Origin of the sequence: Algibacter sp. AS12, assembly GCF_046736315.1 — a bacterium.
Lineage (GTDB): Bacteria > Bacteroidota > Bacteroidia > Flavobacteriales > Flavobacteriaceae > Algibacter_B > Algibacter_B amylolyticus.
This window is the reverse complement of the sequence record NZ_CP151841.1, coordinates 417,844-533,186: the sequence shown is the minus strand read 5'-3', so window position 1 is coordinate 533,186 and position 115,343 is coordinate 417,844. Positions and strand designations below refer to the sequence as shown.

The following is a 115,343-nucleotide window of genomic DNA, read 5'->3' as shown; positions in this document are numbered from 1 at the left end:
AACTACGGGAATCGATGATCCAAGCACACCACTAAATCCTGAAGGGAAAACGAGTGATCCAAATGACACTTGCGATCCAATTACAACGGGTTGTTTAGCTTTAGTTGAAGTAACAAAAACGGCTAACGTTTTAAATAGTTCATTAGGAGGAGAGATTATATATACTATTGTAGTTCAAAATACAGGGGATATATTATTAACTGATATAACGTTAGTAGATACCTTCCTTAATTTTAGAGGGGAAACAATTTCTTTAACTGAAGAGCCAAGATTTGATAGTGCAGATCAAGGAAGTGATGAAGGTACGTTACGTTCCGGTGAGTCTGCTACCTATACAGCTAGTTTTATTATCGATCAAGATGCGATAGATTCTGGAGGAGTTAAAAACAGTGTATTTGTTTCTGCTTCAACAAAATCGTCGGGTATTGTAACTGATGATAGTGATGATGGTAATGATTCAGATGGAAACTCAGAAGATGATTCAACAGATACAGAATTAGATTGTTTAACTGTATTTAATGAGTTTTCACCTAATGGTGATGGAGAAGGAGATACTTTAGTTATTAAGTGTATTGATAATTATCCAGATAATAAATTAGAAGTATATAACCGTTGGGGTAATATAGTGTATGAGAAGAAAGGCTATAGTAGTAGCGATGCATGGGATGGAACATCTGGAGGAAGAGCTACAGTTAATTCTTCTGAACAATTACCAGTAGGAACATATTACTATGTATTAGATAAGGGAGACGGAAGTAAACCTTTAGCAGGATGGTTATATATAAACAGATAATTTAAGTAAACGACTAAAAAAAGATTAAAAATGATACAAAAATCATCATTAATAAAATGTTTAATTTTAGTAGTGTTTACTGCACTATTAAGTTTAGATATACAAGCACAGCAAGACCCTCAGTTTACGCATTATATGTATAACACCATGAGCGTAAACCCTGCTTATGCAGGACAAAGAAGAGTGTTAAGTGCTACAGCTTTATACAGAACGCAATGGGTAGGTCTAGATGGAGCTCCAAAAACCGTAACTTTTGGAATTCATTCTCCATTAAGAAACGAAAAATTAGGAATAGGTTTAAACATAGTTAGCGACCAAATTGGACCTGCAGAGGAAACTAGTATAGATGCTAATTTATCGTATTCGTTTCCTGTAAATGATAAGGATTTAAAGTTTTCATTCGGTGTAAAAGGTGGTATTCATATCCTTGATACCGATTGGAGCAAAGGTCGTTATCAAGATACAGATCCTTTATTTCAGGAAAATGTTAACCTTATATCTCCAACAATAGGAGCAGGATTATATTTGCATTCAGAAAAAGGGTATTTAGGGTTATCGGTTCCAAATATTATAAGTACAGAACATTACGATGATTTCGAAGAGTCTGTAGCAACAGAACGTTTACACTATTTTTTAATTGGTGGATATGTATTTGATGTTAGTGATAATACTAAGTTAAAACCAGCCTTTTTAGTTAAGGGTGTTTCAGGAGCACCAATTATTGCAGATCTATCAGTAAATGCCTTATTTAACGAAAAATTTACTTTAGGATTAGCTTATAGATGGGATGATGCCGTTAGTGGTTTAATAGGTTTTCAAGTTAGCCCAGAAATATTTTTAGGATATTCTTACGATGCAACAACTACCGGATTAAATAATTATAATAGTGGGTCGCACGAAATTATGCTAAGATTTGAATTACAAGAAATAGCTAAAATTTTATCACCAAGATTCTTCTAAAAAAAACTACAGACATGAAAAAACAGATATACATACTTTCTATATTAGGTGCTTTGGTTTTTAATTGTGCTTTTGCACAAAAAGTAAAATCTTCAAGAAAGGCTATAAAAAAATATGAGAATCTAGCTTATGTAGATTCTCGAAATCAACTTTTAAAATTAGCTAATCAGGATGATGTTTCGCCAGATGTTATTGAAAAACTAGCTAATTCATTTTATTTTAATAATGAAATGAAAGATGCTGTAGTTTGGTATGATAAGTTAATGGCGTTTAATTTACCAACGGAACCTGAAAATTATTATAGATACGCCCAAGCACTTAGGGCTGTTGAAAGGTATGACGATTCAGATAGAGTATTAAAGAGTTTTGCAGCCATTCGATCTGAAGATTCAAGAGTTTTAGAGTTTTTGAAAAAGCCCGAATATGTAAAAGCGATCAATGAAATTTCAGATGATTACGAATTAGTTAATTTAGACATAAATACGGCATATTCAGATTTTGGAACGTCAACTTATAATGGTCACTTAGTTTTTGCTTCTTCAAGAGATCAAGATGAGAATATTTATAAATGGAATAATCAGCCGTTTTTAGATTTATTCGAATTAAATGATAACGGTAGTGTTTCAGAAGTAAATGGCGATGTAAATACAAAGTACCACGAATCTTCTACTTCATTCACAAAAGATGGTAAAACAGCTTACTTTACGCGAAATAACTTCCACAGAGGAAAGTTTAAAAAGAATGATAACGACATTCATGGACTAAAAATTTATAAGGCAACTTTGGTTGATAGTGTATGGACAAACATTGTGTCTATGCCATTTAATGATGATCAATATAACGTGGCGCATCCTGCGCTTAGTCCAGACGAGAAGCAATTATATTTTGCGTCAGATATGTTTGGAACTCAAGGTGCTTCAGATATTTTTGTTGTCGATATTAATGAAGATGGTAGTTACGGAGTGCCTAGAAACTTAGGTCCTAAAATTAATACGGAAGGAAGAGAGAATTTTCCTTTTGTTAGCGAAAACGGAACGCTTTATTTTTCTTCTGATGGACATCTTGGTTTAGGAGGTTTAGATGTTTTTAAAATTGCTGCCAATAACATTAATGATGATTCTTCGATGATTCAGAATATGGGAGAACCAATTAATAGTCCTAAAGACGATTTCGGATTTATTATAAATGATGAAACTAACAAAGGTTATATTTCATCAAATAGAGAAGGAGGTAAGGGAGATGATGATATTTACAGTTTTGAAAGACCATCTTGTGCTAGAGATGTTACTGGAACCGTAGTTAATAAAAGAACGCAAATGATAATTCCTGATGCGGATGTTTTTGTTTACGATTCTAATAGAAACTTGCTTCAAACGTTTAAAAGTGATGCGTCGGGTAACTTTAGTTTTAACTTAGACTGTAAGGAAAGAACCTATTTAATTGAGGCTAAAAAAGATAAGTTTAAAGAAGATTTTATTGATTTTACTGTCAAACTAGGACAAACGGCAGAGTTAGAGTTAGAATTAAAATTAGACCCAGCAGCAGCAACAATAGGTACAGATTTAGCTTTGTTATTAGGTTTAAATCCTATTTATTTCGATTACGACAAATCATACATTCGTCCAGATGCAGAAATAGAATTAGCTAAAGTTATAAATTACATGAAGGAGTACCCTAATGTGAAAATTGATGTACGTTCGCATACCGATTCTAGAGGTAAAGATGCTTACAACTGGGCGTTATCAAATAGAAGAAACAAATCGACAAGAGCTTATATTATTGAAAAAGGTGGCATATCTTCAAGTAGACTAACAGGTCAAGGATATGGTGAAACACGTTTAGTGAATCACTGTAACAACAGTGTTAAATGTTCTAAACAAGAACATCAAGATAATAGACGTAGTGAGTTTATTGTAGTTTCAAATTAAACACAGTTAAAAGCTAATATAAAAAGCATCTAAATTTATTTAGATGCTTTTTTCTTTTAACAAGATTTACCAAGTAATTATTTTGTTCGTATTTTTGTTGACTATGGAGGAAGAAAAAGTAATACTTGTAAATGAACAAGACCAACAAATAGGGCTAATGCCAAAAATGGAAGCACATGAAAAGGCTGTATTGCATCGTGCATTTTCAGTTTTTGTTTTTAATGATAAAAACGAGCTCATGTTACAACAAAGAGCATTAAATAAGTATCATTCTCCTGGACTATGGACCAATACTTGTTGTAGCCATCAAAGGGATGGAGAAAGCAATATCGAAGCAGGTAAAAGGCGCTTACAAGAAGAAATGGGGTTTGTGGTTAATTTAAAAGAATCTATTTCATTTATATATAAGGCTCCCTTTGATAATGGATTAACAGAACACGAATACGATCATGTATTACTAGGTCATTACAATGGCGAACCTGTATTAAACCCATATGAAGTAGCGAGTTGGAAATGGATGCCGTTAGAGGCTGTGAAAGCGGATATAGCGGTACATCCAGAAGCATATACAGAATGGTTTAAAGTTATTTTCGATAAATTCTACGAACATATAAATATAACCTCTTAATGAAAGTTACAGTTAGCAGAAAAGCACATTTTAATGCAGCGCATAGGCTGTACAGAAAAGATTGGAGTTTTGAAAAAAATGACGATATATTCGGTAAGTGCAATAACCCCAACTTTCATGGTCATAATTATGAACTTATTGTGAGTGTAACTGGCCAAATAGATGAAGAAACGGGGTATGTTATAGATATGAAAGTTTTAAAAGATATCATTAAAAATAACGTAGAAGATGCTCTCGATCATAAAAATTTAAATCTAGAAGTACCAGAATTTAAAGATTTAAACCCGACAGCCGAAAATATAGCGGTGGTAATTTATAATAAAATAAAGCCTGAATTAAGTAATAATTTAGATTTAGAAATAACACTTTACGAAACGCCAAGAAATTTTGTTTCGTATTCTGGAAATTAAAATGATTTATTAACCAAGCATCAAAAAGAGAATTCTTATTTTTGCTGAAATATTAAAAAGAGATTATAATGGCAAATGTTAGAAATTTAAAAAAAGATATAAATTACGTTTTAGGAGATATTATTGAAGCGGTTTACGTTTGGGAATACTCAAATACAGATAAAGACACAAAATCAAGCGAGGCTATCATAGATGAGGCTATAGCAACTTTTGATGCCTTAATAGTTAAGGTTAATGAAAAAGATGTAGAGAATCCTAAAGCGCATTTTAAAGCGATAAATGCAGAACTTGAAAGCAAGGGACGAGAATTAATTGAAAAAATTAATAAACTTGGATAAAATTTTTAACTGAGTGCTTGCAAATTTAAAATTTGCGTTTATATTTGCACCCGTTAAAACGCCGATGTAGCTCAGCTGGCTAGAGCAGCTGATTTGTAATCAGCAGGTCGTGGGTTCGAGTCCCTCCATCGGCTCAGAAAAAAAGCTTTCCATTGTGGAAAGCTTTTTTTATTCAATCACTGTTTTGGTTTTTAAACTTAGTTGCTTTTTTCGGCAGCTTTAATGTCTAAAATGAATTTATCCAGTTCTTTACCATATTTAGAGGACTTAATTTTTGGTGTTAAGGATTGGTTAATGGTATCTAATAAATCAACTCTAGCATTGTATATTTCTGTTAACGCTAAATAGGGAGCAACCTCACTATCTTTATTATTTAAGGCAAAATTTACGGTATATAAATATTTGCGTTTAACGCTGCTTTTAGCTTCATTTCTTAATTTACTGAATCTAGCAGTGTCATTTGCTTGTTGAGCCTCAAATTGCTCCTTTATCACTTCTAAATTTCTATTATTCATTTTAGAAATAAGTGTTTTATATTCCTCCATGACTTTTTGTTGTTCAGAACCCTTAATATCAACATCAAAAGCAAAGTTTTTTAAGGTTGTATTAATTTCTGTTATGCCTTTGTCTGCAAAAAAAGTTATTCTATCCGTTTCTCTACTATTTTTATCCAAGTATAAAAAGAAAACTTCAGGCTCTTCTAGATCACTATGCAATTCGATTTTAGGGTTACCATTAACCACAATAGAGTCTACAGTAACTAATAAAGTATCTTGTATCTTTTTTAAGTATACAGTTCCTTTTTTTAGTCCTTGTATATTAGCAATTACTGTTAAATCACTCTGATCTTTTCCACAAGCTATAAATAATAGCATTAATACTATAATTGATATTTTTCTCATTGATATTTTAAATAAGTTGATAAGGACAAATATCAAACAATTAAATGGCTTTTACTAGTTACCTTTTATTAAAATGTTTTGTTAAATAAATCATAAAAGAACTCTAATTTAAAATTTGGCACGAGGATTGTGATATACTAATCGTAATTACAATCGTTAAAAATGTTTATTGAGTGGTTACTTTAAACAGAAGATTAGTAATTCATATTTTGGTTGGTTAGTTAGAAAAAAAGCATTCTATTTTAGAATGCTTTTTTTATGATTTAAACTCATTATTTAGAGAATTAAAATGTTTTTAAAAGTGTATTTCATCGGTAAAATTGATTACTTCAACTTTAAATGTTAAAATTTAGTGTATTTCAGCGATTTATAGCGTTTTTAATCGATTTGATAAGTTTATTAATTATATATTTGGAGTGTACTAAATAACACACTTTTTAGTTCAATGGATTAATTAATTAATATTTGCATTATGTTGATAAATTAGGAAACCCCAAATCTAGATTCATAATATAAAAAAGCAAATTGAAAGAAAACCGAGTTTGAGGGAACTCGGTTTTTTTATGCAATAATTCGAAATGTTAAATTAATTCTTTTTCCAATGATTTTTTTAGTTTTTGGTATTTGGTGTAGCCAATTGTCTTGAGTTGCGCCTTGCATTAATAGTAGGCTACCATGTTGTAAATTTAGTTTTGCTTTAAGCGATTTATCTACTTTGTGTTTTAAGTTAAAAACACGTTCGGCACCAAAAGAAACCGAAGCTATTATAGGGTTTTTACCTAATTCCTTTTCATTATCGGCATGCCAACCATTACTATCATTGCCATTTCTGTATAAATTGGCTAAACAACTTGTAAATTTTACTTTTAAATGTGATTCAATTTTACTCTTAATGAGTAATACATCATCATTAAAAGGATCGGGTTGCATAGTTATATTACTGTATTTGTAAGTGTTTGTGTTATTGGCGTAAAAACAGGTTAAACGAGGTTGTAAATGTGTTTTTCCGTAAATGGTTATTGAATCTTGTTGCCATTTAACTTCATTTAAAAGGTTTTTAAAAAAATTAGTGGCTTCACTTTCATTGAAAAAATCCGGGTAATAGGCTATTTCGGCGTCTCTCAAATTTAAATTTATATCACTTTTAAAAAGCATATTCTTTTATTTTCTAAATTAGCATAATTCAAAATTAAAATGAAGTATACCTTAGTTTTTTTATTCTGTCTTATTTTTCAAAATGTGTTTTCGCAGCTACCTGATGGTTTTGTGTATGTTAAAGATGTTATTCCGGATTTAGATGTCGAGTTACGCTATTTTACCTCCAATAATTTTGTGGGTAAACCAATTAATAGTTACCAGTCAAACAACCTTATACTAACGGAACAAACTGCACAGGCCTTAAAAAAGGTACAGGAAGCATTGCAAGAACAAAATTTATGTTTAAAGGTTTATGATGGTTACAGACCTCAAGAGGCCGTTAATCATTTTATAAGTTGGGCTAGAGACTTAAATGATACCATTATGAAACCTCAGTTTTATCCAGAGGTTAAAAAACGTAATTTATTTAAATCTGGATATATATCTTCTAGATCGGGCCATAGTAGGGGAAGTACGGTTGATTTAACAATAATTGATGGAAATACGGGAACACCTTTAGATATGGGAAGTCCTTATGATTTTTTTGGAGAAGAATCTTGGGTGACCTATCAAGATCTTACAAACACTCAAAAAGCTAACCGACAATTATTACAAACCGTTATGTTGAAATATAATTTTAGGAATTACTCTAAAGAATGGTGGCACTTTACTTTACGATGGGAGCCATTTCCTAAAACGTATTTTGATTTTCCGGTGGAATAGTTGTAAAGCTAATTTTGTTAATACCAGCGTTTCTTTTTCTTTTTAGATGCCTCACTTTTACGTCCTTTTCTGTGCTTACTACCCGTTTTATTGGAGGTATGTACAATTGGTTTTGCTTTAGGGTCTAGTGGATAAGGATGGTCTTCAATAACATCCAATTGCAGGCTAATAAGTTGTTGTATGGCTTTTATGTAGTCTTTCTCATCTGCCGAACAAAACGAATGTGCTATACCTGTGTTGCCTGCCCTAGCGGTTCTACCTATACGGTGTACATAGGTTTCTGGTACATTTGGCAAATCAAAATTTATAACAGCATCTAATTCGTTTATATCAATACCGCGTGCAGCCACATCGGTTGCAATTAATATATTAACCTCGCCTTTTTTAAATCGTGTTAAGGCATCTTGTCTTGCAGTTTGACTTTTATCACCATGAATACTATCGGCTTTATAATTGTTATTTATAAGCGTTTTTTCAAGTTTATCCACACCATATTTTGTACGTCTAAAAATGATGATATTTCCTTTAATTGTGTTTCGTAATAAATGTAAACACAATTCGATTTTTTTAGGTTTAGGCACAAAGTATAATAACTGAGCTACATTTTTCGATGTTGAAGAATTTTGAGCAACCTCTACGCGCTCCGGATTGTTTAAAATAGAATTCGCTAATTGTTCTACTTTATGCGGAATAGTTGCCGAAAACAATAGGATTTGTTTTTCTCGAGTACATAAACGTTCTATTTTTCTAACATCGTCAATAAAGCCCATGTCTAGCATTAAATCGGCTTCATCTAAAACTAAAGTTTCAACGTAATCTAAATTAATACTGTCTTGTTTATGTAAATCGAGCAGACGACCTGGAGTAGCAATTAAAACATCTACACCTTTTTTTAAAACTTCTTTTTGTGGTTCTATTGATGCGCCACCATAAACTACAGTGGTTCTTAAGTTGGTATAAGAACTGTAGGTTTTAAAGTTATCTTCAATTTGAATGGCTAATTCTCGCGCAGGACTAACAATTAAAGCTTTTATGGTTTTACCTTTTTTAGGAGAATCTTGTTGGTCTAATAAAGATTGTAAAATAGGCAGTGCAAAAGCAGCCGTTTTTCCTGTTCCGGTTTGGGCAGAAACAATAACATCCTTATGCTCCAAAACAAGAGGAATGGTTTTTTCTTGCACTAAAGTTGGGTTATCGTAACCAGCTTCTGCAACGGCACGTAAAATAGGTTTGCTAATTTTTAAATCTTTAAAAGACATCTGTAATAGTTTGTTGCAAAGATATAACAAACCAAACCAAAGCTACTTTAAAAACTGTTTCAGTTTGTCTCTTTTTTGTTTTGGTAGGGCATCATTGGTTAGTATACATTCAATATGCGCCTTGTTTTTTTCTTTACTGTATAATAAATTAAAGAACTGATGTGTAGTTAAACTGTTTTTAGCCTTATCAATTAACTCAAAAGTATCACCTGCTTTAACAGAACCTGCTTCTAAAACACGAATATATGTACCCGGAAAACCATGATTAATAAATTGTTTCAGGATGTTTTGATTACCAAATTTAACACCCAATTTAAAACAAGGTTCTCTAGGTTGTGTAATTTGAATAAGCGCTCCACCTAATTTATAAATATCTCCAATATGGATTTCCTTTTCATTTAAACCAGAAACGGTTAGGTTTTCACCAAGCATACCATAACTCCAATCTAAATTAGGATATAAGTTTTTCCAATACTCATAATGATCTTCAGAAAATAAATAGCAGGCCTTAAACTCGCCACCATGGTGTTTTCTGTCTGTGACCTCGTCGCCTTCAACGTCTGTAGTACCAAGAAAAATAGGTTGGTTTGTTGGTGTTTTATAAATGCCTGTAACCACTTCTTTGTCATTCCAAACTATAGTTGTTGGTTTTGCTATGTTGGTGGCGATTATTTTCATTTAGGCTTTATTGAAAAGGGTTTTAATTTCAGGTTTCGACATTTCTATTAGAGTAAAAATACCTAAAACGATACCTAGAATACCAGTTAAACAATTTACTACGGCTATTACAAATATAAAATTATAGTTTTTTAGGTTTTTAATATATTTTGAAGCCAATAAAGTTAATACACCAATGGTGATACAAAATAATAGACCAATACCTCCAATTATAGCGAAAATCCAGCCAAAATTAAAAGGAAGTTCTGTGTTAGTATCGCTATTTTCAGCCATGGCGCCAATTAGAAACCCCAAACAACCGTAAATAATAAATACAATTGAAAAACATAATGTTAGAATGCCCTTTACAAGGTATAAAACCCGAAAGGTATTTAAGTTGTTTTTTGCAGCTTCCATTTAAGCGGTTTTCTTATTGATTAGTTAAGTGATTGGTACTATTTTTTATACGACAGTTTACTTCCTTAAATTCACAATCCGTTCCAACAGCGTAGGATGCGAATAATGCATAAATACATAAGCCGGATGTGGTGTTAAATTACTCAAACTATTTTTAGATAGTTTTTTAAGCGAGGTTATTAATGGTTCGCCTTTATAGGTGTTTTTTGCATAATCATCGGCTTGGTATTCAAATTTTCTAGAAAACAGATTCATTATTAATCCTGTAATTTCAGAAATAGGCGCATATAGTAATCCAAAAGCAATTAAACCAATATGAAAACTAGGAGTTGTAACACCTAAAGCTTGCGATAATATAGGGTTCGAAATAAATAATGATAAAACGAAAAGCGTAAATCCTGTTAATAATATGGATGCAAATAGGTTAAAAATAATATGTTTCTTTTTATAGTGTCCAACTTCGTGAGCCAATACAGCGACAATTTCTTCATCATCCAAATCATTTATTAATGTGTCGTAAAGTGTTACGCGTTTTTCACTTCCAAAACCAGAAAAATAGGCATTAGCTTTTGTACTTCGTTTAGAGCCATCAATTACAAATATTTTATCTAGCTTAAAACCAACTGTTTTAGCATACCCTGAAATTTTATCACGTAATGTCCCTTCTTCCAATGGGGTTTGTTTATTAAAAAGGGGCACAATAAGTTTGGAGTAAAACATATTCATAAACAACGTAAATACAGCTACTAATGCCCAAGCGTACAACCAAAAACGCTGTCCAGTAGCCTCATAAAACCAAATTATTAATGCTAAAATACCGCCACCTACAATAGCCATCATGAGCCAACCTTTTATTTTATCTAGAAAGAAGGTTTTTATTGTTGTTTTATTAAATCCAAATTTTTCTTCAATTACAAAAGTGCTGTAATACGAAAAGGGTGTGGTTAAAATATCGCTGCCAATCATAATAACACCAAAGAAAATAAGCGCAACTATAATGGAGTTTTTACTGTAGGTTCTTGCAATATTGTCGACAACCTCGAAACCATCAAACCATAAAAAGCCTAGCGTTAAAATTAAGGAGAAGGTAGATGTTAATAAGCCAAATTTATAGTTGGTTGTTTTATAATTTTGCGATTTTTTATATTCTACGTCATCATAAACATCTTGTAACTCTTTAGGAAGTGAATCGTTATAATGTTTTGCATTTAAGGCGTTTAGAATTTTATCGATAATAAAACTTAGAATAATAATTATTAAAATGATGTAAAATAGGCTTTGGGCATCCATAAATATTATTCTAAGTTTTAAAATTTTTAATTATTTAATTAGGATCTTTTTTGTGATTACTCCTTTATTAGTAGTTATTTTTAAAATATAGACTCCAGTAGAAAACGTATTTAAGTTATATGAACTTAAATCCTTAGTATTAGGAGTTAGTTTTTGCTGTTGACCTAAAATAGAATAGACCGAAACATTTGTAATTACAAGGTCTGCTGGTTTATTTATGTTAAGCTGTTTGTTTTTGGAAGTATAAACGCTTATTGTATTTTCTAGGTTAATTGCTTGTGTTGATAAAGGCAGACCTTCATAAACTTGAACATCGTCAATTAACACTTTATACTCAGAGCCAATTCCTGACGGTATGACGCGTATAGTGGCTTCAAAATCAGTTTTCGTTTCAGTTGGTGTATATTGTGTTGTAACGGTGTTCCAATTGTTATCTTGAATATTTGTACCATGAAGAAAAGGATTTGTTGACGAATAGAAACTAAATTCTATATTATCATTGGCATCAAATTCGGTTCCTAAATATTTATAGCTATAAGATACGGTGTAAGTTTTACCAGCTTCAAGAGGAATATCGGCTAATGTAAATAGCATTAAATCACTAAACCCAGCAGTAAACTCTACACTGCTTGTGCCTTCTACGAAATCTGTGGTGTTTTGGTTAAAAGTACCAAAGTCACTAGAAGAAGACCATCTGTTTGGCGTACTATTAGGGTTTGGGTAATCTTCAAAATCTCCATTGGTAACTAAATTAGGGTTTTGGGCGTAGCTAAAAAACGTAAAAGTTAAAAAAATAACGAGTAATTTTTCTTTCATATGTAATAGTTTTAAGGGATTAATTAACTGTAAAAATAATTAAAAATCTTGTTTTAAAAGAATGAGAGAAATTTATTATTACTTATGAGAAATTGTAGCTTTTTGGTTGAGGTTCTTTTTGATATATAAGAATTATGAAAACTTTCTTTGTCTTTTAGCTTCAAAAATTAAAATTCCTGCAGCAACCGAAACATTCATAGAATCTATCTCACCTTGCATTGGTATTATAATGTTTTTAGTAGCATGATTGCGCCACTCGTCACTTAAACCCGTAGCCTCGGTACCCACAACTATTGCGGTGGGTTTCGTGTAATCTTGGGTGTGGTAGGCTACCGATTCTTGTAAAATAGCACTATAAATATTAATGTTATTCGTTTTTAAAAAGGCAATAATTTCGGTGGTTGTTCCACTGGCTATTTGGTTAGTAAATACGCAGCCAACGCTAGAACGTATAATGTTTGGGTTGTATAAATCTGTTTTTGGGTTGGCAATAATTACAGCATCTACATGCGCTGCATCTGCCGTTCTTAAAATAGCGCCAATATTACCAGGTTTTTCGGGTGCTTCTGCAACTAATATTAAAGGATTGTCGCTTTTAAAACTTAAGTTAGATAGCTTGTTTTCTTTAGTTTTTGCAACAGCGAGCAAACCCTCGGTAGTCGATCTGTAAGCTAATTTTTCATAAACTTCCTTCGATACAGCAATGGTGTTTACTGTTTCGGGAATAAGACGCTCAAGTGATTCATTAGGAAATAAATCAGGATAAAACAAAATAGTTTCTACTTCATAACCACCTTTTAATGCTAATGTAACTTCACGAATACCTTCTATTAAAAACGTGCCTGTTTTTTTACGTTCGCGCGACTTGTCTTTTAATTGAACAAGTAGTCGAATTAGTGAGTTTTGTGCGCTTGTTATTTCTTTCATAATAGTAGAACAAAAGTAATCGTTTTTATTGTAATGATATTCCCTTAACTTCGTCAAAGCTTAAAATCTAAAAAACAATATGAAAAAAATCATCCTCTTAGCACTTACAGTTTCAATATTCGCTTGTAGAAACAAAACCGCAACACCTGTTGTAGATTATACCGAAGAAACTCTTGATGTTACCACAAGTATATACCCAGAAAATATTACCAAAGTTTTTGAAGCTCATGGAGGTTTAGATAAATGGAATGCCATGAAAACTTTAGCGTTTACAATGGAAAAGCCAGATGGTATGGAAGTAACCACTACGAATTTAAAAAACAGAAAGGCTTTAATTGATGCCCCAGATTATGTTATTGGTTACAATGGCGAGGATGTGTGGTTGCTAAATAAAAGCGATAAACTATATAAGGGCAAACCTAAATTTTACTATAACCTAATGTTTTATTTTTATGCGATGCCGTTTATTTTGGCCGATGATGGTATAAATTATGAAGATGCAGAACCATTAGTGTTTGATGATGTGGTTTACCCAGGAATTAAAATTTCTTACGAAAACGGCGTTGGCGAATCTTCAGACGATGAATACGTGCTGTATTACAACCCAGAAACTTATAAAATGGAATGGTTAGGCTATACGGTAACCTATTTTTCAAAAGAAAAAGGAAGCGAACTTCATTTTAGACGTTACAACAAGTGGCAAGAGGTAAATGGATTATTATTGCCAGAAAGCATAGTAGGTTATAATTACGAAAACAATAAGCCAACAACAGCAAAAGGAGAAACTAAGTTTATAAATGTTAAAGTAGACGCAGAGCCTCTTGACGATGCCGACTTTGAAGCACCAGCTGGCGCGCAAATAGTAGATTAAGGCACCAATAAACCTTTTGGTCCAATGGCTAAATTATTACCATCACCAGGAAATTTATGTGCAATTTTCAGTAACTCTTTACTTAAATAAAGTTTTTCTGAGGTAGAAAAAGCAAAATTCCTGTTTATATGTCGCCCATCATCTTTAGTAAAATTGGTGTTTAGCGCATTATTTATGTCAAATAAAGAAAAAGAGTCTTTATTCAAACTTGTGTTTTGGGTAAAGGCTTCTTTAATATTAGGGTATTTCAACAAAATTAATGGCGTAAGCTCAGTCTCATCATTATTAATTTGCTGTGCAAATGTTTGTTTACACAAAAAAAGAGCAAAAACTATTAATACTGTTTTCATAACTTAAAATCTTTAAGGATAACTAAAAATACACTTTTTTAAAATGAAAACTACAAAACAAGGTAACTATTTTTAAGTCAGGATGCTAACCCTGCATTGATACTGCCAAATTAATTAAAAACAGCCTATTCCGGCGTGTTTTCAAGGTAGTTAACTATAAGTGCCACCACATAATTATAACTTTGCATACCTTTATGTTGTCTGTTAGCCTTCAAGAAATTGCCGTAAAAACTTTTAAAATAAGGCTCTATAGGGTTTTTATGGGCTTCCCAAAAATCTCTAACTTCCTTATAATTTTTTAAAATCCCTGTATTTACACTACAAATAATGTCTTCATAAAGTGCCTCGTCACGTCTGTAAATTTCGTTTAGGCAAAAGCGTAGCGCAAAGGTGTAGCCCGAATATTTAAAATAAACATTATCATGGTTCGTGGTAGCCATAAAAGCAATAAAGTTAGCCTCGTTTTCGGCAGCAAAACCTAATTGATGTGCAACTTCATGCGCCGAAGTAGTCGAAAATTTAAACACCGGAATCAAGCCGTCCACCTGCGCCTCGTTGGTTAACGGATTTAAATAGCCACTAAAACCCATATACGTTAACGGGTAGCTATAAATCGATTTTTTTAAACTTGTAGGGCTGTAATTTAAATCTGGAAACTGCTTTTTTAAATTAGCATAACCGGCAGGCACCATCTCAAAAATAGCAGATTTACTTAGTTTTATTTCAGCTTTTAAAGTGTCGTTTTTAGTAATTTCAAAATGCAAAGCATTCGCCTTTTCAATAAGCGATTTTGTAACCTTTGCCAATTGTTCTGTGGTGTAATCATGCTCTAAATTCAAACTTTTATGCAAGGGCAATCGGTAGTAATTTAAACCCCAAAATAAATGGAACGCCATATATACAAAGGCTACGGCAGCAAAAACATCAATCACCCAGTTTTTGGTGTCTTGTCGTAAACGCTTTCGGTTTTTGTAAAACCATCGCAGCATATAAATGCTAGCAAAAGTATATAGCAAATCGCCAAACGAAAACGGCAACCAACCCAAAGTAAACCTAAATATTTTAGAAATTACAGGATACAAACCAGTGCTATAATACCGCTCTATAACATCAGGATAATTAGCCGCGAGTTTTACCAACAAAACTTGCGGAATCAACGACAATGCAATTAGTGTTTTTTTCTGTTTCAGCATTTTCCAAAAATAATAAAAATTTGTACCCTAGCGCAGTGGTTTGTCTATTAAGGGTTCTTCCTGCTTTACGTTATATCTTTCTGCGAAGCAGTCCCTAATATGTTTGGGGATTTCTTCAAGTATATTCAATATTTGCTATGGTATGGTGTTTTAAAATAATGTCGCAGAAAGGATGCCACTTCAATCAGGAGTAGCTGCCAAAGTCTGTCCATTTTTACTACCTTTATAACTGATAAAAAAATGGAATTATATTGGGAAAAATAAACAAAATTATAATTATTACTTCCATCTTCTTATACACAAACATTGTGTTTTCACAAGATGCTTCAGAAATAAACGAAATCTTCAAAAAAATTGAACTTTTAATAGAACATGACCGTAGAATTATAGATAAAAAAGTTCATATTACAATATATAACCGCCCTAAACCTAAATCATCCGAAATATTTGTTAGAACTTTGGATGCCGATGATGATTTTAAACATTGGGTAAGTATTACCCCAGATTATACAATTAAAATTTCTAAAAGTGAATGTAAAAACATAGAGGAGCAAATATTATCTATGGATTTTAATACTTTTGTAAAACTTAATAATAGGATAGGAATGCATGGCTATAAATGCCAACTTACTTATGGAGATATGATGAGCTCAATTTCATTAAATGCCTGGAAACCTACTAGTAAAACAGAAGAAAGGCAGTTACAAGCATATTTAAAAGTATGTAATATGATTTTGGAAAAAGCTGAAATGGGAGTGTTAGAATAATAAAGAATTAAAACATAAAGAAAAATGAGCCAAGAAATAAGAGAACTACAACCACAAGCCATTTGGAATAAATTTGCCGATTTAAACGCGGTACCACGACCTTCAAAAAAGGAAGAACGCGTTATTGCTTTCATGAAAGATTTTGGTAAAAGCCTAGGTCTGGAAACTATTGAAGATGAGGTAGGCAACGTTATTATAAAAAAGCCAGCCACCTCAGGAATGGAAGATCGAGTTACCGTGGTCATGCAATCGCATTTAGATATGGTGCACCAAAAAAATGGCGACACTGTTTTCGATTTTGATACCCAAGGTATCGAGATGTTTGTTGAGGGCGATTGGGTAAAAGCCAAAGGCACAACACTTGGCGCCGACAATGGTTTAGGAGTTGCTACAATAATGGCAATTTTAGAAAGTACAGATATTCCGCATCCAGCAATTGAAGCCTTGTTTACTATCGATGAAGAAACAGGAATGACGGGTGCCATGGGACTAAAAGCCGGTCTACTAACTGGTGGTATTTTATTAAACCTAGATACCGAAGAAGATGATGAAATAGGAGTAGGATGCGCCGGAGGAACCGATGTTACAGCTACAAGAACATACGAAGTAGAGGAAACACCAGAATTTAAAATAGGTTATAAAGTTTCGGTAAAAGGTTTACAGGGTGGACACTCGGGAATGCAAATTCACGAAGGTTTAGGAAACGCTAATAAAATAATGAATCGTGTGCTTTTTGATGGGTTTGAAAACTTCGGATTACGAATTTCAGAAATTGATGGCGGTAGTTTACGTAACGCTATTCCTAGAGAGAGTAATGCCATAGTTGCTATTGATGCCATACACGAAGATGCTTTTTTATTAGAAATAGCCTTACTATCTACAACCATAAAAAAGGAATTAAAAACCTTGGAACCCGATTTAGAAATTACTATTTCTAAATCAGATACGCCGGCTAAAATCATGGATTTAGGCGTGCAAGAAGGGTTAACAAGAGCCTTGTATGCTGCCCATAATGGCGTGTATAGAATGAGTGCCGATATTCCAGATTTGGTAGAAACCTCAAACAACGTAGCACGAGTAATTGTAAAAGATGGACATATTAAAATTGGCTGTTTAACACGGTCTTCAGTAGAGAGTTCTAAAGTCGATTTAGCTAATACTTTGCGTTCTACTTTCGAGCTTACTGGTTGCGAAGTGGAATGTTCTGGAGATTATCCAGGATGGGCACCGAATATGGATTCGCCAATTTTAAAAGTTATGGAAAAACTTTACGAAGATTTAAATGGCGAGAAACCTCATGTTGCTGCATGTCATGCAGGCTTAGAGTGCGGTATTCTAGGGCAAAATTATCCAGAAATGGATATGATTAGTTTTGGTCCAAACATTAAAGGCGCTCACTCACCAGACGAACGTGTTCAAATATCATCCGTTCAAAAATATTGGAAGTTTGTTTTAGAAATTTTAAAACAAATTCCTGTAAAATAAGGATTCTGTTTTTTGGTTGATATCTTTTATTAAATTTCACAAAATCAATAACTTAAATTAAGTGTTTTAGTTTTGTTAAAGACTACCTTTGCGCAAAATTAGTAGATTACTGTTTTTTTTTAATTTAATAAAAGATAAAATTATGAATGCAATATTCACAGATGTTAGTTTTCAAAACATGACGGATGTAGCAAATAGATATGGTATAAGTGTTAATGCGGTTACAGATTTAACTTATAACCTTATGGCTAGTAATGGCTCCATGGCACAATTTAATATTCCTGAATTAGGCGGAGGTGGTCAATGGATGCAAGGTGGTATGACTATGGTAGGCGATATGTTTAATTATCAACTAAAAGCTACTGTAGATGGACTTTGTATTGAGTTATCAAATTTAATTCACCAAGGCGCTATCCAATACAAACCATTACCAAAACCGAAAAGCCATAATCAAAATGGGTTTCAAAATGGTGTAAGTGGCAATTGGTGGGGAGATTTGGGCTTTCCTAATTCTACCGGAAGTCAAAACAATACAAGCTATGCTATTTTTAATAATATAAGACGCTTAGCTATACAGCAAAATGGAAAAGTAACAGTTTTTGATACTTTAGATAACCAAATAGGAGGTGTAGGCCAACAACAAGGTGGAAATTATTCTGTATCCTTTACAAGTCAGTATGGTAATGTAGACTTAAATACCTTACCCATTGTTTCAGGAGGGCTGGAAGTATCTAAACCTGTGCAAGAACAACAGGACGTTGATAACGCCATAAATAATCAACAACAATCTGCATTTGTAGAGCCAGCTATAACACCTGCTCAAACGGAAGTAAATAATACAGCTTTTGAAGAAGATATTTTTGTTAAGATAGAAAAGCTAGCAGCCTTAAAGGATAAATCTATTTTATCGGTTGAAGAATTTGAAAATAAAAAAGCAGAATTGTTAAGTCGTTTATAAAACGAATCAAACAATAGTAAAAAAGCTCAATAAACTAAGTTATAATCTAGTTTATTGAGCTTTTTTTATTCTAAAATCTAAATAAAAAGAGTTATTAGTAATTTTTAAGATATATTTTTTAATGCTTCAATAATCTCATCTGGTTCAGAGCGTGTTCTGTAATCAACATTAACATAATCCCAGGTAACAACACCTTCAGAATTTAATACAAATGTAGCTGGAATAGGTAATATACCGCCGTTACCATTATTTATTTTGTCTAAATCAAGGTTTCTGTCTGTTCGCATATGTTCCATTAAAAACTCCGGTACCTTCCAAGCAACTCCGTATTGTTGTGCTACTTTGGCATCTTGATCGGACAATACAATAAATTCCATTTCACTAATTTCACTTTTTGTCAGCGATCCATCGGGTACTTGCGGACTGATAGCAACCAATGTAGCACCTAATGAGTGGATTTCACTTAGTTTTGCTTGTAAAGCTCTAAGTTGTAAATTACAATAAGGACACCAGTCGCCACGATAAAATGTAATAACAACAGGGCCCTGTTTTAATAAATGATTTAATAATATAGGTTTTCCTTCCTGATTAGGTAGTTCAAAATTTGGAGCCTTTTGCCCAATTTTAATAGCATCGCTTCCTTGTTGAAAAGCTTTTGCTTTACTAATAATATCATCAACGCCTTTCATGAACTCAGGTTTTGCTTTTCTTCCTGCTTCAATTTTAGCATCGGTTTGTGCTTTTAATTTTGTCATTGTCTTTCTAATTGTTATCCTTATCAGGTACAGGGTCGAAACCAGAGCCACCCCAAGGGTGACAGCTAAAAATACGCTTTATAGCTAACCAACCTCCTTTAAATAAGCCATGCTTTTGCAAGGCTTCTTTAGTGTAATGCGAACATGTTGGATTGTATCTACAAGTAGCAGGTGTTAATGGCGATATAAAAGTTTGGTATACTTTTATAATAAACAAAAACGGTGCTATAAGTAGTTTTTTCAAAATATGTTTTTGTAATTCCCTATAAGGAGAGAATCTTTTTTGAACGTTATGGAATTTTTGTTAATTCCTTCGGGAACAACAATACTATTTAGTTTACACTAAACGTCGTACCATCTTTTCCGTCTTTAAGCTGAATACCAACTTCTGCTAATTCATCACGAATTTTATCAGACATTGCAAAATCTTTATTAGCTCTAGCATCTTGTCTTAATCGTATTAAAACGTCAACAGCGCCTGAAAGTTTATCGGTTCCAGAATCGCTTTTTGTAGCATTTTCAAGACCTAGTACATCAAAAACAAAACTATTAATCGTTTCTTTTAACAAGTTTAAATCTTCAGCAGATATTGTTGCTTGACCTTCTTTTATTTGGTTTATGTATTTAGCCGCTTCAAATAAATGCGCGATTAAAATTGGTGAGTTAAAATCATCGTTCATAGCATCATAACATTTCTGTTTCCATGCCGGAATATCTATTGAAGATGTTGCAGATGCTTTTAAAGCACCTAAAAGGTTTACGGCATCCATTAATCTATAAAAGCCTTTTTCGCTGGCTAATAATCCATCGTCAGTTAGATCTAAAACACTGCGGTAAGAAGACTGTGCAACAAAAAATCGAATAACACTTGGGCTATATGCTTTACTAAAAAACGCGTTGTTTCCAGATAATAATTCATCTGGATTAACTGTGTTTCCTGTAGATTTAGACATGCGTTGTCCGTTTAATTCTAGCATATTGGCATGCATCCAATAGTTAACAGGGCTAACACCAATGGCTGCTTCGTTTTGTGCAATTTCACACTCGTGATGCGGGAATTTTAAATCCATTCCACCACCATGAATATCAAATTGATCGCCTAGATATTTAGTGCTCATAGCAGTACACTCTAAGTGCCAACCAGGAAAACCATCGCTCCAAGGCGAAGGCCAACGCATTATGTGTTGAGGTTCGGCTTTTTTCCAAAGGGCAAAATCCTGCGGATTCTTTTTATCGCTTTGTCCGTCTAGTGTTCTTGTATTGTGAATTAAATCGTCTAGCTTCCGCTTGCTTAATTTTCCGTAATCGTTAGTTTCATTAAACTTATGCACATCAAAATATACAGAACCATTAACTTCATAAGCAAATCCGTTATCAATAATTTTACTTATTAACTCAATTTGCTCAATAATATGTCCGGTTGCAGTAGGCTCTATACTTGGCGGTAGAAAATTAAAAGTTCTTAAAACATTATGAAAATCTACAGTATAACGCTGTACTACTTCCATAGGTTCAATTTGTTCTAAACGCGCTTTTTTAGTGATTTTGTCTTCACCTGCATCAGCATCATTTTCTAAATGGCCAGCATCAGTAATATTTCTAACGTATCTTACTTTATAATCTAGGTGTTTCAGGTATCTAAAAACCATATCAAAAGACATAAAGGTTCTTACATTTCCTAGGTGTACGTTGCTATAAACGGTAGGACCGCAAACATACATGCCAATATGACCTTCGTTAATGGGTTTAAATATTTCTTTTTTACCAGAAAGTGAGTTGTAAATTTTAATTTGATTGGATAGATATAACTGCATTTTGGTTTGTTGATGAGTTATTAAATAAGTTTTGCTTTAAAACTTCGTGTCTAATTTAATATAATCTAGAAATTCGCGACGGGTCTCCATATCTTGAAATTTTCCTCCAAATTCTGAAGTAACAGTACTACTTTCAATATCTCGGATTCCTCTAGAGTTTACGCAAAGGTGTTTTGCATCAATTACACAAGCCACATCTTTAGTGCCTAAAACGTTTTGAAGTTCTCGAACTACTTGAATAGTTAAACGCTCTTGCACTTGTGGGCGTTTTGCAAAATAATCTACAATTCGATTCATTTTAGATAAGCCAACTACAGTGCCATTGGATATGTACGCAATATGAGCACGACCAACAATAGGTAGTAAGTGATGTTCGCAAGTTGAATACACTGTAATGTTTTTTTCAACAAGCATTTCGCCATATTTATATTTATTATCGAAAGTAGAAGCGCTTGGTTTTTTATCTGGATTTAATCCTCCAAAAATTTCATTAACAAACATTTTTGCTACGCGGTTAGGCGTGCCTTTTAAACTATCGTCTGTTAAATCTAAACCTAGGGTTTCTAGGATATGACGCACGTCATCCTTAATGATGTCTATCTTTTCTTCGTTGTTTAATTTAAAAGCATCGCTGCGCATTGGTGTGTTTTCCGAAGTACCAATGTGATCGTTTCCTAATGCGTCAAAATCTTCTATATTACTATCAAAAGCCATGATTTATAAGTCAAAATTTAATTTGCAAAGATAAGCATTTCACTTTTTGTTATCCTTTATGTTTGCAAATATTTAAGATACTGTTTTTGTCTGTTATTTTTCTTGTAAAATTCTCATAAAAAAAGCCTGAACCTTAGTTCAAGCTTTTTTAAATATCATTAATGGTTATTAGATATTGAAACCTAATGTTAATGTAATATTAGAGTTTCCTCTATTAACATTTGCGGTATCAATTAAACCTAAATTGTAAAGTGGTGTTTCGTCTTCACGATCCCATTTATCAAAGGTTAAATCCAGTTTTGTGTTTCCGAAGTTGTATCCTAAACCTAATGAAAATCCGGTTAAATCACCAACTGTAATACCATCTTCATAAGGACTTTCTTCAAAACGGTAACCACCTCTAAAGCTTAGTTGTTTTACTTTATATTCTGCGCCAAAACGATAGGTTGAAGCGTTGGTTAAAACATCACTTATCCCTGCATTTAAGTCCATGTAATCGGCATCGGGAGTGAATTTTGTTTTACCATAATTTTTATTTGAATAATCGAAACTAATTAAACCTTGAGTTCCAAAAACATAAGCTAAACTTCCTGTGATTTTTGCAGGTGTTTGTAATTTGTATCGCGGGTAAACGTTTACAACTCCAGGATTAATAACTTGTGTTGCATTAGAACCGTTATCATCTCTTACCGTTGCTAAATATTGCGTTGTTTCCTCTTCAATAGTATACCAAGTAGGAGAGTCGTAAGTTACACCGGCTCTAAGTTCTGGTGTTAATTTAATAATACTTCCTAATTGAAAAGAAAACCCATTACCTGTAGTCGATAAATTATTTTCAAATTCTACAGAGTTTACTATTGATCCTAGGTTTGAATTGTTTTCAAATAATAAAGTTGATCGTTGGTAATCAATAAAATGAGAATTTAAGTTAATACCTAAATATAAATTATCTTCATATTGCGTTGCAAGGTTAAAAGATATTTTTCCGTTATAACCCGTAGATACATAAGAGTAATTATGATTGAAATTTCCTGCTGAAATGTTTGAGGAATACAGGGTGTTAGCATCGTCGTCAGGATTATCTGGTTCTAGAATAAAAGATTCATACCCTAAAAAGGCTTGTTGATTGCCAAAGCCATAAAAAGATCCGATGTCTTGATAAGCTATCGATAAAGATTCATCTGGAAAAGCTGATATTTCATCTAGCCTTAAACCATCAGCATAATCATAAAAATAACTTGCTATGGAGTTGCTAAATTGTCCGTCGTCATTAGTATTTAAACCTCTAGCATTCCAATTATCATCAAAGTTGTTTGTTCTTTCATACGCAATTCCGAAAGTGAACTTTTTCCAAGCAGAATTTGTGTTACGGTTCTCAAATACAAAGGCTGCACCTCCTTGATTAATATCAAAATTAGATGTGTTTGTATTTACCGTATTACCAAAATAGTTTGTTGAGTTTTCTAAATCGACATTCGACCCAGAAAAGGATGCATGGCTCCTAGCAAAAACAGCAGAACCTGCAGGGTTTGCACTAACTGCACTCATGTCGCCACCTAAGGCTCCAAAAGCGCCACTTAATGCTCTGTAACGAGCGGTTCCTTGAATTTCATTTTGCGAAAACCTTACAGCGTCGCTAATATCTTGTGCGTAAATTGTTGACATAGAAAGTAAAGCTATGCCTAGTAAATTTAACTTTTTCATGTGTGATTTTTTATCTTTGAATAAATAAGATTAACGTCTTCTTCCAGTGCTAGAAGATCTTGATGAGCTACTTCCGGAGCTTCTGCTACTACTAGATGATCTAGATGCAGAACTACTACTTGATCTAGACGAGCTGCTACTAGGTGTATACGTACTTGTTCTTGATGGTGAAGAACTAGACCTTCTTGCAGTACTGGACGATGAACTACGAGTTGTAGTTGGCTGTCTGTAAACTGTACTTGAGCTTCTTCGTGATACTGCTGAAGATGATCTTGCTGTAGAGTTTGTAGATGGTGTAGTTGTAGCCGTAGAGCGTCTTGTTGTTCCTGTAGAAACTCGTGTTCCATTAGGATTGTAAGTTCTTCTAACTGTTGATGCTGTTGAGCTTCTTGTTACACCACTACTAGCGCTATTTCTTACCGATGTGTTATATCGTGAAGATGTTGCTCTATTTTGTGTACTTACCGAGCTACGTCTGCTTAAGCCACTGTTATTGGTGCTAGAATAGCTGTTTCTTCTGCTATTACTGTAAGCTGTTGTACGACGGTTGTTATAGTTATTGTTGCTGTAGAACCCTCTGTTATAGCCTCTATTGTAGCCTCGGTTATAAAAACCACGATTATAGCCCCAACCATAGTTGTAAGCAAAACCGCCATAAAAACCACCACCATAATAAGGTGGGCAATAGAATGGATTGTATATACCACCATAGCCCCAGTTGTTCCATCCGCCACCGTAAAAGCCGCTATAGCCCCAACGGTTCCAGCCATTATATCCGTAACCAAAACCACCGTTCCAACCCCAATCGTTCCAACCGTTGTTTATATAGTTTATAGTTACGTCGCTAGGATTTTGACCCCAACCAGCATAACCTACATAATCATTGGCTAAAGGATCTGATTCGTCATAATTTTCACTTTCATAAGAATCAATGTCTGTAAAAATTTCATCTTCATATCCTATATTTTCAGATTCAATAGATTTTGTTCTAAAATAGTTTTGGTAGTAATTACCAGTGTTTTCATTTGTCGTTGCAACAACTTGTTCTGTTTGTTGAGTTTGTGGAGCACCGCCATAAATTCCGTCACTGTCCACACCAACGTATTGATAAGAACCGCAAGAAACAAGCCCAAACGCTAACCCAATTAGGGTTAAAAATGGCACTTTTCCTTTTATGTAGTTGTTAAATTGCATATCTCTTTAATTTTATTGTTGAACATCACAAAAATAGTTAGTTTTGCTGAACTATTTCTCTTTTTAACATAGTCACAATATTTGTGCCAAAACAAAGATATGAGCAAAAAACTTACTAGTAGATCGGAAGATTATTCAAAATGGTATAACGAATTGGTTGTCAAAGCAGACCTAGCGGAGAATTCTGCGGTTAGAGGATGTATGGTAATCAAGCCGTATGGTTATGCAATTTGGGAAAAAATGCAGGCAGAATTAGATAAAATGTTTAAAGAAACAGGACACCAAAATGCCTATTTTCCTCTTTTTGTGCCTAAAAGTTTGTTTGAAGCCGAAGAAAAAAACGCAGAAGGTTTCGCTAAAGAGTGTGCCATTGTAACACATTATAGATTACAAAACGATCCTGATAAACCAGGGAAATTAAGAGTAGATCCAGAAGCGAAGTTGGAAGAAGAGCTAATTGTAAGACCAACTAGTGAGGCTATTATTTGGAATACATTTAGAGGTTGGGTACAATCTTATAGAGATTTACCATTATTAATAAACCAATGGGCCAATGTGGTTCGTTGGGAAATGCGTACACGTTTGTTTTTAAGAACTGCCGAGTTTTTATGGCAAGAAGGGCATACGGCTCATGAAACAAAACAGGAAGCTTTAGCTGAAGCTGAATTAATGAATAACGTATACGCCACGTTTGTAGAGAATTTTATGGCTATTCCTGTTATTCAAGGGTTAAAAACAGAAAGTGAACGTTTTGCAGGAGCAGACGAAACCTATTGTATTGAAGCCTTAATGCAGGATGGTAAAGCTTTACAAGCAGGAACCTCACACTTTTTGGGTCAAAATTTCGCGAAAGCATTCGATGTTAAATACGCTAATAAAGAAGGTAAACAAGATTACGTTTGGGCAACTTCTTGGGGTGTGTCTACACGATTAATGGGAGCGTTAATTATGACGCATAGTGATGATCATGGTTTAGTGTTGCCTCCTAGTTTGGCACCAAACCAAGTGGTTATTATTCCTATTTATAAGAGTGATGAAGATTTAGAAGCGATAACAGAAGTCGCAAATAGTATAATTAGTGATTTACGCGGAAAAAACATTTCTGTTAAATTCGATAATAGAACAACACATAGACCAGGTGCTAAATTTGCACAACACGAGTTACAAGGTGTGCCATTAAGACTTGCTATAGGTGCAAGAGATTTAGCAAATGGAACGGTTGAAATTGCGCGTAGAGATACGCTAACAAAAGAAGTTGTAACGCTAGATAGTTTAAATGATAAAATTGAAGGACTTTTAAAAGACATTCAAAACGATTTATATAAGAAAGCGTTAGATTTTAGAAACGATCATATTACCGAAGTAGAAACTTTTGAAGAATTTAAAACAGTATTAGAAACAAAAACAGGGTTTATTTCTGCGCATTGGGATGGTACTATTGAAACAGAAGACAAAATAAAAGAGCTTACCAAAGCAACAATTCGTTGTATTCCTTTAGAAGGGAAGGAAGAGGCAGGAATTTGTGTGTTTTCTGGTAATCCTTCGAAACGTAGAGTATTGTTCGCAAAAGCGTATTAATTGATGTTGAAAAAGGGAGCTAAATAAAATTTTTTGAAAATATTTTATTTAGTTCTTGCAACATTTAAAAATAGTTGTATTTTTGCATCCGCAATGGAAACGTTGCAAGTTATTTGAAAATATTTTTTGCAAGTTTAAAATATAGTTTTATATTTGCGCACTCAAAATAAAATGGCCCGTTCGTCTATCGGCTAGGACGCATGGTTTTCATCCATGTAAGAGGGGTTCGATTCCCCTACGGGCTACAACTAAAAAATTAAGAAAAAAAACAAAATGGCAAATCACAAGTCAGCATTAAAAAGAATTAGAAGTAACGAATCTAAACGTTTAACTAACAAGTATCAGCATAAAACAACTCGTAATGCTATTAAGAAATTACGTGAGTTAACTGATAAGAAAGAAGCAGAAACTATGTTTCCTTCAGTTGTTTCTATGTTAGATAGATTAGCTAAGAAAAACGTTATTCATGCTAACAAAGCGGCTAACCTTAAGTCTGGTTTAGCAAAACATGTTGCTGCACTTTAATTACATTTAAAGTTAAAAATACTTAAAGCTTCTCAGAAATGAGAGGCTTTTTTTGTGCATTGAATTTTATAATGCAATCTTTGTGAAAACGCAAGTATAAACTTTACAAACAAGACATGTATTAGTTCATGGAAAACAACTCCAACTTTTCAATATATTTTAATAAAACAAGTAAAACCTTTAATTTAGAATATCTTCTTTTATTCACTTTGTTATTTTCTATTACGGCCTGTACTTCCAAAAATTACGAAGAACCTAAAATAGCTCTTGATACATACCATATTGAAAAAGGGTTTGCATTGCATGTAGCGGCATCCGAACCTTTTATTGAAGCTCCTGTTACCATGGATTTTGATAATAAAGGTCGTATGTGGGTTGTTGAAATGAAAGGGTATATGCAAAATCTTGCTGGTACTGGCGACCATATACCAAATGGAACTATAACCATTTTAGAGGATTTAGATCAAGATGGTATAGCAGATCACTCTAAAATATTTATGGATAGTTTGGTGCTCCCTAGAGCTATTGCACATGTTTATGGGGGACTTTTATATGCCGAACCACCAAATCTTTGGTTTGTAGATATTGAAAATGATAAACCCGTTAATAAAGTGCTGGTAGATTCGTTGTATTCTGATGGCGGTAATGTGGAGCATCAACCAAACGGACTTATGATGCATTTGGATAATTGGATTTATAATGCAAAATCTAATTTCCGGTATCAACTAAAAAATAATCAATGGATTAAAGAGCCAACGACTTTTAGAGGGCAATGGGGCATTACTAAAGATAATTTTGGGAGACTGTATTATAACACCAATTCTAGACAGTTATTAGGCGATTATGTATTGCCAAATACAGTTATTAAAAATGAATACTATAAACCTCATAGTCTTTTAAATAAAATACTAACTCCTAACCAAAGGGTTTATCCATTGCATCCAACGGCAGTAAATAGAGGGTATCAAAAGGGAGTTTTAGATGCCGATAGTTTATTAATAAATGTTACCTCGGCATGCGGACCTTTAATATATCGTGGCGATAAATTTCCAGAGGATTATTTAGAAAATGCTTTTATATGTGCGCCAGAGGCTAATGTAGTTAAGCGTAACAATTTAAATTTTGAAGCAGACAAGGTAACGGCAGAACAGGCTATTCCTATTAAAGAGTTTATTGCGTCAACCGATGAAGGATTCAGACCCGTTAATTTGTTTAATGGACCAGACGGCAATATGTACGTTGTAGATATGCATCGTGGTATTATACAGGATAAAGCGTTTTTAACACCGTATTTACAAAAGTTATATGCCAAAAAACAGTTGGATACCATTATTGGTATGGGGCGAATTTTAAAAGTAACCAATACAAACAGTAAACGAGATTCTTTTATTAATGTAGAGGAACAAAGTATATCTAATTTGGTAGCCTTATTAAAGCATAAAAATGGCTGGTTACGCGATAGAGCACAACACCTATTAATACTAAAAAAGGAACCAAAGGCAATTTCCTTATTAAAAAATATATTAAAAGAAGCGGCTAGTAGCGCTGTAAGCAAATTACATGCTTTATACACACTAGATGGTCTTAATGCGCTTAGCTACGACGTTTTAGAAAAGGTTCTATATTCGGAGGATAGTGTCGATGTTATAAGTCATGCCATTCTTTTAATGGAGCAATTTGCTAGTCAAGATCGGGCCTTGTCGATCGCTAAAATTGTAAAACATTTAAATTTAAGAAATAATCCTACTATAGATTTGTATGTTTTAAGTGCCTTGGGGAATTGGATGACGTTTTCAAAAGATCAATTATTTCCTTTAGTGCAACAGTTATCTTTAAGGTATAAAGACCAGATAAGCTATCAAGAAGCTTTTATAACGAGTTTACGAGGCCATGAAGAAAGCTATAAAGCCTTTTTAGGTGAAACATTAGAAGCTCCGGAACACAATGTAATTGCCAAAATATTAAATACCACCATTAGTAATAAGGCTAAAAATAAACAAAATAAAATTTTTACCACGAAGAAGGCGCAAGTAGATAATAGAATTGCTGGCTATAATATATTTAGAAATTTATGCGCTACTTGCCATGGCGTAGAAGGTGAGGGGATTGAAAGTTTAGCGCCACCATTACAGAATTCGGAATACGTTACAGAATCGTCTGAACGTTTAGCGCTAGTTATTTTACATGGTTTATCTGGGCCAATACATGTAAATGGCGATTTGTACGATTTAAATATTGCTATGCCAGGTTTAGCAAATAACCCTGAGTTTACCGATAAAGATATACATAGTATAATTCAGTATCTGCGCAATGCATTTCCTGGTAAGACAAAAAACATATCTATTGATAAAATAAAGTCTTTAAGAGAACAAAAACCTATTGATGGTTTAGGTTTTACAGAAGAAGAGCTGTTAAAAGTAAAATAAAATGAAAAAAAATATCTGCAATTAACAACTTATGATTCAATAAAAATTTAAATTTGCAATTATAATAAGTTTAAAAAACACACCCTCTTTTGGAAAATAAAAAAGCAATAAAATTAATCGACAAGATTCTTAAAAATTTAGATAAGACAGGAATTAATACGGATACACTAATTGACGATATTAAGGAATTGAGAACGTATGCTTTAGAGGCACAAATTCCATTAGTAGTTAAAGTGCTTAGGTTAACTTACGAGCATATTGAAGCTACTGAGTCTTTTATGATACCTATGCCAGATGATGAGCCTATTGAGGAAGATGCTGAGGTTGTAGCTAACGATGAGCTTGCACCTGTTGAAAGCCTTAAGTATGTAATTGCACTTATGAAAAACCTTAACAATAAAGGGAATATTGCCGATTTAAAAGAATATAGAGATCTTTTAAATAGTTACTAGATAATTAGTAAACTATATGCATAAAAATGAATCCTGCCCATTGGCGGGATTTTTTTTTTGCATTAGCCCAAAGGGTAGACTTTTAATACTTTCAATAATCTTAAATATTACGTTTTAATCCGTAACTCGATTTTTAAGAGCGCAAACTAACACGAAACAGTTTCCCTCCTAAAAAGGAGGGATTAAGGGAGGTTTTTACTTAGTGAATCAAAAAATCTATATGTTAACATTTAAAAACAAGCTTGATTTTAGTTATTTAAAACCGTATTTAGCAGATTTGCCCGCGTTAGGGATTGAAACGGCATCCTTTTTTTGCTGCCATAAATGGCAAAAAAAGATATAGTGGAAAGCCCGACCTAAGTGATCCTGCAAGGTTTTGAAAACCTTGTAGGTATAAGCGTGGTAACGCCCAAATATCAATACAATTATTTATACACTCGAATTAACACACAAAAAAAGCCTTAATATAAATATCAAGGCTTTTAGTTATTTTGAAAATAAGAGGTTTTTTATCCGTTCATAGAAATTAAAAACTCTTCGTTATTTTTAGTTTGTTTGAAACGCTCGTTAATAAATTCCATAGCCTCTACAGGATTCATATCGGCAAGGTATTTACGCATTACCCACATACGTTGTACGGTAACATCGTCTAATAAAATATCATCACGACGTGTACTTGACGAGGTAAGATCGATAGCAGGGAAAATACGACGGTTAGATATTTTTCTATCTAATTGAAGCTCCATGTTACCGGTTCCTTTAAATTCTTCGAAAATTACTTCGTCCATTTTAGAACCTGTTTCGGTAAGTGCAGTTGCTATAATTGTTAGAGAACCTCCGTTTTCTATATTACGCGCAGCACCAAAGAAACGTTTTGGTTTGTGTAAGGCATTGGCATCTACACCACCACTTAAAATTTTACCAGATGCTGGTTGCACCGAGTTATAAGCTCTTGCCAAACGTGTAATGGAATCTAATAGGATAACTACGTCGTGTCCACATTCTACCAAACGTTTTGCTTTTTCAAGTACAATGTTGGCAATTTTTACGTGCTCGTGTGCTTCCTTATCGAAAGTAGAAGCAATAACTTCACCACGAACATTACGTTGCATATCTGTAACCTCTTCCGGACGCTCATCAATTAACAAAATCATTTGATAAACCTCTGGGTGGTTTGCTGCAATGGCGTTAGCAACATCCTTAAGTAACATGGTTTTACCCGTTTTTGGTTGCGATACAATCATACCACGTTGCCCTTTTCCAATAGGGGCAAATAAATCCATAATACGCGTAGAAATGGTACTTTGACGTTCTGCTAAGTTAAATTTTTCTTGAGGAAATAACGGTGTTAAATGCTCGAAAGACACACGGTCTCTAACCACATTCGGGTTCTGTCCGTTAATTTTACTTACTTTAATTAATGGAAAATACTTTTCACCTTCTTTAGGAGGTCTTACATTTCCAAAAACAGTATCTCCAACTTTTAAACCGAATAAACGGATTTGCGATTGCGATACATAAATATCATCTGGCGATGATAAATAGTTATAATCAGACGAGCGTAAAAATCCATAACCATCCTGCATAATGTCTAAAACACCTTCGCTTTCTATAATGGCATCAAACTCGTAATCTGGCTCACGGTAGCGGTTTCTGCTATCTTTATTCCCTTTATCAACATTACCGTTTTTTTGGTTTTTATGTTGGTTTTTGTTTTGGTTATTTTGTGGCCTAGGATTAGGTTTTTTAGTATCGTTTTTTGGCCTTGGGTTAGGCTTATGTACTGGCTTTTTTTCTTCTTTAGCTTGTGGTACTTCTGCCTTTTTAACTTCGGCTTTAGGAGCAGCAACAGCTTCAGGTTTACTATCTGCAGCGTTATCTGTTGTTGGTGCTTTTTCGGCAGCTTTAACAGGTTTTTGTACGCGCTGTCTAGGTTTTCTTGCAGGCTTTTCTGCAACTGGTTCAGCTTTAGTTTCTGGTGTTATTTCTGGAACTACAGCTTTAACAGCTTTAGGATCGGCAGCTTGTTGATCGAGAATTTGGTAAACTAAATCTAGTTTTTTTAATGAACGGTATTTCGGAACGTTCAATTTTTTTGCAATCTCCTGTAAATCAGTGAGTTTTTTCTCTTTTAATTGTGAAATTTCAAACATTTATGTTTAATTGGATATTTTATTGAATACTAACGTGAGTAATTCTGAAATATGATTTTTAAAATCTTGAAGAATTAACCGCTTGTAAGTGCGGTTGTTGTGAATTATTACTGCAATAATACAACTTTATTTTATTTTTTATCATTAATTCTATTATTTTTGCGGTCTAGTTATTAAAAAAAGTATGCTACAACGTATTCAAACTATATACCTATTATTGGCTTCAGCAGTATCTGGAGGTCTTATTTTTGTTTTCCATTTATGGATTACAGATAGTGGTGTAAGTGTGTTTGCAAAAGACGAATTACTGTATTTAGGGCTGTTTTTAGCTTCGGCAGTACTATCGTTGGTAACCATTTTTATGTTTAAAAATAGGAAGTCTCAATTTGTATTGGGTCGACTTAACATCATATTAAACTTTATTTTACTAGGATTTTTCGTGTATCAATCACTAAATGTATCTGGAGAGACGGCGGTTTCTGAGAAAGGTATTGGGATGCTTCTCCCTATTGTTTCTATCGTGTTATTGGCATTAGCCAATAAGGCCATCAAGAAGGATGAAGAACTTGTAAAATCTGTTGATAGGTTGCGATAAACCTAACATCTTAGTAGTATTAGTGCGAAAACCCAAAGCGAAAGCTTAGGGTTTTTTTGTTTGTTATGTCCTCTTGAAGGGACTTTAAGGGTGTTTTTAGTGAGAACCTAAATCTATTGAAGAGATAAAACACGCTATTCTATGGTTTATACTTAGGTTCTTTTTGAGCACAAAAAAAAGCCTAGAGTTATCTCCAGGCTTTTAAATAAGTATCTAATATAAATGTTACTTTATCTCAATAAGCTCCAAGTCAAATACTAAATCATGTCCAGCCAACGGGTGGTTAGCATCAACAATAATATGATCTTCTTTTACTTCAGCAATACGAAACTGTACTTCTCTACCATTTTCATCTTTCGATGCTAATCCCATTCCAACTTCAGGAGCCATATCCTGTGGTAATTGTTCCTTTTTTACATCGTAAAATAACTCTTTACGCACCTCTCCATAAGCCTCAGCAACAGGAATATTAATAGTTTTCTTTTCGTTTAATTCCATCGAAATAATACCTTTTTCAAAACCAGGAATTAACATACCCTGACCTAAAGTTACCTCTAGTGGTTCGCGCTCCAACGAGCTATCAAAAACCTGTCCGTTACCTAATTTCCCTGTGTAATGTACTTTTACCGTATCATTTTCTTTTACTTGACTCATAAATAATAATCTTTTCTGTTTTTTAAAAGCGCAAAATTACAACTAATCAAGCGAATACGCATGCTTTTTTTAAAATTTGGGCGCTACCCAAGGGTCGGGCTTTCCAATACAAGTCCTCGCACCTCCATCGTCGGGCTGTGGGCTTTCCTTTTCAATCCCTAGCGCAAACAACTGCCAAAGCAAGTTTTTAGCCTAATTTAATCTATATTTGCAAATGTTTAAGTCTTAAAATCCTAGTTTTAGTATCTTAAGGTTTTGATTTTAAGAAAATTAGTCGTTACTTTATACAACAGATTCAAGACAAATCTGTTTCTTCCTTATTTAATTACATAGCAGTATTTATGTCGCTTTCAGAATTTTAGTTCTAAAGGCGATAAACTAATGATTACGAAACATTTTACCGTATAGTAAAATAGATTCAATACCATTAAAATAGTGTTATTATGAAATCAAAACAACTTATTATTTTAGTATTAAGCATCTGGTTTTGCGCTCAATCCTGTGTAAGCACCCGTGTTGAAGCCACTCCTCATGATGCCAATGTTGTAAATCTAGAATGTCACGAAAAATTTAATTGGAGTTATTTGTGGGGTTTAGGAAGCGTTAAACGTGTCGATTTACACCCAGATACCGAAGGTGTAGAATGTCCATGTCGCTCCAAAGCCATAGCATGGGTAGAAGTTAAAACCTCATTAACCGATTTTGCATTAAGCCTTGTTACTCTTGGTATTGTTAATCATCGTAAAGTAAAATATGGTTGTGCAAAACCAAGTGATGGAGAACAGGACTTTTAACCTTTAAAACCTCAAAAAATGATACCAGAAGGAATAGACAGATTGCCTATTGGCTCGTGGACTAACAAACATGAAAACTTTACGCATCAGCTAGAAGATAATGCGTCCTTTTCACTTTATAACCCACCAGGAGCTTCGGCTAGAGCACGTTACTCGGCAACTACTAAAAATTTTCAATGGCTAATTAATCATGCCATAAACAATAACCTTAAACTTCGGGCTTTGGGTAAAGGTTGGTCGTTTTCTAAGGTTGGGGTTACAAAAGGCGGTTTGGTCGATACGGTTTCTTTAAACTTTTCATTTCAACCCAAACAAAAGCAAGTCAGTCTGCAGTACGCACAAACACCATACGATCTTTATTTTGTGCAATGTGGTGTAGCTATTTACGAGTTAAACAATAGGCTGTCGCAAAAGCGGCCGCAACGCTCCATAAAAGCATCGGGTGCCAGTAACGGACAAACCATTGCTGGAGCTTTGTCCACCGGAACCCATGGCGCAGGAATTCATGTTGGTGCCATTCAAGATGCCGTTGTAGGGCTGCATATTATAACTAGCGAAGACAAACATATTTGGTTAGAGCGCAAATCGTATCCAGTAGTTTCGCAGGATATGGTCGATTGGTTAGGGGCAGAGTTTATTGCAAACGACGACCAATTTAACGCAGCATTAGTAAGTTTTGGAAGCTTTGGTTTTATACATGGGGTCATGATAGAAACCGAACCGCAGTTTTTATTAGAAGAACACAGAATAGGTAATATCGCTTACAGCAATCCATTAAAAAAAGCCATGGAATTACTAGATGTAACCGATCTTAACATTGCTGCTACCGATGGTAGTACAGATCTTTATCATTTCGAGGTGTTGTTTAATTTACACAAGTTTGCACCTAACAATACCGAAAAAGGTGCCTTTTTAAAATATATGTTTAAACGGCCTTATCACGATGGGCATCAATTTTTAAAACGACCAAACGAGTTTTCTTTCGGCGAAGATTTACTGGGCATTATTTCAAAGCTGTTGGACAATTTATCGCCCGTATCAGATTTAGCAGTTCCGCCTTTGGTAAATGTTATGTATAAAAGGGCATTTGCGCCACAAGAAGTTGTTACTGGTACCATTAAGGAAATTTTTAATTATACTAAGTTTTTAGGTAAAGTGGCTAGTGCTGCCATGGGAATAGATATTAAAGATTCCGCTAAAGTAGTGGAGCTAATCATGGAGGTTAATAAACATACGCCTTTTCCTGGTGGTTTGTCTCTGCGTTATGTAAAAGGCACTAAGGCCACCTTAGGATTTACAAAATTTGATAATACCTGTGTTTTAGAAATGGATGGTATAGACGGGCAAGTAGCCAGAAATTTTTATACAGCCGTTTGGAACAAAATGGAGCAGCAAAATATTCGGTACACGTTGCATTGGGGGAAAATTAACTTTAATTTAAACGAAAACCTTATTAGAAATATGTACGGTAACACGGCAGTCGATTCTTGGATTAATGCCAGAAACCAACTCATGTCCATACCTTCAATGCAAGTTTTTAGTAACAAGTTTATGCAAAACTGTGGCTTAGACAAAATTCATCAAAGCATCACATAAAAGTATTAAATTAAACCTCTTTTGGGTGTCTCACAGGAAATTCAATAACCTCTAGGTTCTCAATTTTTTTGCCATCAATTGTAAAACGTAGCATTGTTCTAACTTTATGAAAACCGTGTTTGCCAACGGCACCAGGATTCATATGGATTAGGTTTAGCTTTTTATCGGGCATTACCTTTAAAATATGCGAATGTCCGCAAATAAAAAGTCTTGGTGGGTTTTGTTTTATAGCGTCACTAACTCTAAGATTGTATTTAGGTGGATAGCCTCCAATGTGCGTAATCCAAACATCGACACCCTCGCACATAAAACGGTTATGTTCAGGGAATTCTACGCGTACTTCAGCACCATCAATATTACCATAAACACCGCGTAATGGTTTTAAAGCCTTTATGGCATCCGTAACTTTTAAGTCGCCAATATCTCCGGCATGCCAAACTTCATCAGCCTGATTAACATACTTTAAAATATCTTTATCAATATAACTATGTGTGTCTGAAAGGAGGAGTATTTTGGTCATTAATTTGAAACTGTAATTTGTGATGGTAAAGTTATAATTAATTGTTGCAAACTACCAGAAAAGGGGCATTATATCTGTGTTGTGGTATCATATTTAGTTTCCCCTCAAATCCTTACCTAATATCTATAACTTCCATTTTTTTGAAATGAAACATCTTATTTCTTTTTTAACACTTAGTGTTCATGCACACTAAAATTTATCTTTGCAGTATATTACTTAAAACAAATGGTATTATATATGTAGAACATATACAAATAATTCGCTTTTTAACTTTTTAGAAAATTAAATTAATGATCAGCAAAAACTAAAAATTCTATATTAGTAATAAAACTTCTAAACCAATTACCAACTAAACTAACCAATACCACCATGTCAAAATTTAATACGCTAATTAAAAATCTTGGTCCGGGACTACTATTTGCAAGTATGGCTATTGGTACTTCGCATCTGGTGTTATCTACAAAAGCTGGAGCTCAATATGGTTGGATTATGATTATCCCAATAGTATTAGCCAACATATTAAAATATCCGTTTTTTGAGTTTGGTATTCGGTATACCAATATTACTGGGAAAAGTATTATTGAAGGCTATAATAATAGAGGCAGAGGATATTTATGGTTGTATGCTATTATAACAATTGTAACAAGTATTGCGGGGCCTGCGGCATTATGTTCTATTACTGCGGGTCTTTTTATAAACCTTTTTGGCATTCAAAATATCTCGTTTACCACAGTTGCTGTGGGCTTATTTATTGTAAATAGTATAATATTAATTATAGGAAAATATAAGCTTTTAGAGACTACTTTAAAATTTTTAATACCCATTTTATTTTTCGCATTGTTGGCCACAACAGTGCTTGTTATAAAAGTAGGTCCAGTAGCTCCTATAGTAGATTTTAATCCACCAGCTATCTTTAACGAGTTAGGTATATTGTTTTTAATTACGCTTATTGGTTGGATGCCTACTGCAGTGGAGGCTAGTAGTTGGTTAAGCCTTTGGAGTGCAGAGAAATATAATATAGATGGAAGTAAACCGTTACTTAAAGATGCCTTACGCGAATTCAATTTTGGATATATTTTAACAACCATATTGGCTATTTTCTTTTTAGTTATTGGTTGTATGACGCTTTATGGTTCTGGAACAGAATTAAGTAGTAATGCTGTAACCTTTGCAGATCAGGTAATAAATTTGTTTACAACTCATATTGGTAATTGGGCTTATGTTTTTATAGCTGTTTCTGCTTTTGCTACTATGTATAGTACATGTTTAACCCAGCATGACGCTATCTCGAGAGTGAGTGTCGATATTATAGGTTTACTTGTTGGTGAGCATGATAAATTTAAAGGTAAAAAGTATTATGTAATTGGCATTGTAACAATAGCTTTAATGAGTATTGTTGTGCTTTATACGTTGGGTCCTAATATGGGCTTAATTCTAGCCATTGCCACCGCAACATCTTTTGTGTTGGCGCCTATTGTGGGTTATATGAATTTAAAAAATGTAATAAGTAGCGATATTCCGGAAGATGACAAACCTAAAAAAGGATTGCAAATTTTAACTTATGCTGGCATATTTTTCTTATCGTGTTTAGCGATTTATTATGCTTGGGTTGTAATTTTTTAAGTCGCTCAGTTCTATTAGTTTCTCAAATTAGCCTAAATAACTTTTTAAATAATGTCCATAGCAGTTAGGTGCGTTAGAGATTGAACGGCATGTTTGAACTCCCTGACGAAGGAAGGAGTGAGTAGTGAAAGCCCGACCCTTTTCGGGTAGCGCCCAATTTCTCTATACAAAACAACTTTGTTCTATTACGGGAAGTAACACTAGTAATCTTTTAATATTTAATTAAGAAGCCACGCTTTATAGGAAGCGTAAATCTAGTTATCTTTGTGTCTTGATAAAAACAAAAGTGTTGCGGTATTTTGTAGAACTTTCTTATAATGGTAAGGCGTACCATGGTTGGCAAATTCAACCTAATGCAATAACAGTACAAGAGGTTGTTGAGAAGGCTTTAAGCACCTTGTTGGGCGTGCCTATTTCCATTATGGGTGCAGGACGAACGGATGCTGGTGTGCATGCAACACAGCTATTTGCACATTTTGATACCGATGTTGGTTTTGATACCCCTAAGTTAATTTATAAGTTAAATTCTTTTTTACCTACCGATATTGCCATTCGCGATATTTTTAAGGTAAAAGCCGATGTTCATGCTCGATTTCATGCCTTGAGTAGAGCGTATGTGTACCGCGTGGCAATTGAGAAGAATGTGTTTAATGTAGACCATTGTTTTTATGTAAAACATGCTTTGGATGTGGATAAAATGAATGCCGCTGCGAAAATTTTATTTGAGTATAAAGATTTTCAATGTTTTTCTAAGACACATACCGATGTTAAAACGTATAATTGCGACATTATGCAAGCTGAATGGTTGGTTAAAAATGGCGAATTGCATTTTGTAATAAAAGCCAATAGGTTTTTAAGAAACATGGTGCGTGCCATTGTAGGAACCATGATTAATATTGGACTTGGTAAAGTTGAGGTTGAAAGTTTACATACCATTATAGCTTCTAAAAATAGGAGTGAAGCAGGGTTTTCGGTGCCAGCACATGGTTTGTATTTAACAGATATTGAGTACCCAAAAGACATAAAATTATAAATGAGTAAAACGAAAGAAAATATATTTGATTTTAAACTTTTTAAGCGTCTTTTTGAATATATAAAGCCTTACAAGGCGGTATTTTTTGGACTTAATGTATTGGTGGTTTTATTGGCTATTTTTAGTTCGGCAACGCCATACATTACTAAATACGCCATAGATGATAGTATTGGAAACAGAGTGGAAAAAGACTTTTTGTTTTATATTATTTTAATGCTTGTGGTATTGATTGTGCAAACGGTTTTTCAGTTGCTATTTATTTACTATGCGGCTTGGTTGGGGCAAAATTTGGTAAAGGATGTGCGTGTTAAACTCTTTGACCATTTACTGCGTTTTAAAATGAAATATTACGACAACTCTTCGGTAGGTTTACTCATTACGCGTGCGGTAACCGATATGGAACGTATTGCCGATATTTTTGGACAAGGTCTATTCATGATTTTCAAAGATTTGTTGACTATGGTCGTGGTTTTTGGAGTTATGATTTATATAAACTTTAAGCTTAGCTTAATTGTTTTTATAATGATGCCTTTACTGGTTTATGCCACAAGAATTTTTCAGAAGTATATGAAAAAGGCCTTCGAGGAAGTGCGAACCGAAGTGTCTAACTTAAATAGTTTTGTACAAGAGCGCTTAACAGGAATGAAAATTTTACAATTGTTTACGCGTGAAGATGTTGAGTATAAAAACTTTAAGGAAATTAATGAGCGCCATAAAAAAGGTTGGCTTAAAACGGTTTGGTATAACTCTATATTTTTTCCTTTACCAGATTTATGTGCATCCATTACCATTGGTTTGGTAGCATGGTATGGTGGCTTACGAATGATTGTGGACGATAGTACCATTACCCAAGGGGATTTGGTTGCCTTTGTTATGTTTATGCCTTTACTGTTTAGACCGTTGCGCCAAATAGCAGATAAGTTTAATACGTTACAAATGGGAATGGTGGCAGCCACTCGTGTGTTTAAGGTAATTGATACAACATCGCAAATTGATGATCATGGTACACAAGTTCCAGAATCGTTTAAAGGCAATATAAAGTTTGAAGGGGTGCATTTTAGCTATGTTGAAGAGGAAGAGGTGCTTAAAGGCATTTCTTTTGATGTGACGGCAGGCGAAACAGTAGCCATAGTTGGTGCCACAGGAGCAGGGAAATCGACCATTATTAATTTACTAAATCGTTTTTATGAAATTGGCGAAGGCGTAATTAGCGTTGATGGTATTGATATTAAAAGTGTGACTTTAGCCGCTTTAAGAAACCAAATTGCTGTGGTTTTGCAAGATGTGTTTTTGTTTGCAGATACCATTATGAATAATATTACTTTGGACCATCCAGAAATTACCGATGCACAAGTGTACCAAGCTGCAAAAGATATTGGGATTCATGATTTTATTAAGAGCTTACCAAATGGTTATAATTACAACGTTAAGGAACGTGGTGTTATGTTATCTTCAGGGCAGCGTCAATTAATTTCGTTTTTACGAGCTTATGTTACTAACCCTAGTATTTTAGTGTTGGATGAGGCTACATCGTCTGTAGATTCATATTCTGAGCAATTAATACAAAATGCTACCGATAAAATTACAAAAGGCAGAACATCTATTGTTATTGCGCACCGTTTGGCAACTATTAAAAAAGCAGACAAAATTATAGTAATGGACTCAGGCGAAATTGTAGAACAAGGCACCCATAACGAGCTACTTAAAAAAGAAAATGGCTATTACAGAAATTTATACGAGGTTCAATTTTTAAAAGAGGAAGTGGCTTAAAAAGTACTTTTTTCTGACAAGTGAAGCTTGATTTAAAGGCCTTTATTTTAATTCACCATTTAGTTGCATCACTATCGCCATAATTATACCTATACCTATGGTAAGTACTACAAATGCAATTGTAAATAGAATTATAAAGAGAAGGGTTTTCAGTATTATTTCTTTAAAAGTTAAATTGAAGAGTCTTTTAAGAAGATAGCAATGATAAAGTAAGGTTGCTATATAAAAATAAGTGCTAAATGCTAGATAGTAATTGGCGTTAATTACTAAAATTAAAAGCCCTAGAATTGCTGAAATAATAGAATATAGCGACATGCTGTACATGTAAATTACCAAATGCTCGGTAAAATTGTATTTTTTCTTATTAAATAATATCCAAGAAATAACGGCAAACAAAGGAATCATTGAAGCGTAAATAAGCGACGAATAATCCAACGAAAAATCTGATGAAGACGCCATAATATCTTGCGAAGCTTTATTTGAATGCATGGCTGTGCTATCAAATAGGTTTGAAACATCTAAAGCATTTTTATAGAATTTTCTAATAATAAAAATAGTAAATCCGGTAAGTGTTAAAGAAATTCCGAAAAAACTTATAGGATTGATATACCGCTTTCTAACACCTTTAACATAACTATCAATAACCTGCTCTGGTGCTTTAATTAAGCAGATAATGGTGGTAATTAAAGTGTTGTCGTAATTGAAAAAAGTTTCACCCAGATGTTGAGTTATATTTTTTAAGGTTAACCGTTTTTTAATGACTTTACCACCACAATTATGGCAATAGGTACTTAATTGGTCTAGGTTAGTATTACAGTTTTTACAATTCAAATTATGCTAAATCGGTTTTAATCATAGTGGTTAACTCTGTAGTGTCCTCAAAAACGACAAATTCTCCATCTTTAAAATAAGAAATATGTCCAGTTTCTTCACTAACAACTAGTGCCAAGGCATCGGTTTTTTCGGTAACTCCAATAGCGGCTCTATGGCGTAAACCAAAACGTTGCGGAATGTTTTTTTCGTTATTTACAGGAAGAATAACACGTGTAGCTTTTACAATATTATTACTAACCACAATAGCACCGTCGTGTAAAGGGCTATTTTTAAAAAAGATACTTTCAATTATGGGCTGAGTAACTTTTATATTCATTTCGTCGCCAGATTGCGATAAGAAATCTAAGTTGTTATTACGCTCAAAAACAATTAGCGCCCCTGTTTTAGACATGGACATTTTATTACACGCCGAAACTACAGCATCAATATCGGTTTCGTTAGTAGTTTCAGTTTTTAAAAAGTTTATTTGCTGAAAAAATTTACCACGTGTTCCTAAATTTGTGGAGCCTACCATGAGTAAAAACTTCCGTATTTCTGGCTGAAAAACCACAATTAAGGCAATAATACCTACTTTCATAAAGCCACCAAATATGCCTGTAAGAAGCTCCATGTTTAGAAAATCGGTTAGCATCCAAGCGCCGTAAATTATAATAATTCCAATAAAAATATTAATGGCAACGGTGCCTTTAATTAATCGGTAAACATAGTAAAGTAGCAGTGCTACTAGAATAACATCTATAATATCGACAAGGGTAAATTTTAAAAGGTCTTTAAAAATATCCAATGGAAGTGGGTTTTGGTAAATTTAGTAAAAAAGGGTTAATTAAAAATATATTCATTCTTGGAAATAATGACGTTATCTATATCCTTTTTTAAAAGTATTGATTTAAAATTAATATATTCTTGAAAAGTTATGTTTTCATTGAATTTTAAAATAAGTTCGGTTATAGAATGTTTGTTTTTAATTAAATTTTTAAAGCTTTCAGATAGATGAGATTTGTCTGAATTTTTAGTTATCAGATTTTCTACAGCATTTCTAATGGCTCCATTTTGTCCATTTAAGGTGATAACGTATTGATTGATTTTTTCACTTCTAGTAAGTTTAGGGAATGAATCTTTTTTTGTCATTTCTATATAAACAACATCGGTAAAATCTATAAATCCTAAATTCTTTTTACTCGTGTTGTTACAAGTAAAATAGTTTTTTACACCTTCTTTTTTATGACTAGAATTGGCCTTTTTAACTTGAAGGTATTTTATATGCGGAATAACTTGTTTAAGCGTTAAGCGTTTATCGACATTAATCAACCAATTTGTAGTGCTTATCAGGTTTTTTCGGTTTAGTTCTACACTATCCGTTTTAGTTTCATCGTAAAATAAGTAACCAGGAGAAACATCTAAGATTTTTGTAATTTCAGAATGATTAATCTCTGGTAGTAACACGACTTTATCATTTCCGCAGGAAAAGAAAACAGTTAAAAGCAATACGTATAGTAGGTTCTTCATAATCTAATAATCTATTAATCTGGTTAATTTTATACATTCCATAGCTTCCTTAACATCATGCACTCTCAAAATAGAAGCGCCTTTTTGCAACGAAACTGTATTTAAAACAGAGGTGCCGTTTAAAGCTTCTTTGGCTGAGGTTTCAAGGGTTTTATAAATCATAGATTTTCTAGAAATACCTACAAGTAAAGGTTTTTCAGTTATTTTAAAAAGCTCTAATTGATTTAGCAATTCAAAATTTTGCTCTAAAGTTTTAGCAAAACCAAAACCAGGGTCTATAATAACATCTGCAATACCTAGATCTTTTGCTTTAGCTATTCTTTCAGAAAAATAAAAGAGCACATCTTTAACCAAATTAGTATAATTGGTCTGTTGTTGCATGGTTTGCGGAGTGCCTCGCATGTGCATCATAATATACGGTACACGCAGTTTCGCAATAGTTTGCAACATATGGTCGTCTAACTTTCCAGCCGAAATATCATTTATCATGCAAGCACCAGCATCAATACAGGATTTTGCTACTTCACTTCTAAAAGTATCTATGGATAGTAAGGTTTCTGGAAACGCCTTTAAAATTAGGTTTATAATTGGGATAATACGCTTTAACTCATCGGTCTCGCTAACATGGTCGGCATTAGGGCGCGAACTATATGCGCCAACATCAATAAACGTAGCACCGTCGTTAAGCATTTGCTCAACGTGTTTTAAAATTTCGGCTTCGTTTTTATGCGAGTCACCATCGTAAAACGAATCTGGTGTAACGTTTAAAATGCCCATCACTTTTGGTGACGATAAATCAATAAGTTTGCCTTTGCAATTAATTGTCATAATCTTAAAATTCGAGTATCAAATTCCAAACCTAAAACTTTAAATTTGAAACATCAAAGGTAGTCTTCAAAACTTTAAACCTTAAACTTTTGAACTTTAAACAATTTAAGCGAAATTTACGCAAAATTGAAATTAGTTCACCATATATGCAAGATACTTCAAAACAATATGATGCCGTAATAGATACCTGTAAAAGTTTATTTATTAAAAAAATGAGTGATTACGGAAGCGCCTGGAGAATATTAAGGTTGCCATCGTTAACAGATCAAATTTTTATTAAGGCACAACGTATTAGAGGCCTACAGCAAAATGAAGTTCAGAAGGTTGATGAAGGACAAGAAAGCGAGTTTATTGGAATAATCAATTACTGTATTATGGCTTTAATTCAATTAGATAGAGGTGTTGTTGAGCAGCCTGATATGTCTACCGAAGAAGCTACAGCACTTTACACCGAAAAAGCAGCCATTACAAAACAGCTTATGGAAAATAAAAACCATGATTATGGCGAGGCTTGGCGAGAAATGCGTGTTAGTAGTTTAACCGATTTAATTTTACAAAAATTATTGCGTGTTAAACAAATTGAAGATAATAAAGGAAAAACTTTAGTGAGTGAAGGTATTGATGCTAATTATCAGGATATGATTAATTACTCAATTTTCGCAATGATTCATTTAAATGAAAAATAATTAATAGTTTTTTTTGACAACAGTTTCCCTCCTAAAAAGGAGGGATTAAGGGAGGTGTTCAATTATCATCTTCAATTTGAATGAAAAATTGTTGTAGTTCCTATTCAAATAGGAAAACACCAAGAAAGTATATAACTTAAATTAAAAAGATTCCTGCCTTCGCAGGAATGACAAAATTTATGAAAACATTAGTAAACATATCAAGAATCCTAGTAGGTGTATTATTCATTTTTTCAGGATTTATAAAACTTAACGACCCACTTGGATTCTCATATAAATTACAAGAATATTTTAGTCCAGATGTTTTAAATATTCCATTTTTAGAACCTTATGCGCTTATAATTTCGGTGTTTGTTGTGGTTTTTGAAGTGGTATTAGGTGTATTTCTGCTTATTGGTTACAAACCTAAATTTACCGTTTGGAGTTTGTTATTAATGATTGTGTTTTTCACCTTCTTAACATTTTACGCGGCTTATTTCGAAAAAGTAAAGGATTGTGGCTGTTTTGGCGACTTCATAAAATTAAAACCTTGGGAAACCTTCTGGAAGGATGTTGCACTTTTAGTGTTAATTGTAATCCTTTTTATAGGTGTTAAACATATTAAACCAATTTTTGGAAACCTTGTAACCACTGTAATAGCATTGTTAGGGTTTATATTAAGTTTGTGGTTTGGTTACCATGTATTAATGCATTTACCAGCAATAGATTTTAGAGCATATGCTATAGGTAAAAATATTCAAGAAGGTATGCTTGTACCCGAAGATGCACCAAAACCCATTCAAGAATACAGTTGGAAATTTAAAGTTAACGGCGAAGAAAAAGTTATTAAAACCAATGGCTCTTACCCATCTGTAGAAGGCGATTTTGTAGGTGTTGAAACTAAAGTGATACAAGAGGGTTACACGCCACCAGTAGTCGATTTTTCTATTGAAACCGATACCGACGATTTAACAACGCACTTTTTAGAACAAGAGCACTTGGTAATTGTAGTATCTTACAGTTTAGAAAGTATCGAGCAAGGAGGCGCTTTAAAATTAAAAGCATTACAAGATGAAGCCAGACGAAATAATTTTCAAATTATAGGTTTAACAGCTTCTGGCGAAGATGCTAAACAACGTATAAACGAAGCCTACAACATAGATTTTACTTGGTATTTATGCGATGAAAAAGCTTTAAAAACAGTAGTGCGTTCAAACCCTGGAGTTTTAGAGTTAAACAAAGGCTTGGTTAAGCAAAAAGTACATTGGAATGATATTGAAGATTTAAAGTTGCCTAAAGTAGAGAAGCCAGTGGAACCTAAAAAGCAAGAAGATATAATTGCTTATTTTATAAATGATGTACCTTCAACAAAAGAAGAAGTAGAGGCTATAGATTCAGAAAAAATTGAAAGCATAAATGTTATTAAGGACTCTACACAGGTTAAAGCATTCAATCTAGGAAAGGATAGTGTTTATAAAGAAATAGTGCAATTGAAATTAAAAGAAGAATAATTTACAACGAAACTATTCCGTGAACATTAGTGAAATTCGTGTCAATTTAAAAAACAACAACTGATAAACTACTTACTAAATAAAATCTTTTACGCGCTCCTCACATTACTTGGGGTGGTTACTGTTATTTTCTTTTTATTTAGTGTGCTTCCCGGAGATCCTGCTCAAATGATGATGGGACAAAATGATGACAGCGAGCAATTAGCTATCGTCAAGAAAAAGTATGGTTTCGATAAGCCAATAAGCACCCAGTATTTTTATTATTTAAACGATTTATCGCCTATATCGTTTCATTCTAATAATTCCGAAGATTACACCTTCTTAAGCGATGGGAAGTATAGCGCAACCCAATTATTCGCATTAGGAAACACTACAACGGTTTTAAAGGCACCATATTTAAGAGAATCCTTCGCAAAACAAGGAAAGCGCGTTAGTCAGGTGTTATCAGAAACACTACCAAACACTTTTGTTTTAGCTGTATCAGCCATTATAATCGCCATTATTTTAGGTGTTTTATTAGGAATTGTTTCTGCATTGTATAAGGACGGTTGGCTCGATAAAACCATTCAAATATTCAGTACGTTTGGTATGAGTATTCCATCATTTTTTAGCGCGATTTTATTTGCGTGGTTCTTTGGCTATTTACTGCACGATTATACTAATTTAGAAATGACGGGCAGCCTTTATGAGCTAGACGATTTTGGCGAAGCCATGCATATAAAATGGAAAAATTTAATATTACCAGCAATTGTACTAGGTATTCGTCCGTTAGCAGTGGTTATTCAACTTATGCGAAACTCGTTGTTAGAAGTTTTTAATCAAGATTATATAAGAACCGCTAGAGCAAAAGGGCTAAGCGAATTTCAAATTATAAAAAGACACGCCGTTAAAAATGCTTTAAATCCTGTAGTTACAGCAATTTCAGGATGGTTTGCTTCCATGTTGGCAGGAGCTGTGTTTGTAGAGTATATTTTTGGTTGGAACGGTTTGGGTAAAGAGATCGTAAATGCATTAAACACTCTAGACTTACCAGTAATTATGGGCTCGGTGTTAATTATAGCCGTTATGTTTGTAATTATTAATATTTTTGTCGACATAATTTACGTGTGGTTAGATCCAAAAGTTAAATTAGAATAATGTCCTGCTCAGGCTAAAATCTCCTTAAAAACATAACATGAAAAAAATAATATACACGCTTGCTTTATTAGTAAGCCTATTAAGCTGTAACTCGCAAGAACCAACGCAATTCTCAGAGGAGGCTTTAAACGATTCTTTTATAAACCTAGAAGGTAATGCAACAACCTTCAAAAGCATTTTAGAAACGCATAAAGGTAAAAATATTGTTGTAGATATTTGGGCATCATGGTGTAGCGATTGTATAAAAGGTATGCCTAAAGTAAAAGCATTACAAGAGCAGTTTCCAGATGTAGCCTATGTGTTTTTATCACTAGATAGAGGGCAAGATGCATGGAAAAGAGGCATAAAAAAATATAATGTAACCGGCAATCATTATTATTTACCAAATGCTAAAGATTGCGATTTTGCAGATTTTGTAAATATTAGCTGGATTCCTAGATATATGCTAATTAATAAAGCTAGCGAAATCGTTGTATTTAATGTTATTGAAGCTAACGACGATAAGTTGATAGAAGCATTAAAAAAATAGTTATTTTTGTTCTATTAGCAAATATTAATTTTAGCTTGTTTAGTATAAAATCTAGAATATTAAAACATTATGAGAAAACAAATTGTAGCCGGTAACTGGAAAATGAATAATGATTTAGCGCAAACCGAAGCGTTAATAGCGGCATTAAAAAAGCAAACAAAAACAACTGATGCCGAAGTAATGGTAGCACCAACAGCAACTAACTTATGGCAAGCATATAATTCACTTAAAGGTGTTAATATAGAAGTTATAGCACAAAATATGCACTTTGCAGAAAGTGGTGCTTACACTGGCGAAGTTAGCGCAGCTATGTTAAAAAGTATCGGTATTGAAACGGTTATATTAGGCCACAGCGAGCGTCGTGAGTACTTTAACGAAACCGACGAGCTTCTTGCCAAAAAAGTAGATGCAGCTTTAGCAAAAGGTATGCGTGTAATTTTCTGTTTTGGAGAAGAATTAGCCGATAGAAAAGCAGGAAACGAAGAAACTGTAGTAGGACTTCAAATTAAAAATGCATTATTCCATTTAGGAGCAGCAGACTTTCAAAACATTGTTTTAGCTTATGAGCCTGTTTGGGCCATTGGAACAGGCGAAACTGCAAGTCCAGAGCAAGCACAAGATATGCATGCATTTATTAGAGCGACTTTAGCAGATAAATACGGAAATGATATTGCCGATGAGGTTTCAATCCTTTACGGTGGTAGCGTAAAACCAGCAAATGCCGAAGAGATTTTCTCTAAGCCAGATGTAGATGGTGGATTAATTGGTGGTGCAGCACTTAATGCAGACGACTTTTTTGCTATTGTAAACGCGTTCTAGTAAATTTAAAATAATAAAAGTATTATCTAAGGGTATTCCCTAGTTTTTAAAAACTAGAGAATGCCCTTAAGTTTTTGGTTTTAGTTATAGTTAGCTTGCAGTTAGCTATTTATTAATTAAAATCAATCCTCATGAAAACTTTAAAATTACTTTTATTAATATGTTCTTCTTCGTTATTTGCTCAGGTTCCTGCCAATAACGAATGTGCTAATGCAGAACCTATTACGATACCCACTGCTTCAGCAATAGTAATTTCACCAAACTTTACCGAAGCAACTGAAAGTCTTGATGCTTCATGTAACACAGCGTCTGTAAATAATAAAGATTTATGGTATACATTCACTATGCCTATTGAAGGTATATTACGTATTAGTAGTACTTCGGTAACTAATTATTTTACTATTTATGATACCTGTGGTGGCGCAGAAATTGAGTGTAGTAAAGACGATTCTTCTTTTAATAGTTTAACAAATGGAAACACTTATCTTTTAAGGGCTTCTTACCAATTTGACAATGGTGGAGCTTTTTCGCTTCAAGCTTTAACTGCTGCAGCTAATGATGAATGTACAAATCGAGAAACAATTTCCATTAGTACATCAAGTTTTACACAACCTAATCCCGATTCAAGTTATGCGTCTAAAAGTATCGAGGCTAGTTGCGATTCTCCTAATAATCTATATTTAGATGTGTGGTACGAATTTATTATGCCAGTTAATGGTAATGTTGAAGTAACATTTTCCAATAATAAACAAACGTTTACACTTTATGATAGTTGTACAGGCAATGAGTTGCAATGTTTTTCGGGTATTGGATTATTTGAAAATTTAAGTCAAAATTCAACGTATAATTTAAGAGTTGCAGAGCGGTCTACTGAAGTGGGTACTATGAATTTTAGGTTACAAGCCTATGCATTTGCTTTAAATAATGATTGTGAAAACGCTGAAACTATAACCGTCGAGACAATAAATTCTAATACCTACCAAACAGATTTAAGAGCAGCCAAAGAAAGTTTAGACTCCACCTGTGAAATAGCAAGTGATACAAATTTCGATTTGTGGTATAATTTTACAATGCCTGTAACTGGAAATTTAAAAATAGAACAATTGTCTGGAATTGATACAGTAACACTTTATGATAGTTGTGGTGGCACCGAAATTTCTTGTCAGTCGGGTTTGCAAATTATCTTTGGGTTAGTTGAAAACACTAATTATGTAATAAGGATTGCCTCTATATATCCAACAAATAAACAACCTAGATTTCAGGCGTTTACCAAGGCAGAAAATGATGAATGTGGTACTAGTGAAACGCTTTCTATAACCACAAACGATTTTACGCAATACACCGTAGATGCTAGAACAGCGACCGAAAGTCTTAATAGCTCATGCGATACAGAATCAGACATTAATTTAGATTTGTGGTTCGATTTTGTAATGCCAGTAACCGGCAATTTACAAGTTTCTGGCACTACATTTCATTTAAAGTCGACTTTATACGATGCTTGTTCTGGTAATGAAATAGGGTGCTTTCAAGGTAACGGAACCTTTTCAAATTTAATATTTAATACAACTTATAAGTTACGGGTTTCACAAAAATTGAACGATTCCAATTCGCGAAATTTTAGACTACAAGCCCTTGAAAATATTTTTAATGACGAATGCTCTTCTCCTCAAAACATAGTAGTTCCTACAGAGGGGTACATAACAACTTCAACCAATAATGGGGCAGCTACCAATAGTGTAATTACCGCTTGCGAACCTCCAAGCGAATCGCTTACCGTACAAGATGTTTGGTATAGTTTTACCATGCCAAGTACTAATGATATTGAGATTAGTCACTTATCTGAAAATGTGTTGGGGTATTATGCTTTATTCGATGCTTGTGGAACCACAGAGTTACAATGCTTTACTAATAGTGGGTTTTTTACTAATTTAACTCAAGGAAATGAGTATTTATTAAAGGTTGGTAATCTATCTTCTCAGTCTGGTATCTTAAGTTTTAATATGTCTGCGCAACAAGTAGCGCTGGTAGTAAATACAGTAAGTATTAAAAATTTAAAGCTGTATCCAAACCCAACAACCAATGTGTTTCATATAGAACATTCAGGGCAAATGAATTTACAAAACCTTTCTGTTTTAGATTTGAATGGCAGGGTAATTAAATCGGTTAAGTTGCATGATAATATGAAAACTATCGATATTTCAAGTTTGCATCCTTCTGTATATATAGTGGTTATTGAAGCTGCTAACGCACGTTTAATTAAGCGTATTATAAAACAGTAATGTGTTTTTGTATCTTTAGATAATTAACAAAATTGAAATGAACTTCCAATTATTTCTTTTAATGCTAGCATGTCTTTTATCCAGCGTTTTAAACGCTCAAGATAAAGAGAACGCTTATTCTAAAGATAGTTTAAAAGTGGTTTCCTTACTAAATTTAGGGTATAAGTTAGAGGCTAAAACCCCGCATAAAGCTATTTCAACGTATAAAAAAGCGGCTAAAATAAGTGAATCTCTACATTTTAATTTAGGGAGTTTTAGGGCCTATAGTTATACTGCCATTGTGTTTAGTGATTTGGCATTGTATGACTCTGCCATATATTATAATAAAATAGCATTGCCCTTTGCTAAAAAAATAAACTATGAAAAAGGTATTGCAGCAACCTATATAAATTTAGGGAATACCTATCAATTTTTTGGTAGATATGATAACGTGGTAGATAATTATATTAAGGGCATTCAAATATTTAAAACCATAGCAGATAGTTCAAGTGTTTCGCAATCATATCAAAACTTAGCTGCTCTTTTTAGTGCCATTAATCGGCATGATAAAGAAATTGAGTATTTAGAATTAGCGTTAAAAAATAACCCTAAAGATAATAAGGTTCAAAAAGGAATGATTTATGGCGATTTGGGTTTAGCGCAAACTAAATTACATATGATGCCCAATGCTTTAGCGTTTTTTAATAAGGCTGATAGTATTTCTAAGATTGTATCTAACAACCGTTTAAGTTTTTTTGTGTCAAGAAATTACGGAGAATATCATTTATTAACTCAAGATTATAAAAAAGCCATTCCGTTTTTTGAACAAGCACTTCACATTAATAACGGTATAAACGACGAGTATTATCGTGCAGAAGTGCTCCTCAAATTAGGAGAAGCCTATTTGAACTTAAAACGCTATAAAGCGTCTAAAAGTTATTTGGAAAAAGCCTTAAAGTTTGCCAAGAAAAATAATATTAGAGAAATTCAAGAACGTGTTTATTTAGAGTTGGCATATATAAGTAAAAGTCAAGGTGATTACAAAGATGCTTACACCTATAAAGAATTAAGTTCTAAGTTTTCAGATTCGTTAAAAAATGAACGCTTTATAAAACAAATAAATGTGTTGGAAGCGCAATTTAAATCCAAAAAGAAAGACAACGAAATTTATGAACAACGATTGTTGTTAGCCGAACAGGAAAGCATTATAAATAAAAAGCAAATGCAAAATAAAATAGCTATAGGTTTAGCGCTCTTATTTTTAATTATCTCTTTAGCAAGTTGGCTTATTTACAAACAACGCCAAAAACGGAAAGATCAAGAGTTATTAGTCATTAAAAACGAAGCACAAATAAATTCATTAGAGTCTTTAATAGAGGGCGAAGAAAAAGAGCGCCTAAGGATTGCTAAGGAATTGCATGATGGCGTAAACGGAGAGCTTTCGGCTATTAAGCATAAGTTAAATACCTTGTTAGAGCTTAATAATAAAACCATTGAAGAGGCTGTTGTAATGATTGATAAATCCTGTGAGCAGGTGCGAGCTATTTCACATAATCTAGTGCCACCAGTACTCGAAAATTTTGATTTGAAAACGGCCATTGCAGATTATTGTTCCAATATGAATAATATTCATGAACCAAAAATAACATTTGATTTTTTAGGGGATACCTTGAGTTTATCTAAATTAACAGAGGTTAATGTTTTTAGAATTACACAAGAATTGCTTACCAATAGTATAAAACACGCTAAAGCAAAAGAGATTAATGTGCAGTTAAGTTTTAGATATAATATTATTCAACTAGCTGTAGACGATGATGGTGTGGGGTTTAATACGTTAAACCTAACATCTAATGGGCTTGGTATTTCCAATATAAAAAGTAGGGTGGCGTTTTTAAATGGAGAAATTGATTTTGTATCTTCGGAAAACGGAACATCCGTAAATATTCTAATAGATATCGCAAAATTCAATCATGATTAAGGTTTCAATAACAGACGATCATTATGTAGTGCTTAAAGGCATTGAATCCCTTTTAAAGGATGAAAAGCATATTAATGTTATCTCCATTCATGAAAATGCAAAAGATACCTTAAAAGCCTTTAAGGTTAAAGAGCCAGATATTTTGTTTTTAGATATTAATTTACCAGATATTAATGGTATAGAACTCACAAAAACCATAACAAAAACATTTCCTAATGTTCGAATTATTGCCTTAACCAATCATGAAGACGTATCGTTTGTAAAACGTATTTTAGATAATGGAGCATTTGGGTATCTTCTTAAAAATGCACACAAAGCCGAATTGTTAGAAGCCATTTCTACCGTTACTAAAGGCGAAAAATTTCTTCAGGAATCCATAAAGAAAAAAATTTTAAATCAGTCTTTAGGAAGAACAGAAAATACTGCGTTTCAGCCTAAACTTACAAGAAGAGAAACCGAAGTTTTAAGGGCTATTTTTGAAGAATTAACCACGCAAGAAATATCAGAAAAACTATTTGTAAGCCCAAAAACTGTAGAAGCCCACCGCATGAATATTATGAGCAAGCTAGGAGCAAAAAATAGCGTTGGTATTATTAAAATAGCTATCCAGAAGCAGTTGTTGTAAATGTGGGTTTAAAATTTCTTATCTTTTATTTTTATAAATAGAAGTGTATTGAATTTCAATATTTATAATAGTATCATACTTGCAGGGGTTATCCAAGGGTTAATCTTTGGTGCTGTTGTTTTGTTTTCTAAAAAGTATAAACATAGAAGCGTGTATTTTTTAGTTAGTATAATAGTGGTCTATTCATTGAATAACCTTCAATATTATTTTGTTGATATTGGTGTAATCGATTATGATGAGTTTTTTAAAACCTATTACTTTCCTTGGGCAGAATTGGTTCTGCCACTATTGTATTATTATGTATTAAGTTTTTTATTTCCAGAGAAAAAAGGTACCGATACATCAAAATGGTTGTTATCGATTTTCGCACTCCATTTCTTAGTGAGTACAGTTTATAAAGTTTTGGTTAGGCTGAATTTTAAATCAGAATTTCTAGAACAATTAATGGATGGCTTAAGATACTATTCTGCGTATTATGCAGAATTAATTACAGGGTTATTAGGTGTTTTTGTAATAGTCGTTTTGTTTTTTAAGATTAAAGACTACCAGAAAAAGCACAAAGAATTTCAACAGCAGTATGTCAAGTTGGAATTAAACTGGTTACAGTTTACTTTAATAGCTTTTTTGGTCTTGATTATGCTAAATGTAACTTTGGTTATCGCAGATATGCAGTTCATCGATGCCATTTCCTACTATCCCGTTTGGATTCTTCTAACATTGATTATTTACTGGTTAGGTCACATAGGTATTTACAAATATGGCATTGTTGAAGAACGAAAACAGATTAGAACTAAGAAAAAAATTAAAATATCTTCAGTAGTACAGACAAAAACAAAACACATCATTATTGAACGCCTAAAACAATTTCTGGAGAATGAAAAACGGTTTTTAGATCCGTCTTTATCTTTAGAAAAAACTGCCGAATCCTTAGAGCTAAGTCAAGGGCATTTGTCAAAAACAATAAATACAGAATTAGGAATGGGTTTTAAGGATTATCTCAATGCATTGCGTGTTGAAGAAGCAAAAGCGTATTTACTGGACCAAGAATTTTCAAACTACACCTTAGTTGCTATTGGTTTAGAAGCTGGTTTTAACTCTAAATCGGCTTTTAATTCTTCCTTCAAAAAAATTACTGGAGAAACGCCTTCACAATTCAAACAGAAACATAACAATTAGTCTTATTTTTTCATAATCACATAAAATAGCACGTCGCTATTTGGTTTCATAGTTAGTTTTACTTCGTTATTAATCAATTAATTATGAAGTTGTGAAACGAATTTTACTTTCAAGTGTTCTACTATTATTTTCAATTATTTTAAATGCCCAAGGTTGGGGACAAACACAAAAAATTGTTCCTGATGATCGGTTCCAATCACAGCAATTTGGGTCAGATGTTGATATAGATGGTAATTTTGCGGTAGTGGGAATGTTGCCTAGTGCAAACGAAACCAATGTTTATATATTTGAAAACGATGGCTCTGGAAATTGGATTCAAGTACAAAAATTAGAAAGTCCAGATTATAACCAGTTTGATCATTTTGGGTATTCAGTAGCAATCAGTGGCGATTATATATTTGTTGGAGCTTGGGGTGAAGATCGAGATGCAACAAACTCAAATTTCCTTGATGCTGCAGGAGCGGTTTATGTTTTCCAAAAACAACCGTCAGGATTATTTGGCTTTGTACAAAAAATTGTAGCCTCAGATCGTGAGGCGTTAAACGCCTTTGGTTACACAGTCGCTGTTGATGGAGATTATGCCTTAGTAAGTCCAGTAAGACATGATTATGATGCATCAGGAAATAATTTTTTAGATGATGCAGGAGCTGCTTATGTTTTTGAGCTTGACAGTGGTGGCACATGGAACGAGGTGCAAAAGATTGTGGCTTCAGATAGAGCTGCTTTTGATTATTTTGGACAGTTAGCAATTTCAGTAAATGGAAACTATATCGCAATAGGCTCTTATGGAGAAGATGAGGATGAAAACGGGATGAATGTAATCCCTAGTGCTGGATCTGCTTACATATTTGAACGTGGTACAAATGGAATATGGAGTGAAACACAAAAAATTGTTGCCTCTGATAGATCACAAGGGGTGTTTTTTGGGTGGTCAATAGGAGTGAATGGAAATCACGTGGTTGTTGGATCTAATCAAGACAACGAATTTAGAGGTGCTGCTTATACCTTTGAAAGAAACGCTAATGGTATCTGGAATCAAACTCAAAAACTTATTGCGTCAAATGCTTTCCCAGGCGATCGTTTTGGACAAGATGTAGATATTGATGGTAACCGAATTGTTGTGGGATCCCATTTAAAAGATATTGGAAGTCAGGGAGACGATGGTGCAGCTTATATTTTTGAAAACAAAGCTGGTGTTTGGACAGAAACTGCATTTATTTACGATGCCTTTAATAAAACAAGCGAGTATTTTGGCTTTTCCGTAGCGATAAGTGGAGATTTTGCCATAGTTGGAGCTTATCGAGATGAAGAGGATGAAAATGAAGAAAATAATTTAGCCTTCGCTGGTGCTACATTTATGTTTGATGTGAATGAACCCAATACGTTAAGTGTTGCTGAAACCTTTAATGTTTCAGATTTTAAAGTCTTCCCAAATCCCACTCACGATATGCTTTATATAGATTTCAAAATGGAATTTGAGATGGTAGATCTCAAGGTGACTAATGTGTTAGGCCAAGAATATACAGCACAAACATACAACTCAACCTCACGGATAAGTCTTGATTTTAACAGCTTTAAAAACGGACTTTATATCGTAACGATTAAAACCAATAGTGGTTCTGCGCAAAGCTTTAAAGTACTTAAAAACTAAAACGATGAATATATTTTTAATCATCTTGGTTTCATTTTTAAACGCCTTTATTATGAATTCACAAACACCACAGCAAACAATTAATTTAGAAGAATTAGGTGTGACTTTCGTTATTCCTTCTGGCTGGACACCCGAGATTCAAGACGAGTATATGTTTTTGAAACACGATAGCATATCAGGACTAATAGTCATTTTTGAGAATAAAACAAAATCAACTAATAAGTTGTTAATTCTTGCAAATAAAGGAATTGAAGATGAAGGTGTAGCACTTACCAGTCTTAATGATTTTAAAATAACTTCAGAAAACACAGTAATAGGACATTATCAAGGTGTTTTTATGGATTATGTAGTCAAAGCGTATGCCATTGGTAAAATAAATGGTCTAGGAAGTGGTGTTACTATTTTGGCGATTGCAGAACCAAAAGATTTTAATGACATCTTAAAAGATGAAGCCGAAAAATTAAATTCATCAATCGTTTTTAAAGAAGTAAAGCTGTCTGCGAAAACACAATTTTGGACAAATCGTTTGGTAGGTAAAAGTTTAAGGTATTTCAATACGAAAACAGATTTTGATTATAACGGCAATACATCTACAGGCATTTCAGACAAAGAAATCATAAACCTATTTAATGACGGTTCTTTCTATTATTATATAAACAACCAATCTATAGTGCAATCAGAAACACTAAGGAACGAAAATCGGTCATCAGGTGATTTTAGAATTATTACCTATGACGAGATCTCTTATCTACAACTCTTTTTTAATGGCAATACGTTAGAATTTAAATTAACACTTAACAGTGAAAAAAACACACTTTTAAATGGAAGAAGATATTTGGTGGTTGATAGAGATGACTAGTGCAATTTATAAAGTAATAAACCTTAAATTTGCAACTTAATTTAATTTGCAAATGTCCAATACAATCTACATAGGTTACTATTTTAAAGTAAAACCAATTCAACCAGCAGTCGAAATACTAATTGCAGAACTTGGTTATGCAGGTTTTGAAAGTTTTGTAGAAACCGAGGAAGGTGCTACAGCTTACATTCAAAAGGAAGAATGGAATGAAAATATTCTTGATGATATTCAAATATTAAACTCCGATGAGTTTGAAATTACTTTCACTTTTGAAGAAATAGAACAAACCAATTGGAATGAAGAGTGGGAGAAGAACTTTAACCCTATTGTAGTAGACAACGTTTGTGCAGTTCGTGCACCTTTTCATGACAAGTTCGATACTCAATACGATATAATTATCGAACCTAAAATGAGTTTTGGTACAGGGCATCATGAAACTACGCATATGATGATTCAGCATATCTTGAAGAATGATTTTAAAGATAAATCGGTTTTGGATATGGGATGTGGAACCGGTGTTTTAGCAATTTTAGCAGAAATGAAAGGTGCCAAACCAATTGAAGCTATCGACTATGATAATTGGTGTTACCTAAACAGTTTGGAAAATGTTGAGCGTAATAATTGTAAAAATATTACAGTAATTGAAGGCGATGCGTCAGTTTTAAAAAATAAATACGACATAATAATAGCCAATATAAATCGTAATATTTTAATGCAAGATATGGAGACTTATGTGTCTTGTTTAAATAAAAATGGTTTGCTGTTTCTAAGCGGATTTTACGCAGATGACATCCCAATGATTCAAAAAGAATGTGAAAAACATCTGTTAAAATTTGAAGAAAAACTAGAAAGAAACAATTGGGTATCGTTAAAATTTATAAATTAGTGGTGTAATTAATCCCCAAAGATTATTAAATTATGAGCACAAAGGAAAAAGCATCAGAAGAATTATTACTTGAAGAAGCCGTATTAACTCAAAATGAGATCGTACTGTTTAATGATGATGTAAACACTTTTGATCATGTTATTGAAACCCTTATTTACGCCTGCGAGCATACTCCAGAACAAGCAGAACAATGCGCTATACTTGTGCATTATAAAGGGAAGTGCACGGTTAAAACGGGGGCTTTAAAAGATTTAAAACCACGTTGCTCTATGCTTTTAGAAGCAGGTTTAAGTGCAGAGATCGTATAAAAAAGGCTGCCTCAAATTTAATTGGTTATTGAGAGTTAGTCAGTACAAAATTAGTTAGCAACCTTTAATATACTTGTATTCTTCCAATAGCACAACTCACTAAAGACTTCGCTTTTGTAGTAAAATTATTTTTATTGCCAACCACAGGATATCCTATTTCATTTAATGTGTTTTGCACTTTCTCAATAGTACTTTCCTCGTTGTAGTTAAATGATACCGTTTTACTATCAGTATTTACTTGTACATCACTAACATCTTCTATGCTAGATATTTTTTTTGTAATGGTGTTTGCACAACCGCCACATTTTAAATTTTGTATTTCTAAGCTTGTATTCATAATGTTATCGCATTTATAGTTTATAATGTGCTAGGGCAAACATAATTTGTTACAGGTAAATCGCTATTTTTTATAGCGCCAAAACCACCAGCAATATCAATTAAATTATCAAATCCACGAGCTTTAAGAATGGAAGCTGCTATAATAGAACGATAACCGCCAGCACAATGTACGTAATACGTTTTATCTTTATCTATAGCACTCATGTTATCATTAATATAATCTAAAGCAAAATGCTGCACGTGATCGCCTTTTAGGTGTTCAGATTTATATTCGCCATCTTTTCTAACATCTAATACATTACTAGATTTACTGTTGTAGTCCTTAGAAAATTCATCGACAGAAATTGATTTTATAGATTCAACATCTTTTCCTGCTTTTCTCCAAGCTTCAATACCGCCTTCTAAATAGCCTAAAGTATTATCGTAACCAACACGCGATAATCGTGTTACGGTTTCTTCTTCTCGTCCTTTAGGAGTTACAAGTAGTATTGGTTGTTTTAAATCGGTAATTAAAGCGCCAACCCATGGTGCAAACCCGCCATTTATACCAATAAAAATGGAGTTAGGTATATGGGCTTCAATAAATTCTTTTTCTGTTCTAACATCTAAAACTAAAGCACTTTCATGGTTTGCTATGTTTTCAAACTGTTGTGGGTCTAAAGGTGTATCTCCTTTTTTTAATACGGTTTCAAAAGAATCATAACCAGATTTGTTCATCATGGCATTTTTTGCAAAATACTGTGGTGGTGGTGCAATACCATCTAGCACTTCTTTTACAAATTCGGCTTTGGTCATGTTTGCTCTTAAGGCATAATTAGTTTTCTTTTGCTCGCCTAAAACGCCTACTGTTTCTTTGCTTAAATTTTTGCCACAAGCAGAACCCGCTCCATGTGCAGGGTAAACAATAACATCGTCTGGAAGTGTCATTATTTTTTCTCTTAGCGAATCGTATAACATAGTAGCTAAGTCTTCCTTTGTTAAATCGGACTTAATCGCTAAATCGGGTCTACCAACATCACCTAAAAACAAGGTGTCTCCCGAAAAAATAGCGTGTTCTTTTCCGTTTTCATCAAACAGTAAAAATGTAGAAGACTCTAAGGTGTGGCCTGGTGTGTGTAGCACTTTAATAACAACATCGCCCAATTTAAACTCTTCGTTATCTTTTGCAGAATGAATATCGTAGCTAGTTTCTGCTCCTGGACCATAAATAATTTTAGCTCCTGTTTTTTTAGATAAATCAACGTGCCCGGAAACAAAATCGGCATGAAAATGCGTTTCGAAAATATACTTGATTTTAGCATTTTCTTTATTTGCTTTATCAACATATTGTTGGGTTTCGCGTAAAGGGTCGATAATAGCTACTTCACCATTAGATTCTATGTAATAAGCCCCTTGAGCTAAACATCCTGTATATATTTGTTCTATTTGCATTCTTATATTTTTTTATCATTCCCTGTAAGGAAGGAATCTATTTAATTACTTATTCTACTTTACTAAAGTACAAAACCTTAGCATTTTGGTTTGTAACATTTATTACGGATCATCCTATTTTAACTCTTTATAAATTATGTAAACAGCCATTATTAAAACAAAATACCCAAAACTCGTTTTAAGCTTTTTTCCACTTATAAATTTAGAGAGAAATACGCCAATAATAATGCCTACTATTGAAATTAGTGTAAACACCAGTAAGAAGGTCCATTCTATATCTATAGTTTGCACATCGCCAATAAAACCTATTAGGGAATTAATAGTTACTATAATTAAAGATGTACCAACAGCTTTTTTCATTGGTATTTTAGCCCAAAGCACCAATGCTGGGACATATAAAAAGCCACCACCAGCACCAATTACACCTGTAACAACACCAATAGTTAAACCTTGGATAAAGGTTTTGTAATAAGGTTGTTTTACCGAAAGCACCTCCTGTGGTTTATCTTTTTTAATCATGGAATAGGATGCAATAATCATAATGATTGCAAAAAATATCATGAGGCCCATACCTTTAGTTAAACTGAAGTCTCCAACAGTAAAAAGAGTTTCTGGTATATTAGGAACTAAATAACGACGAGTTAAATACACCGCAAAAAATGATGGGAATGAAAAGGCTAATCCTGTTTTAAAATCTACTAGGCCTTTTTTATGTTTTTGGAAAGTACCAACCATAGATGATGTCCCAACAACAAATAGGGAATAGGCTGTTGCAATTACAGGATTGTATCCTAAAAGGTAAACCAAAAGCGGCACGGTAAGTATAGAGCCACCACCACCAATTAGTCCTAAAACTAAACCAACAATTAGCGCGCCTATATAGCCTAATATTTCGGTTGTTCCCATTGTTTAGTGTGGTAATTTTTTTTGTAACAGTCCGTAAATAAATGTGCCTAACACCGCCGATGCAATTACAATAATCATGCTCCAAACACCAGTGCCTAAAAGGATATACATAGGGCCCGGGCAAGCGCCTATTAAAGCCCAACCTAAGCCAAAAACAGTGCCGCCAATAATGTATCTTGCTAATCCGTTGTCTTTTTTAGGGACATAAATATCTGCGCCTTTTATACTTTTTATATGGCCTTTTTTAGCTATTTGTAAAAATAGAATACCCGATGCTATGGCTGTACCTATTATGCCATACATATGAAAGGATTGAAACCTGAACATCTCGTAAATGCGGTACCATGAAACGGCTTCTGATTTTACCAATACAATACCAAAAAATATGCCGACTAATAGAAATTTTATTGCTTTCATAATTTTAAAAGATTAAGGGTAAAATAAAATTAGTCATAATTAAACCGCCAATAAAAAAGCCTATTACGGCAATTAGAGATGGTTTTTGTAAACTACTTAAACCTGTAATGGCATGACCGGAAGTGCATCCGCCAGCGTATCGTGTACCAAAACCAACTAAAATGCCTCCAACTATTAAAAGTATTAAGGTTTTAGGCGATGATAAGGCCTCTAAGCTAAACATTTCGTTAGGCAATAATGTGGCTCCTGGATTTTGAAAGCCCATGTTTTTAAGCTCTGCTACGGTGTTGGGGTTTAAATTTGTACCACTTGTATTGGATAGAAATTTTACTGCTATAAAACCTCCAATAATGGCACCGAGTACTACGGTTAAATTCCATAATTGGTCTTTCCAATTGAATTTAAAATAGTCTGAAAACTTATCTGCTCCTGCTATTGAGCACATTGTGCGTAAGTTGGACGACATACCAAATGTTTTGCCAAAGTAGAGTAGAAATGCCATAACTAGGGCTATTAGTGGGCCTGAAACATACCACGGCCAAGGGTTTAATATAAATTGCATACCTGATTATTTAATGCGAATTTACATTGAAGTTTGCCTTTTTATGTAATAAAGGTTACTTAACGATGGTTAACTTGTTGGTTCTTAGGGGGATGTTTTTTTAAGAGTAGTGTTTTATTGGGGCTTGCACTACAGATAGCAGATGGTTGCGCTAGGGATTGCAATGGAAAGCCCACAGCCCGACGTAGGAGGTGCGAGGACTTGTAGTGTAAAGCCCGACCCTTGGGTAGCGCCCAAATAGTTTAAATAACGACTATTTTATTTCGGCCTAATCTTATTTTGTTTTCGTTTTCTAGTTTTTTTAGTAGTCTTGAAATTACAACGCGCGAGGTGTTTAAATCTTCGGCAATTTCTTGGTGTTTTATGGAGATGGTTTTAGTCTCATCTACCATGGCTAGGTTTTTTAGGTACTTGTACAAACGCTCGTCCATTTTTAAGAAGGCAAGACTGTCTATGGCCTCTAGCATTTCGTCGAAACGGATTTGGTAGCTTTGTAGAATGAAATTTCGCCAGCTTTCGTTGTTATGAAACCACTTTTGCATGTTTTGTACCGGAATGAGAATAAGTGTGGAATCTTTTTCGGCTACGGCTCTAATTTTACTTTTTGTGGTGCCTAAACAACAGGTTAAGGACATGGTGCAGGTATCGCCAGCCTCTAAAAAGTATATGAGTAGCTCGTTGCCCTCGTTATCTTCTCTAATAATTTTAATATCGCCGGTTAATAGTAAAGGAATGTAATTCAAGGTTTGATTAATATCAATTATGATATCATCTTTTTTGAAGTTTTTTAATATTCCTTTTTCGGAAATCTCTTTAATTAAGTCGTTATCTAGGGTATGAGCAAATTTTTGCTCTAGTAAATTGTTAGCCATACCCAAAAATAATAATTTTAACTTGGATAATTAGGGTTTTAATGATGCTTACTTTTTTTAAATTAAAAATGTGGGTATGGTTTAACATGAAGAACAATTGTTGTCTCCCTTTTTTACACCTAGCTTAACTAATATAGTTTCCAATAAACACCATTTTGTAAAGGCAGACTGAATTAAGTTAACCCCTATAAATACCGTAAACCACATAAAGTTTGGACTTACGTAAACGGATAGCACAACGCTTAATAATACCATGGTGCCCACAATAACTCTAAAATATGTATTTAACATTTTAATTAATTTTTAAGTTTATATAAATCTTTCGATAGGAACAACAACAGCTTTTATAGGGTTGTTGGTTTCTAAATTTGTATTAAATTCTGTAATAGCTTGAAATAATAAATCGATATGTTGATTATCTGTAAATGAAAAAAACATGCTAGATTCATTACCACCTTTTTCGGTAGGAAACCAATTGGAGGTCATTAATAATGATGATCCGTTTTTATGACCATCGATATCAGAACTGCTATAGTTTTCAATATTTGCTTTTTTAAAGAGCTTAGAAACTTCTTTCTGAAATTGCTCTACGGCTGTAACTATTACTAATTTCATTTTTATATTATTTAGTTGTTAGTTCGAGTGATTCCGAATACTTTCGGAATTGTATCGAGAAGGTTTTAAAAGACTTCTCGGTACGATTTTCTAGCGAAAATCACTCGAAGTGACAAAATTTTATTTATAATTCTTTTTCTCTATCATATAATAAACCAGTGGAACAACAAGCAATGTTAATACGGTTGATACAATAGTGCCGCCCATTAATGATATGGCTAAACCTTGAAAAATAGGGTCGAACAGAATAACAAAGGCTCCAATAACAACGGTTCCTGCTGTTAATAAAATAGGAGTTGTACGCACTGCTCCAGCTTCGATAGCTGCTTGTTTTAGCGGCACACCTTCGGCTGTTCTAAGGTTTATAAAATCGATAAGTAATACCGAATTTCTAACCATAATTCCTGCTAAAGCAATCATACCAATAAATGAAGTTGCAGTAAAAAATGCGCCCATAAGCCAGTGTCCTAAAATGATTCCTATAAGCGATAAAGGAATAGCAACCATCATGACAATAGGTGCTTTAAAGTTCTGGAACCATCCTACAATTAAAATATAAATTAAAATTATAGCGCCTAAAAAGGCAATGCCTAAGTCTCTAAAAACCTCTAAAGTAATTTGCCATTCGCCATCCCATTTAACGGTGTAATTATCCTCGAATTCGGGCTGCCCTAAATACATTTCGTTTAATTGGTAACCTTTTGGTAATTGAATCTCTTTTAACTTTTTTTCCATGCCAAGAATAGCATAGGCAGGACTTTCTAAATCGCCAGCCATATCTGCCATAACATAAACCACACGTTTTTGGTTTTTATGGTAAATACTTTTTGCAGCAATAGTTTGAGAGATATTTACCAAGTCTGAAATGGGTACCATATTACCCTGTTTCGATTTTACTTTTAATTGTGAAATATCGTTAATTGTAGATTTCTCTTTTTCATCTAAAGCCAATACTAAACCAATTTGGTTAACAGCATCCTCGTCGTAAAGCGTTGTAATTGCTCGGTTAGATAAGGCCATATTCATGGTGTAAGCAATTTGCTGAGGTGCAACACCGTATAACATGGCTTTCTCTTTATTTATATCAAATTGATACTCGATTTGGTCGTCTTCAACCATCCAATCAATATCAACCACATCGGCTGTGTTTTTTAATATATCTTGAACGCTGTTTGCTACTTTTATTTGCTCTTTATAATCTGGTCCGTAAATTTCTGCAACAATGGTAGATAGTACTGGTGGTCCTGGTGGCACCTCAACCAACTTTACATTGGCATGATATTTTGCTGCAATTTTTTGTATATCTGGACGCATTAATTTGGCGATATCATGACTTTGTGCAGAGCGGTCTTCTTTGGCCAATAAATTAACTTGAATATCGGCCATATTAGATCCGCCACGTAAATCGTAATGACGCACTAAACCATTAAACGTTATAGGCGCAGAGGTACCAACATAGTTTTGGTAATTAACAACCTCTGGTCTGTTAGCCAAGTATTGAGCGATTTCTTGGGCTACAACACCTGTGCGCTCCAAAGTTGTGCCTTCTGGCATATCTATAACCACTTGAAATTCATTCTTGTTATCAAAAGGCAACATTTTTACAGCAACCGAGTTGGTAAAAAATAAGGCCATTGTACCCAATAAAACGGCAAAGGTTCCTAATAAAAATAACCATCGTTTGCTCTTGCTTTCTAGAAGAGGTCTTTCAAACCTGTTATAAATTCTATAAATAAGCGTGTCTTCAACAGCTTTTTCAGGTTTTTCTTCTACACCCTTTTTATCTTTCTCTTTTAAGAAAATATACCCCAAATAAGGTGTAATGGTTAAGGCTACAAATAAGGATAAAATCATAGCAATAGAAGCTCCAATTGGCATTGGTGCCATATATGGGCCCATTAAACCAGATACGAAAGCCATAGGTAACACAGAGGCTATAACTGTAAATGTTGCTAAAATGGTAGGGTTTCCAACCTCATTTATCGCGTATAATGCCGCTTGTTTAAAAGGTAAGCGTTTCATTTTAAAATGCCTATGCATGTTTTCGGCAATAATAATAGAGTCATCTACCACAATTCCCGTTACAAATACCAAAGCAAATAAGGTAATTCGGTTTAGCGTGTAATCCATCATATAGTAACTCAATAAGGTTAAAGCAAACGTAATTGGCACCGATAAAAACACAACCAATCCACCTCGCCAACCCATAGCCAACATGACCACAATGGTTACCGCAAAGATAGAGCCAATAAGGTGTAGTAATAATTCTGATACTTTATGAGACGCCGTTTCGCCGTAGTTTCGTGTAATTTCAACATGCACATCATCAGGAATTAATGTACTGCGTAAATGCGCTACCTTATCTATAATTACCTCTGCAATTTTCATGGCATCGGCACCTTTTCGCTTAGCAACCGAAATAGTTACTGCAGGATATTCCGATTTGTATTCTGCCGATTTTTCAGCACCTTTTCCAAACCCTAAACTCACATAATTTTGTGGTACTTCTGGTCCATCTATAATGCTAGCAATTTGCTTTAAGTAAATAGGCTGATTTTGTTGCACGCCAACCACTAAGTTTTCAACATCGGTTACAGAGGCTAAAAATTTGCCTGTATTCACCAAAAATTCGGTGTCGTCTTTATTAAAACTCCCAGCACTTAGTTGGCTGTTGTTAGCTTTTATCATTTCAGAAACCGACAAGAAATCCAATCCACTTGCCGCTAATTTATCTTTATCTAAAACCACGCGTAACTGGCGGTCTCTACCACCAATTTTATGCGTAATAGCCACATCATTTACCTTTTTAATTTCGGCTTCCAGTTCTTGAGCCATTTGGTTTAATTGGAAATCGTCATAATTCTCGCTCCACAAGGTTAAACCTAACATAGGCACATCGTCAATAGCACGAGTTTTTACCAACGGAAATGTTACACCAGCAGGCATTTGGTCCATGTGTTTGTTAATCTCGTTGTACATTTTTACAAACGAGCGTTCAATATCTTCACCCACATAAAACTGCACGATAACCATGCCTTGCTCTTTCATGGACGTAGAGTACACATATTCCACACCTTTAATATTCGATATTAATTGCTCTAAGGGCTTAATAACACGCGATTCTACTTCGGTAGGACTTGCTCCAGGATAGCCCACAAAAATGTCGGCCATGGGCACATCAATTTGCGGTTCTTCTTCGCGCGGAATTAAAAACGAACTGTACACACCAACCACCATAAAAACAATCATTAACAATACTGTTAACTTCGATTGCATAAAGATTTTGGCAATTTTACCTGCGATTCCTTCTTTCATAATTATTACTTTTTTTCGTTCCCACGAAGGTGGAAAACTTATGTTTTTTGGGCGTTTTAACAGGCTCTCCGTTACAATCTTTTTTTGCCATATATGGCAGCAAAAAAAGGATTTCTACTACTATCCTTAACGCGCTTAAACTTTTGTTATTTAATATTCTTTATAAATACCTACTAGGTTTTTGACACCTTGTAGGATACTGAAAACGGTAACTGAATACTGCCTACTAAAAACTGATTTTAGCTCCATTGTAAAGTTTTCCTTCAGCCGAAACAATGTAAGCTTCGTCGGCGTTTAAACCCGATAACACTTCCACTTGATCTCCAAAAGTTCTGCCTAAGCGCAACCAACGTAAAAACGCTGTATTACTTTGGCTTACCGTATACACGCCAGATAGTTGTCCTTTGGTTACAATAGCATTAGTTGGTATTAAAACCATCGATGCTATAGCCTTTCTTTCCACCGGAAACTGTACGGTTGTAAACATGCCAGATAAAATACTGGCGTCGGATTTATATAAATCTATTTTTACCAAGTATTGTCCACCTGTGTTTTTGGCAGAAGTACTCACTTCTTTTACCGTTCCTTTTAAGGTTTTATTAATCGATTTAACTAACACATTTACCACCGATCCTTTTTTAATTTCCGAAATTTCGGTTTCGGGCACCATGGCCATCACTTCAAAATTTCCAGGTGTTTCAATACTTATTAATGGAACACCAGGATTTGCCATATTACCAGCTTCTACATTTTTACTAGTTATTGTGCCATTAAAAGGCGCCGTAATATTGCTATACGTAAATTGCGCGTTAATTTCGTTTTTCATTTGTTTAGCCGACTCTAACCGTGCTTTTGCCATATTAAAATTGGCAGTCATATCATCCATTTCTTTTTGAGAAGCACTGTTGTTGCTAAACAAACTTTTAAACCTATTGTAGTTTTTTTGTGCATTCTCAAAGGCTGCAGTTGATTCGGTAATACCAGCATTTACTTGCGCACGTTTAGCTTGTAAATCTGTATTGTTAATGGAAAGCAATAACTGACCTTTGCGCACTTTATCGCCAACATTAACATGTACTTTATTAACGTAACCCATCATTCTAGTACTTAAGTCGGCACTATTAACTGCTTGAATTTTTCCACTTACAGATAAAAAAGGGCTATTGCCGTTTGCTGCCACTTTGCTTGTTTTTACACGTATTGCTGCCGTATTATCTGCAACTGTTTTTTTCTCGTCGCTACCACAACTAGCTAATAAAAGCGCTATGGAAAGTGTTAGGATGGTATATGTTTTTTTCATTGGATTTGTTTTTGTGTTTTATTAAATAATACCGTGATTTTTTAATCTAGATACTTAATTCTATCGTCTTAATACTTAATACTTTGCTCTTAATACTGCTTTCTACTTATTCTTTAGTTAAAAATTGTAGGTATGCTTGTGTGTAATTGTATTCAAAAATGGTTTGATAATATTCAAGTTGTTTTTGAGAATATTGGGTTTCGGACATTAATAAATCGGATGTTTTTTCTAAACCTTCCTTAAATCTATTGGTTCTTATTCTTAAAGATTCTTCCGATTGCTCCAAGGCCAATGCCGTTAGTTTTAATTTATTTTCAGCATCTAAGAATGCACGTTTTGCTTTATTTAATTCTAAATTACTTTGCGATACGTATTGTTTGTATTCCAGCTTCGATTTTTCAAATTCAGCCTTACTTTTTTGGGCTTTTCCAAAACGTTTCGAGCCTTGAAAAATATCCCAACTTAGTTGTGCTCCAAATAAGTATCCGTTAGCATCACTTTGGAAAATTTCATCGTCATATAACTCATAGCTGCCAAACGCATTTAAACGCGGTAAAAAGGCCATTTTATCGGCTTTATTCATAGCTTCAAAAGCATTAGTTGCTAATTGCATCGCTTTAATATCCGACCGATTTTCCGAAACCATTTTATCTTCTAAAGTAAACGTTGCAAGGGTTAAATCATCTGTTGGTGTGTAAACTACGTAGCTTTCATCATTCATTAAAAAAGACAAATAATTTGAAGCATTTTGCACATTACTCTTAGCGGTTTGTAACTGGTTTTTAACTTCGGTAACACGTACCTCAACATTTAGTACATCTGCACGTTGTAAATAGCCTTGTTTAAAGCTATCGTCTGCTAGTTTTTTATTAGCGTTTGCGGCTTCTAGGGCTTTCTCTAACACATCAACAGCTTTATAAGCTAATTGTAACTGCATATAGGCTTTATCAACTTCAAAAGCTAAATAATCTTGTGTACGTTCCGTTTTTAATGCCATGGCTTGCATTTTCGACTTAGCAGCTTTACGCTGAAATACGCCATCTAAATTTATTAATGGTTGCTGAATTTCTAACTTAGTTGCAAAATTTTCGATTTGAGAAGGATCGTTTAACAGTGCAGGATTAAAATCATTCTGGGTTAAAATTTCTTGGTTTAACTTAGAGCCAAAAGCCATTAAAGGATTTGTAGTTGCAATAGCAGAATGGCTAGCTGTAATATTGGGTAAAAACACTGCATTAGTTTGACGGTAGTCCGCTCTGGCTTGCTTAAAATCTTCCTCAGAAATTTTAATGCTTGTATTGTTTTCTGAAACTCTAGAAAGTACATCCAATTTCGTTATTGGTATTATGTCTTGTGCTTTCATGCTAAAACTAAAAGCAAAAAGAAATAGAGTTATATAAATATGTTTTTTCATCAATTATTTAATTTAACACAAATGTACAAGGGAAGAACACTAGTGTACGTAACATAAGTTACCCATGGAAAAGTTGATTATCTTAAAAGATTGTTGTGTGTTTAAATTTGCTTAACTTATTTTTACAAACGGTATGGATTCATTAACACAAATAGTATTAGGAGCTGCTGTAGGAGAAGCTGTTTTAGGTAAAAAAGTTGGAAACAAAGCAATGCTTTATGGTGCCATTGCGGGAACTATTCCAGATTTCGATGTATTTGCTTCGCATTTAACAGACACGGTTTCGGCTCTTGCTATTCATCGTGGCTTGACACACTCTATTGTGTTTTCTGTGCTTTTCGCACCTCTTTTTGGATGGCTGGTGTCTCGCTATGAAACCCATAAAAACTTTAAGGACTGGTCGTGGTTATTCTTTTGGTCGTTTGTAACACATCCAATTTTGGATGCGCATACCACTTGGGGAACGCAGTTGTTTTGGCCTTTCGATTTACGATTAGCTTTTAAAAATATATTTGTAATCGATCCTTTGTACACGATCCCTTTTTTGGTATTTTTAATTTTAGCAATGCGCCAAAAACGCACCACAATAAAGCGCCGTTTCTACAATAACATGGGATTAATAATGAGCACCACTTATTTGGCAATAACCTTACTGTTAAAATGGGTTGCATACACTAAATTTGAAGCTGCTTTAGATACACAAAATATAGCGTATTTAGATGTTGATACTAGGCCTTCGCCTTTAAACACCATACTTTGGAGTGCTAATGTGCAAACCGAAAACGCCTATTTACTTGGTAATTATTCGTTTTTTGATTCGCAACCCATTACTTTTGATAGCTACCCTAAAAACCATGAGTTATTAGGGGATTTGATTGAAGATGAAAGCGTAAAACGTATGATTGCTATTACCGAAGGTTGGTACACCATCAATAAAAAAGAGGATACCCTTTATTTTAACGATTTACGATTTGGATTGTTAAGTTTAGAGCCTAAAGCAGAAAACTTTGTATTTAAATTTAGGTTAGATGTAGATGCTTCTGGCCATGTTATTTTTACGGAAGAACCTAAAGATAATAGGGATGCTAAAAAACTGCTAACCGAATTATGGCAACGCTTAAAGGGAAACTAATTTAAAATGGAATACTTTTTAAGGAGGCTTACCTAAGATTTTTTAAATTTTAAATATTTTACAAACAAAACTTGAAAATTTATGGATATTACAGCTGCATATACAGATCTATATCAAATAACAATGGCGCAGGTCTATTTTGTTACCAAACCAAACGGCAGAGCGGTATTTGATTATTATTTTCGTCATAATCCTTTTGGTAGTGGCTATTCCATATTTGCTGGGTTAGAAGATGTATTAGATATTTTGGATTCGCTTAAATTTTCAGATTCCGATATCTCTTATTTAAAAGAAAAAGGATTTGAAAATGAGTTTTTAGAGTACTTGAAAAATTTCAGTTTTAAAGGTAATATTCGTTCTAGTAAGGAAGGCGATGTTGTTTTTCCTAACCGTCCTATTTTACAAGTAGAGGCTAATATTATAGAAGCACAAATAATAGAAACACTTTTACTTAATATTCTTAATTTTCAAACCTTAATTGCTACCAAAGCGAGTAGAATTCGCTATAGTGCTAAAGATGCTATATTGTTAGATATGGGCTTACGTCGTGCACATGCTACAGGTGGATATTATGCCTCTAGAGCTGCCGCAATTGGTGGATTTGATAGTACTAGTAATGTAAAAGCAGCAGAGGATTACAACATCCCATCTACAGGAACCATGGCGCACGCTTTTATACAAAGTTATGATAACGAGTTAGAGGCTTTTCGTGATTTTGCTCGAATACGCCCTGAAAATTGTGTGCTCTTAATTGATACGTATAACACGTTAAAAATAGGACTTCCAAATGCCATTACAGTTGCTAAAGAAATGGAAGAACGTGATGATAAATTATTCGGAATCCGTTTGGATAGTGGCGATTTAGCGTATTTATCTAAAAAAGCAAGAGCCGTTTTAGATGCTGCCGGTTTAAATTATGTAAAGATTGTTGTGTCTAATCAATTAGACGAAATTGTAATTAAGAGTTTAAAAGAACAACATGCGCCTATTGATGTTTTTGGTGTAGGAACCAATCTCGTTACAGGAAGACCAGATGCAGCTTTGGATGGTGTTTATAAATTATCTGAATTTAATGATGCGCCTAGAATTAAACTCTCTGAAAATATTATAAAAGTATCGCTTCCTTTTAAAAAGCAAGTGTATAGAATGCTGGATGCAGATGGCATGTTTTATGGCGCTGATGCGGTTGCTATTTACTCGGAAGGCGAAGTAAGCCAAATGGAACATCCTTTTGATATTACTAAGCAAATAGATATTAGTGGACTTAAAAAAGAGACTTTATTAGAATTAGTTATGGAACATGGTAAACGTGTGGCACCGGCTAGAACAGTTACCGAGATTTCAAAATATTCGCAATCGCGCTTGGATAAACTACCTGTTGAATATAAACGTTTTCATAACCCGCATATTTATAAAATAGGACTTAGTAGTAAGCTTAAAAACGAACGAAATAATCTGATTAATCAGCATAAAAGCTAAATATGAAAACACTTTTAGTCATTGATGTACAAAATGATTTTATTCCTGGAGGATCACTTTCAGTGCCTAACGGCGATAAAATTGTACCGGTAATAAATAGCATATTAAATACATTTGATTTGATAGTAGCCACACAAGATTGGCACCCTAAAGATCATTCTAGTTTTGCTATAAACCATGAAGGAAAATCGGATTTTGATTGTATTGAGTGGCGCGGTAATATGCAAACCTTATGGCCACAACATTGCGTGCAAGGTAGTGTGGGAGCAGAGTTACATCCAGAATTAGACACCACAAAGTACGAGGCTATTTTTAGAAAAGGAACCGATAAAGCCATTGATAGTTATAGTGCCTTTTATGATAACAACCATTTAAAAGCAACTGGTTTAACTGGCTATTTAAAAGAAAAAGGAGCGTCCCAACTGTATTTTTGTGGTTTGGCTTCAGATATTTGTGTTTACTTTTCTATATGTGATGCTGTTAAAGAAGGATTTGACTGCTATTTTATTGAAGATGCTGCTAAACCTCTAGATGTACAAGCGTTTGAAGTTATAAAGACTAAGATGCTTTCAATGGGTGTTAGGATTATAACTTCAGAATCTTTGTAGTACTAAAACAATATTAGAATAGCATTAGCTTCTCGTACCTCCATGTCCTCCAGCTACAACAAGCATTATTTTTATACTTAAATAAATGAACTTGAAAAACTGAATGATGGGATTCATCATTTTAAATCTTTGATATTTTGATATTCTTTGAGTCATTTTATTTGTGTTTAGTTTTCTAGTTTTTTGCAACCAATTGCTTTGACAGTTTACTATTTATTACTCAGGAATCAGCCACCAAAATGGTTTCATTTTAGCTTTATAAATAAAAGCGTAATGTAAAGCCAATTTTAGCCAATGACCTGCTAAACCTATTTCTCCAAAGGTTTTGCCTAATTGTCTGCCTTGTGTTTTTGGGTATTTCTTATAATCTGGAACAATTGGATAGGTTGTAATACTAACACCACTTCCTTTTGTTATTCCATAACCAGCAGAAGCAATACACGCTGCGCCCATATTCCCCATAGAACCTTTATGATGTAAAGATTCTTTTCCTGTTTTTATAGAATCTATAATGTTATCTGCAACTAATTTTGCGGTAATACCAGAAGGCATTCCTGTTCGTGGTGGTGCTGGTGAAATAGGCGTCCCGTTTTTACTTGTTCTTGGTTTAGAAATGGCGTGTGGAGGTGCAAATGCAATTCCGGGTGCAAAAATGTTTTTGTAACTCGGGTTTTGATAGGTTTCTGGCCAATCTTTTACAGACCATTCTTCGTATGGTTTTGGTGTATAATCGGCATCCACAATCATAAACCCTTTAAAGAGTTTTTCTGTAATGTCGTTTTCATTTTTATCATAAGCTTTAAAACCATGACCAGAAAACGATGGGATTAACATGGCAAAATCGTAAGTTTCAGTTTTATATTCACCGTCAAGCGTTTCGTAATGCGCTAAACCATCTTCTATTTTATTAACGCCAGCTCCAAGAATCCATTTAATATCTCTGTCTTCAAAAATCATTTCAACCATTTCATGAGATTTCATGGTCATGCTTCCGTAGCTTAATAACATACCATCCATACCAAAATCGCCTAATTGATATTCGTTAGAAATCCAAGTGACTTCTGCCATATCACGAACATTATGCTTGTGCAATTCTTGCTCTACATTTAATATATATTCAAAAGCAGCACCTTGGCAAGTCGATTTTGCGTGTCCTGTACCAATTAGTATTTTAACTTTTTTACCCGATTTCATTTGCTCAATGACTTCCTTAAAACCTTCCCAAGCATGGTCTGCGTGAGAATATGTGCAAACAGAATAGGCTTTATTTTTACCCGGAATTAAACCTGGAGTGGCTCCAAAGTTTAGTTTTGGACCTGTAGCATTAATTAAATAATCGTAAGTTATTTTTTCTTGTTGGCCTTTATTTTCTCCTACTACATATTCAGATAATACATAAGGTTTCTCTTCGGTTTTATCGCCTTCAGGAAAAAACGAAATCGCTTTGGATTGTTTATAACCAATGCCTTTCTTTTTATATAATGGTGCTAATGGGAAGTAAATTTTTTCAGACTTCATTTTTCCAATTCCAACCCAAATGTTAGATGGAACCCATTGATAATTGCTATTAGGAGACACTACAACAACTTCGTGCTTTTTTGGTAATTTTCTGCGTAAATGAGTTGCTGCTACGTGACCAGCAATTCCTGCTCCTAAAATGACTATTTTAGACATGATTTATAATTTGATTATTTTAAAATGATATGCGATTAAAGCATAAAAAAAATAAATATATTGTTTTGATTATGTGGTAAATAGATGGCTTTAGTCGTGTTGTAAAGGTTGTGTTTTTTTACGAGTTAAATAGTAACTTTTGTTACACAAAAAAAGCAGCTAATTAGCTGCTTTCTTATTTATTTTATTCTCTATGTGTTTTGTGATAAAGAGTCCTAAAATGCCACCTAGAATAGAAACTGTACAATTGATTAAAAATAATCCAATATGAAAAGTTTCATTTTGTATTATCGACCAAGGATCGAAGCCTAATCTTCCAAAAGATTTGATTAGTAAAACGCTTCCAAAAACACCAATTAAAGAATTACCCGTTAATCCGAAAGAATATTTTTTATTGAAATATCCAAAGGTATTAGCCGCAATAATGCCAATAATAATACTTATTAATGAAATTAAAGTCCCTGTCATAATAGTTAGTTTAGACTAGTGTCCGTAATCCATATTGTCAACTTTTCCTCCCATTAGTCTTTTTTGAACTATCAAGTAAACAAATAGAAGAATAAAGCCAATAATACCCCAAGTTAACGCTACAGATAATCCATACTCTGGAGCTGCAGTGTTGTATATTGTTAAAGGTTCATTAACTGTATTAACCGACGGTAATATTACCGGAAATAAAGATGCTAAGGACGATGTGATTCCGCCTAAAATCAATAAGGTTGATAATAAAAAAGCGTGGCCATCTTTTTTAATTCTTTTTATAAAAAACAAACCAATTAAACCTGTAAAATAAATAATAGGAAATACCATTAATAATGGCTTTTCAACAAAATTATTTAAGGAATTCGGATTTACTATCTGCCATAAGTATAAAGAGAATAAGGTAAGTGCAATTAATACAATATTCAGCTTAAAGACAACCCCCTTAAGTTTGCTATTTATAGATGAATTAGTTTTTAAAATAATCCAATTGGCACCATGAATGGCCAAGGTAACTACGGCAATTAAGCCAATAACAAGGGTAAACCAATCAATAACCCCAGGATGTTCTGTTAATGGACTAAAACTGCTATTCCATAATGGTAGAAAAAAGTAATGGCCTTCGTGAGCAGAAATTCCATTTTGAACATCTCCTAAATTTACACCTCTAACAATGTTTCCCAAAGCAATACCAAAAAACAGGGCTAATAATAAGCTAGAAACTCCAAATGAGGTATCCCAAATGTCTTTCCACATTTGATATTTAAATTGCCCTCTAAATTCTAAACCAATAGCTCTGAAAATTATTAACCAAAGGACGATAATTAGTGGTAAATAAAACCCACTAAAAACAGACGCATAAAAGGTAGGGAAGGCCATGAAAAGCATACCGCCTGCGGCCACTAGCCAAACCTCGTTAGAGTCCCAAAATAGACCTGCTGATTTTGCAATGACTTCTTTGTCTTTTTCTTTTTTAGCGAAGAATAAATGAATGATTCCGGTTCCAAAATCGTAGCCGTCTAAAATAAAAAATATTGCTAAAACAATAGCTATTGCTATATACCAAAATACTTCCATAATTAATGTGTTTGAGGTGTTGGACCTTGATTAATAGTTTTACCGACTAATACTAAAAATAATAGGCCTAATAGCATGTACAAAGCAACAAAACCAAGTAAAGTAAATAATGTATTCCCTGAAGATACTGTTGGCGAAATACCATCGCTAGTTTTTAATAAACCGTAAACTAGGTAAGGTTGTCTGCCTAATTCTGCAGTATACCAACCTGTTAGGTTAGCTATATAAGGGAAAGGCACTAAAAACATAATTGTCCAAAGTAATGGTTTTATAGTATATAGTTTTTTTCGCCATAAAAAGAATAAAGCTAGTGCCATAACACCAATAAAAATAGTACCCAAACCAACCATTATATGGTATGAATAGTAAAGTGCAGGAATATTACTTGGCAACTCTTCTTCTTTAAATTGATCCATTCCTAGAATTTGTTTATTCCAGTCTTGATGCGTTAAAAAGCTAAGTATATTGGGTACAGCAATTTTGTTGTCTAATTTTTTATCGACCATATTGGGTTGCCCAATAAGAACAATTTCAGACCCAGCTTCTTCTGTTTCAAAAATACCTTCCATAGCTGCAAAAGCTGCGGGTTGATGTTCTGCGACGTTTTTAGCATTCCAATCTCCTGTTGGGAAAGCAACTAATATACTTGAAACTAAACCGAAAATTACGCCTGTTTTTAAAAAGAGTTTGCCGTATTCTACTTGCTTATTTCTTAGCACGTAAAAAGCGCCTATACTAGCTACAACAAATGAAGACGTTACTACTGATGCTATTTGATTATGTAAAAATGCAGGTAAAAGCCAAGGGTTTGTAAAAAGATCTCCAAAATTATTAAGAACAAATTTTCCGTTTTCTAATATTTCATAGCCCACAGGATGTTGCATCCAAGCGTTTGTTGCTAAAATAAACCAACCACTTGCCCAGGAGCCTAAAAAGACTAAAAAGCCAGTTAAGAAATGAAGTTTTTGTCCCATTAACTTTTCTCCAAAAATGAATAAGGCTAAAAAAGAAGATTCTAAAAAGAAAGAGAACATCCCTTCCATGGCTAAAGTCTGACCTATAATACTACCTGTTAATTCTGAAAACTTTGCCCAATTGGTGCCAAATTGAAATTCCATTGGAATACCTGTTACAACACCCATGGTGAAATTAACAGCAAAAATTTTCATTAAAAATTTTGCAGCATTATTATATTTTTCAATTTTAGAGAGTAAATATTTACCTTTAAGAAAGGCTATCAATAAAGATAATCCCATGGTTAATTGCGGAAATATATAATGAAATGTGATAGTAAATGCAAATTGCAATCTATCGTAAAAGAGCATGTCTTCCATATATTGATTTTTAGACCATAAAAATACGACATAGAGCTTTAAAACTATGTAACTTTAATTACAAAAAAAACCTCTAATTAGAGGCTTTTTATGAAAACTTAAAAAAGGGTTAATTATTTTTTTAATATAGTATCTAAAACTAAATTTTTATCCAATTTTTTAGTACAGAAAAACCAATCCTTACAGTCTAAACCTTCGGTAGATGACATACGTTCTTCAGCAACACCACAAGATCCTGCAGGAGATACAATAACATCATCACCAGGATTCCAATCTGCTGGAGTGGCTACATTAAATTTATCTGAGGTTTGCATTGCTATTAAAGCTCTATATAACTCATCGAAATTACGTCCTAAGCTTAAAGGATAATAAATGATAGCTCTAACTGTTTCGTTTGGATCAACAAAAAAGACCGCTCTAACGGCTTGTGTTTTGCTTTCACCTGGCTGAATCATGCCATATTTTTTGGCAACGTCCATAGAAATATCTTCAATTAGAGGAAACTTAACCTCTATGTTTTTCATGCCTTTAAACTCAATCTTGTCCTTAATAGTTCTTAACCAAGCAATATGGCTGTAAAGACCATCAATAGATAAACCAATAAGGCTACAGTTTGCTTTTTCGAACTTTTCTTCTAAATGCGCAAAAGTCATAAACTCAGATGTACAAACAGGTGTAAAATCTGCAGGATGACTAAATAATATAGACCATTTTCCCTTATAGTCTGAAGGGTAATTAATATCTCCTTGTGTTGTTACCGCTTTAAATTCTGGTGCTTTATCACCAATTCTTGGCATTGCAAATGATTGCTCTTCTTTTGTTGTTTCTGTAGTATTCATAATTTTTAGGTATTTAATTAATTTATAACAAATATAGTTTATAATAGAATTTAACTATGTAATCTAAGTTACCATAACAAGATTCTTTTATTACAAATTTTGATTAAACCCCTAAATGATAATAGGTAGAAACAAATGCTAAAAGTCAATTTAGTAACTGAGAGAAGAATTAAAAATTAGGGCTTAATACTATAATGACTATAGAATTAAGATATGGTAATGTTGTTTTGATATATTAAACAAATGAAAAAAAGAAAATCAGTCGTTTGCGGTCTTATAAAAGAATAAAGCATAAATTGAATCGATTTGTTTTAGAAACTAACATGATATTTATAGCCAAAATATCGCTTTAAATAATCTAGTATAATAGGCTTTTATGAATAAAAAATAGTAATGATAAAAACAAAGCATTTAATTTAAAGTATAAAAAAAGGATGGTTAATTATAAACCACCCTTCTTTCAAATATATAATTAGCTTTACTTAGTAATCTGTATTATTGTCTTTGTTAAGATTATTAGGATCATCTTTACCTTTTCCTTTTAGCATAAAGTTTATGAGTATTCCAACCAATGTAATACAAACCAATGCGAAAACTCCAATAATTACTACGCCGTTTGTCCAACTATATAATGCTATTAATGTATTAATCATATTTGTTATCATTTAACTATGTGAGTATAAAATTAAGAACAATTAGTTGTTAGAAAGATGACAATTGTCAGTAAAATAAAAAAAACTAAAGTTAGGGTTGCAAAAAATGATATTTTTAAACAGAGGTAATTACTTGTATGATGTCATCTTTTTGAACGACTCCAGATTGTCATCAAACTTGTTTTCCGTTTTTAAATAATAACAATGTTGGTACTCCTTTAACTTGGTACTTGGCTGCCAAAGCCTGATTTTTATCCACATCTATTTTTATAATAGAAACCTGTTCGCCTAAGGAATTCTTAACCTGTTTTAAAATTGGACTTAACATTTTACAAGGGCCACACCAATCTGCAAAAAAGTCTACCAAAACGGGTTCGTTTTTATTTAATAATTCTGAAAATTTGCTCATACCTAATATATTTTATTTATCGAAAGTAATACTCCAAATACCTCTTACCTCATTCACGTCATACCCTATAGCCTTATCTTTGGGGTATAAGTTCCTTATTGTTTTTAATGTAGAAGGTTTCAAAGTTTCGTTTGGTTTGCCATGGCATTGAAGACACATAGTATTTGTGGTAATTGGATAATAAACATTTACTTTATTGTTTGCTTCCTTTACAATTGGTTTCGGCTCTTCGTTATTGGCAATAACTTGCTTAAATGTTTTAATGTGTTCAAGTTCTTCTAAGTCTGCTTTATTATTAGAGTTTCTTGGTTTATCTGATACACGTTTAATAGTAGCATTATGTACAACTGCCATACTATCGGTTAGAGGATAAGCGCGTTCATTACAAAATGCTAAAGCTTCTAATGTTCCCTTTTTTTGAATGGTTCCCATTAGGTTTTTACCTAAAACAGCTTTAGTTGTTAGTGCATATTTTTGCCCGCGTTCGCCATAAGGTAAATTAGTAAAACTAGTTTTAACTTTTTCATTTTGTTTGCCATTACCGTTACCCATTTTTACTTCTTGTCCATTTCCAGGACTTTTATGTTTTTTATAGTGATCTTCGAACCATTCTGGCTGTTCAATTTTAAAATCATACATGTATTCCGCAATATTTTTGATGGTTTCCTCTGGGTAAGCCTGTTTTGGCATAACTCCAAATCGTTTTACTGCACCATACATTTTAGCGTCTTCTTTATTTGGATTTTTAATCCAAGCTTGCATCGATTTTATAAATGCTTCTTTTGTTGTATTATTATCGATATAATGCTTTTTAATGGCAATCATTGGAGGCCCAATTCTATTGGCTTCGCTGGCTGTTGTACTATGGCAAACATAACAATTTGTTTCCATCAATTTTTTTCCTGGATGTTGCTCAGCATTTTCTTGATTTTCTTTTACCGTATATGACTTGTTTTTTGAATTATTGCAATTTAAAAAAAAGGTGAATAGGAGAAGGGTAATGAATAATTTAGGCATTTTTTATTTTTGTTTAAAGTTAATTGATGTAGTATTATTAGATTGTAACATTGGTTACTTAATTATTTTTAAGATGGATAATAGAAGTTTTTAAATTTTATTTAAATAGAAAGAAAAAATTTGGTGGGTTTTTATAAAAAAATGTATATTTGCACCCACAAAAAAGGCCTCGTGGCGCAACTGAATAGCGCACTTGATTACGGCTCAAGAGGTTACTGGTTTGAATCCAGTCGAGGTCACCAAAAAGCTTTCAAGAAATTGAAAGCTTTTTTTATTCCCCCATGTTTCCTTTTAGAAATATTTAACTGAAATTTTATTTTAAAAAAAAGTAAGCTTTCTGCTTACCATTTTTAATCTAACCTACTTTTACTGTTCTTAATAAAATACTTCATTTCATCATACAAATTTTACAGTTCGGTAATTAAGAGTTTTTGAAATTGCTTTTGTATTGCACTTTTGCGGTGTGCTATATGTATTTCAGTAACACATCAATAAAGCGAACAGTAAAATTTAATTCATCATGAAAAAAATCACCATTATCTTAATTGCACTAATCAGCATTCAAGTAGCGGCTCAAAATACCGTAAGCGGAACAGTGTTTAATTCAAAGCAAGAGCCTATTGAAGGTGCTAATATATATCTAGAAGGCACTTATGATGGCTGTACGTCTGCCGAAGGAGGTTCATTTTCATTTAAAACCTCCGAAACAGGAACACAAACTTTAGTGGTTTCATTCTTGTCTTGCGAGCCATTTACTATGGTTGGCGATGTATCGTTTATGAAAGATATCACTATTAAATTAAGAGAAGATATAAGTGCATTAGATGCCGTTGTGTTATCCGCAGGTACATTTTCCGCTGGCGATAATAGTAAAGTAAATGCATTAAAACCTCTAGATGTAGTAACAACAGCAAGTGCTTTGGGCGATTTTGTTGGTGCTTTACAAACCTTACCAGGAACCACAACGGTTGCCGAGGATGGTAGACTGTTTGTTCGCGGTGGCGATGCTAACGAAACTCAAATTTTTATTGATGGTATTCGTGTGTTTACACCATATTCACCAACAACTAATAATGCGCCAACACGAGGTAGGTATTCGCCTTTTTTGTTTGATGGAATTACGTTTTCAACTGGAGGATATTCCGCCGAATATGGGCAAGCCTTATCAAGTGTTTTGCTTTTAAATACTACAGATGAACCCGATCAAGAAAAAACAGATATAGGTATTATGAGCCTTGGTGCTGCGCTTGGTAATACGCAAAAATGGAAAAATAGTTCATTAAGCGTTAATGCATCATACATAAATTTAGCACCTTATAATGCTATTTTTAAAAGCAGAAATAATTGGATAAAGCCTTTTGAAACCGTATCGGGTGAAGCTGTTTTTAGAAAAAAAACAAACTCAGGCTTGTTTAAGATTTATGGCGCTTTTGATGCTACTAATTTCGAGTTGACTCAAGATGATATTAATGAGCTAGAAGGGGCTTATTTTAAACTTAAAAACAATAATTTTTACCTAAACGGATCGTATCAAGGTGTATTAAATGATACTTGGTCTTTTTTTAGTGGTGTTAGTTTAACGCAGGCTAAAAACGACTTAAATATAATTGAAAGTAAGGTAAATAACGATGAAAAGTCTTTGCACGCTAAAATGAAATTTAAAAACAGAATTAGTAACCGTTTGAAACTTTATTTTGGAACCGAATATTTTGCAACTCAATTTAACGAAACGTATATAAATGCCTCTGTAGCGCATGAAAATTATGGATATAATAATAACATTGCAGCAGTTTTTGCCGAAGCCGATATATTTATATCTAAAAATTTAGCGCTTAAAACCGGGTTACGTGGCGAGTATAGTGCGATTTTTAAAGACTTTACTATGGCACCAAGAGTTTCGGTTGCTTATAAAACAAGTAGCAGAAGTCAAGTGTCTCTCGCTTATGGTAATTTTTATCAAAATCCATCAAGCAATATTTTAAAGTTTAAACCAGACTTAAAAGCAGAAAATGCGTCCCATTATATTTTTAATTATCAATACAACGGGGATAGAAAAATTTTTAGAGCCGAAGGCTATTATAAAAACTATAGTAATTTGGTTAAGTATGATACCGAGGTTACCAATTTTAACAGCAATTATACCAGCAATGGCAGTGGTTATGCCACAGGATTAGATTTGTTTTGGAGAGATAGTAAAAGTATTAAAAACTTCGATTACTGGTTAAGTTATTCGCTTTTAGATACCCAACGCGATTACAATAATTATCCAACAAAAGCACAACCTAATTTTGCAAATACGCATAATGCATCAGTTGTGGGGAAATATTGGATAGACTCATTGCGCAGTCAAGTTGGTATAAGTTATAGTTTTGCTTCTGGCAGAACGTATACTAATCCTAATAATATAGGTTTTTTAAACAGTAAAACAAAACCATTTAACAGCTTGAGCTTAAATTGGGCCTATTTAATTAGTCCACAAAAAATACTCTATGCCTCTGTAAATAATGTGTTAGGATTTAAAAATATTAACGGTTATCAATACGCCAATGCACCAAATTTAAATGGGACTTTTAATAGGCGTGCTTTACAACCAGCAACCGATCAATTCTTTTTTGTAGGCTTCTTTTGGACCATAAGTGACGATAAAAAGAGCAATCAGTTAGATAATTTATAGGGCGTTACCGCAAGGGTCGGGCTTTCCGCTATATCTTTTTTTAACGGCATCGCGAGTAGTGAGCCACATGGCTATCCGTTAGTTAAAAGTTCTAATTAAAGTTTAATTTGCTGTTTTAAAAAAAGGATGCCGCTGCAATCCCTAACGCTGGTTTGTTTGACAGCTAATGTTTTTAACTATATGGGGTTTCCTTTTTGGGGAAGTTCGTTTACCGTGTTTGTATATGGTTTGTTGCGTGGCTAAGCACGTAATTTAGCTAATAAAATCGAATAGAAAATCCAAGAGGATTTTGGTAAGTTGGCTAGAACTAGCAATAAATTATATACTGCTTAAGTTTGTAATTCACTAAATTTAAGTATTAATCAGAAAGAACAAAAGAGAGAATTAAGGTTAATATATACGTTGAAGTTAAAATTTCTTCAAAAATACTTTTTCCGAAAATCCAAAGGCGTCATACCTGTTTTTAATTTGAAAAACCTTGAAAAATAGGCATAGTCCGAGAATTCAAGTGTATATGCGATATTGGCCAAATTGTCTTGAGAATGTACAATCAATCTTTTTGCCTCTAGAATTATCCTTTCAGAAATTAATTGGCTTGTCGTTTTATTTAGTGTTTTGTTTACAACTCTATTTAGATGTTTGGTGGTTATATTTAATTTATCAGCATAAAATTTAGGGAATTTTTGACTATAAAAATAGGCGTTTATTAAATTCTCTAAAGCTTCAAGTATATTAGAATAGTGTGGAGAATTGAGCTTTTCAAAATTGATATCAACTGTATATGCCCTTGTTAATTCTATATAAATGTTGTTTAGTGAATTTACTATTTTTAATTCTCTTAAAAGATTGGTTTGTAAATATTCAGTATAAACTTCCTGAAACTTAAGATTTAATTTATGAAGCTTTTTTGGAGCTAATTCTAAAACAGGAGGATTCTGATTGGAATAAAAAAAAGGAAATGAATGGAGCTTATGTTCTAAAAACTTTAATTCATAAAATTCTTGAGAATGAAAGAAGATAAATCCTTGAGGCTGTGTTTCAAATTTCCAAAAATGTGTTTGTCCTGGTTTTAAAAAAAACACCTTGCCAGGGGTTATACTATAAGAATTAAAATCAATTTCGTGCGTACCTGTGCCTTCAGTAAATAGTACACATAGATAGAAATTATGACTATGTGGTTTGTTAATTATATGCTTATTACGCTGTATGTGATTCGAAAAAGAATTTATATACACATCGTTGAGTGGTGCGGATTCTTTAAATTGATTAATATTTAGAACTGGTGTTTTCATAGTATATGTCCTAAAAGTACAAAAAATGGCGAATATTTTATAAGACTAAAAATTATTTACAGTCTTAATTTTGTAGTATAAAATATTTTGTGATGAGTAAAGTTGCTGATGCATTGAAATGTAAGTGTCCGAATTGTAAAAAAGGAAAGATTTTTATGAATGGAGGGAACATATTATTATTGAATATCCCTAAAATGAACGATAGATGTCCAGAGTGTAATTATAAATTTGAAAGAGAAACTGGTTTCTTTTTCGGGGCTATGTTTGTGAGTTATGCACTTGCTGCGGCGCAAATGATAACAAGTCTTGTAATTTTTTGGTGTTTTATTGATTTGTCGCCTTTAAGAGTTTTCGCCATTATTGGTGTGATAGCATTTCTTTTAAGTACTATCAATTTTAAATTATCAAGGTCAATTTGGATATATATGTTTTATTAAGATAAGGTTTGTAGTTAATTTTTGGCAGTATATGAACAACCTACGTTAAACGAAGTTAGCTGAAAATTAATACAAAGTCAAGCTATAAATTAAATTAACCCCGAAATAGTCACACTCCGGCTAATCTAAAAAAGCGAAAAAAGTTCAGAAAGCTTTAAAAAAACTAATTTATAGTTTTATAGTTAATTATTGTGTCCGTATAGCCTGTGTAGTAAACGATAAACCTTGTTGTCCTTTAGTAGAATTCATAACACCTTCAAATAAAGGTTCTGGACAGCCTTTCGGTACTTTCCATTCAAAAATAAAATTAGATCCTGTGCCACCAGCAACATCGGTTTCACCAATTATAATTTCGGTGGTTTCCATAGGTCCTAAATAAATAGGATCTTTAAAATATGTTTTTACAGGTGCTCCATGAGAATCGTAGTAATTAGCCTTTAAAAGGTATATGGTGTCTAAATCGCTCGTGTTTCTTAAGCTTACCATAACAGTTAAATTATGCGTAGCATGCTCAGACACACTATAAATTTGAGAATATATAGATAAGTACGATTTACCAAATTCTAGAGAATCTGTAGCCTTTATGTTTGCCTTACGTTTCGACCAATTTTCATGATGAAGCGAACTAACTTCTTTCGTTTCATTACAACTTAAAATAATAAAGAATAGAGCGAGCGAAAAATATTTTAGTTTCATTTTAATGCGATTTTATTCAAATGCTGTATTACAAATATAACACACCCTGCCTAGAAACGTTTATGCATGCGGCATGAAATTACTTTTTTAACTCATATTTTAAAGGACGTTAAACTTTAAAATCAATAATGTTTGTCATATTAAATTAAAAGGGGTGTCAATTTTAAGATATGACAAATATCATAGTTGATTAATTGAAGATACAATAATTTTAGGGTATTGAAATTGAGATGACTTAATTAAGTATTAGCCATCTATTAAAACTAAATGTTATGGAAGTTAAAAAAAATCCAAACCTAGACATAGGACGAAATAGTAGTATTTATTTTGCTATCGGACTAAATTTAATGTTGTTTTTATCTTGGCAGGCTATAGAATATAGAACTTATGATAAAGTAGAGTCTAATATCGATGTTGTAGAAATGGAAGATGTAGTAGAAGAAGAAATTCCTATTATTGCCATGAGTACGCCACCGCCACCGCCACCACCGCCACCTGCGGCTATTAGCGAATCGGTTGAAATTGTAGATGATACTGTTGAAATTGAAGAAACTATAATTGAAAGTTCAGAAATTGATCAATCTGATGCTATTGAAGAGCGTATTGTATCTGTTGGAGATGTGGTTGTCGATGAAATAGAAGAGGACGTTCAAGTAGCTTTCGCTGTTATAGAAGATGTACCAGTATTTCCTGGTTGCGAGGGCTTATCTAAACAAGCAACTAAAGACTGTTTTCAAAAAAAGATGTTAGCGCATGTAACTAGTAATTTTAATTACCCACAAGCTGCTTTAGATTTAGGTATTCAAGGTCGGGTTTCTGTAATATTTGTAATAGATAAAACGGGATACATAACCGGAATTCGCTCTAGAGGTCCAGATCAAATATTACAAAAAGAAGCAGAACGTATTATAGGTAAATTACCAAAAATGCAACCTGGTAAACAACGTGGTAAACCTGTAAAAGTAGCATACGCTGTACCTATCTTCTTTAAGTATGATGGTGGTTAGTAGTTTTTAAATTTGTGACTATTTCAATGTGAAAGAGGTTGTTTGATAACATATCAAGCAGCCTCTTTTGGTTGTTTGTTAGTTTATTTTACAATTCAGTATTAAAAAATTACAATTCGGTAAGTTGGTTTTTTAAAACCTTTAGTTCTGTTGGATATTTGTTTCATCAATTTAAAACAATCAATCATGAAACATTTAATTATTATCGCAGCACTACTAATTTCTGGATTAGGTACTGCACAAGCAAACTATGAAAAAGGGATGCAAAAAGCCTTTGATTTATGGGCGCAAAACCAACCAGCCGAAGCTTCTAATTTGTTTGAGCGTATTGCACACGCAGAACCAGATAATTGGTTACCGCCATACTATGCGGCTCAAATTAATATCCTGTATAGTTTTGGCGAAAAAAATGAAGATGTCCTTACTGCGAAACTTAAAAAAGCTCAAAATTTAATTAATGATGCTACCGCAATTTCAAAGGATAATCCAGAAATTTTGGTGCTTCAAGCCTTATTACACACGGTATGGGTTACATTCGATGGGGCAACTTATGGTATGACCCTATCAGGAAAAGTTGTAGAGTTGTATACCAAAGCAAAACTATTGGATCCTAGAAATCCACGTGCAGTATATTGTAAAGCAGAGTGGGATATGGGCGGAGCAAAGTATTTTGGTCAAGATACAACGCCATTTTGTAAAGATTTAAAGCACGCCACAGAACTTTTTGTTAACTTTAAACCAGAAACAACATATCACCCAAATTGGGGAGCAGATAGAGCAAAAATGTTGTTAGATGATTGCGAGAAATAAAACCGATTAGATAAAAACCATTATGATAAAATCAAATAAAAATATCATTATTACAGTTGTAATTGGCTGTATCATTTTTGCTATTGGCAATCTAATATCGGGTGGTTTTAATTTTAAAACGGTAACAGAGTTTTTAGTCAACTTTAGCTTTTATCAATTGTATTCCTTTGTATTAGGCTATTCCAATATGTTTTTTTTCGATTATATGGAACGTCGCCACTGGAAAAAAAGCGATACTATAAAGCGGGTTATTATTGGCATTATTGGTTCTACTGTTATAACATTAATTGGCCTGTTTGCTTTAAGAGCATCAACCGCTGTAATTTACGATGGTATTTCGTTTTCAGAGTTTCTAGCCAACGAGCACTTTAGGTTTTATCAATTTGGGTTATGGATCACCCTAACCATTGTTATTATTTTTCATGTTGTTTATTTTTATAATAAGTACCAGCAAAACAAAATAAAAGAGCAAAAAGTAATTGCAGGAACAGCAAGCGCTAAGTTCGATGCTTTAAAAAACCAATTAGATCCGCATTTTCTATTCAATAGTTTAAATGTTTTAACCAGTTTAATTGAAGAGAATCCTGTAAATGCTCAAAAGTTTACAACATCCCTATCCAAAGTGTATCGCTATGTTTTAGAGCAAAAAAACAAAGAACTGGTAACGGTAGACGAGGAGTTAAAATTCGCCAAAACCTACATGTCGCTACTTAAAATGCGTTTCGAAGATAGTATTGTTTTTACCATGCCCGAAAACGCATCAAACCCAGAAAGCAAAGTAGTGCCATTATCGTTACAATTACTACTAGAAAATGCAGTTAAACACAATACAGTTACCTCTAGTAAGCCATTGCAAATTAGAATTTACGAAGACGCGGGTAATTTAATAGTCGAAAACAACTTACAACCCAAGCAAATAGTAAAAAAGAGTAGCGGTGTAGGCTTAAGCAATATTATGCAACGCTACGGTTTATTAACCAACAAACAAGTAAATATATATAAAGAAGCAAACCGTTTTGCAGTGTCAATACCTATGCTTACTAAACAAATATCAGTAATGAGAAACGAACCATCCACATCAAAATTAGACGATAGTTATATGCGTGCATTAAATCACGTCGACGAGCTAAAAGGCTTCTATTACAGCCTAATATCTTACTGCTTAGTTATTCCCTTTTTAATCTTTATAAATTACCGAACCTATTGGGGTTTCCAATGGTTTTGGTTCCCAATGTTTGGTTGGGGTATAGGCTTAGCCATACAAGCCTTTAGAGTATTTATAAACGACGGTGCATTTGGCCGAAACTGGGAAAAGCGCAAAATGGAAGAGTATATGCAAAAAGATAAAAACGATTGGGATTAAAACACAGTAGTCATGCAAAACAAATCAGAGTACGAAATCAATAAAAAGCAAGAGCAGGCGCGCCAACACATCCAAAACATAAAAGGTTTTTACCAGCATCTTGTTGCCTATATTTTATTTACACCGTTTACCATTTTTATAAATTACAAAACCTATTGGGATTATAAATGGTTTTGGTATTCCATAATCATTTGGGGTATAGCGGTAGCCATTCATGCACTTCGAGTTTTTGTGTTTAAAGATGCTTTAGGCTCAAAATGGGAAGCACGCAAAATAGAAGAGATTATGCGAAAAGAAGAAAACAAATGGGAATAACAACTCCAATAATACACAACGCCATGCAAAACGCTAATATAAAACCATTCACTAAAAACAATCACGATAAAGAGCAAGCCTATATTCGAGCCAAAAAACGTGTAAAAGCCCTAAAAGGTTTTTACTGGCACGCGTTCTGGTACATAGTAGTTAATATTTTTTTAATAGGCATGATAGCCATAAACTCAAGCAGTGACCAATTCTGGCAATTTGGTACCTTTTCAACCGCTTTTTTCTGGGGTATTGGTATCGTTTTTCATGCCATAGGCGTATTTGCTAAAAACCCAATATTTAGTAAAGCCTGGGAAGAGAAAAAGATTAAACAGTATATGGAAAAGGATAAAAAACAATGGAAATAAAATGGTGCTTATAGTGTCTAGAATTTATTCTGGAATGTCTCGAGAAGTTCGGCGCTGCCACAAGGAGCGGGCTTTAGTTTGTTGGTTTATATTATAAATTACTGAACTCATGAATGTAAACATTTCGGCAGTCGCTTTTTTGTGTTGCATCTTTGCAACAACACAAAAAAGACTTTCAATAAATGCCTCAATCCTTAGCACGGTTTAGTAACTAAATAACAATAAAAAGTTCTTTTTTAAGAACAAAATTAAAGAAATTAAAAAAAAGAAATCCATGAATGTAATCATTATAGAAGACGAAAAACCATCAGCAAGACGCTTACAACGTATGCTTCAAAGCCTAGATCTAGAAGCTCAAGTAATGCTGCACTCCGTCGAAGAGTCCATAAATTGGTTTCAAAACAACCCGCATCCCGATTTAATTTTTCTAGACATTCAATTAAGCGATGGCTTATCTTTTGAGATTTTCGAAGCTATCGAAATAAAATCAGCAATCATTTTTACCACCGCTTACGATGAGTACGCATTACAAGCCTTCAAACTAAACAGTATCGACTATTTGCTAAAACCTATTGATGACGACGATTTAGCAACCGCAGTAAAAAAATACAAAGAACGCGCACCACAAAAGCAAGCCGTAACACTCGATTTTAACGATATTAAAAAACTATTAATAAACCCTTTAGATCGTGAGTACAAAAAACGATTTTCGGTTAAAGTAGGGCAGCACCTAAAACTTATAAATATAGATGAAATAGAATGCTTTTATAGCGAAAACAAAGGTACCTATGTACACACCACAGAGGGTAGAAACTATCTTTTAGATACCACCTTAGATAATCTAGAAAAGGAGTTAGAACCCAATACCTTTTTCCGTATTAACCGTAAGTTTTTTGTAAACATTAATGCCATAAAAGATATGGTGAGTTATACCAATTCGCGTTTGCAAATAAAATTAAACTCGTATAACGAGCAAAATGTTATTGTGGCAAGAGAGCGGGTAAAGGATTTTAAAAACTGGTTGGAGTAGGGGGGATTCGAATAAATTTACTCTTTATTACTTGTTAAATATAGTATTAGCAATTATTGAAGGAGTGTTTTGAATTTGGAGGAAATTATTGAAGTATTTTTTTTACAGTCTCTTCGACTTCATTATAATCTTTCGATTCTATAAAACCTATAGAAAATGTTTGTACTGAATTTAAATGTTTGGTTGTTTTTTTCCCGTTTTTCCTTCCAAAACCAAATACCGTCATATCATTTCTGCCTACGTAATTGTCTGATAATTCATCATTTTTATGATGTAACATGTATAAAACACGTGGTGATTTTTGATCTCCAAAAGCCATCCATTCTGGAGCTGGTAGATCGCCTTGAAAAGGTTCTTCAATAGCATGCTGTTTTGTGTCAGAAGACGCAAACCAAAAATCTGAGGTATCCATTTCTCCTCCTGGTACTCCTTCGTATAGTACCCAATAATTATAGCCCGGACTAACTTTTCGCATGGTAAAGTCACAGCGATCGTTGAAAAAATCCCATTGTCCCTCCCATTGTTTATTATCCGAAGTAAAAGTTATTCGAACATGTTCATCCGTAACTATTTCTACTTCTGAGGTTGAAGGGGTTGTACCAGCATTCATGGCATGAAAATAACTCCCGTCTTGTTTATGAATAGCGTTTGGAAAGCCTCTGTATTCTCCTTTATGAGCAGATCCTTTTTCTTTATGAAAAGCAATCCAATCTACACCATCCTTATCCAACATACTTGATAGACCTCCGCCTTCTTTTTCTAAATAGTACGTTGCAGCATTTGTTGTAATTATATATGCAGAGCCTCCTCCTGCAGATTCATCTATACCATTGGTAAGAACTACTATATCATCGGTACAAGAACCTAAAAATAATAGGAATAAAAAAAAAGATGTTAATCTTATGATATACATATACAAGCTATTTTTAATTAGAGGTATTACGTTTTGTTTTTTGTACTTCGCTTCAACATATAACCAACACTAAATATGATTAAAGCACAAATAACAAACATTAGTCTACCCCAAAGTGGATTTGGAATAATTGCCATTAATAATATACCTCCACTCATAACGTAAACCATGCCGCCTAATTTATTCCTTTGTTGGCGATCTACATTGTCTTGCTGATCGTCTGCAATATAAGGTGTTTTTAAATCTTCAAAAAAGCGATCGGTCTCTTCTTTATTTGTGTCTCTCTCTTCGTTATAAAAAAGCGAGGTAGCGCAGAAAAACCCTCCTGTTATAAACACATGACCAGCAACAGTTAAAATTATGTTCATATCAATAATCTCTCTATTAGTAAGTGATTCTATACCAAACATCGATACAAAAACCTCTGGAGTACAGATATTAACTACAGACCATGAAACAAAGAATCCTATTACAATAGTAACCCAAGGTGCCCATTTTGGTGTTCTCTTAATGAAAATCCCAAATAATAAGGGTACCATCATTGGTACTTGAATCATGGTGGAAACCGACATCATTAGCTCAAACAAACTAAGCTCTTTTAATGTTGCAAAATACCAAGCAGCGATAATTACTCCGATACCCGTAATGGTACTAACCAATCTACTTATATTCAATAATTTCTTATCTGTTGTTTGTTTATTCCTTTTGGCAAGAAAAGGTTGGTAAAGACTTCGAACAAAAATACCTGCGTTTTTATTTAATGCCGAATCCATAGAAGACATGGTTGCAGCAAAAAGCCCTGCCATTAGTAACCCTGCAGTGCCAACAGGCATTAAATTACGTGCGAATTCAAAATATACAGCATCTACAGCTTTGCTTCCAAGTTGCGTATAACCTTCAACTGCATCTGGCATTAAGCTAGCAGCTGCCCAGGGCGGAATAAACCATATAATAGATCCTAACCCCATTAATATCATAGCTAGCAAAGCAGCTTTACGAGCGTTAAATGAATCTTTTGCATTAAGAAACCTAAAGGAATCGTGCAGGTTCATCATCGTTATAATCTGTTTCGGTAAAAAGAAAATAAAGGTTCCAAACAAAATTAAAGGATAATTCATATTGGGACCAATAAGAAACCCTCCTGGAAAATTATTAACTAAATTAGCTGGCCCACCAACTTTTACTAAAGCAACAACAGCACAAGCTATAGAAACAACTGCTACTACTAGAGTTTGCACAAAATCTGACGCTACAACGCCCCAAGATCCAGAAAGCACCGATACAAAAAGCACCGTTAATCCTATGACTATAATAGTCGTACCTATATCTGTGTCAAAAACAGCACTAGTAAAAACGCCTAAAGCATTTAGCCAAACACCAGCATTAAGAAAAGAAAATACAATTAGAGCGCATGAAAAGAATAATTCATTTTCAGGGCCAAATCGTCTTTTTATTCCTTCCGTAGGTGTATCTACGCGCATTTGTCTAAAACGATGCGCAAAGTATGCCCATCCGCAAAAGTATGCAAACGTATTACCAAGATATACAGCGCTAATAGCAAAACCATCCATGAAAGCTTTACCCGCTGCGCCGGTGAAAGTAACGGCTGAAAATTGTGCCATAAAAGCACTAGATCCAACCATCCACCAAAGCATTCTGCCACCACCTCGAAAATAGTCACTTGTAGAGTTACTTGCCATTCGTGAAAAAACAACACCAATAGCCAGGATTAATATAAAGTAAAGACTAATAACGAGATAATCGTAAAACATAGTTTTTTATTTTTATTGTAGATGACGAATATCTGTCCAGTTATCATTCTTTCTAATTAAATCTATTACCTGTTGATAAAGACTACCATCTTTAAAAGATTGGTAAGGAGCTACTGTTTCTCCTTGTATATCTTTTACAAATTCTCTTGCTAAATAATGCCAATTTCTTTCTGTGTCGCCATATACCTTAGGTTGGTCATCTGCTATATCTTGCGGTAAGGGTTGTTCTTGCCAGGTTTTGTTTTCATGCCACAAATATAATGGTCCCATACCATAGTGGCCTTTTATATAAATGGCTCCTTTTGTACCATAGAATACAATATGATCCTCATTAAACCTAGGATTAAGACCACCATGCTTAAAAAGTACGGAAACAGGTTTTTTAGCAATTGGACTTTCCAATTTAGCAAGAACAGTATATGACCATTCCACATTACTTTCACCCCATTTAAGAGATGGATCATTTAAATCTTTAGGAATAAAATTTCTCCTAGTTTTAAAGTTGTGAACCCCGTCCACAATTGGTGCTTTACCTAAGTCATCTCTAACTTCTCCTATAATCGATAAGATTTTTTCACCAATCACTGAAGTTACAATAGACATCATATGGGTAAAGTTGTTGTTTAAACGACCACCACCATCTTCTTTTCTATGAGACCATCCATAAGGAATATCTCTTTCTAGATTGAAATGAGAAATACTTTCAACCTCTGTAGGTTCTCCTATGGCACCATCTGCTATTAATCGTTTTGCTTGAATGATATGAGGCATATAACGAAAACTAGAAGCAAATGCTGTTTTAACATTTTTATTTTTAGCTAGTTCATATAACTCCAATGCAGATTCTCCTGTGTCAGTTAATGGTTTATCGCTGTACACATGGCAACCAAATTCTATGGCTTGTTTTATAGGACCATAATGCGCGCCTCCAGGAGTTGCAATGGATACGACATCTGGTTTACAATCTTCTAACGCTTTTTGCCAATCTGTACCTGCATATGGGATAGACATTTTCTCTGCCACCTTAATTACAACGCTTTCTGTTCTACCAACAATACCAACTACTTCTGCACCGACAGCTCGAAAAGCATCTGCGTGCCCTTGTCCTGCAAATCCAGTTCCAGAAACTAGAACTTTTAATTTTCTATCCATGTTCTTTATTTAAAATTTGATTATGTGTTTATGTTTTTTATAAAATGATAGGGCTCATTTACCAACTCCATAAAGTGCCATCTTCCAATCGTGTAACGGGTAAATAGGATCTTTTATAGGGATATTTTTTAGCAGCCTCTTCGTTAAATTCAACACCAATACCTGGAGTGTCTTCAATATATATATCCCCATCTTTTAATGTAGCATTGTAGCTAAATATCTCATTTAATTCAGGCGTTCCAAAACCTACAAATTCCTGAATCCCAAAATTTGGTGCCCATAAATCCAAATGCATATGTGCCATAAAACAAATTGGAGAAAGATCTGGAGCTCCGTGAGGCGCCATACGTACATGATATAGTGAGGCAAAATCTGCTAATTTTTTTAAAGGCGTTAAACCTCCTCCATGGGTTACCGCAGTTCTTACAAAATCGATAGTTTGGTTTTCAATTAAGGGTTTTGCATCCCATATTGTGTTAAACTTTTCGCCAAGGGCTAATGGTATGGATGTTTGGTTTCTAATTACTTTATAACCATCTGTATTTTCATAGGTTACAGCATCTTCTAAAAACTTTAAACGATAAGGTTCTAACATTTTTCCAAGTTGTACAGCTTCAATAGGTGTTAATCTACTATGAACATCATGACACAACTCTATATCGTAACCAAACCTTTCTCTTGCTTTTTTAAATAGTTCAGGAATAAAATTTAGATACTTTGTTGTGGACCAACCATGTTCTGGAGGTAAAGGTCTATTTCCTTGTAATTCGTAATAATTTTTTTTGTCTCCTAATGTGCCATAGGTTCCTGCTATACCAGGAATAGTACATTGTAATCTTACTACCTTATAGCCTTGATTAATAGCCTGCTCTAAGTTATTTAATACATCCTTGATAGTTTCTCCATTTACGTGAGCATACACTGTAACTGCTTTTCTGCTTCTCCCACCAAGTAATTGATATACAGGTAAACCTGCTATTTTTCCTTTAATATCCCATAGAGCAACATCAATAGCTCCAATTGCTGCCATACTAACAGCACCATTTTGCCAATAAGCTCCTTTATATAAATATTGCCATATATCCTCAATTTCCTGAGGATCTCTACCAATTAAACAAGGAATAACATGTTCTTCTAAATAAGCAACTACAGCCAATTCTCTACCATTTAATGTTGCGTCGCCTAAACCATATACACCTTTATCTGTTATAATTTTTACGGTAACGAAATTTCTCCCAGGGCAACAAACAAAGACTTTTATTTCTTTTATTTTCATATAATACTTATTTCATTTATTAAATCTAATCATTTTATTTTTTACAAAAAGGAAAGAATAAGATTAGTCTATGGACTGCTTTTTAAAACCATTTTAAAACTGGCGCACCAAACTGGCGCACCAAAAATAGAAATATTATTTTGGTAATAAAAATAAAAACCATAAAAAAACAAGATTTTGTTTTTTTTATGGTTTTTAAATTATTCTAGATTTATAAGTGCTTTATTATTAATTTAGAATAATTCCTGTATAAAAATTTATAATTTATCACATAAAACTGGTTGTTAGAAAAGAGATATGTGATTTTTAAAAAAATAAGATGAATGCAAAAATAATTAATATGACTCTATTATAATTATTCCGTAAAGAGCTAAACAGTACGTTGTTTAAAGTCGTTACAATACTCTATAAGCAGTTCAAAATGAAATTCCATTCGCTTTATGGCTTCTTCCGGATCTCTATTTTTAATAGCTTGAAAAATGGCTTCATGTTTATTTATTTCATAATTAAAACCTTCTTCGTCCTTCACTCTTGTTTTAACAAATACTGAAATTAATTTAGGAATAATTTGCAGCATCATATTATAAATAGTTACATTTTTACTGGCCTTTGCAATTGCTAAGTGAAACAACAAATCTTCCTCTAATGCGTTTTTACGACTTAAAATTTTGTCTTTATATCTTGTTAACGCTGCTTTAATCTCTTTTAAGTCTTCATCTGTTCTTCTAGAAGCAGCAAAAAAAACTGATTTTTCTTCTAACATTAATCGAGATTCTGCTAAAGAAATAAAATCTTCTTTACCAGAATTTAAAATACCATCAATTACACCGGAAAATGCAACCCGACCAGTATTCATAAATAATCCGGTTTGCGGAACAGACTTTACCAACCCATAGTACTCAAGCTTATCAATGGCATCGTTTACACTTCTTCTACTAACATTTAATGTTTCGCACAACACACGTTCAGAAGGTAACTTGTCTCCAACATCTAAGCGTCTTAAATTTATAAAATCTCTAATTTTAGAAACTATTAAATTAAGGACTTCGGTATTGTCTTTTATTCTTACAGGTTTAATTTTCATACAGACAACTTTAATTCAAAGTTACAAAAAACCACCTTGTTTTCACAAAGTGGCTTTTATTATTTCCGCGAAAGCGAAACTATTTGAGATTCTATTTATGAGATTCCCTTCTTCGAGGGAATGACAAATAAACTATTTATTTAATCATTTCGTAACTACGTTTAATAAAGTTTGTTAACTCTTCGCCTTTTAATAGACCTTGAGATAAACGTGCTAAATCTAAACTTTGTGTAATTAAACGATCTTTGTCTTCTTTAGCTTCGGTAGCCAAAATATCGCTCACTAACTTAGAGTTTGTGTTTACAATAACGTTGTACATTTCTGGCATGTTACCAAACATTTGCATACCTCCGCCACCTGTAGCTTGCATTTCTTTCATTCTACGCATAAATTCTGGTTGCGTAATAGTAAAAGGTGTTTCTGTGCTATCCATAGCTTCTAATTGCACTTGGAATTTATCAGAAGGAATTACAGATTTTAATAACTCATCTAAAGTTTTAGTTTGCTCTTCATCTAATTTAGAAATTGTTGTTTCGTCTTTCTTAATTAAATTATTTACATGATCGCCATCTACACGAGCAAACGTAATGTTTTCTTTAGTGCTTTCTAATTTCTGGATTAAATGCGATACAATTGGAGAATCCAATAATAACACTTCGTAATCTTTAGCTTTTGCAGACTCAATGTAACTGTGTTGCGCATCTGCATTTGATGCATAAAGGATAACTAACTTACCATCCTTATCGGTTTGGTTTGCTTTAATTTTATTGAATAACTCATCGTAAGTGTAATACTTACCATCTACCGTTGGGTATAAGGTGAACGCTTCAGATTTTTCGAAGAATTTATCTTCAGAAAGCATTCCGTATTCAATTACAATTTTAATATCGTTCCATTTGGCTTCAAAATCCTCACGGTTACTGTTAAATAACGATTTTAATTTATCGGCAACTTTTCTAGTAATGTAAGACGAGATCTTTTTTACAGCACCATCGGCTTGTAAATAAGAACGCGATACGTTTAATGGAATATCTGGCGAGTCAATAACACCACGAAGCATGGTTAAAAACTCAGGTACAATGCCTTCAACATTATCGGTAACATATACTTGGTTTTGATACAGTTGAATTTTATCCTTCTGAATTTGCATGTCGTTAGACATTTTTGGGAAGTATAAAATACCAGTTAAGTTAAACGGATAATCAACATTTAAATGAATGTTGAATAACGGTTCTTCCATTTGCATTGGATACAATTCTCTATAGAATGCGCTATAATCTTCATCCTTTAAATCTGCTGGTTGTTTTGTCCAAGCAGGATTTGGGTTGTTTATAATATTATCAACCGTTATTTTTCTGTGTGGCTCAGTCGTTTCTTTACCATCTTTATCTGTAGTCGTTTCTGGTGTATGCTCAGGATCGTTAATTTCCTTAGTTCCGAATTTAATTGAAACTGGCATAAACTTGTTGTACTTGTACAATAACTCAGAGATGCGAGACTCTTCTAAAAACTCAGTAGAATCTTCGGCAATATGAAGTATAATTTCTGTACCTCTCTCTGTTTTATCAGAAGCTTCTAATGTAAATTCTGGCGATCCATCGCAAGTCCAATGTGCAGCAGGCTCATCTTTAAACGATTTAGTAATAATTTCAACCTTTTCGGCTACCATAAATGCAGAGTAGAAACCAAGACCAAAATGTCCAATAATTCCAGAATCTTTAGCCGAATCTTTGTACTTATCTAAGAACTCTTCAGCTCCAGAAAAAGCCACTTGGTTAATGTATTTTTCAACTTCATCGGCCGTCATACCTAAACCTTGATCGATAATATGAAGTTTTTTACCTTCTTTATCAATCTTAACTTCAATTACAGGATTGCCATACTCCACTTTAGCATCGCCAATATTGGTTAAATGTTTAAGTTTTAAAGTAGCATCTGTTGCGTTACTAACTAGCTCGCGTAAAAATATTTCGTGGTCGCTATACAAGAATTTTTTAATGAGTGGGAAGATATTTTCTACCGATACATTAATGTTTCCTTTTGTCATAATATAATTTATTTGTCATTCCCTCGAAGGAGGAAATCTGTTTAACTTAATTTTTTATTTACTGTAAATGTAATAGTCAACAAAAATGCCAATTGACTAAATATGACAAACTGACACACCTTTTTTCTTTGGTAAAAGTAAATTATAAAGAAAGCCTAAATGCCAAATCTTAATCTATGCGGTTTTGGGAATTTTATTTCATTTGGAATTTTACCGTTTAATTTTGTACTTTGTTAATTCATTTAGAAGATTTCCGTCTTCGCGGAAATAGAAATAAGACTAAAACATATGTACAATTCAAAAATAATAGGGCTAGGTAAATACGTGCCAGATAATGTAGTAACAAACCATGATTTATCTAAAATGATGGATACTAACGATGAGTGGATTACCGAGCGCACTGGTATAAAAGAACGTCGTTGGGTAAAGGAAGGTTCTGGAGATACAACAGCAACAATGGGTGTTAAGGCCGCAAAACAAGCCATAGAGCGCGCAGGAATAGATAAAGACGATATCGATTTTATAATTTTTGCAACCTTAAGTCCAGATATGTATTTCCCTGGACCAGGAGTGCAAGTACAACATGCTTTAGATATTAAAACCATTGGCGCCTTAGATGTTAGAAACCAATGTTCTGGTTTTGTGTATGCTATTTCTGTGGCAGATAATTTTATAAAAACTGGTATGTATAAAAACATATTAGTTATTGGTAGCGAATTGCACTCTCACGGATTGGATAAAACCACAAGAGGTCGAGGCGTTACCGTAATTTTTGGCGATGGGGCAGGAGCTGCCATTTTAAGTAGAGAAGAAGATAATACAAAAGGTATTTTATCTACGCATTTACACTCGCAAGGCGAACATGCCGAAGAATTGGTGTTAGTAGCTCCAGGAATGGGAAAACGATGGGTAAACGATATTATCGCAGATAATGACCCTAATGATGAAAGTTATTTTCCTCACATGAATGGCCAGTTTGTATTTAAAAATGCCGTAGTGCGTTTTAGCGAGGTTATTGTAGAAGGTTTAACAAAAAACAACTTACAAAAGGAAGACATCGATATGTTAATTCCGCATCAAGCCAACCTGCGTATAGCGCAGTTTATCCAAAAGAAATTTGGTTTACGCGACGACCAAGTGTTTAATAATATTATGAAATATGGTAATACAACCGCCGCATCTATTATTATTGCATTAACCGAAGCTTGGGAAGAAGGAAAAATTAAAGAAGGCGATAACGTTGTTTTAGCAGCCTTTGGTAGTGGCTTTACATGGGGAAGCGCCATTATAAAATGGGCTTAAAATAAATATTTGGGCGTTACCTCAAGGGTCAGGCTTTACACTATATCTTTTTTAATTTTATTGCAAAGTAGGAACCGCTTTAACAATCTGCTTATAATTAACATAACAGTTAATTAAGTTTTAGTTAATTTAAAAAAAGGATGCCGTTTCAATCCCTAACGCACTATCTGCTTAAAACAAAGGCTTAAATTTAGTTAAAGCACATTTATAAATTAATATAAAATCAAAAAACCCGAAACATATAGTTTCGGGTTTTTCTAGCTATTAATCAACTCCAATTAACACTTAAATGAAGAATTATATGGTGGTTAGACGTTGCATTTATAAATACATTACAAAGCGTATTTATTATTTGATTTTAATGCCATGAGATAAAAAAAACTCGAAACAAGTTTCGAGCTTTAATTATATGAATCTTAAACTACGAATTTGTTTTTGTAGACGACTAACTCTAAAATAATTACGTTTTCGCTAATTGGTTAGATTACATATTATACGTTTAACGTAAAAATATTGTATGTTATTGTGCTGATTTTCAAATTTTAACAAATTTTTTAATATTTTGAAAATACACCTTCCAAAAAACAAAACCCCTAAACTAAATGTTTAGGGGGTTTTATTTAATAATCGTACAAAAATACTAACCATCAACTATTATGCAGATTATTAAATGTAAATATTACATAAAGCCGCCACCACCAGATTTGGTGTCGTTTTCTCTTTGCTTTCTTTTTAACGCGCTGTAGTTGTTACCTCCAAACCTATAAGAAAGCGCTATATTCCAGGTATTGCTTTCCCAATTAAATCCGCCAATATTAGGAAACGGTGTGCTGCCTTCAAATTCGAATTTCATAGTGTTAAAAATATCGTTATAATTAAAACTAAGTGTAGCTCTGTTATCCTCTAAAAAGTTATAGCGCATACCTGTATTAACCATATACATAGGTTCTCTGGTAAATTGAAGACTTTCTTCTTCGCCTCTATACATTGCAAATAATGAAAAACTTAATTTTTTAGATACTTTAAAATTGTTAAAGGCTCTTAGATTCCAAATAATAGTTTCAACCTCGTTGTTTTGTTTCAAAATATCATCTACGGTTGCATTTTGTATGTCGTCGGTATTTACAATCTCTATAAAGCCTTGTTGCCTTTGCGAGTATAAATCAAAACTACCATTTAAACTCCACCATTTAGTTGGTCGGTAATTTGTAGATAACTCGAAACCATATGCCGTGGTGTTATCAAAATTGTCATAAGATAAATTCGAATTACCAGAGGTTATATTGGTTCTATCTATAAAAACATATCTATTAATGTTGTCCTCAATAATTCTGTAAAAAATACCTGCAGTAATACTCCCTTTTTCTAATTGTCTTGTATAATTTGTTTCAAGAGAGTTTGTGAATTGAGGTTGTAATTCGGTATTTCCAAACGACGATAAACGCGGTGTGCTCCATTCTCTAATTGGGTTTACTTGCTGTAAGCCTGGGCGGTCTACACGACGACTAAAACTTAATTGGTAGGAGTTTTTTTCGGTTGGGTTGTACGTTAAAAATGCCGAAGGGTATATTTGAAAATAATCATTTTCAAAAGGAATAAATTCTGTGCTAGCATCGCTAAACGTTTTTAAGGCATCAGCGTTTACGTTAACCTGTTCTGCTCTAATGCCAACTTGATAGTTCCATTTTTCTAATGTTTTTCCGTAGGTAAAGTATGCCGAGTAAATGTCTCTGTTATAATCAAAACCGGTACTTGGAGTGGCTATAATGTCGCCTTCGCTAGAAAACGTTTGTCCCGTAGACATGTAGTCGATATTGGTGTTAAACAAACGGGCTTCAAGTCCTGCTTCAATTTTGGTTTTGTTGTTTACAGGTTTTACATAATCAATGTTTACTGTGGTTTGTTGGCGTTGTGTGTCAACATTATCAACATAGTTAGTAGGGAAATCAAAATTAAAGAAATTGAAATTGGCAAGTTCGTCATTTTCAAAATCGTTGTAATCAATTTCAATATCTAAGGTTTCATTTTCATCTGTAAATTCATGCTTGTACGCTAAGTTATATTGTCCAGAATTATTACCCGAAGTATTATTAAATAATTGACTTTGTGTAAGCGATTCGTAGCTTATTATGGCACTTCCAGAATTATTACCGTTATAAATATTTTGGTTGGTAAAAAATGAAAGTGTGTTTTTATTATTCACATAAAAATCGACGCCAACTTTGTATAGATGCGATTTACCGTTATTTTGAAATTTAAAGTTTTGCATCGAATTATCATCCAAACGCAATATCGATCCAAAATTGTCGTGTCTACCTATGTTGTTTCCGTAGTTTCCATAAAAATTAAATTTGCCATTTCTGTAATTCATATCTATAGAACTATTAAATTTTGCAAATACTTCATGTGTTATGCCTACATTAAGGTTACCATTAAAACCAATTTTTGTGTTTTTATGTAATTTAATATTAATTATACCACTCATGCCTTCAGGATTATATTTAGCCGAAGGATTTGTAATTAATTCAATTTCTTTAATAGATGTAGATGGAATTTGTTTTAAAAGCTGTGCAATAGGCACGTTGCTTAATTTGCCATCAACCATAACGCGTACATTTTCGTTGCCACGTAAGCTAATGTTACCAGATTGTTGATCGATACTAACCGAAGGAATATTATTCATAATATCGCTAGCGCTTGTACCTGCGGTAGTTAAATCTTTTCCAACGGTAATTACTTTTCGGTCTACTTTTTGTTGTATGGTCGATACTTCGGCTATTACGGTAACAGCATCTAAATCTTCGGCAGCTTCCTCAAGTAAAATAGTACCTAAGTTAACATTGTAATTGGTTTTGCTAATGGTAATAGTTTTATTCACTGTTTTATAACCTATGTATTGTATGCTTACAATAATTTCGCCTTCTGGTACTTGGTTGATAGTAAAAGTACCATCATCTAAAGTAATTCCTCCTGTAATGTTAGCATTTTTTGTATCTTTAATTATAATGTTTACATACGGTAAGGGTTGCTTTAAAGTAGCGTCTAATACAGTACCAAATACGGTTCCTGTTTTAGCAATTTTGGGATCTGTTGTTTTGGCTTGTGCTATGGAAATGGAAAATAAAATAGCACACAAATAAATTAGTGGTCTCATAATGGTGGTTTGATTTTTGATTGATGTTTCTTAGAAGACGTCAAAAATCAAATTCTGTTACGGTAATTAAATAAAATTAACAGGCTTTTAACAGTTTAAAGATATATGAATAAAAAAACATTGGTGTTTGGAGCATCATTAAAACCGCAAAGGTATTCCAATATGGCCATTAAGCGATTGGTTTCAAACCAAATAGAAGTGATTGCTTTTGGTTTACGTAAAGGAGAAGTAGCTGGAGTAGAAATAGATACTGAGTTATTGCCATACAAGGATGTGCATTCTGTTACCTTGTATTTAAATCCAACCCGACAACAAGAATATTACGATTATATCGTGTCTTTAAAACCTAGTCGTGTTATATTTAATCCTGGTACAGAAAACATAGAATTATATAGCATTTTAAAAGCAAATAATATAGCTTTTGAAGTAGCTTGTACTTTAGTATTACTTTCTACGAATCAATATTAAACCTAAAAAAGTTATTAAGCCATTTATAGGTAAAATTTCCCAATGAAATTTATAGTTTCCTATGGCGCTTTCAGGTAAAGTGGTTATGGCAAATGTTATTAATATAGACGCTAACCCAACTAGCCATACATATTTGTCTTTAATTTGATAATTGGTAATTATACCAAATGCAAACAAACCAAGTAAGGGACCATAAGTAAATGTGGCAAATTTAAAGAGGTTGCTTACCACATTTCCTTCAAGACTATTAAAAATAATAACGACAATTATTAGCAAAATAGAAACACCAACATGCACTTTTTTACGGAGTGGTTTTTGGGCTTCTTTAGGTAGTTTTTCAATGTTTAAAAAATCAACAGAAAACGATGTGGTTAAAGATGTTAATGCGCTATCGGCACTAGAGTATGCTGCAGCTATTAACCCAATAATAAAAGTAACGCTTAAAGCTGTACCCAAATTTTGATTCATGGCTATTTCAGGAAATAATAAATCGGTTCTTATTCTGCCATCAACCACTGGTACTTGCAATCCAAATTTATCAGCATAAATAAATAATAATGCGCCTAGAGATAAAAAGAAAAAGTTTACAAATATAAGTAGCGTAGCCATTGTAAACATGTTTTTCTTGGCTTCAGTTGGTGTTTTACAAGTTAGATTTTTCTGCATCATATCTTGATCTAAACCAGTCATAGCAATTGCTATAAAAATACCACCAATAAAATATTTCCAGAAATACGTTGTCGCATTTGGGTCGTCAAAAAAGAAAATTTTTCCTTTAGCAGAAAACTCAGGCGAATTTAGAAATTCAATATAGGTCCAATCTAATTTATCGGTAATTAAAAAAATAGCAACACTTACAGATGTTAACATCGCTAGAGTTTGTAATGTGTCGGTCCAAACAATCGTTTTTATACCGCCTCTATTTGTATAAATCCATATTAAAAGAATTGAGATTACTACCGTAGCCCAAAACGGAACGCCAATATCTTCAAAAACGATATACTGCATAGCTAAAGCCACTAGGAATAGCCTAAACGAAGCTCCCGTAACACGCGATAGTAAAAAGAAAAAAGCACCAGTTTTATAACTTATAACACCAAAGCGTTGTTCTAAATATTGGTAAATAGACGTAACATTGAGTTTATAATAAATAGGAAGCAGAACAAATAGAATAAATAGATAGCCAACAAAAAAACCAAGTACACCTTGCATATAAGCAAATTGTTGACCTTCTATCATACCGGGCACCGAAATAAAAGTAACCCCAGAAAGTGAGGCACCAATCATACCAAAAGCAACTAAATACCATGGAGCCGATTTGTTAGCTTTAAAAAAAGCCTCGTTACTATCTTCTTTACCAGTAAAATAGGAGATTAAGATTAAAACAACAAAATAAGCTGCAATAAGTAGCATGATTTGAGTAGCCGTCATAATAATAAATGATTTTTTAAGTTTTGAATGTACAAATATAAATCGAAAAAAGGGTTTTAGTTTTTTATGACGGTTATATTACTGTTAGTAAGCGTAATTTAAATGTGTAAATAACAAATAATATTTTAAAAGTGAGGTTTAAAATTAGCGATTTTGATGGCTAAATAGTAATTTCGCCGCTATGGAATTTTCTTCTAAACTTTTAGAACGTGCAGTTAACGAAATGTCACAGTTACCAGGTATTGGTAAGCGTACGGCATTGCGTTTGGTTTTGCACATGCTAAGGCAACCTAAAGATCAAACTTTAGCCCTGTCTGAAGCACTACAAACTATGAGGAGTGAAGTTAAATTCTGTAAATCTTGCCATAATATTAGTGATGTTGAACTTTGTGAAATATGTGCCAACCCAAAACGTAATAAAGATATTATTTGTGTTGTAGAGGATATAAGAGATGTTATGGCCATTGAAAACACGAGTTCCTTTAGGGGTGTATATCATGTTTTAGGAGGTAAAATATCTCCGATGGATGGTATTGGTCCGCACCAATTAAATATAGAATCATTAGTAAACAAAGTAAAAAAAGAAAAGATTAACGAACTTATTTTTGCATTAAGTTCCACAATGGAAGGCGATACCACTAATTTTTATATATTTAAACAAATTAAAGATTTCGGTATAACAACATCAACAATAGCGAGAGGGATTTCGGTGGGAGATGAGTTGGAATATGCCGATGAAGTTACTTTGGGACGGAGTATTGTAAATCGCATTCCGTTTGAATCTTCAATTAAACTATAAACTAAACTAAATTTGAAACTCTCAATAGTTATATTAAATTATAATGTAAAATGCTTTTTGGAATTATGTCTTAAAAGTGTTGAGGCTGCAATTTCAAATATAGATGCCGAAATTATTGTGGTAGATAATAATTCTACAGACAATAGTTGTGAAATGGTTAAATCTAAATTTCCCAATGTTACTCTTATAGAAAATAAAGAAAATACCGGTTTTTCAAAGGGCAATAATATTGGTGTTTCTGTTGCCAAAGGAGAGTATTTATGTATCCTAAACCCAGATACTGTTGTAGCCGAAGATACTTTTATGAAGTTATTAGCCTTTTCTGAGACTAAAAAAAATCTTGGTATTGTTGGCTGTAAGTTAATTAATGGAAGAGGGCTGTTTTTGCCAGAAAGTAAGCGAAAAATACCTTACGTTATGGCATCCTTTAAAAAAATGCTAGGTAATTCAGAGGATTATTATGCTAGTAATTTAGACCAAAATGATGTTAGGGAAGTTGAAATATTAGTAGGTGCATTTATGTTTTTAAAGCATTCTGTATATATGGATATTAAAGGCTTCGATGAAGACTATTTTATGTATGGCGAAGATATAGATATCTCTTATAAAGCCTTAAAAAAAGGCTATGTAAATTTTTATTATGGCGATACAACTATTCTTCATTTTAAGGGCGAAAGTACTTTAAGAGATAAAAACTACGCTCGAAGGTTTTATGGAGCAATGCAAATTTTTTATAAGAAGCACTTTAAGAAAAATATGTTATTCGACTTATTTGTTTGGGGTGGTATTTATATTGTTTATTTGTTTAGAAAGCAGCATATAAAGAAAATTAAAAGGGTTTATAAATATGTGTTTATCTCAGATAAGATGAATGAAAGCCTTGAACAAGTTTTAACAAAAGATGTGCTTTTAAGACCCGACCTTAAAAATATTATTAAAGAATCTGAAGTTATTTTCGACGCTAATGTTTTAAGTTTTAAAGAAATTATTAGTTTTATCGAGACCAATAAATTAGATAAATCGGTTACTTTTAAAATTTTACCCAAAAAATCTAATTTTATAATAGGGAGCGATGATGAAATGAGTAGAGGTGAAGTTATTAGTTTTAACTAGTTTTATTGTATATTATAAGGCAAATTGTTATTTTTTTTGATAATTTTGTAAAATAAAAATTAAAAACAAGCATTACGTTATTGATATGGCAAAGTTTGAGCTTAAGTTACCAAAAATGGGAGAAAGTGTTGCAGAAGCAACCATAACATCTTGGTTAAAAGAGGTTGGTGATACTATCGAAATGGATGATCCTGTATTGGAAATAGCGACAGATAAAGTAGATAGTGAAGTGCCTAGTGAGGTTGATGGTGTTTTAGTGGAACGTTTTTTTAATGTCGACGATATTGTTCAAGTAGGGCAAGTATTAGCTATAATAGAAACTGGAGATGAAGATATTAATGCTAACGAAAATCTTAATGGAGAAGAAAGCGTTGAGGTATTAGATGATAATGAAAAAGCAGCTGTAGCAGAATTAGAAGAAGCTTTAAGTTTAGCTAAAGAAACTGTAGCTCCTGCTCTAGTATCAAGTAGCGACCGTTTTTATTCGCCGTTGGTTAAAAATATAGCTAAGGCCGAAGGTATTTCGCAAGCGGAATTAGATAGTATTGCTGGAACAGGAAAAGACGCTCGGGTTACTAAAAATGATATTTTAGATTACATAAAAAATAAAGGAGCAGGTCAACATACCAGTACTGCAAAATCAGAACCATCTGCGTTAAATACTAAACATATAGAACAACCTAAAACAGAAGAGTCTAAAGCAAAACAACAAGTAGCGATTTCTAGTAGCGAGGAAGAAATAATACAAATGTCTAGAATGGGCAAGCTTATTGCGCATCATATGGTTGAGTCTATAAAGACCTCGGCACATGTACAAAGTTTTATTGAAGCCGATGTTACTAATGTCTGGAATTGGAGAAAGAAAGTTAAAGATGTTTTTATGAAGCGTGAAGGTGAAAATTTAACCTTTACACCTATTTTTATGGAAGCTATCGCGAAGGCTTTGCGAGATTTTCCAATGATGAATATTTCTTTTCAAGACGATAAAATCATTAAAAAGAAGAACATTAATCTTGGTATGGCTGCGGCTTTACCAGATGGAAATTTAATAGTGCCTGTTATTAAAAATGCCGATCAGCTTAATTTGGTGGGTATGACAAAGCAAGTTAACGATTTAGCAAATAGAGCTAGAATAGGTAAATTAAAACCAGATGATACTCAAGGTGGTACATACACCGTTACAAACGTGGGTACTTTTGGTAGTATTATGGGTACTCCAATAATTAACCAACCTCAAGTTGGTATTTTAGCACTGGGAGCTATTAGAAAAGTCCCTGCTGTTATTGAAACGCCAGAAGGCGATTTTATTGGTATTCGTTACAAAATGTACTTGTCACATTCTTACGATCATCGTGTGGTAAATGGCGCATTAGGAGGCATGTTTGTTAAAGCTGTAACAGATTACCTTGAAGCTTGGGATGTGAATAGAGAGATATAGTATGGTATTACTTAATGTGATTCTTTAAAGCCTCTAAAAGTTCTTTTTTAGTTCTTATCCCTCTATAAATAGCATCTTCAATTTTTAAAACAAATACATCTTGTTGTATGTTTTCTATTGATTGCCCATTGTTTTTGCGTGCCTTTAAAATTAAATCTTGGTCGTTATTAATATCCTTTACATTATAGGCTACCTTATTATTGTCAAATAATAGTTTAGTTTCTTCGCAAATTTCGCAAGCCTCAGATTCAAATAAGGTTATGTTTGCGGTTTTTAAAGCGGTATCAAAATTTATTTGCATATCGTCGTCGTCCTTTCTAAATTTCAAATTTGTACTTACCTCATTTACAATAAATTGATGTTCGTATTTCCCCTCAGAACTAGCTAATTTAATGAGAGTTAGCAAATGTACTTCGCTTTTAGCGGCTACAGGTTTTAATACAGGTCGGTTACTGCTTCGTCTATAATCATTAGTAGTAACACGCAAGAATACCACATAAGGAATAGTATCTGTGTTTTTAGCGTAAAGCTCTAAGCGCTTTCCATTTTGTTTTTCTACCAGTGTAACATTTTCAGGATTTGTACCTTGAGAAAAGCCTAAAAAAGATGTTAAATAAACTAGTAAAACTAAAAAGAAGGGATTTAATTTCGATTTCATAGGTATTGCAAATTTAAACAAAATTTAAAAAATTATATTTGCAATAAACATACCATAAAAGTAATGCAATTAAACCTAACAAAACCTATCTGTTTTTTCGATTTGGAAACTACAGGTATAAATATTACAAAAGATCGTATAGTAGAAATTTCTATATTAAAAGTATTTCCTAACGGTACAGAAGAAAGTAAAACCTGGTTGGTAAATCCAGAAATGGTAATACCCGATGAGGTTATTGCTATTCATGGTGTTTCTAACGAAAGAGTAGCAAACGAGCCAACGTTTAAGGTTTTGGCTAAGGATATTTATAATATGATTAAAGATTCCGATTTGGGAGGCTTTAATTCTAATCGTTTTGATATTCCGTTATTGGCAGAAGAAATGCTACGTGCCGGAATAGATTTCGACATGAAAAGTACTTTGGCAGTCGATGTTCAAACTATTTTTCATAAAATGGAACAACGTACGCTAAGTGCTGCTTACAAGTTTTATTGCGATGAAAGTTTAGAAAATGCACATAGTGCAGAAGCAGATACCAAGGCAACTTACGAAGTTTTAAAAGCACAATTAGATAGATACGATGACCTAGAAAACGACACCAAGTTTTTAGCAGAGTTTAGTTCTCGAAAAAAGTTTGCCGATTTTGCTGGTTTTATTGCCTATAATAAGGAAGGTGTAGAGTGTTTTTCGTTCGGGAAACATAAAGGAAAATTAGTTACCGAAGTTTTAGAGAAAGAACCAGGATATTTTGGTTGGTTGCTAAATGCCGATTTTCCGTTGTATACTAAAAAGGTGCTAACAGCTATAAAGCTTAGAAGTTTTAATAATAAATTGGGTTAGGTCATAGTATAAATATAATGCGTGAATTAGTGATTAATCAAGATTACGTTCATTTTTGTTAGGTCTTATTTTCCTTCGGGAAATCCTCGCACACAAAAACGCAACTAATTTTATACTATACCGTTGGCTGCAATTAAATAAATCCAATTATGCAAAGAATATTGCGCGTTTGCTGCGTTTTATTTCCTTCGGAAAATCCTCGCGGGCAAATACGCTGGCCATCATTATTGCCTAAATAATGAAAACTTGAGCAAACTAGGAAACTAAAGAATCTCTCGTCATATGAAATACAATGCTTTTCTTTCCTACAACCATACGCAAGATACAGAGTTAGGCACAAGCCTTGAAAAAGCCCTTGAGGAATTTGCTAAACCCACATTTAAACGTCGTGCATTAGAGATATTTAGAGACGCTAACGATCTTCCGTTAGCTTCAGATTTAGGCGACAAGATTAGAGTTGGTCTTGAAGGTTCGGATTACTTTATTTGTATGGCAAATAAGCGCTATGCGCAATCCAAGTGGTGCCAACGTGAAGTGGAATATTGGCTAGAGCATAAAACTATTGAAAAGTTTATAATTGTACTTACAGAGGGTGATATTTTATACAATGAAGATACCAGCGATTTCGATTGGGATGTTACAACGGCACTTCCAAAAAGTCTAGCGGGAGCATTTAAAGGAGAGCCTTTTTATGTAGATTTTAGAGATTTAGATCCGGAGGAAGAATTACATCTCGACAATCCAAAATTTAGATCAAGATTGGTGCTGTTAGCGGCTACACTTCATGGTAAATCTGTAGGCGATATGGAAAGTGAAGCCGCAATACAGCATAAGCGCACCATGCGAATAAGAAATGCTGCGATAGGTATTTTAAGTGTGCTTTTAATTATTGCTATTGGAGCCTCCTTTTTTGCAGTACATAAAAAGAACGAAGCTTTACTTTCAACTTATATTGCAAACTCTCAAGCCCAACTAAATGAAGATCCTGCCAAATCTTTACGCCTTGCAGAAGAAGCCTTTCATTTTGCTAAAAAGAAAAACTTTTCCACCATTGGCGCCAAAGAACAACTGATAAAAGTATTTTACAGCGGCTATGGTTTTTACCAAGATCCATCTTTAGACATGCCGGATGTAGACAAACAGGAAAGCAACAAATATGAAAACACAAACAATCCTTTATATAATGACGTGTTAAGAATTACTGATTCCATTGGAACAACAATTAAAAACGATGATTACGTTTCTAATCAATCTGATGTATATATTAATGAACGAACACGAAGTGCTATTTATGTTTTATCTAGCCTTACCATCGAGCATTCTAAAATTTACTTTATCAATTTAGGTGTTTATGGTTACACTATTACCAAATCAAATATCATATTGCCAGGTTTTAATCTTTATACAGGCTATGTTCAAGATGTTGATATATCAAAAGATGGCAAGTATACTTTGCTTGGAGCGGCCAACGGAATAACGGCTTTAATAGATAATAATGGGTATAAATACATGTCCAATCGAAATAAATTTAAAGATAGAGCGCTGTATAAGTCAACCGATGATTTTCCTGTTAGTTATGTATCCTTTTTAATGAATGATAAATTTATTGCGGTTGCTAGTTTTGACAGTAAATATGAAAATGGTATTCGTGAAGACAAAGAAAAAAACATATATTATTACAAAAAACTACCGTTCCCTTATATTGAAATAGTAAATTCAGATAACGACTATGGTAATTTATCCTTAGATGGGAATTTTTTCATGGAACCTACTGATAGCGAAGCTGAATATTCATTTTATAAAGCACAGGCGTTAAAAACTACAGAGCATGATATAATCGCAGAATTCCCAGAAGGTAAAGGTATGCGACTTACAAACATTTCTAGTCCAGATAAGGCGTTCTTTGCTAGTTACCAAGGTGTTTTTAATGCTCATAACGATTTACTTATTGCATTTTCTATAGATACTATCGATACTCCTGCAATTACTATATGTTTCTCTTTGGATAGTAAATTTGTAAAAGTTAGCTACATCGATGGAGTACAGCGTATATTTTCTTTAGATCCTGATTTTATTATTAATAGATTTAATGATAAAGTTATGGGGCTAGTAGCACCGTTAAGTGATGCAGATAAACAAAGGTTTTTTATTACTGATTAATATTATCACTAGGATAATTATAGAATGTAAATTAATAAGATATGATTTGCAGGTAAAAATTGTAAAATTTAATTTGTAATAGCAACCTGTTACTTTATGATTTATAATCTGCTAAGCGCTTTCTCATCATTAATGGTTTCTAGAAAACCTTAGCTACCAAGACCAATTATTAAGCATGAACGTTTTTTAATTTAGCCATTTTAATTCAATTTTTAAAAAGGTGAAATGGTTATTTCCAGAAATTCATAACTTCCTCAAATTCTTTTGTTTTATTATATTTTTTGAATTGGGGATCGTTTTTAAAATATTTCCAATGGTAGGAATGGCCGTTTGCTGCAGCTTTTAGTAAATAATTATAAAGCTCTGGAGTTTTATCTATTGCGGCGTAATATTGTGCCAAAGCATAATCTACTTCTCCAAATTGGTAATTGGCTCTTAGGTTTTTAATAGCACTAATATTTTTATTGGCTTCGTTTTGGTTGGCTTGTTTAAAGTTGCAAATCGCCAATTTTGTTAAAACGTCAATGTCTTTTCGGTTTATTTTGTGCAGTTCTTTTAAAACTGTTTTGGTCTTATTAAAGGCTTCCTTGTAAAACAAAGCATTTGCAAGTATCTTTGAATCTAGTGTTTCTTTTGGGGCATTTGTTATCTTATCGAAATATTCATGGGCTTTGGTTTTTTCATCTTTCAAAAGATATTCTTTTCCGGCTTGCAGGAATAGTTCTTGTGTTTCAGCTGGGGTTGAAGTAATTTTAATTTTTCTTAAAAATGCATTTAAAGCCTCTGTTTTGTTAGCTCGAACATAAGCTATTACCAATGGTTTGTTCAATAATTTTGCTTGGTCTTCTTTTTGTGCTTTTTCAATGCTTTGAATGGCTATTGTGTTTTTTCCTAATTCAATATCTGCAAATGCATTTACATAAATACGTTGTACACAATCTGAACAATTTTTAAGATTCATGCTGTCCATATTAATTGCTTTAAACATTTCCGAAACATCTTTTGGTCTGTTAACGTATTGTAATGCAACAACCATTGCAGTTCTGTTTGTTTTTAAATCAAATGGCGCTATTTTATATTCCTCTATAATTGTTTTGTAAACCGTACGGTTGTCTCCTTTTAAAAGGGCTTCGTACATGTTAAGCAAATTTAGCTGACGTTTGTTAGTGTAAGAGTCTGGTTTTATTAGTTTTAATAAGGAGTCAGATTTTTTATACTCTTTAATGTTGTAATAATGCCCAACCCGTAAAACTTTAGGTTCAAAATAGTCTGAATCTGCAGCAATAGCATTGTTGAGTAAATTTATATATTCTTGGTTGTTATTACTATATTTTGCTTCAAGTAGATATTTATAACCTTCGTACTTTGGCGGTGTTTTTTGGAGCAGCAATCCTTTTTTATCTTCCGTAATAAAATACCCTATTACAGATTCATTTAAATCTTCAATACACTGTATTGGGTTATTCTTGGTACATTCTGAAGGTTTAAAGGATATAATGGTTTTGTTAGTAATACCATCGGTTATCATTGCTTTAAAAAGCATTTTACCGTTTTGCAGATAAAAATTCCCCGAAATAATTTTACTCGGTTTTAGGTATTTTTTAATTAGCACACTTTCGTCTTGAGTAGTGCTTTTGCCTTTTAAGCTGGTTTTGTATTCATCAATTAAATCTTGTGTAATTACCTGTGCTACTTGGTTTTCGGTAATACCATGGATTATCCAGTCTGATGCCATTTTACTAACAATATCATATTGAGAATCGCCTGTATTGTTACCAAATTTTAAAACAGCTATTTTGTTACTGCTTACTACTTCTGGTAGAGGTTCATTATTTTCTTGAGTAAAATTTTTATTAATAATAAGAAAAACGGCAATTGCACAAAGCGAAGTAATACCTGCTAAAAAAGAAAAATAGGTTTTTTTAAAAGTGGCCTTGTTTATTATCTTCTCTTCGTTTAGCTCGGCGCCTATTTCAGATTTTAGAATTGGTAAAATTTTAAATTTCCATAGAAAAAAGATATACAGCGGAAAGCAAAGCAGTAAAATAACAATTAAAATGGTAACAGATTTTTCGGGAAGCCCTAAAGGTTGCCAAGTTATTGAAAGTACCTGCAGAATAATCCATGCAGATACAATATATATAGACAACATTTTAAATACTTCCTTTTCCTGGCACTGATTAAAAAAGGATTTTATCTTCATATTAGTTGGTTGATGTTGCTAAGTTACTCAAAATCAAATATCCATTTAAAATTTGTTCCAAGCAAATTAATTTCTTATTCATTAAATCGCTATATTTAGTTATTGTTTAATTTAATATTTTACATTATGCCAACACCACCAAAAACAGAGCAGCCAGATTCGGCTTCAACCAATCAAGAAACACCCCAAAAACCAAAGCCAAGGGTAATACCAAAACCAGGGGCCGATATTCAACCAGGTTAATACAAGTATTGCTAACTAAAACTACACATAACAAACCCCTTTAATTAAGGGGTTTGTTGTTATAAATTTTTTATGAGACGGATGTTGTTAAAAGGAGAGTAGTTTTGTTTTTTTTAATATTAATGGAATGTTCGCCTTTGTAAATAAACTTATTTTAATTAATAACGTTTTACAACAAGGATGCAAATATTTAAAATAAAAGAAATTCCTTATTCTAAAAAAAAATCAAAACCATAAATTTGCAAAAAAGAAAATACTGCTGTGTGAGAACGAACCGTAACATGCTAACCTGCGTTAGGGATAATAGCGGAAAGCCCACAGCCCGACGGTAGGAGGTGTGAGGACTTGTAACGAATAGCCCGACCCTTTTCGGGTAACGCCCAAAATAAATTTAATAATACATGAAATTAATTTGCATAGGTAGAAATTACACCGAACATATAAAGGAGTTGCAAAACGAGAAACCAACAGATCCTGTAGTGTTTTTAAAACCAGACACAGCTATTTTGTTAAAAAAGCAACCGTTTTTTATTCCGGATTTCTCTGATGATGTGCATTATGAGGTTGAGGTTTTGGTTAAAATTAATAGAGTAGGGAAGCATATCGATAAAAAATTTGCTGGTAAATATTATAACGAAATTGGGTTGGGTATTGATTTTACTGCCCGTGATTTACAAAGCACATTAAAGTCTAAAGGGTTGCCTTGGGAGAAAGCAAAAGCTTTTGATGGCGCTGCGGTTATTGGCAAATGGATAGATAAAAAGGAGGTAGCTAATATTGACGATTTTCAATTTTCTTTAAAAAAGAATGAAGATTTTGTGCAAAATGGAAATACAAGCCATATGCTTTGGAAAATTGATGAATTAATAGAATATGTGTCAAAATATTTCACTTTAAAGATAGGAGATGTTATATTTACAGGCACACCGGCAGGAGTTGGTAAAGTTTTTGCCAACGATAAGTTAACTGGTTTTATAGAAGATCAAGAAATGTTTTCAATAACTGTAAAATAAATGGAACTACATTATAAATTATTTAGGGTACGTGAATTGGCCGATAACGACGAAAGTTTTATTGCGGCTTTAGCCGAAGCTTTTTTAGAAGAAGTTCCTGTTGATGCTGATCGTTTAAAAAATGCTGTGGCAGCAAAAGATT

108 protein-coding genes and 3 tRNA genes (2 of these 111 only partly in view) are annotated in these 115,343 nt (G+C 33.4%); 57 read left to right on the top strand and 54 right to left on the bottom strand.

Annotated elements, in window-relative coordinates:
• From AAFN75_RS02270 to AAFN75_RS02240, 7 genes are all read left to right on the top strand, one after another.
• Positions 1–793 carry the 3' end of an Ig-like domain-containing protein gene (locus tag AAFN75_RS02270; protein ID WP_411808054.1) on the top strand. 16,655 nt of this gene lie to the left of the window's left edge, so only the last 793 of its 17,448 coding nucleotides appear in the window; its start codon lies off the left edge, out of view; its stop codon occupies positions 791–793.
• Positions 794–823: 30 nt separating this feature from the next.
• Complete coding sequence (locus AAFN75_RS02265) at positions 824–1,753, top strand: type IX secretion system membrane protein PorP/SprF (protein ID WP_411808053.1); 930 nt, start codon at positions 824–826, stop codon at positions 1,751–1,753.
• A gap of 14 nt (positions 1,754–1,767) precedes the next feature.
• Positions 1,768–3,681 (top strand): OmpA family protein, encoded by a 1,914-nt coding sequence (locus AAFN75_RS02260; protein WP_411808052.1) that lies wholly within the window; start codon positions 1,768–1,770, stop codon positions 3,679–3,681.
• A 103-nt stretch (positions 3,682–3,784) separates the two neighbouring features.
• Positions 3,785–4,309, top strand: coding sequence for an isopentenyl-diphosphate Delta-isomerase (gene idi, locus AAFN75_RS02255; protein ID WP_411808050.1), 525 nt, complete (start codon positions 3,785–3,787; stop codon positions 4,307–4,309).
• The gene (locus AAFN75_RS02250; protein WP_411808048.1) at positions 4,309–4,719 is read left to right on the top strand and encodes a 6-pyruvoyl trahydropterin synthase family protein; all 411 of its coding nucleotides are present in this window, start codon (positions 4,309–4,311) and stop codon (positions 4,717–4,719) included. The genes idi and AAFN75_RS02250 overlap by 1 nt, the downstream gene beginning before the upstream one ends.
• 68 nt (positions 4,720–4,787) lie before the next feature.
• The gene (locus AAFN75_RS02245; protein ID WP_092852774.1) at positions 4,788–5,057 is read left to right on the top strand and encodes a hypothetical protein; all 270 of its coding nucleotides are present in this window, start codon (positions 4,788–4,790) and stop codon (positions 5,055–5,057) included.
• A 60-nt stretch (positions 5,058–5,117) separates the two neighbouring features.
• Positions 5,118–5,191 (top strand) — tRNA-Thr (locus AAFN75_RS02240).
• 63 nt (positions 5,192–5,254) lie between these two features.
• Here the strand turns inward: AAFN75_RS02240 and AAFN75_RS02235 are convergent.
• Positions 5,255–5,959, bottom strand: coding sequence for a DUF4369 domain-containing protein (locus AAFN75_RS02235; protein ID WP_411808047.1), 705 nt, complete (start codon positions 5,957–5,959; stop codon positions 5,255–5,257).
• A gap of 561 nt (positions 5,960–6,520) precedes the next feature.
• Positions 6,521–7,114, bottom strand: a complete 594-nt coding sequence (locus AAFN75_RS02230) for an alpha-ketoglutarate-dependent dioxygenase AlkB family protein (RefSeq protein ID WP_411808046.1) — start codon at positions 7,112–7,114, stop codon at positions 6,521–6,523.
• Positions 7,115–7,153: 39 nt separating this feature from the next.
• Between AAFN75_RS02230 and AAFN75_RS02225 the strand changes: the two genes are divergently transcribed.
• A complete protein-coding gene (locus tag AAFN75_RS02225) occupies positions 7,154–7,819 on the top strand; it encodes a M15 family metallopeptidase (RefSeq protein WP_411808045.1) in 666 nt (221 codons plus the stop codon).
• 17 nt (positions 7,820–7,836) lie between these two features.
• Here AAFN75_RS02225 and AAFN75_RS02220 read toward each other — a convergent pair whose 3' ends face one another.
• From AAFN75_RS02220 to AAFN75_RS02195, 6 genes are all read right to left on the bottom strand, one after another.
• Positions 7,837–9,078 carry a DEAD/DEAH box helicase gene (locus AAFN75_RS02220; RefSeq protein ID WP_411808044.1) on the bottom strand — a complete coding sequence of 414 codons (1,242 nt, stop codon included), beginning with the start codon at positions 9,076–9,078 and terminating at the stop codon, positions 7,837–7,839.
• A 42-nt stretch (positions 9,079–9,120) separates the two neighbouring features.
• Positions 9,121–9,756 (bottom strand): MOSC domain-containing protein, encoded by a 636-nt coding sequence (locus AAFN75_RS02215; protein ID WP_411808043.1) that lies wholly within the window; start codon positions 9,754–9,756, stop codon positions 9,121–9,123.
• Positions 9,757–10,152, bottom strand: coding sequence for a hypothetical protein (locus AAFN75_RS02210; RefSeq protein ID WP_411808042.1), 396 nt, complete (start codon positions 10,150–10,152; stop codon positions 9,757–9,759).
• 57 nt (positions 10,153–10,209) lie between these two features.
• Positions 10,210–11,442, bottom strand: coding sequence for a M48 family metallopeptidase (locus tag AAFN75_RS02205; protein WP_411808041.1), 1,233 nt, complete (start codon positions 11,440–11,442; stop codon positions 10,210–10,212).
• A gap of 30 nt (positions 11,443–11,472) precedes the next feature.
• Complete coding sequence (locus AAFN75_RS02200; RefSeq protein WP_411808040.1) at positions 11,473–12,258, bottom strand: T9SS type A sorting domain-containing protein; 786 nt, start codon at positions 12,256–12,258, stop codon at positions 11,473–11,475.
• A 132-nt stretch (positions 12,259–12,390) separates the two neighbouring features.
• Positions 12,391–13,185: a TrmH family RNA methyltransferase gene (locus AAFN75_RS02195; protein ID WP_411808039.1), complete on the bottom strand. Its 795-nt coding sequence runs from the start codon at positions 13,183–13,185 to the stop codon at positions 12,391–12,393.
• Between the two features lie 79 nt (positions 13,186–13,264).
• On the opposite strand from AAFN75_RS02195, the gene AAFN75_RS02190 reads away from it, so the two are divergent.
• Positions 13,265–14,056 carry a DUF6503 family protein gene (locus AAFN75_RS02190; RefSeq protein ID WP_411808038.1) on the top strand — a complete coding sequence of 264 codons (792 nt, stop codon included), beginning with the start codon at positions 13,265–13,267 and terminating at the stop codon, positions 14,054–14,056.
• Here the strand turns inward: AAFN75_RS02190 and AAFN75_RS02185 are convergent.
• On the bottom strand, positions 14,053–14,406 hold the full coding sequence (locus AAFN75_RS02185; RefSeq protein ID WP_411808037.1) for a hypothetical protein: 354 nt from the start codon (positions 14,404–14,406) through the stop codon (positions 14,053–14,055). The genes AAFN75_RS02190 and AAFN75_RS02185 overlap by 4 nt on opposite strands.
• Positions 14,407–14,531: 125 nt before the next feature.
• A complete protein-coding gene (locus AAFN75_RS02180; protein WP_411808036.1) occupies positions 14,532–15,599 on the bottom strand; it encodes a DUF3810 domain-containing protein in 1,068 nt (355 codons plus the stop codon).
• A gap of 251 nt (positions 15,600–15,850) precedes the next feature.
• On the opposite strand from AAFN75_RS02180, the gene AAFN75_RS02175 reads away from it, so the two are divergent.
• The 3 genes from AAFN75_RS02175 (at position 15,851) to AAFN75_RS02165 (ending at position 18,809) form a co-directional block, all read left to right on the top strand.
• Positions 15,851–16,366 carry a hypothetical protein gene (locus AAFN75_RS02175; protein WP_411808035.1) on the top strand — a complete coding sequence of 172 codons (516 nt, stop codon included), beginning with the start codon at positions 15,851–15,853 and terminating at the stop codon, positions 16,364–16,366.
• A 24-nt stretch (positions 16,367–16,390) separates the two neighbouring features.
• The gene (locus tag AAFN75_RS02170; RefSeq protein WP_411808034.1) at positions 16,391–17,851 is read left to right on the top strand and encodes an aminoacyl-histidine dipeptidase; all 1,461 of its coding nucleotides are present in this window, start codon (positions 16,391–16,393) and stop codon (positions 17,849–17,851) included.
• 142 nt (positions 17,852–17,993) lie between these two features.
• Complete coding sequence (locus AAFN75_RS02165) at positions 17,994–18,809, top strand: SHOCT domain-containing protein (RefSeq protein WP_411808033.1); 816 nt, start codon at positions 17,994–17,996, stop codon at positions 18,807–18,809.
• Positions 18,810–18,913: 104 nt separating this feature from the next.
• Here AAFN75_RS02165 and AAFN75_RS02160 read toward each other — a convergent pair whose 3' ends face one another.
• The 6 genes from AAFN75_RS02160 to AAFN75_RS02135 all read right to left on the bottom strand — a co-directional run bounded on the left by AAFN75_RS02160 (position 18,914) and on the right by AAFN75_RS02135 (position 24,990).
• The gene (locus AAFN75_RS02160) at positions 18,914–19,564 is read right to left on the bottom strand and encodes a peroxiredoxin-like family protein (RefSeq protein ID WP_411808032.1); all 651 of its coding nucleotides are present in this window, start codon (positions 19,562–19,564) and stop codon (positions 18,914–18,916) included.
• 7 nt (positions 19,565–19,571) lie between these two features.
• Positions 19,572–19,811 carry a membrane protein insertion efficiency factor YidD gene (gene yidD, locus AAFN75_RS02155; RefSeq protein ID WP_411809263.1) on the bottom strand — a complete coding sequence of 80 codons (240 nt, stop codon included), beginning with the start codon at positions 19,809–19,811 and terminating at the stop codon, positions 19,572–19,574.
• Positions 19,812–19,896: 85 nt separating this feature from the next.
• Positions 19,897–21,378, bottom strand: a complete 1,482-nt coding sequence (gene cysS, locus AAFN75_RS02150) for a cysteine--tRNA ligase (protein ID WP_411808030.1) — start codon at positions 21,376–21,378, stop codon at positions 19,897–19,899.
• A gap of 36 nt (positions 21,379–21,414) precedes the next feature.
• Positions 21,415–22,092 carry a GTP cyclohydrolase I FolE gene (gene folE, locus AAFN75_RS02145; protein ID WP_144116575.1) on the bottom strand — a complete coding sequence of 226 codons (678 nt, stop codon included), beginning with the start codon at positions 22,090–22,092 and terminating at the stop codon, positions 21,415–21,417.
• Between the two features lie 168 nt (positions 22,093–22,260).
• Positions 22,261–23,796 (bottom strand): OmpP1/FadL family transporter, encoded by a 1,536-nt coding sequence (locus tag AAFN75_RS02140; RefSeq protein WP_411808029.1) that lies wholly within the window; start codon positions 23,794–23,796, stop codon positions 22,261–22,263.
• 30 nt (positions 23,797–23,826) lie between these two features.
• On the bottom strand, positions 23,827–24,990 hold the full coding sequence (locus AAFN75_RS02135; protein ID WP_411808028.1) for a hypothetical protein: 1,164 nt from the start codon (positions 24,988–24,990) through the stop codon (positions 23,827–23,829).
• A gap of 99 nt (positions 24,991–25,089) precedes the next feature.
• Here AAFN75_RS02135 and proS point away from each other — a divergent pair, with 99 nt between their 5' ends.
• The 5 genes from proS (at position 25,090) to AAFN75_RS02110 (ending at position 29,971) form a co-directional block, all read left to right on the top strand.
• Positions 25,090–26,568 (top strand): proline--tRNA ligase, encoded by a 1,479-nt coding sequence (gene proS, locus AAFN75_RS02130; RefSeq protein WP_411808027.1) that lies wholly within the window; start codon positions 25,090–25,092, stop codon positions 26,566–26,568.
• Between the two features lie 173 nt (positions 26,569–26,741).
• Positions 26,742–26,813, top strand: a tRNA-Glu gene (locus AAFN75_RS02125).
• A 28-nt stretch (positions 26,814–26,841) separates the two neighbouring features.
• Positions 26,842–27,093, top strand: a complete 252-nt coding sequence (rpsT, locus tag AAFN75_RS02120) for a 30S ribosomal protein S20 (protein ID WP_144116572.1) — start codon at positions 26,842–26,844, stop codon at positions 27,091–27,093.
• A 128-nt stretch (positions 27,094–27,221) separates the two neighbouring features.
• Positions 27,222–29,519 (top strand): c-type cytochrome, encoded by a 2,298-nt coding sequence (locus AAFN75_RS02115; protein WP_411808026.1) that lies wholly within the window; start codon positions 27,222–27,224, stop codon positions 29,517–29,519.
• An 89-nt stretch (positions 29,520–29,608) separates the two neighbouring features.
• Positions 29,609–29,971 (top strand): hypothetical protein, encoded by a 363-nt coding sequence (locus tag AAFN75_RS02110; protein ID WP_144116570.1) that lies wholly within the window; start codon positions 29,609–29,611, stop codon positions 29,969–29,971.
• Positions 29,972–30,480: 509 nt separating this feature from the next.
• On the opposite strand, the gene rho is transcribed toward AAFN75_RS02110, so the two are convergent.
• Positions 30,481–32,124: a transcription termination factor Rho gene (rho, locus tag AAFN75_RS02105; protein WP_411808025.1), complete on the bottom strand. Its 1,644-nt coding sequence runs from the start codon at positions 32,122–32,124 to the stop codon at positions 30,481–30,483.
• Between the two features lie 184 nt (positions 32,125–32,308).
• On the opposite strand from rho, the gene AAFN75_RS02100 reads away from it, so the two are divergent.
• Positions 32,309–32,719: a DUF4293 domain-containing protein gene (locus AAFN75_RS02100; RefSeq protein ID WP_144116568.1), complete on the top strand. Its 411-nt coding sequence runs from the start codon at positions 32,309–32,311 to the stop codon at positions 32,717–32,719.
• 225 nt (positions 32,720–32,944) lie between these two features.
• On the opposite strand, the gene AAFN75_RS02095 is transcribed toward AAFN75_RS02100, so the two are convergent.
• Positions 32,945–33,373, bottom strand: coding sequence for a peptidylprolyl isomerase (locus AAFN75_RS02095; protein WP_144116567.1), 429 nt, complete (start codon positions 33,371–33,373; stop codon positions 32,945–32,947).
• Between the two features lie 443 nt (positions 33,374–33,816).
• Here AAFN75_RS02095 and AAFN75_RS02090 point away from each other — a divergent pair, with 443 nt between their 5' ends.
• Positions 33,817–34,167, top strand: a complete 351-nt coding sequence (locus AAFN75_RS02090) for a hypothetical protein (protein WP_411808024.1) — start codon at positions 33,817–33,819, stop codon at positions 34,165–34,167.
• Between the two features lie 18 nt (positions 34,168–34,185).
• Positions 34,186–35,763, top strand: a complete 1,578-nt coding sequence (locus AAFN75_RS02085) for an FAD-binding protein (protein ID WP_411808023.1) — start codon at positions 34,186–34,188, stop codon at positions 35,761–35,763.
• Between the two features lie 10 nt (positions 35,764–35,773).
• Here AAFN75_RS02085 and AAFN75_RS02080 read toward each other — a convergent pair whose 3' ends face one another.
• Complete coding sequence (locus AAFN75_RS02080; RefSeq protein WP_411808022.1) at positions 35,774–36,283, bottom strand: metallophosphoesterase family protein; 510 nt, start codon at positions 36,281–36,283, stop codon at positions 35,774–35,776.
• 369 nt (positions 36,284–36,652) lie between these two features.
• Here AAFN75_RS02080 and AAFN75_RS02075 point away from each other — a divergent pair, with 369 nt between their 5' ends.
• The 3 genes from AAFN75_RS02075 (at position 36,653) to AAFN75_RS02065 (ending at position 40,709) form a co-directional block, all read left to right on the top strand.
• Positions 36,653–37,906: an NRAMP family divalent metal transporter gene (locus AAFN75_RS02075; RefSeq protein ID WP_411808021.1), complete on the top strand. Its 1,254-nt coding sequence runs from the start codon at positions 36,653–36,655 to the stop codon at positions 37,904–37,906.
• 289 nt (positions 37,907–38,195) lie between these two features.
• Positions 38,196–38,939: a tRNA pseudouridine(38-40) synthase TruA gene (gene truA, locus AAFN75_RS02070; RefSeq protein ID WP_411809262.1), complete on the top strand. Its 744-nt coding sequence runs from the start codon at positions 38,196–38,198 to the stop codon at positions 38,937–38,939.
• Positions 38,940–40,709 (top strand): ABC transporter ATP-binding protein, encoded by a 1,770-nt coding sequence (locus tag AAFN75_RS02065; RefSeq protein WP_411808020.1) that lies wholly within the window; start codon positions 38,940–38,942, stop codon positions 40,707–40,709.
• 42 nt (positions 40,710–40,751) lie between these two features.
• On the opposite strand, the gene AAFN75_RS02060 is transcribed toward AAFN75_RS02065, so the two are convergent.
• The 4 genes from AAFN75_RS02060 to folP are packed head-to-tail and all read right to left on the bottom strand — an operon-like array spanning position 40,752 to position 43,877.
• Positions 40,752–41,540 carry a DUF3667 domain-containing protein gene (locus tag AAFN75_RS02060; protein WP_411808019.1) on the bottom strand — a complete coding sequence of 263 codons (789 nt, stop codon included), beginning with the start codon at positions 41,538–41,540 and terminating at the stop codon, positions 40,752–40,754.
• Between the two features lies 1 nt (position 41,541).
• A complete protein-coding gene (locus AAFN75_RS02055; protein ID WP_144116557.1) occupies positions 41,542–42,327 on the bottom strand; it encodes a diadenylate cyclase in 786 nt (261 codons plus the stop codon).
• Positions 42,328–42,362: 35 nt separating this feature from the next.
• Positions 42,363–43,049 carry a hypothetical protein gene (locus tag AAFN75_RS02050; RefSeq protein WP_411808018.1) on the bottom strand — a complete coding sequence of 229 codons (687 nt, stop codon included), beginning with the start codon at positions 43,047–43,049 and terminating at the stop codon, positions 42,363–42,365.
• A 3-nt stretch (positions 43,050–43,052) separates the two neighbouring features.
• Complete coding sequence (folP, locus tag AAFN75_RS02045; protein WP_411808017.1) at positions 43,053–43,877, bottom strand: dihydropteroate synthase; 825 nt, start codon at positions 43,875–43,877, stop codon at positions 43,053–43,055.
• Positions 43,878–44,023: 146 nt separating this feature from the next.
• On the opposite strand from folP, the gene AAFN75_RS02040 reads away from it, so the two are divergent.
• The 13 genes from AAFN75_RS02040 (at position 44,024) to AAFN75_RS01980 (ending at position 58,279) form a co-directional block, all read left to right on the top strand.
• Positions 44,024–44,563, top strand: a complete 540-nt coding sequence (locus tag AAFN75_RS02040) for a DUF1599 domain-containing protein (RefSeq protein ID WP_411809261.1) — start codon at positions 44,024–44,026, stop codon at positions 44,561–44,563.
• A 179-nt stretch (positions 44,564–44,742) separates the two neighbouring features.
• Positions 44,743–46,053: a BT_3928 family protein gene (locus tag AAFN75_RS02035; RefSeq protein WP_411808016.1), complete on the top strand. Its 1,311-nt coding sequence runs from the start codon at positions 44,743–44,745 to the stop codon at positions 46,051–46,053.
• Between the two features lie 60 nt (positions 46,054–46,113).
• Positions 46,114–47,190 (top strand): ABC transporter permease, encoded by a 1,077-nt coding sequence (locus AAFN75_RS02030; RefSeq protein ID WP_411809260.1) that lies wholly within the window; start codon positions 46,114–46,116, stop codon positions 47,188–47,190.
• A 37-nt stretch (positions 47,191–47,227) separates the two neighbouring features.
• Positions 47,228–47,719, top strand: coding sequence for a TlpA family protein disulfide reductase (locus tag AAFN75_RS02025; protein ID WP_411808015.1), 492 nt, complete (start codon positions 47,228–47,230; stop codon positions 47,717–47,719).
• A 69-nt stretch (positions 47,720–47,788) separates the two neighbouring features.
• Positions 47,789–48,538: a triose-phosphate isomerase gene (tpiA, locus tag AAFN75_RS02020; RefSeq protein WP_411808014.1), complete on the top strand. Its 750-nt coding sequence runs from the start codon at positions 47,789–47,791 to the stop codon at positions 48,536–48,538.
• Between the two features lie 131 nt (positions 48,539–48,669).
• A complete protein-coding gene (locus AAFN75_RS02015; RefSeq protein ID WP_411808013.1) occupies positions 48,670–50,817 on the top strand; it encodes a T9SS type A sorting domain-containing protein in 2,148 nt (715 codons plus the stop codon).
• Positions 50,818–50,854: 37 nt separating this feature from the next.
• A complete protein-coding gene (locus AAFN75_RS02010; protein WP_411808012.1) occupies positions 50,855–52,774 on the top strand; it encodes a tetratricopeptide repeat protein in 1,920 nt (639 codons plus the stop codon).
• Positions 52,767–53,399, top strand: coding sequence for a response regulator (locus AAFN75_RS02005; RefSeq protein WP_411808011.1), 633 nt, complete (start codon positions 52,767–52,769; stop codon positions 53,397–53,399). Before AAFN75_RS02010 ends, AAFN75_RS02005 begins: the two co-directional genes overlap by 8 nt.
• 48 nt (positions 53,400–53,447) lie before the next feature.
• A complete protein-coding gene (locus AAFN75_RS02000; RefSeq protein WP_411808010.1) occupies positions 53,448–54,575 on the top strand; it encodes a helix-turn-helix domain-containing protein in 1,128 nt (375 codons plus the stop codon).
• Positions 54,576–54,666: 91 nt separating this feature from the next.
• A complete protein-coding gene (locus AAFN75_RS01995; protein WP_411808009.1) occupies positions 54,667–56,226 on the top strand; it encodes a T9SS type A sorting domain-containing protein in 1,560 nt (519 codons plus the stop codon).
• Between the two features lie 52 nt (positions 56,227–56,278).
• A complete protein-coding gene (locus tag AAFN75_RS01990) occupies positions 56,279–57,085 on the top strand; it encodes a hypothetical protein (RefSeq protein ID WP_411808008.1) in 807 nt (268 codons plus the stop codon).
• 52 nt (positions 57,086–57,137) lie between these two features.
• Positions 57,138–57,971 carry a 50S ribosomal protein L11 methyltransferase gene (gene prmA, locus AAFN75_RS01985; protein ID WP_411808007.1) on the top strand — a complete coding sequence of 278 codons (834 nt, stop codon included), beginning with the start codon at positions 57,138–57,140 and terminating at the stop codon, positions 57,969–57,971.
• Positions 57,972–58,003: 32 nt separating this feature from the next.
• Entirely contained in the window at positions 58,004–58,279 is a 276-nt protein-coding gene (locus AAFN75_RS01980; RefSeq protein WP_411808006.1) for an ATP-dependent Clp protease adaptor ClpS, read from the top strand.
• 64 nt (positions 58,280–58,343) lie between these two features.
• Here the strand turns inward: AAFN75_RS01980 and AAFN75_RS01975 are convergent, their stop codons facing one another.
• The 11 genes from AAFN75_RS01975 to AAFN75_RS01925 form a co-directional block, all read right to left on the bottom strand.
• Entirely contained in the window at positions 58,344–58,616 is a 273-nt protein-coding gene (locus tag AAFN75_RS01975; RefSeq protein WP_411808005.1) for a heavy-metal-associated domain-containing protein, read from the bottom strand.
• 20 nt (positions 58,617–58,636) lie between these two features.
• Positions 58,637–60,049 (bottom strand): MBL fold metallo-hydrolase, encoded by a 1,413-nt coding sequence (locus AAFN75_RS01970; protein WP_411808004.1) that lies wholly within the window; start codon positions 60,047–60,049, stop codon positions 58,637–58,639.
• Between the two features lie 114 nt (positions 60,050–60,163).
• The gene (locus AAFN75_RS01965) at positions 60,164–60,955 is read right to left on the bottom strand and encodes a sulfite exporter TauE/SafE family protein (protein ID WP_411808003.1); all 792 of its coding nucleotides are present in this window, start codon (positions 60,953–60,955) and stop codon (positions 60,164–60,166) included.
• 3 nt (positions 60,956–60,958) lie between these two features.
• Positions 60,959–61,372 carry a DUF6691 family protein gene (locus tag AAFN75_RS01960; protein ID WP_411808002.1) on the bottom strand — a complete coding sequence of 138 codons (414 nt, stop codon included), beginning with the start codon at positions 61,370–61,372 and terminating at the stop codon, positions 60,959–60,961.
• Positions 61,373–61,376: 4 nt separating this feature from the next.
• Positions 61,377–61,934: a YeeE/YedE family protein gene (locus AAFN75_RS01955; RefSeq protein WP_144116541.1), complete on the bottom strand. Its 558-nt coding sequence runs from the start codon at positions 61,932–61,934 to the stop codon at positions 61,377–61,379.
• A gap of 242 nt (positions 61,935–62,176) precedes the next feature.
• Entirely contained in the window at positions 62,177–62,806 is a 630-nt protein-coding gene (locus AAFN75_RS01950; protein ID WP_144116540.1) for a Crp/Fnr family transcriptional regulator, read from the bottom strand.
• Between the two features lie 81 nt (positions 62,807–62,887).
• Entirely contained in the window at positions 62,888–63,097 is a 210-nt protein-coding gene (locus AAFN75_RS01945) for a DUF2892 domain-containing protein (RefSeq protein ID WP_144116539.1), read from the bottom strand.
• Positions 63,098–63,115: 18 nt separating this feature from the next.
• Complete coding sequence (locus tag AAFN75_RS01940) at positions 63,116–63,421, bottom strand: hypothetical protein (RefSeq protein WP_411808001.1); 306 nt, start codon at positions 63,419–63,421, stop codon at positions 63,116–63,118.
• 120 nt (positions 63,422–63,541) lie between these two features.
• On the bottom strand, positions 63,542–66,736 hold the full coding sequence (locus AAFN75_RS01935) for an efflux RND transporter permease subunit (protein WP_411808000.1): 3,195 nt from the start codon (positions 66,734–66,736) through the stop codon (positions 63,542–63,544).
• 226 nt (positions 66,737–66,962) lie between these two features.
• Positions 66,963–68,036, bottom strand: a complete 1,074-nt coding sequence (locus AAFN75_RS01930) for an efflux RND transporter periplasmic adaptor subunit (RefSeq protein ID WP_411807999.1) — start codon at positions 68,034–68,036, stop codon at positions 66,963–66,965.
• 106 nt (positions 68,037–68,142) lie between these two features.
• Positions 68,143–69,450: a TolC family protein gene (locus tag AAFN75_RS01925; protein ID WP_411807998.1), complete on the bottom strand. Its 1,308-nt coding sequence runs from the start codon at positions 69,448–69,450 to the stop codon at positions 68,143–68,145.
• Positions 69,451–69,583: 133 nt separating this feature from the next.
• Between AAFN75_RS01925 and AAFN75_RS01920 the strand changes: the two genes are divergently transcribed.
• The 3 genes from AAFN75_RS01920 to pncA all read left to right on the top strand — a co-directional run bounded on the left by AAFN75_RS01920 (position 69,584) and on the right by pncA (position 72,669).
• Positions 69,584–70,582: a metal-dependent hydrolase gene (locus AAFN75_RS01920; protein ID WP_411807997.1), complete on the top strand. Its 999-nt coding sequence runs from the start codon at positions 69,584–69,586 to the stop codon at positions 70,580–70,582.
• Between the two features lie 81 nt (positions 70,583–70,663).
• Entirely contained in the window at positions 70,664–72,061 is a 1,398-nt protein-coding gene (locus AAFN75_RS01915; RefSeq protein WP_411807996.1) for a nicotinate phosphoribosyltransferase, read from the top strand.
• A 2-nt stretch (positions 72,062–72,063) separates the two neighbouring features.
• Complete coding sequence (gene pncA, locus AAFN75_RS01910) at positions 72,064–72,669, top strand: bifunctional nicotinamidase/pyrazinamidase (RefSeq protein ID WP_411807995.1); 606 nt, start codon at positions 72,064–72,066, stop codon at positions 72,667–72,669.
• Between the two features lie 216 nt (positions 72,670–72,885).
• Here pncA and AAFN75_RS01905 read toward each other — a convergent pair whose 3' ends face one another.
• The 8 genes from AAFN75_RS01905 to AAFN75_RS01870 all read right to left on the bottom strand — a co-directional run bounded on the left by AAFN75_RS01905 (position 72,886) and on the right by AAFN75_RS01870 (position 80,152).
• Positions 72,886–74,343 (bottom strand): NAD(P)/FAD-dependent oxidoreductase, encoded by a 1,458-nt coding sequence (locus tag AAFN75_RS01905; protein ID WP_411807994.1) that lies wholly within the window; start codon positions 74,341–74,343, stop codon positions 72,886–72,888.
• Positions 74,344–74,502: 159 nt separating this feature from the next.
• A complete protein-coding gene (locus AAFN75_RS01900; RefSeq protein WP_411807993.1) occupies positions 74,503–74,811 on the bottom strand; it encodes a hypothetical protein in 309 nt (102 codons plus the stop codon).
• Positions 74,812–74,826: 15 nt separating this feature from the next.
• Entirely contained in the window at positions 74,827–75,900 is a 1,074-nt protein-coding gene (cydB, locus tag AAFN75_RS01895; RefSeq protein WP_411807992.1) for a cytochrome d ubiquinol oxidase subunit II, read from the bottom strand.
• Positions 75,901–75,902: 2 nt separating this feature from the next.
• Complete coding sequence (locus AAFN75_RS01890) at positions 75,903–77,234, bottom strand: cytochrome ubiquinol oxidase subunit I (protein WP_411807991.1); 1,332 nt, start codon at positions 77,232–77,234, stop codon at positions 75,903–75,905.
• Positions 77,235–77,347: 113 nt separating this feature from the next.
• A complete protein-coding gene (locus tag AAFN75_RS01885; RefSeq protein ID WP_411807990.1) occupies positions 77,348–78,073 on the bottom strand; it encodes a peroxiredoxin in 726 nt (241 codons plus the stop codon).
• A gap of 482 nt (positions 78,074–78,555) precedes the next feature.
• Positions 78,556–78,726 (bottom strand): hypothetical protein, encoded by a 171-nt coding sequence (locus AAFN75_RS01880; protein ID WP_411807989.1) that lies wholly within the window; start codon positions 78,724–78,726, stop codon positions 78,556–78,558.
• A gap of 172 nt (positions 78,727–78,898) precedes the next feature.
• On the bottom strand, positions 78,899–79,135 hold the full coding sequence (trxA, locus tag AAFN75_RS01875) for a thioredoxin (protein ID WP_411807988.1): 237 nt from the start codon (positions 79,133–79,135) through the stop codon (positions 78,899–78,901).
• Between the two features lie 12 nt (positions 79,136–79,147).
• On the bottom strand, positions 79,148–80,152 hold the full coding sequence (locus AAFN75_RS01870; protein ID WP_411807987.1) for a DUF3365 domain-containing protein: 1,005 nt from the start codon (positions 80,150–80,152) through the stop codon (positions 79,148–79,150).
• 165 nt (positions 80,153–80,317) lie between these two features.
• Between AAFN75_RS01870 and AAFN75_RS01865 the strand changes: the two genes are divergently transcribed.
• Both AAFN75_RS01865 and AAFN75_RS01860 read left to right on the top strand, forming a co-directional pair.
• Positions 80,318–80,394: transfer RNA gene (locus tag AAFN75_RS01865), tRNA-Arg, on the top strand.
• Positions 80,395–80,672: 278 nt separating this feature from the next.
• A complete protein-coding gene (locus AAFN75_RS01860) occupies positions 80,673–82,826 on the top strand; it encodes a TonB-dependent receptor (protein WP_411807986.1) in 2,154 nt (717 codons plus the stop codon).
• A 419-nt stretch (positions 82,827–83,245) separates the two neighbouring features.
• Here AAFN75_RS01860 and AAFN75_RS01855 read toward each other — a convergent pair whose 3' ends face one another.
• Positions 83,246–84,118: a helix-turn-helix domain-containing protein gene (locus AAFN75_RS01855; protein ID WP_411807985.1), complete on the bottom strand. Its 873-nt coding sequence runs from the start codon at positions 84,116–84,118 to the stop codon at positions 83,246–83,248.
• 92 nt (positions 84,119–84,210) lie between these two features.
• Between AAFN75_RS01855 and AAFN75_RS01850 the strand changes: the two genes are divergently transcribed.
• Complete coding sequence (locus tag AAFN75_RS01850; protein WP_411807984.1) at positions 84,211–84,555, top strand: DUF983 domain-containing protein; 345 nt, start codon at positions 84,211–84,213, stop codon at positions 84,553–84,555.
• A 186-nt stretch (positions 84,556–84,741) separates the two neighbouring features.
• Here the strand turns inward: AAFN75_RS01850 and AAFN75_RS01845 are convergent, their stop codons facing one another.
• Complete coding sequence (locus AAFN75_RS01845) at positions 84,742–85,251, bottom strand: DUF3124 domain-containing protein (protein ID WP_411807983.1); 510 nt, start codon at positions 85,249–85,251, stop codon at positions 84,742–84,744.
• A gap of 272 nt (positions 85,252–85,523) precedes the next feature.
• Here AAFN75_RS01845 and AAFN75_RS01840 point away from each other — a divergent pair, with 272 nt between their 5' ends.
• From AAFN75_RS01840 to AAFN75_RS01815, 6 genes are all read left to right on the top strand, one after another.
• The gene (locus AAFN75_RS01840) at positions 85,524–86,258 is read left to right on the top strand and encodes an energy transducer TonB (RefSeq protein WP_144116519.1); all 735 of its coding nucleotides are present in this window, start codon (positions 85,524–85,526) and stop codon (positions 86,256–86,258) included.
• A 186-nt stretch (positions 86,259–86,444) separates the two neighbouring features.
• Positions 86,445–87,068, top strand: coding sequence for a hypothetical protein (locus AAFN75_RS01835; RefSeq protein ID WP_411807982.1), 624 nt, complete (start codon positions 86,445–86,447; stop codon positions 87,066–87,068).
• A gap of 22 nt (positions 87,069–87,090) precedes the next feature.
• Positions 87,091–88,431 (top strand): 2TM domain-containing protein, encoded by a 1,341-nt coding sequence (locus tag AAFN75_RS01830; protein WP_411807981.1) that lies wholly within the window; start codon positions 87,091–87,093, stop codon positions 88,429–88,431.
• Positions 88,432–88,443: 12 nt separating this feature from the next.
• A complete protein-coding gene (locus AAFN75_RS01825; protein WP_411807979.1) occupies positions 88,444–88,746 on the top strand; it encodes a 2TM domain-containing protein in 303 nt (100 codons plus the stop codon).
• Positions 88,737–89,105: a 2TM domain-containing protein gene (locus tag AAFN75_RS01820; protein WP_411807978.1), complete on the top strand. Its 369-nt coding sequence runs from the start codon at positions 88,737–88,739 to the stop codon at positions 89,103–89,105. Before AAFN75_RS01825 ends, AAFN75_RS01820 begins: the two co-directional genes overlap by 10 nt.
• A gap of 274 nt (positions 89,106–89,379) precedes the next feature.
• The gene (locus AAFN75_RS01815; protein WP_411807977.1) at positions 89,380–90,135 is read left to right on the top strand and encodes a LytR/AlgR family response regulator transcription factor; all 756 of its coding nucleotides are present in this window, start codon (positions 89,380–89,382) and stop codon (positions 90,133–90,135) included.
• Between the two features lie 85 nt (positions 90,136–90,220).
• On the opposite strand, the gene AAFN75_RS01810 is transcribed toward AAFN75_RS01815, so the two are convergent.
• From AAFN75_RS01810 to htpG, 6 genes are all read right to left on the bottom strand, one after another.
• Complete coding sequence (locus tag AAFN75_RS01810) at positions 90,221–91,048, bottom strand: hypothetical protein (protein WP_411807976.1); 828 nt, start codon at positions 91,046–91,048, stop codon at positions 90,221–90,223.
• A gap of 26 nt (positions 91,049–91,074) precedes the next feature.
• Positions 91,075–92,820: a sodium:solute symporter family transporter gene (locus tag AAFN75_RS01805; RefSeq protein ID WP_411807975.1), complete on the bottom strand. Its 1,746-nt coding sequence runs from the start codon at positions 92,818–92,820 to the stop codon at positions 91,075–91,077.
• Between the two features lie 12 nt (positions 92,821–92,832).
• Positions 92,833–93,972 carry a Gfo/Idh/MocA family protein gene (locus tag AAFN75_RS01800; RefSeq protein ID WP_411807974.1) on the bottom strand — a complete coding sequence of 380 codons (1,140 nt, stop codon included), beginning with the start codon at positions 93,970–93,972 and terminating at the stop codon, positions 92,833–92,835.
• Positions 93,973–94,030: 58 nt separating this feature from the next.
• Positions 94,031–95,248: a D-mannonate dehydratase ManD gene (manD, locus tag AAFN75_RS01795; protein ID WP_411807973.1), complete on the bottom strand. Its 1,218-nt coding sequence runs from the start codon at positions 95,246–95,248 to the stop codon at positions 94,031–94,033.
• A 370-nt stretch (positions 95,249–95,618) separates the two neighbouring features.
• Positions 95,619–96,332 (bottom strand): FadR/GntR family transcriptional regulator, encoded by a 714-nt coding sequence (locus AAFN75_RS01790; protein ID WP_411807972.1) that lies wholly within the window; start codon positions 96,330–96,332, stop codon positions 95,619–95,621.
• A 136-nt stretch (positions 96,333–96,468) separates the two neighbouring features.
• Positions 96,469–98,379, bottom strand: a complete 1,911-nt coding sequence (gene htpG / locus AAFN75_RS01785; RefSeq protein ID WP_411807971.1) for a molecular chaperone HtpG — start codon at positions 98,377–98,379, stop codon at positions 96,469–96,471.
• Between the two features lie 288 nt (positions 98,380–98,667).
• Between htpG and AAFN75_RS01780 the strand changes: the two genes are divergently transcribed.
• Positions 98,668–99,681, top strand: a complete 1,014-nt coding sequence (locus tag AAFN75_RS01780) for a 3-oxoacyl-ACP synthase III family protein (RefSeq protein ID WP_092852912.1) — start codon at positions 98,668–98,670, stop codon at positions 99,679–99,681.
• 679 nt (positions 99,682–100,360) lie between these two features.
• Here AAFN75_RS01780 and AAFN75_RS01775 read toward each other — a convergent pair.
• The gene (locus AAFN75_RS01775) at positions 100,361–102,835 is read right to left on the bottom strand and encodes a TonB-dependent receptor domain-containing protein (protein WP_411807970.1); all 2,475 of its coding nucleotides are present in this window, start codon (positions 102,833–102,835) and stop codon (positions 100,361–100,363) included.
• A 105-nt stretch (positions 102,836–102,940) separates the two neighbouring features.
• On the opposite strand from AAFN75_RS01775, the gene AAFN75_RS01770 reads away from it, so the two are divergent.
• Positions 102,941–103,303: a CoA-binding protein gene (locus AAFN75_RS01770; protein ID WP_411807969.1), complete on the top strand. Its 363-nt coding sequence runs from the start codon at positions 102,941–102,943 to the stop codon at positions 103,301–103,303.
• Here the strand turns inward: AAFN75_RS01770 and AAFN75_RS01765 are convergent.
• Positions 103,280–104,734 (bottom strand): sodium:solute symporter, encoded by a 1,455-nt coding sequence (locus AAFN75_RS01765; protein ID WP_411807968.1) that lies wholly within the window; start codon positions 104,732–104,734, stop codon positions 103,280–103,282. The two genes, AAFN75_RS01770 and AAFN75_RS01765, sit on opposite strands and share 24 nt — an antisense overlap.
• 181 nt (positions 104,735–104,915) lie before the next feature.
• On the opposite strand from AAFN75_RS01765, the gene recR reads away from it, so the two are divergent.
• The 3 genes from recR to AAFN75_RS01750 all read left to right on the top strand — a co-directional run bounded on the left by recR (position 104,916) and on the right by AAFN75_RS01750 (position 108,084).
• Positions 104,916–105,533 (top strand): recombination mediator RecR, encoded by a 618-nt coding sequence (gene recR / locus AAFN75_RS01760; RefSeq protein WP_411807967.1) that lies wholly within the window; start codon positions 104,916–104,918, stop codon positions 105,531–105,533.
• A 12-nt stretch (positions 105,534–105,545) separates the two neighbouring features.
• Entirely contained in the window at positions 105,546–106,646 is a 1,101-nt protein-coding gene (locus AAFN75_RS01755; RefSeq protein ID WP_411807966.1) for a glycosyltransferase family 2 protein, read from the top strand.
• Between the two features lie 85 nt (positions 106,647–106,731).
• Positions 106,732–108,084: a dihydrolipoamide acetyltransferase family protein gene (locus tag AAFN75_RS01750; RefSeq protein ID WP_411807965.1), complete on the top strand. Its 1,353-nt coding sequence runs from the start codon at positions 106,732–106,734 to the stop codon at positions 108,082–108,084.
• 7 nt (positions 108,085–108,091) lie between these two features.
• On the opposite strand, the gene AAFN75_RS01745 is transcribed toward AAFN75_RS01750, so the two are convergent.
• Positions 108,092–108,742 (bottom strand): hypothetical protein, encoded by a 651-nt coding sequence (locus tag AAFN75_RS01745; protein WP_411807964.1) that lies wholly within the window; start codon positions 108,740–108,742, stop codon positions 108,092–108,094.
• 63 nt (positions 108,743–108,805) lie between these two features.
• Between AAFN75_RS01745 and AAFN75_RS01740 the strand changes: the two genes are divergently transcribed.
• Together AAFN75_RS01740 and AAFN75_RS01735 are read left to right on the top strand one after the other, a co-directional pair.
• Positions 108,806–109,582, top strand: a complete 777-nt coding sequence (locus AAFN75_RS01740; RefSeq protein ID WP_411807963.1) for an exonuclease domain-containing protein — start codon at positions 108,806–108,808, stop codon at positions 109,580–109,582.
• A gap of 282 nt (positions 109,583–109,864) precedes the next feature.
• On the top strand, positions 109,865–111,742 hold the full coding sequence (locus AAFN75_RS01735) for a toll/interleukin-1 receptor domain-containing protein (protein ID WP_411807962.1): 1,878 nt from the start codon (positions 109,865–109,867) through the stop codon (positions 111,740–111,742).
• Between the two features lie 229 nt (positions 111,743–111,971).
• Here the strand turns inward: AAFN75_RS01735 and AAFN75_RS01730 are convergent, their stop codons facing one another.
• On the bottom strand, positions 111,972–113,945 hold the full coding sequence (locus tag AAFN75_RS01730; RefSeq protein WP_411807961.1) for a tetratricopeptide repeat protein: 1,974 nt from the start codon (positions 113,943–113,945) through the stop codon (positions 111,972–111,974).
• A 644-nt stretch (positions 113,946–114,589) separates the two neighbouring features.
• On the opposite strand from AAFN75_RS01730, the gene AAFN75_RS01725 reads away from it, so the two are divergent.
• Positions 114,590–115,201, top strand: a complete 612-nt coding sequence (locus AAFN75_RS01725; RefSeq protein ID WP_411807960.1) for a fumarylacetoacetate hydrolase family protein — start codon at positions 114,590–114,592, stop codon at positions 115,199–115,201.
• On the top strand, positions 115,202–115,343 hold the 5' end (the start) of the coding sequence (locus tag AAFN75_RS01720) for an Hpt domain-containing protein (RefSeq protein WP_411807959.1). Its footprint extends 200 nt past the window's final position; only the first 142 of its 342 coding nucleotides appear in the window; it begins with the start codon at positions 115,202–115,204; the stop codon falls past the right edge of the window.

Excerpts from the sequence above, each read along its gene's own strand:
- AAFN75_RS02265 (WP_411808053.1), top strand. The coding sequence starts at position 824 with ATGATACAAAAATCATCATTAATAAAATGTTTAATTTTAGTAGTGTTT.
- AAFN75_RS02260 (WP_411808052.1), top strand. The coding sequence starts at position 1,768 with ATGAAAAAACAGATATACATACTTTCTATATTAGGTGCTTTGGTTTTT.
- idi (WP_411808050.1), top strand. The coding sequence starts at position 3,785 with ATGGAGGAAGAAAAAGTAATACTTGTAAATGAACAAGACCAACAAATA.
- AAFN75_RS02250 (WP_411808048.1), top strand. The coding sequence starts at position 4,309 with ATGAAAGTTACAGTTAGCAGAAAAGCACATTTTAATGCAGCGCATAGG.
- AAFN75_RS02245 (WP_092852774.1), top strand. The coding sequence starts at position 4,788 with ATGGCAAATGTTAGAAATTTAAAAAAAGATATAAATTACGTTTTAGGA.
- AAFN75_RS02235 (WP_411808047.1), bottom strand. The coding sequence starts at position 5,959 with ATGAGAAAAATATCAATTATAGTATTAATGCTATTATTTATAGCTTGT.
- AAFN75_RS02230 (WP_411808046.1), bottom strand. The coding sequence starts at position 7,114 with ATGCTTTTTAAAAGTGATATAAATTTAAATTTGAGAGACGCCGAAATA.
- AAFN75_RS02225 (WP_411808045.1), top strand. The coding sequence starts at position 7,154 with ATGAAGTATACCTTAGTTTTTTTATTCTGTCTTATTTTTCAAAATGTG.
- AAFN75_RS02220 (WP_411808044.1), bottom strand. The coding sequence starts at position 9,078 with ATGTCTTTTAAAGATTTAAAAATTAGCAAACCTATTTTACGTGCCGTT.
- AAFN75_RS02215 (WP_411808043.1), bottom strand. The coding sequence starts at position 9,756 with ATGAAAATAATCGCCACCAACATAGCAAAACCAACAACTATAGTTTGG.
- AAFN75_RS02210 (WP_411808042.1), bottom strand. The coding sequence starts at position 10,152 with ATGGAAGCTGCAAAAAACAACTTAAATACCTTTCGGGTTTTATACCTT.
- AAFN75_RS02205 (WP_411808041.1), bottom strand. The coding sequence starts at position 11,442 with ATGGATGCCCAAAGCCTATTTTACATCATTTTAATAATTATTATTCTA.
- AAFN75_RS02200 (WP_411808040.1), bottom strand. The coding sequence starts at position 12,258 with ATGAAAGAAAAATTACTCGTTATTTTTTTAACTTTTACGTTTTTTAGC.
- AAFN75_RS02195 (WP_411808039.1), bottom strand. The coding sequence starts at position 13,185 with ATGAAAGAAATAACAAGCGCACAAAACTCACTAATTCGACTACTTGTT.
- AAFN75_RS02190 (WP_411808038.1), top strand. The coding sequence starts at position 13,265 with ATGAAAAAAATCATCCTCTTAGCACTTACAGTTTCAATATTCGCTTGT.
- AAFN75_RS02185 (WP_411808037.1), bottom strand. The coding sequence starts at position 14,406 with ATGAAAACAGTATTAATAGTTTTTGCTCTTTTTTTGTGTAAACAAACA.
- AAFN75_RS02180 (WP_411808036.1), bottom strand. The coding sequence starts at position 15,599 with ATGCTGAAACAGAAAAAAACACTAATTGCATTGTCGTTGATTCCGCAA.
- AAFN75_RS02170 (WP_411808034.1), top strand. The coding sequence starts at position 16,391 with ATGAGCCAAGAAATAAGAGAACTACAACCACAAGCCATTTGGAATAAA.
- AAFN75_RS02165 (WP_411808033.1), top strand. The coding sequence starts at position 17,994 with ATGAATGCAATATTCACAGATGTTAGTTTTCAAAACATGACGGATGTA.
- AAFN75_RS02160 (WP_411808032.1), bottom strand. The coding sequence starts at position 19,564 with ATGACAAAATTAAAAGCACAAACCGATGCTAAAATTGAAGCAGGAAGA.
- cysS (WP_411808030.1), bottom strand. The coding sequence starts at position 21,378 with ATGCAGTTATATCTATCCAATCAAATTAAAATTTACAACTCACTTTCT.
- folE (WP_144116575.1), bottom strand. The coding sequence starts at position 22,092 with ATGGCTTTTGATAGTAATATAGAAGATTTTGACGCATTAGGAAACGAT.
- AAFN75_RS02140 (WP_411808029.1), bottom strand. The coding sequence starts at position 23,796 with ATGAAAAAGTTAAATTTACTAGGCATAGCTTTACTTTCTATGTCAACA.
- AAFN75_RS02135 (WP_411808028.1), bottom strand. The coding sequence starts at position 24,990 with ATGCAATTTAACAACTACATAAAAGGAAAAGTGCCATTTTTAACCCTA.
- proS (WP_411808027.1), top strand. The coding sequence starts at position 25,090 with ATGAGCAAAAAACTTACTAGTAGATCGGAAGATTATTCAAAATGGTAT.
- rpsT (WP_144116572.1), top strand. The coding sequence starts at position 26,842 with ATGGCAAATCACAAGTCAGCATTAAAAAGAATTAGAAGTAACGAATCT.
- AAFN75_RS02115 (WP_411808026.1), top strand. The coding sequence starts at position 27,222 with ATGGAAAACAACTCCAACTTTTCAATATATTTTAATAAAACAAGTAAA.
- rho (WP_411808025.1), bottom strand. The coding sequence starts at position 32,124 with ATGTTTGAAATTTCACAATTAAAAGAGAAAAAACTCACTGATTTACAG.
- AAFN75_RS02100 (WP_144116568.1), top strand. The coding sequence starts at position 32,309 with ATGCTACAACGTATTCAAACTATATACCTATTATTGGCTTCAGCAGTA.
- AAFN75_RS02095 (WP_144116567.1), bottom strand. The coding sequence starts at position 33,373 with ATGAGTCAAGTAAAAGAAAATGATACGGTAAAAGTACATTACACAGGG.
- AAFN75_RS02090 (WP_411808024.1), top strand. The coding sequence starts at position 33,817 with ATGAAATCAAAACAACTTATTATTTTAGTATTAAGCATCTGGTTTTGC.
- AAFN75_RS02085 (WP_411808023.1), top strand. The coding sequence starts at position 34,186 with ATGATACCAGAAGGAATAGACAGATTGCCTATTGGCTCGTGGACTAAC.
- AAFN75_RS02080 (WP_411808022.1), bottom strand. The coding sequence starts at position 36,283 with ATGACCAAAATACTCCTCCTTTCAGACACACATAGTTATATTGATAAA.
- AAFN75_RS02075 (WP_411808021.1), top strand. The coding sequence starts at position 36,653 with ATGTCAAAATTTAATACGCTAATTAAAAATCTTGGTCCGGGACTACTA.
- AAFN75_RS02065 (WP_411808020.1), top strand. The coding sequence starts at position 38,940 with ATGAGTAAAACGAAAGAAAATATATTTGATTTTAAACTTTTTAAGCGT.
- AAFN75_RS02050 (WP_411808018.1), bottom strand. The coding sequence starts at position 43,049 with ATGAAGAACCTACTATACGTATTGCTTTTAACTGTTTTCTTTTCCTGC.
- folP (WP_411808017.1), bottom strand. The coding sequence starts at position 43,877 with ATGACAATTAATTGCAAAGGCAAACTTATTGATTTATCGTCACCAAAA.
- AAFN75_RS02040 (WP_411809261.1), top strand. The coding sequence starts at position 44,024 with ATGCAAGATACTTCAAAACAATATGATGCCGTAATAGATACCTGTAAA.
- AAFN75_RS02035 (WP_411808016.1), top strand. The coding sequence starts at position 44,743 with ATGAAAACATTAGTAAACATATCAAGAATCCTAGTAGGTGTATTATTC.
- AAFN75_RS02025 (WP_411808015.1), top strand. The coding sequence starts at position 47,228 with ATGAAAAAAATAATATACACGCTTGCTTTATTAGTAAGCCTATTAAGC.
- tpiA (WP_411808014.1), top strand. The coding sequence starts at position 47,789 with ATGAGAAAACAAATTGTAGCCGGTAACTGGAAAATGAATAATGATTTA.
- AAFN75_RS02015 (WP_411808013.1), top strand. The coding sequence starts at position 48,670 with ATGAAAACTTTAAAATTACTTTTATTAATATGTTCTTCTTCGTTATTT.
- AAFN75_RS02010 (WP_411808012.1), top strand. The coding sequence starts at position 50,855 with ATGAACTTCCAATTATTTCTTTTAATGCTAGCATGTCTTTTATCCAGC.
- AAFN75_RS02005 (WP_411808011.1), top strand. The coding sequence starts at position 52,767 with ATGATTAAGGTTTCAATAACAGACGATCATTATGTAGTGCTTAAAGGC.
- AAFN75_RS01990 (WP_411808008.1), top strand. The coding sequence starts at position 56,279 with ATGAATTCACAAACACCACAGCAAACAATTAATTTAGAAGAATTAGGT.
- prmA (WP_411808007.1), top strand. The coding sequence starts at position 57,138 with ATGTCCAATACAATCTACATAGGTTACTATTTTAAAGTAAAACCAATT.
- AAFN75_RS01980 (WP_411808006.1), top strand. The coding sequence starts at position 58,004 with ATGAGCACAAAGGAAAAAGCATCAGAAGAATTATTACTTGAAGAAGCC.
- AAFN75_RS01975 (WP_411808005.1), bottom strand. The coding sequence starts at position 58,616 with ATGAATACAAGCTTAGAAATACAAAATTTAAAATGTGGCGGTTGTGCA.
- AAFN75_RS01970 (WP_411808004.1), bottom strand. The coding sequence starts at position 60,049 with ATGCAAATAGAACAAATATATACAGGATGTTTAGCTCAAGGGGCTTAT.
- AAFN75_RS01965 (WP_411808003.1), bottom strand. The coding sequence starts at position 60,955 with ATGGGAACAACCGAAATATTAGGCTATATAGGCGCGCTAATTGTTGGT.
- AAFN75_RS01960 (WP_411808002.1), bottom strand. The coding sequence starts at position 61,372 with ATGAAAGCAATAAAATTTCTATTAGTCGGCATATTTTTTGGTATTGTA.
- AAFN75_RS01955 (WP_144116541.1), bottom strand. The coding sequence starts at position 61,934 with ATGCAATTTATATTAAACCCTTGGCCGTGGTATGTTTCAGGCCCACTA.
- AAFN75_RS01950 (WP_144116540.1), bottom strand. The coding sequence starts at position 62,806 with ATGGCTAACAATTTACTAGAGCAAAAATTTGCTCATACCCTAGATAAC.
- AAFN75_RS01945 (WP_144116539.1), bottom strand. The coding sequence starts at position 63,097 with ATGTTAAATACATATTTTAGAGTTATTGTGGGCACCATGGTATTATTA.
- AAFN75_RS01940 (WP_411808001.1), bottom strand. The coding sequence starts at position 63,421 with ATGAAATTAGTAATAGTTACAGCCGTAGAGCAATTTCAGAAAGAAGTT.
- AAFN75_RS01935 (WP_411808000.1), bottom strand. The coding sequence starts at position 66,736 with ATGAAAGAAGGAATCGCAGGTAAAATTGCCAAAATCTTTATGCAATCG.
- AAFN75_RS01930 (WP_411807999.1), bottom strand. The coding sequence starts at position 68,036 with ATGAAAAAAACATATACCATCCTAACACTTTCCATAGCGCTTTTATTA.
- AAFN75_RS01925 (WP_411807998.1), bottom strand. The coding sequence starts at position 69,450 with ATGAAAAAACATATTTATATAACTCTATTTCTTTTTGCTTTTAGTTTT.
- AAFN75_RS01920 (WP_411807997.1), top strand. The coding sequence starts at position 69,584 with ATGGATTCATTAACACAAATAGTATTAGGAGCTGCTGTAGGAGAAGCT.
- AAFN75_RS01915 (WP_411807996.1), top strand. The coding sequence starts at position 70,664 with ATGGATATTACAGCTGCATATACAGATCTATATCAAATAACAATGGCG.
- pncA (WP_411807995.1), top strand. The coding sequence starts at position 72,064 with ATGAAAACACTTTTAGTCATTGATGTACAAAATGATTTTATTCCTGGA.
- AAFN75_RS01905 (WP_411807994.1), bottom strand. The coding sequence starts at position 74,343 with ATGTCTAAAATAGTCATTTTAGGAGCAGGAATTGCTGGTCACGTAGCA.
- AAFN75_RS01900 (WP_411807993.1), bottom strand. The coding sequence starts at position 74,811 with ATGACAGGGACTTTAATTTCATTAATAAGTATTATTATTGGCATTATT.
- cydB (WP_411807992.1), bottom strand. The coding sequence starts at position 75,900 with ATGGAAGTATTTTGGTATATAGCAATAGCTATTGTTTTAGCAATATTT.
- AAFN75_RS01890 (WP_411807991.1), bottom strand. The coding sequence starts at position 77,234 with ATGGAAGACATGCTCTTTTACGATAGATTGCAATTTGCATTTACTATC.
- AAFN75_RS01885 (WP_411807990.1), bottom strand. The coding sequence starts at position 78,073 with ATGAATACTACAGAAACAACAAAAGAAGAGCAATCATTTGCAATGCCA.
- AAFN75_RS01880 (WP_411807989.1), bottom strand. The coding sequence starts at position 78,726 with ATGATTAATACATTAATAGCATTATATAGTTGGACAAACGGCGTAGTA.
- trxA (WP_411807988.1), bottom strand. The coding sequence starts at position 79,135 with ATGAGCAAATTTTCAGAATTATTAAATAAAAACGAACCCGTTTTGGTA.
- AAFN75_RS01870 (WP_411807987.1), bottom strand. The coding sequence starts at position 80,152 with ATGCCTAAATTATTCATTACCCTTCTCCTATTCACCTTTTTTTTAAAT.
- AAFN75_RS01860 (WP_411807986.1), top strand. The coding sequence starts at position 80,673 with ATGAAAAAAATCACCATTATCTTAATTGCACTAATCAGCATTCAAGTA.
- AAFN75_RS01855 (WP_411807985.1), bottom strand. The coding sequence starts at position 84,118 with ATGAAAACACCAGTTCTAAATATTAATCAATTTAAAGAATCCGCACCA.
- AAFN75_RS01850 (WP_411807984.1), top strand. The coding sequence starts at position 84,211 with ATGAGTAAAGTTGCTGATGCATTGAAATGTAAGTGTCCGAATTGTAAA.
- AAFN75_RS01845 (WP_411807983.1), bottom strand. The coding sequence starts at position 85,251 with ATGAAACTAAAATATTTTTCGCTCGCTCTATTCTTTATTATTTTAAGT.
- AAFN75_RS01840 (WP_144116519.1), top strand. The coding sequence starts at position 85,524 with ATGGAAGTTAAAAAAAATCCAAACCTAGACATAGGACGAAATAGTAGT.
- AAFN75_RS01835 (WP_411807982.1), top strand. The coding sequence starts at position 86,445 with ATGAAACATTTAATTATTATCGCAGCACTACTAATTTCTGGATTAGGT.
- AAFN75_RS01830 (WP_411807981.1), top strand. The coding sequence starts at position 87,091 with ATGATAAAATCAAATAAAAATATCATTATTACAGTTGTAATTGGCTGT.
- AAFN75_RS01825 (WP_411807979.1), top strand. The coding sequence starts at position 88,444 with ATGCAAAACAAATCAGAGTACGAAATCAATAAAAAGCAAGAGCAGGCG.
- AAFN75_RS01820 (WP_411807978.1), top strand. The coding sequence starts at position 88,737 with ATGGGAATAACAACTCCAATAATACACAACGCCATGCAAAACGCTAAT.
- AAFN75_RS01815 (WP_411807977.1), top strand. The coding sequence starts at position 89,380 with ATGAATGTAATCATTATAGAAGACGAAAAACCATCAGCAAGACGCTTA.
- AAFN75_RS01810 (WP_411807976.1), bottom strand. The coding sequence starts at position 91,048 with ATGTATATCATAAGATTAACATCTTTTTTTTTATTCCTATTATTTTTA.
- AAFN75_RS01805 (WP_411807975.1), bottom strand. The coding sequence starts at position 92,820 with ATGTTTTACGATTATCTCGTTATTAGTCTTTACTTTATATTAATCCTG.
- AAFN75_RS01800 (WP_411807974.1), bottom strand. The coding sequence starts at position 93,972 with ATGGATAGAAAATTAAAAGTTCTAGTTTCTGGAACTGGATTTGCAGGA.
- manD (WP_411807973.1), bottom strand. The coding sequence starts at position 95,248 with ATGAAAATAAAAGAAATAAAAGTCTTTGTTTGTTGCCCTGGGAGAAAT.
- AAFN75_RS01790 (WP_411807972.1), bottom strand. The coding sequence starts at position 96,332 with ATGAAAATTAAACCTGTAAGAATAAAAGACAATACCGAAGTCCTTAAT.
- htpG (WP_411807971.1), bottom strand. The coding sequence starts at position 98,379 with ATGACAAAAGGAAACATTAATGTATCGGTAGAAAATATCTTCCCACTC.
- AAFN75_RS01780 (WP_092852912.1), top strand. The coding sequence starts at position 98,668 with ATGTACAATTCAAAAATAATAGGGCTAGGTAAATACGTGCCAGATAAT.
- AAFN75_RS01775 (WP_411807970.1), bottom strand. The coding sequence starts at position 102,835 with ATGAGACCACTAATTTATTTGTGTGCTATTTTATTTTCCATTTCCATA.
- AAFN75_RS01770 (WP_411807969.1), top strand. The coding sequence starts at position 102,941 with ATGAATAAAAAAACATTGGTGTTTGGAGCATCATTAAAACCGCAAAGG.
- AAFN75_RS01765 (WP_411807968.1), bottom strand. The coding sequence starts at position 104,734 with ATGACGGCTACTCAAATCATGCTACTTATTGCAGCTTATTTTGTTGTT.
- recR (WP_411807967.1), top strand. The coding sequence starts at position 104,916 with ATGGAATTTTCTTCTAAACTTTTAGAACGTGCAGTTAACGAAATGTCA.
- AAFN75_RS01750 (WP_411807965.1), top strand. The coding sequence starts at position 106,732 with ATGGCAAAGTTTGAGCTTAAGTTACCAAAAATGGGAGAAAGTGTTGCA.
- AAFN75_RS01745 (WP_411807964.1), bottom strand. The coding sequence starts at position 108,742 with ATGAAATCGAAATTAAATCCCTTCTTTTTAGTTTTACTAGTTTATTTA.
- AAFN75_RS01740 (WP_411807963.1), top strand. The coding sequence starts at position 108,806 with ATGCAATTAAACCTAACAAAACCTATCTGTTTTTTCGATTTGGAAACT.
- AAFN75_RS01735 (WP_411807962.1), top strand. The coding sequence starts at position 109,865 with ATGAAATACAATGCTTTTCTTTCCTACAACCATACGCAAGATACAGAG.
- AAFN75_RS01730 (WP_411807961.1), bottom strand. The coding sequence starts at position 113,945 with ATGAAGATAAAATCCTTTTTTAATCAGTGCCAGGAAAAGGAAGTATTT.
- AAFN75_RS01725 (WP_411807960.1), top strand. The coding sequence starts at position 114,590 with ATGAAATTAATTTGCATAGGTAGAAATTACACCGAACATATAAAGGAG.